Origin of the sequence: Curvibacter sp. PAE-UM (genome assembly GCF_001432305.1) — a bacterium.
Lineage (GTDB): Bacteria > Pseudomonadota > Gammaproteobacteria > Burkholderiales > Burkholderiaceae_C > Hylemonella.
Genome location: NZ_KQ483358.1, coordinates 1210650 through 1319310 on the forward strand (window position 1 = coordinate 1210650; position 108661 = coordinate 1319310).

General features: G+C 65.8%; 123 protein-coding genes, 1 tRNA gene and 1 pseudogene (2 of these 125 only partly in view). 77 read left to right on the top strand and 48 right to left on the bottom strand.

All coding sequences use genetic code 11. The features are described from left to right. Window positions 1-878 carry the 5' portion of an ABC transporter ATP-binding protein gene (locus AO057_RS05850; RefSeq protein WP_057674743.1) on the bottom strand. The gene continues 259 nt to the left of window position 1, outside the view, so the window shows 878 of its 1137 coding nt (coding positions 1-878); it begins with the start codon at window positions 876-878; the stop codon falls past the left edge of the window. A gap of 97 nt (window positions 879-975) precedes the next feature. Here AO057_RS05850 and AO057_RS05855 point away from each other — a divergent pair, with 97 nt between their 5' ends. Together AO057_RS05855 and AO057_RS05860 are read left to right on the top strand one after the other, a co-directional pair. Beyond that, window positions 976-2601, top strand: a complete 1626-nt coding sequence (locus AO057_RS05855) for an ABC transporter permease (protein ID WP_082605428.1) — start codon at window positions 976-978, stop codon at window positions 2599-2601. A gap of 56 nt (window positions 2602-2657) precedes the next feature. Beyond that, entirely contained in the window at window positions 2658-3032 is a 375-nt protein-coding gene (locus AO057_RS05860) for an ArsR/SmtB family transcription factor (protein ID WP_057674744.1), read from the top strand. Between the two features lie 63 nt (window positions 3033-3095). Here the strand turns inward: AO057_RS05860 and AO057_RS05865 are convergent, their stop codons facing one another. The 4 genes from AO057_RS05865 to AO057_RS05880 form a co-directional block, all read right to left on the bottom strand. Continuing rightward, entirely contained in the window at window positions 3096-3533 is a 438-nt protein-coding gene (locus AO057_RS05865; protein WP_082605429.1) for a DsrE family protein, read from the bottom strand. 82 nt (window positions 3534-3615) lie between these two features. Further along, entirely contained in the window at window positions 3616-4902 is a 1287-nt protein-coding gene (locus AO057_RS05870) for an NAD(P)/FAD-dependent oxidoreductase (RefSeq protein ID WP_057674745.1), read from the bottom strand. Between the two features lie 13 nt (window positions 4903-4915). Further along, window positions 4916-5239 carry a c-type cytochrome gene (locus tag AO057_RS05875; protein ID WP_057674746.1) on the bottom strand — a complete coding sequence of 108 codons (324 nt, stop codon included), beginning with the start codon at window positions 5237-5239 and terminating at the stop codon, window positions 4916-4918. Window positions 5240-5369: 130 nt separating this feature from the next. Further along, a complete protein-coding gene (locus AO057_RS05880) occupies window positions 5370-6482 on the bottom strand; it encodes a YeeE/YedE family protein (RefSeq protein WP_057674747.1) in 1113 nt (370 codons plus the stop codon). Window positions 6483-6597: 115 nt separating this feature from the next. On the opposite strand from AO057_RS05880, the gene AO057_RS05885 reads away from it, so the two are divergent. From AO057_RS05885 to AO057_RS05935, 11 genes are all read left to right on the top strand, one after another. Next, complete coding sequence (locus AO057_RS05885) at window positions 6598-7566, top strand: MBL fold metallo-hydrolase (protein ID WP_057674748.1); 969 nt, start codon at window positions 6598-6600, stop codon at window positions 7564-7566. Then, complete coding sequence (locus AO057_RS05890; RefSeq protein WP_057674749.1) at window positions 7563-8039, top strand: thioredoxin domain-containing protein; 477 nt, start codon at window positions 7563-7565, stop codon at window positions 8037-8039. Before AO057_RS05885 ends, AO057_RS05890 begins: the two co-directional genes overlap by 4 nt. 119 nt (window positions 8040-8158) lie before the next feature. Next, on the top strand, window positions 8159-8695 hold the full coding sequence (locus AO057_RS05895; protein ID WP_240480739.1) for a YeeE/YedE thiosulfate transporter family protein: 537 nt from the start codon (window positions 8159-8161) through the stop codon (window positions 8693-8695). Further along, entirely contained in the window at window positions 8692-9252 is a 561-nt protein-coding gene (locus tag AO057_RS05900) for a YeeE/YedE thiosulfate transporter family protein (protein ID WP_057674750.1), read from the top strand. The genes AO057_RS05895 and AO057_RS05900 overlap by 4 nt, the downstream gene beginning before the upstream one ends. Window positions 9253-9277: 25 nt before the next feature. Beyond that, window positions 9278-9589, top strand: coding sequence for a hypothetical protein (locus AO057_RS18075; RefSeq protein ID WP_057674751.1), 312 nt, complete (start codon window positions 9278-9280; stop codon window positions 9587-9589). Window positions 9590-9600: 11 nt separating this feature from the next. Beyond that, complete coding sequence (locus AO057_RS05910; protein ID WP_057674752.1) at window positions 9601-10254, top strand: DUF6969 family protein; 654 nt, start codon at window positions 9601-9603, stop codon at window positions 10252-10254. Between the two features lie 19 nt (window positions 10255-10273). Further along, window positions 10274-11272 carry a sulfurtransferase gene (locus tag AO057_RS05915; RefSeq protein WP_057674753.1) on the top strand — a complete coding sequence of 333 codons (999 nt, stop codon included), beginning with the start codon at window positions 10274-10276 and terminating at the stop codon, window positions 11270-11272. A gap of 42 nt (window positions 11273-11314) precedes the next feature. Beyond that, window positions 11315-11755, top strand: a complete 441-nt coding sequence (gene dtd / locus AO057_RS05920; protein WP_057674754.1) for a D-aminoacyl-tRNA deacylase — start codon at window positions 11315-11317, stop codon at window positions 11753-11755. A 68-nt stretch (window positions 11756-11823) separates the two neighbouring features. Next, window positions 11824-12114: a BrnT family toxin gene (locus tag AO057_RS05925; RefSeq protein WP_057674755.1), complete on the top strand. Its 291-nt coding sequence runs from the start codon at window positions 11824-11826 to the stop codon at window positions 12112-12114. After that, window positions 12086-12355 (top strand): hypothetical protein, encoded by a 270-nt coding sequence (locus AO057_RS05930; RefSeq protein ID WP_057674756.1) that lies wholly within the window; start codon window positions 12086-12088, stop codon window positions 12353-12355. The genes AO057_RS05925 and AO057_RS05930 overlap by 29 nt, the downstream gene beginning before the upstream one ends. 55 nt (window positions 12356-12410) lie before the next feature. After that, a complete protein-coding gene (locus AO057_RS05935; protein WP_057674757.1) occupies window positions 12411-13025 on the top strand; it encodes a hypothetical protein in 615 nt (204 codons plus the stop codon). 44 nt (window positions 13026-13069) lie between these two features. On the opposite strand, the gene ybeY (AO057_RS05940) is transcribed toward AO057_RS05935, so the two are convergent. Next, window positions 13070-13327: an rRNA maturation RNase YbeY gene (ybeY, locus tag AO057_RS05940; RefSeq protein ID WP_371258279.1), complete on the bottom strand. Its 258-nt coding sequence runs from the start codon at window positions 13325-13327 to the stop codon at window positions 13070-13072. 84 nt (window positions 13328-13411) lie between these two features. Between ybeY (AO057_RS05940) and AO057_RS05945 the strand changes: the two genes are divergently transcribed. The 4 genes from AO057_RS05945 (at window position 13412) to AO057_RS05960 (ending at window position 17128) form a co-directional block, all read left to right on the top strand. Continuing rightward, a complete protein-coding gene (locus AO057_RS05945) occupies window positions 13412-13798 on the top strand; it encodes a putative zinc-binding protein (RefSeq protein ID WP_057674758.1) in 387 nt (128 codons plus the stop codon). 156 nt (window positions 13799-13954) lie between these two features. Then, complete coding sequence (locus AO057_RS17725) at window positions 13955-14866, top strand: FecR domain-containing protein (protein ID WP_057674759.1); 912 nt, start codon at window positions 13955-13957, stop codon at window positions 14864-14866. Continuing rightward, the gene (locus AO057_RS05955) at window positions 14853-15797 is read left to right on the top strand and encodes a hypothetical protein (RefSeq protein ID WP_057674760.1); all 945 of its coding nucleotides are present in this window, start codon (window positions 14853-14855) and stop codon (window positions 15795-15797) included. Before AO057_RS17725 ends, AO057_RS05955 begins: the two co-directional genes overlap by 14 nt. A 26-nt stretch (window positions 15798-15823) precedes the next feature. After that, window positions 15824-17128: a tetratricopeptide repeat protein gene (locus AO057_RS05960; RefSeq protein ID WP_057674761.1), complete on the top strand. Its 1305-nt coding sequence runs from the start codon at window positions 15824-15826 to the stop codon at window positions 17126-17128. Window positions 17129-17273: 145 nt separating this feature from the next. Here the strand turns inward: AO057_RS05960 and ybeY (AO057_RS05965) are convergent, their stop codons facing one another. Further along, entirely contained in the window at window positions 17274-17729 is a 456-nt protein-coding gene (ybeY, locus tag AO057_RS05965) for an rRNA maturation RNase YbeY (protein ID WP_057674762.1), read from the bottom strand. After that, complete coding sequence (locus tag AO057_RS05970; RefSeq protein WP_057674763.1) at window positions 17726-18667, bottom strand: PhoH family protein; 942 nt, start codon at window positions 18665-18667, stop codon at window positions 17726-17728. The genes ybeY (AO057_RS05965) and AO057_RS05970 overlap by 4 nt, the downstream gene beginning before the upstream one ends. Window positions 18668-18707: 40 nt before the next feature. Between AO057_RS05970 and ruvA the strand changes: the two genes are divergently transcribed. Then, complete coding sequence (ruvA, locus tag AO057_RS05975; protein ID WP_057674764.1) at window positions 18708-19283, top strand: Holliday junction branch migration protein RuvA; 576 nt, start codon at window positions 18708-18710, stop codon at window positions 19281-19283. A 9-nt stretch (window positions 19284-19292) separates the two neighbouring features. On the opposite strand, the gene AO057_RS05980 is transcribed toward ruvA, so the two are convergent. Beyond that, on the bottom strand, window positions 19293-20390 hold the full coding sequence (locus AO057_RS05980) for a carbonic anhydrase (RefSeq protein ID WP_057674765.1): 1098 nt from the start codon (window positions 20388-20390) through the stop codon (window positions 19293-19295). A 137-nt stretch (window positions 20391-20527) separates the two neighbouring features. Between AO057_RS05980 and ruvB the strand changes: the two genes are divergently transcribed. The 5 genes from ruvB to AO057_RS06005 are packed head-to-tail and all read left to right on the top strand — an operon-like array spanning window position 20528 to window position 25576. Further along, window positions 20528-21586, top strand: coding sequence for a Holliday junction branch migration DNA helicase RuvB (gene ruvB / locus AO057_RS05985; RefSeq protein ID WP_057674766.1), 1059 nt, complete (start codon window positions 20528-20530; stop codon window positions 21584-21586). A 1-nt stretch (window position 21587) separates the two neighbouring features. Further along, a complete protein-coding gene (locus AO057_RS05990; protein WP_057674767.1) occupies window positions 21588-22754 on the top strand; it encodes an efflux RND transporter periplasmic adaptor subunit in 1167 nt (388 codons plus the stop codon). 12 nt (window positions 22755-22766) lie between these two features. Continuing rightward, window positions 22767-24002 (top strand): ABC transporter permease, encoded by a 1236-nt coding sequence (locus AO057_RS05995; protein ID WP_057674768.1) that lies wholly within the window; start codon window positions 22767-22769, stop codon window positions 24000-24002. Further along, a complete protein-coding gene (locus tag AO057_RS06000) occupies window positions 23999-24712 on the top strand; it encodes an ABC transporter ATP-binding protein (RefSeq protein WP_057674769.1) in 714 nt (237 codons plus the stop codon). The genes AO057_RS05995 and AO057_RS06000 overlap by 4 nt, the downstream gene beginning before the upstream one ends. A 21-nt stretch (window positions 24713-24733) precedes the next feature. Continuing rightward, complete coding sequence (locus AO057_RS06005; protein ID WP_156404477.1) at window positions 24734-25576, top strand: MipA/OmpV family protein; 843 nt, start codon at window positions 24734-24736, stop codon at window positions 25574-25576. Here AO057_RS06005 and AO057_RS06010 read toward each other — a convergent pair. From AO057_RS06010 to AO057_RS06060, 11 genes are all read right to left on the bottom strand, one after another. Next, on the bottom strand, window positions 25563-27290 hold the full coding sequence (locus AO057_RS06010) for a lysoplasmalogenase family protein (protein WP_057674771.1): 1728 nt from the start codon (window positions 27288-27290) through the stop codon (window positions 25563-25565). The two genes, AO057_RS06005 and AO057_RS06010, sit on opposite strands and share 14 nt — an antisense overlap. Before the next feature lie 60 nt (window positions 27291-27350). After that, a complete protein-coding gene (locus tag AO057_RS06015) occupies window positions 27351-28061 on the bottom strand; it encodes an ankyrin repeat domain-containing protein (protein ID WP_057674772.1) in 711 nt (236 codons plus the stop codon). A gap of 28 nt (window positions 28062-28089) precedes the next feature. Beyond that, on the bottom strand, window positions 28090-28581 hold the full coding sequence (locus AO057_RS06020; protein ID WP_057674773.1) for a GlcG/HbpS family heme-binding protein: 492 nt from the start codon (window positions 28579-28581) through the stop codon (window positions 28090-28092). Between the two features lie 119 nt (window positions 28582-28700). Further along, window positions 28701-29324, bottom strand: coding sequence for a response regulator transcription factor (locus AO057_RS06025; RefSeq protein WP_057674774.1), 624 nt, complete (start codon window positions 29322-29324; stop codon window positions 28701-28703). Further along, a complete protein-coding gene (locus AO057_RS06030; RefSeq protein WP_057674775.1) occupies window positions 29321-30793 on the bottom strand; it encodes a sensor histidine kinase in 1473 nt (490 codons plus the stop codon). The genes AO057_RS06025 and AO057_RS06030 overlap by 4 nt, the downstream gene beginning before the upstream one ends. Window positions 30794-30814: 21 nt before the next feature. Beyond that, window positions 30815-31981 (bottom strand): DSD1 family PLP-dependent enzyme, encoded by a 1167-nt coding sequence (locus AO057_RS06035; protein ID WP_057674776.1) that lies wholly within the window; start codon window positions 31979-31981, stop codon window positions 30815-30817. After that, window positions 31965-32609, bottom strand: coding sequence for a histidine phosphatase family protein (locus tag AO057_RS06040; RefSeq protein WP_057674777.1), 645 nt, complete (start codon window positions 32607-32609; stop codon window positions 31965-31967). The genes AO057_RS06035 and AO057_RS06040 overlap by 17 nt, the downstream gene beginning before the upstream one ends. Next, a complete protein-coding gene (locus AO057_RS06045) occupies window positions 32610-33218 on the bottom strand; it encodes a DUF4136 domain-containing protein (protein ID WP_057674778.1) in 609 nt (202 codons plus the stop codon). 2 nt (window positions 33219-33220) lie between these two features. Continuing rightward, on the bottom strand, window positions 33221-34147 hold the full coding sequence (ttcA, locus tag AO057_RS06050) for a tRNA 2-thiocytidine(32) synthetase TtcA (protein ID WP_057674779.1): 927 nt from the start codon (window positions 34145-34147) through the stop codon (window positions 33221-33223). Between the two features lie 63 nt (window positions 34148-34210). Next, entirely contained in the window at window positions 34211-34576 is a 366-nt protein-coding gene (locus tag AO057_RS06055; protein ID WP_057674780.1) for a dihydroneopterin aldolase, read from the bottom strand. 12 nt (window positions 34577-34588) lie between these two features. Beyond that, complete coding sequence (locus tag AO057_RS06060; RefSeq protein WP_057674781.1) at window positions 34589-35350, bottom strand: SDR family oxidoreductase; 762 nt, start codon at window positions 35348-35350, stop codon at window positions 34589-34591. 62 nt (window positions 35351-35412) lie between these two features. Between AO057_RS06060 and AO057_RS06065 the strand changes: the two genes are divergently transcribed. From AO057_RS06065 to trxC, 3 genes are read left to right on the top strand one after another with little or no spacing between them, the layout of a single operon-like run. After that, window positions 35413-36462: a class I SAM-dependent methyltransferase gene (locus AO057_RS06065; RefSeq protein ID WP_371258262.1), complete on the top strand. Its 1050-nt coding sequence runs from the start codon at window positions 35413-35415 to the stop codon at window positions 36460-36462. Window positions 36463-36476: 14 nt separating this feature from the next. Beyond that, the gene (locus tag AO057_RS06070; protein WP_057674783.1) at window positions 36477-36671 is read left to right on the top strand and encodes a DUF2905 domain-containing protein; all 195 of its coding nucleotides are present in this window, start codon (window positions 36477-36479) and stop codon (window positions 36669-36671) included. A gap of 56 nt (window positions 36672-36727) precedes the next feature. Then, window positions 36728-37168, top strand: coding sequence for a thioredoxin TrxC (trxC, locus tag AO057_RS06075; RefSeq protein WP_057674784.1), 441 nt, complete (start codon window positions 36728-36730; stop codon window positions 37166-37168). Window positions 37169-37177: 9 nt separating this feature from the next. Here trxC and AO057_RS06080 read toward each other — a convergent pair whose 3' ends face one another. The 5 genes from AO057_RS06080 to AO057_RS06100 form a co-directional block, all read right to left on the bottom strand. Then, window positions 37178-37585, bottom strand: coding sequence for a hypothetical protein (locus AO057_RS06080; RefSeq protein WP_057674785.1), 408 nt, complete (start codon window positions 37583-37585; stop codon window positions 37178-37180). Window positions 37586-37652: 67 nt separating this feature from the next. Then, the gene (locus tag AO057_RS06085) at window positions 37653-38942 is read right to left on the bottom strand and encodes a multifunctional CCA addition/repair protein (protein ID WP_057674786.1); all 1290 of its coding nucleotides are present in this window, start codon (window positions 38940-38942) and stop codon (window positions 37653-37655) included. Window positions 38943-38952: 10 nt separating this feature from the next. Then, window positions 38953-39636 (bottom strand): glutathione S-transferase family protein, encoded by a 684-nt coding sequence (locus AO057_RS06090; protein ID WP_057674787.1) that lies wholly within the window; start codon window positions 39634-39636, stop codon window positions 38953-38955. 33 nt (window positions 39637-39669) lie between these two features. After that, window positions 39670-40626: a complex I NDUFA9 subunit family protein gene (locus AO057_RS06095; protein ID WP_057674788.1), complete on the bottom strand. Its 957-nt coding sequence runs from the start codon at window positions 40624-40626 to the stop codon at window positions 39670-39672. Then, window positions 40623-42623 carry a lytic transglycosylase domain-containing protein gene (locus tag AO057_RS06100; protein ID WP_057674789.1) on the bottom strand — a complete coding sequence of 667 codons (2001 nt, stop codon included), beginning with the start codon at window positions 42621-42623 and terminating at the stop codon, window positions 40623-40625. The genes AO057_RS06095 and AO057_RS06100 overlap by 4 nt, the downstream gene beginning before the upstream one ends. Before the next feature lie 9 nt (window positions 42624-42632). On the opposite strand from AO057_RS06100, the gene AO057_RS06105 reads away from it, so the two are divergent. Then, the gene (locus AO057_RS06105) at window positions 42633-43244 is read left to right on the top strand and encodes a 5-formyltetrahydrofolate cyclo-ligase (protein ID WP_057674790.1); all 612 of its coding nucleotides are present in this window, start codon (window positions 42633-42635) and stop codon (window positions 43242-43244) included. Window positions 43245-43333: 89 nt separating this feature from the next. Beyond that, window positions 43334-44323: an MBL fold metallo-hydrolase gene (locus tag AO057_RS06110; RefSeq protein WP_057674791.1), complete on the top strand. Its 990-nt coding sequence runs from the start codon at window positions 43334-43336 to the stop codon at window positions 44321-44323. 157 nt (window positions 44324-44480) lie between these two features. On the opposite strand, the gene AO057_RS06115 is transcribed toward AO057_RS06110, so the two are convergent. Next, entirely contained in the window at window positions 44481-45080 is a 600-nt protein-coding gene (locus tag AO057_RS06115; RefSeq protein WP_057674792.1) for a DUF3617 family protein, read from the bottom strand. 65 nt (window positions 45081-45145) lie between these two features. Next, a complete protein-coding gene (locus tag AO057_RS06120) occupies window positions 45146-46024 on the bottom strand; it encodes a DUF6279 family lipoprotein (protein ID WP_057674793.1) in 879 nt (292 codons plus the stop codon). Between AO057_RS06120 and glmU the strand changes: the two genes are divergently transcribed. Together glmU and AO057_RS06130 are read left to right on the top strand one after the other, a co-directional pair. Then, window positions 46023-47432, top strand: coding sequence for a bifunctional UDP-N-acetylglucosamine diphosphorylase/glucosamine-1-phosphate N-acetyltransferase GlmU (glmU, locus tag AO057_RS06125; protein WP_057674794.1), 1410 nt, complete (start codon window positions 46023-46025; stop codon window positions 47430-47432). The two genes, AO057_RS06120 and glmU, sit on opposite strands and share 2 nt — an antisense overlap. Window positions 47433-47442: 10 nt before the next feature. Beyond that, window positions 47443-48195 carry a sensor histidine kinase gene (locus AO057_RS06130; protein WP_057674795.1) on the top strand — a complete coding sequence of 251 codons (753 nt, stop codon included), beginning with the start codon at window positions 47443-47445 and terminating at the stop codon, window positions 48193-48195. Window positions 48196-48220: 25 nt separating this feature from the next. Here AO057_RS06130 and AO057_RS06135 read toward each other — a convergent pair whose 3' ends face one another. Further along, window positions 48221-48712, bottom strand: coding sequence for an Lrp/AsnC family transcriptional regulator (locus tag AO057_RS06135; RefSeq protein ID WP_057674796.1), 492 nt, complete (start codon window positions 48710-48712; stop codon window positions 48221-48223). Window positions 48713-48846: 134 nt separating this feature from the next. On the opposite strand from AO057_RS06135, the gene glmS reads away from it, so the two are divergent. Next, window positions 48847-50697 carry a glutamine--fructose-6-phosphate transaminase (isomerizing) gene (gene glmS, locus AO057_RS06140; RefSeq protein WP_057674797.1) on the top strand — a complete coding sequence of 617 codons (1851 nt, stop codon included), beginning with the start codon at window positions 48847-48849 and terminating at the stop codon, window positions 50695-50697. Between the two features lie 150 nt (window positions 50698-50847). On the opposite strand, the gene AO057_RS06145 is transcribed toward glmS, so the two are convergent. Next, window positions 50848-52050: a tetratricopeptide repeat protein gene (locus tag AO057_RS06145; protein ID WP_057674798.1), complete on the bottom strand. Its 1203-nt coding sequence runs from the start codon at window positions 52048-52050 to the stop codon at window positions 50848-50850. 277 nt (window positions 52051-52327) lie between these two features. Here AO057_RS06145 and AO057_RS06150 point away from each other — a divergent pair, with 277 nt between their 5' ends. From AO057_RS06150 to AO057_RS06170, 5 genes are all read left to right on the top strand, one after another. Continuing rightward, window positions 52328-54535: a xanthine dehydrogenase family protein molybdopterin-binding subunit gene (locus tag AO057_RS06150; RefSeq protein WP_057674799.1), complete on the top strand. Its 2208-nt coding sequence runs from the start codon at window positions 52328-52330 to the stop codon at window positions 54533-54535. Further along, window positions 54532-55017, top strand: a complete 486-nt coding sequence (locus AO057_RS06155; protein ID WP_057674800.1) for a (2Fe-2S)-binding protein — start codon at window positions 54532-54534, stop codon at window positions 55015-55017. The genes AO057_RS06150 and AO057_RS06155 overlap by 4 nt, the downstream gene beginning before the upstream one ends. A 10-nt stretch (window positions 55018-55027) precedes the next feature. Further along, window positions 55028-56146, top strand: a complete 1119-nt coding sequence (locus AO057_RS06160) for an amidohydrolase family protein (RefSeq protein ID WP_057674801.1) — start codon at window positions 55028-55030, stop codon at window positions 56144-56146. Between the two features lie 44 nt (window positions 56147-56190). Continuing rightward, entirely contained in the window at window positions 56191-57183 is a 993-nt protein-coding gene (locus AO057_RS06165) for a Bug family tripartite tricarboxylate transporter substrate binding protein (protein ID WP_082605431.1), read from the top strand. A 197-nt stretch (window positions 57184-57380) separates the two neighbouring features. Next, window positions 57381-57689, top strand: coding sequence for a hypothetical protein (locus tag AO057_RS06170; protein ID WP_156404478.1), 309 nt, complete (start codon window positions 57381-57383; stop codon window positions 57687-57689). A gap of 180 nt (window positions 57690-57869) precedes the next feature. Here AO057_RS06170 and AO057_RS18500 read toward each other — a convergent pair. The 3 genes and pseudogenes from AO057_RS18500 to AO057_RS06180 all read right to left on the bottom strand — a co-directional run. Further along, a pseudogene (locus tag AO057_RS18500) lies at window positions 57870-57959 on the bottom strand (toxin-antitoxin system HicB family antitoxin); the annotation flags it as partial. 181 nt (window positions 57960-58140) lie between these two features. Next, window positions 58141-58443: a helix-turn-helix domain-containing protein gene (locus AO057_RS06175; RefSeq protein ID WP_057674803.1), complete on the bottom strand. Its 303-nt coding sequence runs from the start codon at window positions 58441-58443 to the stop codon at window positions 58141-58143. Then, a complete protein-coding gene (locus AO057_RS06180) occupies window positions 58418-58771 on the bottom strand; it encodes a type II toxin-antitoxin system RelE/ParE family toxin (protein WP_057674804.1) in 354 nt (117 codons plus the stop codon). The genes AO057_RS06175 and AO057_RS06180 overlap by 26 nt, the downstream gene beginning before the upstream one ends. Before the next feature lie 416 nt (window positions 58772-59187). On the opposite strand from AO057_RS06180, the gene AO057_RS06185 reads away from it, so the two are divergent. Together AO057_RS06185 and queC are read left to right on the top strand one after the other, a co-directional pair. After that, complete coding sequence (locus tag AO057_RS06185; RefSeq protein WP_156404479.1) at window positions 59188-59712, top strand: hypothetical protein; 525 nt, start codon at window positions 59188-59190, stop codon at window positions 59710-59712. Window positions 59713-59770: 58 nt separating this feature from the next. After that, the gene (queC, locus tag AO057_RS06190) at window positions 59771-60478 is read left to right on the top strand and encodes a 7-cyano-7-deazaguanine synthase QueC (protein WP_057677190.1); all 708 of its coding nucleotides are present in this window, start codon (window positions 59771-59773) and stop codon (window positions 60476-60478) included. Here queC and AO057_RS06195 read toward each other — a convergent pair. The 4 genes from AO057_RS06195 to AO057_RS06210 are packed head-to-tail and all read right to left on the bottom strand — an operon-like array spanning window position 60475 to window position 64611. Then, entirely contained in the window at window positions 60475-62238 is a 1764-nt protein-coding gene (locus AO057_RS06195; protein WP_057674806.1) for an ABC transporter ATP-binding protein/permease, read from the bottom strand. The genes queC and AO057_RS06195 overlap by 4 nt on opposite strands. Before the next feature lie 20 nt (window positions 62239-62258). Then, window positions 62259-63167, bottom strand: coding sequence for a 5'-nucleotidase (locus AO057_RS06200; protein ID WP_057674807.1), 909 nt, complete (start codon window positions 63165-63167; stop codon window positions 62259-62261). A gap of 28 nt (window positions 63168-63195) precedes the next feature. Further along, complete coding sequence (locus AO057_RS06205) at window positions 63196-63759, bottom strand: TlpA disulfide reductase family protein (RefSeq protein WP_082605630.1); 564 nt, start codon at window positions 63757-63759, stop codon at window positions 63196-63198. A gap of 48 nt (window positions 63760-63807) precedes the next feature. Continuing rightward, the gene (locus AO057_RS06210) at window positions 63808-64611 is read right to left on the bottom strand and encodes a class II glutamine amidotransferase (protein WP_057674808.1); all 804 of its coding nucleotides are present in this window, start codon (window positions 64609-64611) and stop codon (window positions 63808-63810) included. Window positions 64612-64704: 93 nt separating this feature from the next. On the opposite strand from AO057_RS06210, the gene AO057_RS06215 reads away from it, so the two are divergent. Next, window positions 64705-65412: a Crp/Fnr family transcriptional regulator gene (locus AO057_RS06215; RefSeq protein WP_057674809.1), complete on the top strand. Its 708-nt coding sequence runs from the start codon at window positions 64705-64707 to the stop codon at window positions 65410-65412. Between the two features lie 15 nt (window positions 65413-65427). On the opposite strand, the gene AO057_RS06220 is transcribed toward AO057_RS06215, so the two are convergent. Continuing rightward, window positions 65428-66339: a LysR family transcriptional regulator gene (locus tag AO057_RS06220; RefSeq protein WP_057674810.1), complete on the bottom strand. Its 912-nt coding sequence runs from the start codon at window positions 66337-66339 to the stop codon at window positions 65428-65430. Between the two features lie 64 nt (window positions 66340-66403). Beyond that, window positions 66404-67354 carry a LysR family transcriptional regulator gene (locus AO057_RS06225; protein WP_057674811.1) on the bottom strand — a complete coding sequence of 317 codons (951 nt, stop codon included), beginning with the start codon at window positions 67352-67354 and terminating at the stop codon, window positions 66404-66406. Between the two features lie 105 nt (window positions 67355-67459). On the opposite strand from AO057_RS06225, the gene AO057_RS06230 reads away from it, so the two are divergent. The 12 genes from AO057_RS06230 (at window position 67460) to AO057_RS06285 (ending at window position 79662) form a co-directional block, all read left to right on the top strand. Then, entirely contained in the window at window positions 67460-68917 is a 1458-nt protein-coding gene (locus AO057_RS06230) for a form I ribulose bisphosphate carboxylase large subunit (RefSeq protein ID WP_057674812.1), read from the top strand. 26 nt (window positions 68918-68943) lie between these two features. Further along, window positions 68944-69378: a ribulose bisphosphate carboxylase small subunit gene (locus AO057_RS06235; RefSeq protein ID WP_057674813.1), complete on the top strand. Its 435-nt coding sequence runs from the start codon at window positions 68944-68946 to the stop codon at window positions 69376-69378. A 65-nt stretch (window positions 69379-69443) separates the two neighbouring features. Next, on the top strand, window positions 69444-70415 hold the full coding sequence (cbbX, locus tag AO057_RS06240; RefSeq protein WP_082605433.1) for a CbbX protein: 972 nt from the start codon (window positions 69444-69446) through the stop codon (window positions 70413-70415). 8 nt (window positions 70416-70423) lie between these two features. Beyond that, a complete protein-coding gene (locus AO057_RS06245; RefSeq protein ID WP_057677193.1) occupies window positions 70424-71179 on the top strand; it encodes an HAD-IA family hydrolase in 756 nt (251 codons plus the stop codon). Window positions 71180-71194: 15 nt separating this feature from the next. Continuing rightward, window positions 71195-72289 carry a class 1 fructose-bisphosphatase gene (locus tag AO057_RS06250; RefSeq protein WP_057674814.1) on the top strand — a complete coding sequence of 365 codons (1095 nt, stop codon included), beginning with the start codon at window positions 71195-71197 and terminating at the stop codon, window positions 72287-72289. A 43-nt stretch (window positions 72290-72332) separates the two neighbouring features. Then, window positions 72333-73217, top strand: a complete 885-nt coding sequence (locus tag AO057_RS06255; protein ID WP_057674815.1) for a phosphoribulokinase — start codon at window positions 72333-72335, stop codon at window positions 73215-73217. A 1-nt stretch (window position 73218) separates the two neighbouring features. After that, window positions 73219-75267: a transketolase gene (gene tkt / locus AO057_RS06260; protein ID WP_240480740.1), complete on the top strand. Its 2049-nt coding sequence runs from the start codon at window positions 73219-73221 to the stop codon at window positions 75265-75267. Window positions 75268-75288: 21 nt separating this feature from the next. After that, complete coding sequence (gene gph / locus AO057_RS06265; protein WP_057674817.1) at window positions 75289-75972, top strand: phosphoglycolate phosphatase; 684 nt, start codon at window positions 75289-75291, stop codon at window positions 75970-75972. Between the two features lie 22 nt (window positions 75973-75994). Further along, window positions 75995-76993 carry a type I glyceraldehyde-3-phosphate dehydrogenase gene (gene gap / locus AO057_RS06270; protein ID WP_057674818.1) on the top strand — a complete coding sequence of 333 codons (999 nt, stop codon included), beginning with the start codon at window positions 75995-75997 and terminating at the stop codon, window positions 76991-76993. A 12-nt stretch (window positions 76994-77005) separates the two neighbouring features. Further along, entirely contained in the window at window positions 77006-78199 is a 1194-nt protein-coding gene (locus AO057_RS06275) for a phosphoglycerate kinase (RefSeq protein WP_057674819.1), read from the top strand. A gap of 85 nt (window positions 78200-78284) precedes the next feature. Continuing rightward, complete coding sequence (gene fba / locus AO057_RS06280; RefSeq protein ID WP_057674820.1) at window positions 78285-79322, top strand: class II fructose-bisphosphate aldolase; 1038 nt, start codon at window positions 78285-78287, stop codon at window positions 79320-79322. A gap of 31 nt (window positions 79323-79353) precedes the next feature. Continuing rightward, window positions 79354-79662 (top strand): c-type cytochrome, encoded by a 309-nt coding sequence (locus AO057_RS06285; RefSeq protein WP_057674821.1) that lies wholly within the window; start codon window positions 79354-79356, stop codon window positions 79660-79662. A 69-nt stretch (window positions 79663-79731) separates the two neighbouring features. Here AO057_RS06285 and AO057_RS06290 read toward each other — a convergent pair whose 3' ends face one another. Further along, window positions 79732-80049: a metal-sensitive transcriptional regulator gene (locus tag AO057_RS06290; protein WP_057674822.1), complete on the bottom strand. Its 318-nt coding sequence runs from the start codon at window positions 80047-80049 to the stop codon at window positions 79732-79734. A 220-nt stretch (window positions 80050-80269) separates the two neighbouring features. Here AO057_RS06290 and AO057_RS06295 point away from each other — a divergent pair, with 220 nt between their 5' ends. From AO057_RS06295 to soxB, 11 genes are all read left to right on the top strand, one after another. Then, window positions 80270-80836, top strand: a complete 567-nt coding sequence (locus tag AO057_RS06295; protein ID WP_057674823.1) for a DUF302 domain-containing protein — start codon at window positions 80270-80272, stop codon at window positions 80834-80836. Window positions 80837-80879: 43 nt separating this feature from the next. Further along, window positions 80880-82190 carry an OmpP1/FadL family transporter gene (locus AO057_RS06300; protein ID WP_057674824.1) on the top strand — a complete coding sequence of 437 codons (1311 nt, stop codon included), beginning with the start codon at window positions 80880-80882 and terminating at the stop codon, window positions 82188-82190. A 105-nt stretch (window positions 82191-82295) separates the two neighbouring features. After that, the gene (locus AO057_RS06305; RefSeq protein ID WP_057674825.1) at window positions 82296-82613 is read left to right on the top strand and encodes a hypothetical protein; all 318 of its coding nucleotides are present in this window, start codon (window positions 82296-82298) and stop codon (window positions 82611-82613) included. 101 nt (window positions 82614-82714) lie between these two features. After that, the gene (locus AO057_RS06310; protein ID WP_057674826.1) at window positions 82715-83050 is read left to right on the top strand and encodes an ArsR/SmtB family transcription factor; all 336 of its coding nucleotides are present in this window, start codon (window positions 82715-82717) and stop codon (window positions 83048-83050) included. A gap of 56 nt (window positions 83051-83106) precedes the next feature. Further along, entirely contained in the window at window positions 83107-84471 is a 1365-nt protein-coding gene (gene soxC, locus AO057_RS06315; protein ID WP_057674827.1) for a sulfite dehydrogenase, read from the top strand. Next, window positions 84455-85573, top strand: a complete 1119-nt coding sequence (locus tag AO057_RS06320; protein ID WP_057674828.1) for a c-type cytochrome — start codon at window positions 84455-84457, stop codon at window positions 85571-85573. Before soxC ends, AO057_RS06320 begins: the two co-directional genes overlap by 17 nt. Before the next feature lie 72 nt (window positions 85574-85645). After that, on the top strand, window positions 85646-86101 hold the full coding sequence (gene soxY, locus AO057_RS06325) for a thiosulfate oxidation carrier protein SoxY (protein WP_057674829.1): 456 nt from the start codon (window positions 85646-85648) through the stop codon (window positions 86099-86101). 53 nt (window positions 86102-86154) lie between these two features. After that, window positions 86155-86466: a thiosulfate oxidation carrier complex protein SoxZ gene (soxZ, locus tag AO057_RS06330; protein ID WP_205629993.1), complete on the top strand. Its 312-nt coding sequence runs from the start codon at window positions 86155-86157 to the stop codon at window positions 86464-86466. A gap of 83 nt (window positions 86467-86549) precedes the next feature. After that, window positions 86550-87344, top strand: a complete 795-nt coding sequence (soxA, locus tag AO057_RS06335; protein ID WP_057674831.1) for a sulfur oxidation c-type cytochrome SoxA — start codon at window positions 86550-86552, stop codon at window positions 87342-87344. A 15-nt stretch (window positions 87345-87359) separates the two neighbouring features. Further along, complete coding sequence (gene soxX / locus AO057_RS06340; RefSeq protein ID WP_057674832.1) at window positions 87360-88016, top strand: sulfur oxidation c-type cytochrome SoxX; 657 nt, start codon at window positions 87360-87362, stop codon at window positions 88014-88016. Between the two features lie 70 nt (window positions 88017-88086). Continuing rightward, window positions 88087-89823 (top strand): thiosulfohydrolase SoxB, encoded by a 1737-nt coding sequence (soxB, locus tag AO057_RS06345; RefSeq protein ID WP_057674833.1) that lies wholly within the window; start codon window positions 88087-88089, stop codon window positions 89821-89823. 59 nt (window positions 89824-89882) lie between these two features. On the opposite strand, the gene AO057_RS06350 is transcribed toward soxB, so the two are convergent. Then, the gene (locus AO057_RS06350; protein ID WP_057674834.1) at window positions 89883-90419 is read right to left on the bottom strand and encodes a DsrE family protein; all 537 of its coding nucleotides are present in this window, start codon (window positions 90417-90419) and stop codon (window positions 89883-89885) included. 114 nt (window positions 90420-90533) lie between these two features. On the opposite strand from AO057_RS06350, the gene AO057_RS06355 reads away from it, so the two are divergent. Then, window positions 90534-91148 (top strand): hypothetical protein, encoded by a 615-nt coding sequence (locus AO057_RS06355; protein WP_156404480.1) that lies wholly within the window; start codon window positions 90534-90536, stop codon window positions 91146-91148. A gap of 5 nt (window positions 91149-91153) precedes the next feature. Here the strand turns inward: AO057_RS06355 and AO057_RS06360 are convergent. Beyond that, a tRNA-Arg gene (locus tag AO057_RS06360) sits at window positions 91154-91228 on the bottom strand. A 204-nt stretch (window positions 91229-91432) separates the two neighbouring features. Here AO057_RS06360 and AO057_RS06365 point away from each other — a divergent pair. After that, window positions 91433-92191, top strand: coding sequence for a hypothetical protein (locus tag AO057_RS06365; RefSeq protein WP_156404481.1), 759 nt, complete (start codon window positions 91433-91435; stop codon window positions 92189-92191). Between the two features lie 29 nt (window positions 92192-92220). Here AO057_RS06365 and AO057_RS06370 read toward each other — a convergent pair whose 3' ends face one another. The 4 genes from AO057_RS06370 to AO057_RS06385 form a co-directional block, all read right to left on the bottom strand. Further along, entirely contained in the window at window positions 92221-93432 is a 1212-nt protein-coding gene (locus AO057_RS06370; protein ID WP_057674837.1) for a vWA domain-containing protein, read from the bottom strand. A 277-nt stretch (window positions 93433-93709) separates the two neighbouring features. Beyond that, window positions 93710-94303: a GNAT family N-acetyltransferase gene (locus AO057_RS06375; protein ID WP_057674838.1), complete on the bottom strand. Its 594-nt coding sequence runs from the start codon at window positions 94301-94303 to the stop codon at window positions 93710-93712. A gap of 86 nt (window positions 94304-94389) precedes the next feature. Next, window positions 94390-94611, bottom strand: a complete 222-nt coding sequence (locus AO057_RS06380; RefSeq protein ID WP_057674839.1) for a hypothetical protein — start codon at window positions 94609-94611, stop codon at window positions 94390-94392. Between the two features lie 8 nt (window positions 94612-94619). Beyond that, complete coding sequence (locus AO057_RS06385; RefSeq protein WP_057674840.1) at window positions 94620-95462, bottom strand: AAA family ATPase; 843 nt, start codon at window positions 95460-95462, stop codon at window positions 94620-94622. Window positions 95463-95562: 100 nt separating this feature from the next. On the opposite strand from AO057_RS06385, the gene AO057_RS06390 reads away from it, so the two are divergent. Further along, the gene (locus tag AO057_RS06390; protein WP_057674841.1) at window positions 95563-96225 is read left to right on the top strand and encodes a c-type cytochrome; all 663 of its coding nucleotides are present in this window, start codon (window positions 95563-95565) and stop codon (window positions 96223-96225) included. A 62-nt stretch (window positions 96226-96287) separates the two neighbouring features. On the opposite strand, the gene AO057_RS06395 is transcribed toward AO057_RS06390, so the two are convergent. Together AO057_RS06395 and AO057_RS06400 are read right to left on the bottom strand one after the other, a co-directional pair. Beyond that, the gene (locus tag AO057_RS06395) at window positions 96288-96722 is read right to left on the bottom strand and encodes a DUF1841 family protein (RefSeq protein WP_057677194.1); all 435 of its coding nucleotides are present in this window, start codon (window positions 96720-96722) and stop codon (window positions 96288-96290) included. Between the two features lie 17 nt (window positions 96723-96739). Next, window positions 96740-97525 carry an IclR family transcriptional regulator domain-containing protein gene (locus AO057_RS06400; RefSeq protein WP_057674842.1) on the bottom strand — a complete coding sequence of 262 codons (786 nt, stop codon included), beginning with the start codon at window positions 97523-97525 and terminating at the stop codon, window positions 96740-96742. A gap of 75 nt (window positions 97526-97600) precedes the next feature. Between AO057_RS06400 and AO057_RS06405 the strand changes: the two genes are divergently transcribed. The 12 genes from AO057_RS06405 to AO057_RS06460 all read left to right on the top strand — a co-directional run bounded on the left by AO057_RS06405 (window position 97601) and on the right by AO057_RS06460 (window position 108510). Beyond that, window positions 97601-98302, top strand: coding sequence for a 3-oxoacid CoA-transferase subunit A (locus tag AO057_RS06405; RefSeq protein WP_057674843.1), 702 nt, complete (start codon window positions 97601-97603; stop codon window positions 98300-98302). 1 nt (window position 98303) lies between these two features. Continuing rightward, on the top strand, window positions 98304-98945 hold the full coding sequence (locus AO057_RS06410; protein ID WP_057674844.1) for a 3-oxoacid CoA-transferase subunit B: 642 nt from the start codon (window positions 98304-98306) through the stop codon (window positions 98943-98945). A gap of 19 nt (window positions 98946-98964) precedes the next feature. Next, window positions 98965-100167, top strand: coding sequence for a 3-oxoadipyl-CoA thiolase (gene pcaF / locus AO057_RS06415; RefSeq protein WP_057674845.1), 1203 nt, complete (start codon window positions 98965-98967; stop codon window positions 100165-100167). 79 nt (window positions 100168-100246) lie between these two features. Further along, the gene (locus AO057_RS06420) at window positions 100247-101251 is read left to right on the top strand and encodes an NAD(P)-dependent oxidoreductase (RefSeq protein ID WP_256380086.1); all 1005 of its coding nucleotides are present in this window, start codon (window positions 100247-100249) and stop codon (window positions 101249-101251) included. A gap of 8 nt (window positions 101252-101259) precedes the next feature. Next, the gene (locus AO057_RS06425; RefSeq protein ID WP_057674847.1) at window positions 101260-102609 is read left to right on the top strand and encodes an amidohydrolase family protein; all 1350 of its coding nucleotides are present in this window, start codon (window positions 101260-101262) and stop codon (window positions 102607-102609) included. A gap of 77 nt (window positions 102610-102686) precedes the next feature. Beyond that, window positions 102687-103631 carry a tripartite tricarboxylate transporter substrate binding protein gene (locus AO057_RS06430; protein ID WP_156404482.1) on the top strand — a complete coding sequence of 315 codons (945 nt, stop codon included), beginning with the start codon at window positions 102687-102689 and terminating at the stop codon, window positions 103629-103631. Window positions 103632-103636: 5 nt separating this feature from the next. Next, complete coding sequence (locus tag AO057_RS06435) at window positions 103637-104548, top strand: ABC transporter substrate-binding protein (protein WP_057674849.1); 912 nt, start codon at window positions 103637-103639, stop codon at window positions 104546-104548. 16 nt (window positions 104549-104564) lie between these two features. Continuing rightward, window positions 104565-105521, top strand: a complete 957-nt coding sequence (locus AO057_RS06440) for a Bug family tripartite tricarboxylate transporter substrate binding protein (RefSeq protein WP_156404483.1) — start codon at window positions 104565-104567, stop codon at window positions 105519-105521. A 16-nt stretch (window positions 105522-105537) separates the two neighbouring features. After that, on the top strand, window positions 105538-106413 hold the full coding sequence (locus AO057_RS06445; RefSeq protein ID WP_057674851.1) for an NAD(P)-dependent oxidoreductase: 876 nt from the start codon (window positions 105538-105540) through the stop codon (window positions 106411-106413). A gap of 31 nt (window positions 106414-106444) precedes the next feature. Then, complete coding sequence (locus AO057_RS06450) at window positions 106445-107506, top strand: maleylacetate reductase (protein ID WP_057674852.1); 1062 nt, start codon at window positions 106445-106447, stop codon at window positions 107504-107506. A gap of 97 nt (window positions 107507-107603) precedes the next feature. Next, window positions 107604-108053: a MarR family winged helix-turn-helix transcriptional regulator gene (locus AO057_RS06455; RefSeq protein WP_057674853.1), complete on the top strand. Its 450-nt coding sequence runs from the start codon at window positions 107604-107606 to the stop codon at window positions 108051-108053. A 28-nt stretch (window positions 108054-108081) separates the two neighbouring features. After that, a complete protein-coding gene (locus AO057_RS06460) occupies window positions 108082-108510 on the top strand; it encodes an organic hydroperoxide resistance protein (RefSeq protein WP_057674854.1) in 429 nt (142 codons plus the stop codon). A gap of 64 nt (window positions 108511-108574) precedes the next feature. Here AO057_RS06460 and AO057_RS06465 read toward each other — a convergent pair whose 3' ends face one another. Then, window positions 108575-108661, bottom strand: partial view of a Bug family tripartite tricarboxylate transporter substrate binding protein gene (locus tag AO057_RS06465; RefSeq protein WP_057674855.1) — the end only. The gene runs 906 nt beyond the window's last position; only the last 87 of its 993 coding nucleotides appear in the window; its start codon lies beyond the right edge, outside the window; the stop codon is at window positions 108575-108577.

Genomic DNA, 108661 nt, shown 5'->3' on the forward strand with positions numbered 1-108661 from the left:
TCGTCGTGCACGATGTCGTCGGCGCGCAGCAGCACGTCGCATTCGCCGCCGGCAAACGCACAGGGCAGGGGGCATTCGGCCACGTCGGTCAGTTCGCCCAGCGGTGTCTGCACCACGATCTGCTGGTCGACTTCGCGGATGGTGGCCGGTGCAAAGACGCCATGGCCGATGAAGTCGGCCACGAAGCGCGTGGCCGGGCGGTGGTAGAGCGTGTACGCGTCGTCCCACTGGTGCAGGCGGCCTTCGTGCATGACACCGATGGTGTCGCCGATGGCGAACGCCTCCAGCTGGTCGTGTGTGACGAACAGGGCCGTGGCCTGGGCCGCTTTCAGGATGTTGCGAACCTCGTGCGCCAGCCGCTCGCGCAGCTCGACGTCGAGGTTGGAGAAAGGTTCGTCCAGCAACAGCAGTTGCGGGCGTGGGGCCAGCGCGCGTGCCAGCGCCACGCGCTGTTGCTGGCCGCCCGAGAGCTCATGCGGGTAGCGCGTTTCGCTGCCTTCCAGGCCCACCAGGGCCAGGACTTCCTGCACGCGTGCCGCACGCTCGGCGCGCGGCAGGTGGGCGATGCCGAAGGCCACGTTGCGGCCCACGTCCAGGTGCGGGAACAGCGCGTAGTCCTGGAACACCATGCCGATGCGGCGCTCTTCCGGCGCCAGTTGCGTGCTGGCGCTGCCGACCACCTGGCCCGAGAGGCGGATCTCGCCGCCGCTGACCGGCTCCAGCCCGGCCACGGCACGCAACAGTGTTGTTTTGCCGCAGCCCGAGGGCCCGATCAGCACGCCGATATCTCCGGCGCGCAGGCCCAGCGACACACCCTGGACGGCGGCCTGGGCCGCGCCGGGATAACGCACATCGAGCTTGGAGACTTCAAGGAACATGATGAGGACCTGTTCACACTTTGAGTGCGTGAGACGGAGTCTTATTGTAGATGCTTACAATTCTCATTCCGCCTCCCCAGTCTTTTTGGGTCACCCCATGCCCCTGCGCCGGCTCCGACATCTTTTCCTGCTGCTCCTGACCGCTGCCCTGATGCTGCCCGTGCTGGCCCTGCTGGGGGCCTGGCTGCCCGGTGGTGCGCCCGGTGCCCAGGCAACGGAGATCCTGCTGGAGATGGCGCGCACCGTCTTGCCCGATTACCTGGCCACCACCTTCTGGCTCTGCCTGCTGGTGACGGTCGGTGTCATCACGGTGGGGCTTTCTTCGGCGGCGGCGGTCACGCTGTTCGACTTCCCCGGCCGGCGCTTTTTCGAATGGGCACTGCTGCTGCCCCTGGCCATGCCGGCCTATGTGGTGGCCTATGCCTACACCGACTTCCTGCAGTACAGCGGGCCCTTGCAGACGTGGCTGCGTGCGATCACCGGCCTGCAGGGGCGGGTCTTTCCCGAGATCCGCAACACGGCGGGGGCGGCCTGGGTGCTGACCTTCGCGCTGTATCCCTACGTCTACCTGCTGGCGCGCACGGCCCTGGCCGAGCGTGCCAGCCACCTCATGGAAGCAGCCCGTCTGCTGGGCGCGCCCCTGTCGCGCCGCATCCGCGAAGTGGCGCTGCCGCTGGCGCGACCGGCCGTGGCCGCCGGTGTGGCACTGGCGCTGATGGAGACGCTGGCCGACTTCGGTGTGGCCAGCTACTTCGGCATCCAGACCTTCACCGCCGGCATCTACAAGGCCTGGCTGGCCATGGACAACCGCATCGCCGCAGCCCAGCTGGCTACCGTGCTGCTGGCCCTGGTGGCTTTGCTGCTGTGGCTGGAGCACCGGTCGCGCCAGCGCCTGCGCTTCGTCAGCTCGCGCACCGCACGCCAGGCCGGTGCGGAAGCACGGCCGGTGCCCTTGAAGGGCATGCGCCTGGCGGCAGCCTGGGCCGTGTGCGGTCTGCCGCTCGCGATGGGTTTCGTGGCGCCGGTGCTCTTCATGTTCCGTCCGCTGCTGGCGGACTGGGGGGAATTGCCCTGGGATCGCTTCCTCGGCTGGGCCGCCAACAGCGTGCGCCTGGGCCTGCTCAGTGCCGTGCTGGCCGTGGCGCTGGCCCTGCTGCTGGCCTACGCCCTGCGGCGCCTGCCCGATGTGCTGACGCGTGCCGTGGTCTGGCTGGCAGGCCTGGGGTATGCCGTGCCGGGCGCCGTGATTGTGGTGGGCCTGCTGCTGCCCGTGGGCTGGGTGCAGGCCCGCTGGCCCGAGGCCGACGCGGCCTACTGGGTGACGGCCACCTCGCTGGGCCTGGTCTGGGCCTATCTGGTGCGCTTTGTCGCAGTGGCCCTGCAGTCGGTGCAAAGCGGCTACGCCCGCATTCCGGCCAGCCTGGACGACAGCGCCCGCATGCTGGGCAGCAGCGGTTTCGGACTCCTGCGTCGTGTGCACTGGCCCCTGCTGCGCCGCTCGGTGGTGGCCGCCACCCTGCTGGTCTTTGTCGACGTCATGAAGGAACTGCCGGCCACCCTGGTGCTGCGGCCCTTTGACAGCGACACCCTGGCCGTGGTGGCCTACCAGCTGGCGCGCGACGAGCGCCTGGGCGAGGCGGCCCTGCCTTCGCTGGCCCTGGTACTGGTGGGCTTGATCCCGGTGTTGTTGCTCAGCCGCACCTTGCGTGCTCGAAATGCCTGATACATGTATCAGGCATATGTAGAATGAATATGTTCTTATATTAGGATCAGCTAGTCATGAGCAAGCGTTCCATCCAGGCGACCCCGTCCACTGTCACCGAGCCGGACCAGGTTTTCGAGCTGGCAGCGGAGGTTTTTCGTGTCATGTCGGCGCCCATGCGGCTCAAGATCATCAGCCACCTCTGTGATGGCGAGCGCAACGTGAGTTATCTGCTGAGCAAGATCGACACCACCCAGCCCAATATGTCGCAGCACCTGACCACGCTGTACCAGGCCGGCGTGCTGGGCAAGCGGCGCGAGGGCGTGCAGATCTACTACCGCATCATCGACGACCGTGTCTCATCGCTGTGCCGTGCTGTGTGCACCCAGATCGCCATGGATGCGGACTTCGAGTCCCCCATGGCCGAACCTACGGCCTCGCCGGCGACCTGAGCGCTGGCACACGACCAAAGAAAAGGGGCCTGACAGGCCCCTTTTCGCTGCGTATCTTTGCGCTCAGGGCTTCAGGTAGACGTAACCTTCTTGCGCTTGCAGACGTGCTACCTCGGCCACGCCCGAGGGCACGATCTTGGTTTCCATCAGCAGGCGATCCGGGTTGATGTTGCGCACCGTCAGCGTGTTGTTGCAGACGCGGAACTCGACGCCCTTGCCAGCCAGGTCGCTGACGGTGCCGCTGAATTCCCGGCCCTGGCTGTCCTTGGCGTCCTGCAGCAGGAAATTGATGCCCGGGCCGTGCGTCACCACCACGATCTTGGCTTTCGGATCCGCGTTCATGTGATTGCGGATGTTGTTCAGGATGGCCGGGACCGTGTTGACATCGGTGTTGACGTGGTAGACCGCCTTGACCTGCTGCGTGGCCTGGGCCTGTGCCGCAGACGTGAAACCCAAGGTGGCCGCGCAGGCCAGGGCAAGGGTGGCGATGAATTTGTACATGAGCAACTCCTGAACTCGTCGACAAGAAAAAGCCGGCCACGCCGGCAGGGATGGGCCCGGTGTGCCACCGGGCCCGGCAGTATCAGAGCAGTGTATCCGCCCAGATGTTCTGCGCCCAGTTCATGGCGTAGATACCCTCGAGCTCGTTGGGGGCGCTGGACACGCCACCCGAACCCGCCACGGTCTTGAAGGTCTTTTCTTCGGCAACGTACTGATGGACCGAGGCCACGTGCACCACCAGCTTGTCGTTGACGAAGCTGTAGCAGGTGTTGGTCAGCAGCGGCTGCGGGTTCACGTCCATGCCCGAGAGCTGGGCCACCACGGCTGCGGCGACCACCTTGCCGTGCGAGTTGGCCATGTGTCCGGACTTGGGCATCAGCGGGGCGGCGAGCACCGAGTCGCCGATCACGTGCACATCCTTGGCGGCGGTGGACTCGAAGGTCTGGTAGTTCACGTTGCACCAGCGGCCGTTGGCGTTGGCCAGGCCCGATTGCATGGCGATGAGACCGGCGCTCATATTGGGCAGCACGTTGAGCACGTCGGCCTTCACGTCGTCCGAAGTCTCGAACTTGACGGTCTTCGTCTTCGCGTCGACGGCGACGGCCTTGTGGTTGCCGCGGAACTCCAGCATGCCGGCGTAGTTCTCGGCCCAGAACTTCTTGAACAGCGGGCCCTTGGAGGTCACGTCCGGGTTGGCATCCAGGATCAGCACCTTGGATTTGGGCTTGGCCTTCTTGAAGTAGCTGGCCACCTGGCTGGCGCGTTCGTAGGGGCCGGGCGGGCAACGGTAGGGCGCCAACGGGACCGAGATGGCGTAGACGCCGCCGTCGGGCATGGCTTCGAGCTGGCGACGCAGCGCGATGGTCTCGGGACCGGCTTTCCAGGCCTGCAGGATCTGGCCCGAGGCGCTGGCGTCCTTCAGCCCCTCGATGCTGCCCCACATGAAGTCGACGCCGGGCGAGACGATCAGCTTGTCGTAGCCGATGGTGGCGCCGCCGGCCAGGGTGACCGTCTTCTTGCCGCGGTCGATTTCCGTGACGCGGTCGCGCGCGTGGATCACGCCATGCTTGCTCTTGAGGTTGTCATAGGGCGTGGTGATGTCGCCCATGGTCTTGGAGCCGCCGATCACCAGGTTGGAGATCGGGCAGGAGATAAAGCTGTCGTTGGGCTCCACCAGCACCACGTCGATCTGGTAGTTGGAGAGCATGCGCACGTATTTGGCGGCGGTGGCACCACCATAACCGCCGCCGATCACCACCACCTTGGCCTTCGAAGGGATGGTGGCGGTGGTGGCACAACCCACCATGGAAAGGCTGCCGCCCAGGGTGCCGAGCGCGAGGGAGGCCTGTACAAAACTGCGTCGTTTCATGATGCTGGTCTCCTTAGCGCTTGAGGGTCGAGAAATAGGTGGAGACAGTCTCGATCTGCTGGTCGGTCAGTCCCTTGGTCAGCTGGTGCATCACGGTGGCCGGACGCGTGCCTTCGCGGAAGGCCTTCATCTGCGCCACCATGTATTCACGCGGCATGCCGGCCAGCGAAGGGATGGCCGAACCTTCGGTGGTACGGCCCTCGGTGCCGTGGCAATTGGCGCAGGTGGCGGCCAGCGCACGCTGGTGCAGCTTGACGGTGTCCTGCGGCGTCGCGGCAAAGGCGGTGCAGGCAAAGCCGCCAAGTAGCAGCGCTGCCCAATGGGATTTGAAGTGCATGGTGGTCTCCTCGACTCGTTTCAGAAAAGCTACTGCCAATTTACAGAGTGGCCAGCGCGATGGGCGTGGGTATTTACCCTCGCTAATCCCTTCGGGTAGTGCCACGCATTCGAAGGGCAGCTGTCCAGGGTCAGGGTGCCTGCATGTTAGCGGTTGTTCCGGCGACTTGCTGGGCGGCTGTCGGCACGGTTGCCTGACTGTCCATCAGGCGGTCGGTCAGGCCGGCGCCGGCCCACATGCCGATCAGCGCCAGCCAGGCGGTGAGCGCGAACACCGCACCGCCGGTCATGCCGGCGCCCACGGCGCAGCCGCCCGCCAGCATGGAGCCGAAGCCCATGAGCATGGCGCCCGCGATGTAACGACGCATGCTGTAGCCATCCTGGAAGCCTTCGAGTTTGAACTCCTTGCCCACCAGGGCGCCGATGAAGGAACCGGCGAACACCCCGGGCAGCAGGCCGAAGTCGAAACCGATGTGCGGCGCCGGCGAGGACAGCACGCGCATCAGCCATTCGGCCGAGGGCCCGCTGAAGGTCAGTCCCTGCACTTGCACGGCCACCGCGCCAAAGCTGTTGGAAGAGATCAGGTGGGTGTACCACCAGCCGGCTGCCACGGCCAGGCCGGTGCCGATGCCGCCCACCCATTTCCACAAACCCCAGCCGCTGCGGATGGCAAAGTAGAGCGCGGCGGCAAACCACAGCAGGCCAAAGGCCAGGCCGCCCCAGTGGCCGATGCCCGTGATGGCCAGCAGGTCGCGCGTGGGGCCGCCTTCCACCGTCCACCAGCTGCTGATGGTGTTGCGCAGCGGCGCCAGCGAGCCCGAGAGCGCGGCCTGTGCCGTGACGGCGAAGATCAGGCCCGAGAGCAGGGCGCGCAGATTGCCGTTGGCCGAGAGCACCAGCAGGCGGCTGGCGCAGCCGCGCGTCATGATCATGCCGGCGCCGAAGAGCAGGCCGCCGATCAGCGCGCCCGACAGGCTGCCGCGCGCGGCGATCTGGCGTGCCGTGCTGGTGTCCAGCGCCTGCAGCACGATCAGCCCCTGCACCAGCACCACCGCGGTGGAGAAGGCCAGCAGCCAGACCGAGAGCTTTTCGCCGAATTTTTGGTGCCAGAACTCGATGGTGGCGGCGCGCAGGCAGAATTTGGAGCGCTGGGCGAAAAACCCGAACAGCAGGCCGATGACGCCGCCGCCGATGGCGAGCACCAGGCTTTCGCCATGCTGCTCAAGAATGGTTGCCAGGTTCATGGAGCTGCACCATAATTTAGTAATTGCTTATATTGGATGCTAAACATAATTGCATCGTAGCGGCTTGACCCACCTCAAGACAAGGCTGGTCTTGCGGTCCCGGAATGGAGTTGGAATGCGTACGAGTGGAATGGATGCCCGCCCCTGGGGGGCCAGGCTGATGGCGGCCGCTCTGGGCCTGCTGCTGGTGGCCGGGGTTCGGGCCGAAGCGCCCGCCATGGTGGCGCAGCAGGTGGCGCCCTCGGCCTGGTACGTCGAAGGCGTCTCGGCCCTGGGCTCGTCGGCCAACCAGAACTTCATCTCCAACGCCGCCTTCGTGGTGACGCCGGCCGGTGTGGTGGTGATCGACGCCCTGGGCTCGCCGGCGCTGGCCGAGCGCCTGCTGGCCGAGATCCGCAAGGTCACGCCCCGGCCCGTCACGCACGTCATCGTCACGCATTACCACGCCGACCACATCTACGGCCTGCAGACCTTCAAGGCCAAGGGGGCGCGCATCATCGCGCATGGTGCCGCCAAGGCCTACATGAACTCCGAAACCGCGCGCCTGCGCCTGGAGGCCTCGCGCGTGGAACTCGCGCCCTGGGTCGATGAGGACACCCGCCTGGTCGAGGCCGACGAATGGCTCGATGGTGACAGGACGCTCACGATCGGCGGGGTGGATTTCCAGATCCGCATCGTCGGCCCTTCGCACACGCCGGAAGACCTGGTGGTCTACCTGCCCTCGGAGAAGGTGCTGTTCGCCGGCGACCTGGTCTTCCGCAGCCGCATCCCCTACGTGGGCCAGGCCGACAGCCGGCACTGGATCCTGGCGCTGGAAAAGCTGCTGGCCTTCGATGCCACCGTCATCGTGCCCGGGCACGGCCCGCTCTCGTACGAGGCGCGCAAGGACATGCAGCTCACGCGCGACTACCTGGTCTACCTGCGCGCCAGCATGGGCAAGGCCGCGGCCAACCTGGAGCCCTTCGACGAGGCCTACCAGAACACCGACTGGAGCCAGTTCGAACACCTGCCCCTGTTCCGCGTGGCCAACCGCATGAACGCCTACAACACCTACCTGCTGCTCGAACAGGAGGGGGGCAAATGAAGCGCCAGGGCCTTGCGCGGCGCGACCTGCTGCTGGTCGCGGCCACGCTGCCGCTGGCCCTGGCCCTGGGCCCGGCACAGGCGGCCGAACTGCCGGCGGCGCACAACCTCAAGGAAGAGCTGGCCTCTGCGCTGGCCCGGCGTGAACCGCTGGTCGTCATGGTGAGCCTGGAGGGCTGCCCCTTCTGCAAGATCGCGCGCAACAACTACCTGGCGCCCATGCACCAGCAGGATGGCCTGCACGTGGCGCAGGTGGACATGCGCAGCCGCACCCGCGTGCTGGACTTCCAGGGCAAGGCCGTCACGCACGACGACTTGGTCAGACAGTGGAAAATCCGCATCGCACCCACGGTGCTTTTTTTCGGGCGGGGCGGCGCCGAGGTGGCCGAGCGACTGGTGGGCGGCTACATCCCCGATTTCTACGGCGCCTACCTCGACCAGCGCCTGGAGCAGGCGCGCGCCAGCCTGCGCTGAACCCGTCCCTTCGCCGGCACGGCCGCCTGGCAAAAGCGCCGGATATCCCTATACTGGGTGTTTAATATGCCCCCTAGGGTATATTCACCCCTGTTCATCTCATTGTTGGAGTAGACCGAGTGGAAATTTCCAATGCCTGCGAAGCGCCAGGCAGCAAGCCCTACTGGCCGGCCTGGCTGGCCGGTCTCGCGCTGGGCGTGGTGCTGCTGCTGACCTTCATCCTGACCGGCCATGGCCTGGGCGCCACCGGTTTCACCACCCGTCTGACGGCCTGGCTTGGCGACATCGCCGCGCCGCAGTGGACCCTGGCCAATGATTACCTCGGCCCCATGGTCGAAGACGGCGCCGTGCTGTCCTCTTGGATCAGCTGGCAGGTGCTGGGTGTCTTCCTTGGCGCGCTGGTCTCGGCCTGGCTGGCCGGCCGCCTGGCCTGGCGCATCGAAGGCGCGGCGAGTTCCGGCCGTACCGGCCGCCTGCTCAAGGCCCTGGCCGGCGGCATCCTGGCCGGCATCGGCGCGCGCATCGCCGCCGGCTGCACCAGCGGTGTAGGCCTGTCGGGCGCAGCGGTGCTCAGCGTGGCCGGTTTCGTTTTTCTCGGTGCCTTCTTCGCCGCCGGCCTGATCGCCGCGCGCCTGAGCGGTGGAGGTGTCAAATGATCGAGACGTTCATCGCCATCCTGCTGGGTTTCGGTTTCGGATTCGTGCTCGAGCGCGCCGGTTTCGGCAGCGGCTGCAAGCTCACCGCCCAGTTCCGCCTGACCGACTGGTCGGTCTTCAAGGTCATGTTCGGCGCCATCGTCTTCACGGCGGTCGGTCTTTATGTGCTGGAGCTGGCCGGCCTGGTGGAAGCCGCAGGCATCTACGTGCCCATCCCCTATCTGTGGGCCATCGCCGCCGGTGGCGCGCTGATCGGCGCCGGTTTTGCCGTGGGTGGCTATTGCCCCGGTACCTCGGCCGTGGGCCTGATGACCGGCCGCATCGATGCCATCGTGTTTTTTGTCGGCCTGTTCATCGGCACCTTCATTTTTGCCGGCTTCTTCCCGCAGTTCGACGCGCTCACGACCGCCGGCGAGTTCACCAAGGGCGACCGTCTGCCCGAAGCGTTGGGTGTGCCCGAGTGGCTGGTGCTGGTCGCCATGGTGGGCGCAGCCGTGGGCGTGTTCGTGCTCGGCGGCTGGTTCGAGCGCCGCGCGCGTGCGGCCGGCCAGGTCTGAACGAATTTTTTCAGGAGAACTTTCCATGAAGCATCCCCGCAACACCCTGGCCCCGCTGGTCTCGGCCCTGGCCCTCGCCCTGGGCGCCGTGCCTGTCGCCGCCGTGGCGCAGTCTGCTGAAACCCCGGCCCGCGCCGCCAACCCCTGCGCGGGCAACCCCTGCGCCGGCAGCAAACGCCGCAGCCGCGCCGACAACCCCTGCAGTGGCAATCCCTGCGCCGGTTCCAAGCGTCGCAGCCGTGCCGACAACCCGTGTGCGGGCAACCCCTGTGCCGGCAAGAGCCGCCGCCGCAGTGGTGACGACAGCGCTCCCGAGGCCGGCAAGAAGAGCCGCTGAGCGGAGCCATCGTGGCCGCCCTCGCCTCGCATGACGTCACCGGGCGCGCCGCGCATGGTGCGCTCGCGCGGCAGTTGCGCCTGGCCCGCCAGGGGCGCTCCATGCTGTTTCCCTTCATCGGGCGCAGCGCACGCTTCGAGATCTGGGCGCACTACCCGCGCCACGACGCCATCGATACCAGCGGTCGCTGGCAGTTCTATTTCCATGCGCATGACCGCTCTGAGCCGGACAGCGCACGCCATCCGCAGGAGCATGGCCACATCCACCTGTTCCGCCGCAGCCCGCAGGGCAAGCTCACGCACTTCGCCGGCCTGGCGCTGGACGCACGTGGCCTGCCCCTGTGCTGGTTCGCCACCAACCAGTGGGTGACCGGCGAACGCTGGGCGGATGCAAGCTCGCTGGGGCGCGAGCTGCCCGGCTTCGAGTTGCGCCTGCGCGGCCCGCTGAGTGGCGCCGGCCTCTGGCTGGGCGACATGGTGCGTTTTTATGCCGCGCCGCTGCGCCAGATGCTGCTGCAGCGTGACCAGGCTTTGGAGCGGCATTGCACGCGCCATCGTCAGACCCGGGCGCAAGCCTGGGCTGACCGGCGCGTGGCTGTCTGGAGTTCCCACCCCGTGAACTGGCCGCACGACGCCTTGCTGGCAGCCGGTTCCCTGACTCAATGATTCTTAACAGGAGATGCAGATGAAGACACACATCCGTTACCTAAGCGCCGCTGCCCTGCTGGGCCTGGCTACGCTGGTCCCGACCTTGGCCCTGGCCTTGAACGTGCCCGGCCCCGTGGTCGACGGCGCATGGCTGGCCCAGAACCGCGCAGACGTCACCGTGCTCGACGTGCGCGCCAATCCCAAGACTTTCACGCTCACGCCCGAGTTCGAGACCGACAAGAAGACCGGCAAGAAATTCCTGGTCGAACTGGGTGGCCACATCGATGGCGCCGTGCTGGTGGACAACAAGAAGGTGCGCGTGGACCGCACCATCAACGGCCTGACCGTCAAATCCATGATCCCCGAACGCGCCGACTTCGAGAAGCTGGTGCGCAGCTGGGGTGTGTTGGCCGGCCGTCCCATCGTGATCGTCTCGGCCGGCATGGAGCCGATCGACTTCAACGATGCCGCTCGCCTGTACTGGCAGTTCAAGGTCTACGGTGAAGACAACATCGCCGTGCTCAACGGCGGTACCGCCGGCTGGATCGCCCAGGGGCGTGAAGTCAGCAGCGCCGCCGTCAAGGCCGCCGAAGGCAACTGGGCTTCCAAGGCCGACCGCACGGCCGAACTGATGGCCACTTCCGACGACGTGGCCAAGGCCCAGGCCGACAAGTCGGCCCAGCTGGTCGATGCCCGTGACGATGCCCATTACCTGGGCCTGAGCAAGAGCAGCAGCACCAGCGCCGCCGGCCACGTGGCGGGTGCCAGGAACGTCTTCACCGGCCTGATGTCCACCCAGGGCGGCGACGCTGCACGCCTGCTGGGTGCCGACACCTATCGCGATGTCTTCAAGCTCAGCGGCCTCGATGCGCAGGCAGCTTCGATCGCCTACTGCAACACCGGTCACCAGGCTTCGGGCACATGGTTCGTGCTCCACGAGATCGTCGGCAACAAGAACGTCAAGCTCTACGACGGTTCCATGCACCAGTGGACCCTGGAGAAGCGTCCCACCGTCTCGGTGTCGCTCGCCAAATAAGCCGAGGCCCGGGGGGCTGGCGCGCCGCGGTATAAACACCGCATGCTCGCCCTGCTCCAACGTGTCAGACAGGCCCGCGTCGAGGTCGATGGTCACACCATCGGCCAGATCGACGCGGGCTTGCTCGTTCTGGTGTGCGCAGAACGCGGCGACACCGAAGCCATAGCCGACAAGCTGCTGACCAAGATCCTCAAGCTGCGCATCTTTGCCGACGAAGCCGGCAAGATGAACAGGAGCGTGCAGGATGTGGGTGGTGGTCTATTGGTCGTGAGCCAGTTCACTTTGGCTGCTGACACTTCGGGCGGCAACCGCCCCAGCTTCACCAACGCCGCGCCGCCGGACGAGGGGCGGCGGTTGTATGACTACTTCGTGGAACAGGCCCGGGCTTCACACCTCGTGGTGCAAACCGGGCAATTTGCTGCCGACATGCAGGTGCACTTGATCAATGATGGGCCGGTGACCATTCCTATGATGGTGCGGTAACTTTCGCCATACAAAAAGCCATACATTTGTATTGCTATAAGGTGCCAGGCGTGCTAGCCTGAGACTCCATGAGCGGAGCTCGTTTTGAGTGGGATGCCAGCAAGGATGCCGAGAACCAGCGCAAGCATGGCGTGAAGTTTGCGCTGGCGCAGTACGCGTTCGCCGATCCTCGCCGGGTGATCGCGGAAGACCTGACGCACAGCCAGGACGAACCGCGGCACTACTGCTTCGGTGAGGTGGACGGCGGCATCCTGACGGTGCGCTTCACCTGGAGAGACGGCGTAATCCGTATTTTTGGCGCCGGTTACTGGCGCAAAGGCAAGGCTATTTATGAACGCGAAAATCAAATACAGCAATGAGCCACTGGGCGAGGTTCGCGTGGTGCGTGACTTTCTGCCGCCGCCCGAAGAACTGGCCTACCGCGAAGAAGGCGTCAAGGTCACGCTGGCCTTGAGCAAGAGGAGTGTGGATTTTTTCAAGGCTGAGGCCGAGAAACACCACACGCAGTACCAGCGCATGATCCGGCGCCTGGTGGATGCCTATGTGGAGGGGCATGTAGCTGCGAAGAAATCCCGACCGACCAGTCGAGCGAAATCATGAGTCTGTGAGCAAAAAGCATGACCTGGCCCCACTGCCGGGCCGTATTAGGAGTCATATGCGCCAGGAAGAACTCTTTGGACTCAGTTTCTCAAACATCCCGACAATGAATTTAAGGGATGAGTTCAATCAGACGTACGCATTTGTGTTCGGTGAGAACGCTGAGCAAGCACTTAAGCCACCCATAAAAGCGATTGAGACACCCATGTTTATCTGGTTCGGCATGCCAGACGACATGTTCACGCTATTACTTCAAAGAGCAATTTTAGGTGTGGAGGCTTACCTTCCCTTTGCCCTTAAGTTCAAATCAGCTCAACTCGGAGATGCATCAGAAGAGTTGTTTGCCAAGCTGGATGATCCCTTTAGTCTTGGCGGTAAAAAGGCTGTGACAAACATCTACCATCGGATGCCGGCTGAAGTTCATCCGGAACTTAGTCTGCAGTACCGTGACAAAGAGTTGTACGAGCGTACACAAAAGTTTTATTTGAGGATCAGAAATCCACTATTTCACGGATGTGAGCTACACGACACGGACGTGAATGCGCTGAGGCGAGTTTTCGATCATGTGGCGAAGCTCTATGAGTGGATCGACGGCTGGTATGACCCAAATCATGTGATGAAGGGGTTCGGTAGCGTCAGTGGTATTCGAGGACGGCATCCAAAGATTAGTTAGGGCAATCCAGCCTAGCCCCAGGTTGCTCTAAACACTGTGGCTGGTCACTCGTACGGATTCCCGTACCCTATCCCCTCCATTAGCAGTACCTCCAGCGCCTCCATCTCCAGTGCGTCAACCTCGGTCGTCTCGTGTTCGTAGCCCTGCGCATGCAGGGTGCCGTGCATCAGCAGGTGGGCGTAGTGCGCTTCCAGGGCCTTGCCCTGTTTCTTCGCGGTTGAGCTTGTCGCCCTGGCCGCCAGAAAGCCGCCCTGCTGCGATGGCTGCCCTGACCCCTGATGTTCGTCAAGTTCGCGTCGAATAGTTGCTGATCGTCCGGTTTCACGGGGTGACGCAGATGTCCCTGCGGGAGAGAATGAAACGAGACGGCATCAACAGGAGCGAACTTGAAAGAGATCTATTCGAAACTGCCTTTGGTCTATGCGTGTTCCGGCTGCTCCAATGCAGCGCAGTTGGCCAATACGCTGGCGGTTCGTCTCGACCGGGAGCAAAAAGCAGAGATGTCCTGTAGTATCGCCGGGGTGGGTGGTGACGTCCGCGCCCTGCTGAAAACAGCCCGCTCCGGGCGCAAGATTCTGGTGCTGGACGGCTGCCCTCTGCATTGCGCCCGAAGCTGCCTGGCGCGCCATGCCATCGAGCCCAGCGCGCATGTCGACCTGTCGCAATTCGGCGTGAGGAAGAATTTCCACCAGGACGCCGAACCCCAGGTGGTGCAGGAAGTCTGGACCCGGGTTGTCCTTCCGGCGCTTGGCCAGTTGACGGCAGCGGCCTAAGCCGGGCCCGCACCTTGCCGCTTCCATCTCCGGCGCGCCTCGCTGGTGTGAAGAATTCCCTGAAACCGAAACCGCTTTGAATCGCCAGGCCGGCGGAACTCCCCGTTCTTGACCTGGAGCAAATCCGGCTGGGCCCGCCGGACTTAAGGTGGTGGCATGAAAACCTTCCTGCGCGCGCCTGTCCTGCTGTTGATGCTGTGCTTGGCCTTTGGCGTCGCGCATGCGGCCGACGCGCTGGACCGCGCCATCGCCCATGCCGAAACCCTGCAGACCCGGGCCCTGGGCGCTGTCGCCGCGGCGGAGCGGGCGGTGGCGGACGCGCAGGCCGACCTGCGGGTGGCGCGTGGCATTGAAGCCGATGCGCGCCGCGCACGTGACACGGCGGCCATCAGCGTGGCTGGCGAAGCGGTGCAGCAGGCGCAGGCGCTGGAGCGCGAGACCCAGCGCAACCTGGGCCTGGCGCGTTCCCTGCTGGCCACGCGCGGCAAGACCCTGGACGACCTGCGGGGCTGGACCCGTGCCGACCGCCGGCCACGGGCCGTGATGGTGGTGGAAAGCGGTGAGGTGCGGCACCACACGCCGGGCGGTTATATGCCGAAGGATCTGGCCCCCGTGCGGGCTGGCGAACGTATCGAGACCGGCCCGGATGCCCGTGCCCGTCTTTTCGTCTCCGGCGGCGATGCCGAAGTCGCGCTGGGGGGCAATTCGTCCTATACCGTGACGCAGGACGACGCGGCCGGAAATTTCGTGGCGCAGCTGGAGACGGGGCTGATGCGCCTGCGCGGGCTGGTGAAAGCGAAAGTGGGCAAACGTTTTGAAGTGCGCACCCCGGCGGCCGTCACCTCGGTGCGCGGCACCGATTTTTCCATCGCCCGTACGGCGGCGGGTGATGTGGTCCAGGTCTACAGCGGCGTGGTCGCCGCGGCGCCGCCTGCCGGTGGTGCCGAGGTGCTGCTCAAGGCGGGCGAGCAATTGAGCGTGCCGGTGCAGGGGCCCTGGCCGGCGGCACAGCGTTTCAACGCCGACGCGGCCGAACTGCCCTGGGGTGCTGTGCATGCGGCGCCCTGAGCTTGGCGCCGGCCTGGCGCTGCTGCTGGCGATCCTGGCGCTGCCGGCGCAGGCCGAGTACTGCGTCAACTACTCCTCACGCGTGATGTCGCTGGCGCGCCAGGCCGGCTCCATGAATACGCGAGGCTGCGTGGCCACCGAGTCGCAATGCAATTCGGCTCGCATGAGCCGCCCGGGCGACTACTCCGGCATCTGCTACTACGTGCCCGGCATGTACCCGCCCACACCGGGCAAGTCGGGCGGCGGTGCGCCGCCCGGTGATCAGGGGGCCAAGGCCAATGCCGAGGCGCAAAAGAAGATTCGCGCGCAACAGCAGGCGCAAGACCAGGCGGACCAGCGGGCAGCCCAGCAGACGCGCCAGGACCTGCTGGGCGGTCTCAAGGGCGTCGAGCCTTCCTCCACGGGGCTGACCATCAAGTTGCCGGCGGCCCCGGTGGGCGGCACGGCCCGTGCCCAGCTCGATTGCGTGACGCGCGCCTCGGCGTCTTCCTCGCGCGAGGACGCGGCCCGGCTCGGCCCCGGGGTGCCCGTACAAGGCGGCCAGGACGATTTCGAAAATGCCGAGGATTGCCGGCCCGTGGCGACGCCCGGTGTGCCCGAGGCCTCGCCGCCGGTGCCGGTGGCCGAAGAACTGCCACGTGATCCGGCGCTGCTGGCCCGGCTGCTCGCTTCCCTGCTGGCACGCCAGCGCGAGATGCAGCAGCAACTGGCCAGCCAGGACCGCGACATCGCGAGGCGCGAGGCCGAACTGGCGCGCGAGGAGCAGGCGCCCAAGGTGGATCTCAAGACCGCCCCTGCCGAGAGCGATGCCCTGCGCCGCGCGCGCGAGGCCCTGGCCAAGGCGCGGGCGGACCGGCAGAAGACGGCCGCCGAGTACGAGAAATTGCAGCAGCAGGCGCAACAAGCGCGCCAGCAGCAGTCTGCACCGTGAGTCATGAACCAGTACGGAGGACCCCGATGAAGATAGATGCCCTGAAATCCAAGCACCTGGCCGCCTGGGCGGCCCTGGCCCTGCTGGCCGGCTGCGCCTCGGCGCCGGAGCCGCCGCCGCTGCGAAGCGCGTCCGCCGCAGCGCCCCAGGCCGCGGCCGTGGTCCAACCCCAGACGAGCGCACAGCCGCCTGCGCTGGTGTCACCAGCGGCGCCAGCCGCCGCCGACATGCCGGCGCGCGCCCGCGCCACCGGCTCGCCTGAAGACGCGCGGCGCCACATCGTGCGCGGTGCCGCGGCCATCGAGATGGCCAAGAGCGCGGACGACCTGGCCCTGGCGGCCGACGAGTTCCGCATGGCGGCCGAAATCGCGCCCGACATGGCTGTCGCCTGGTACAACCTGGGCGCTGTGCTGGCCAAGACCGGCAAGGTCGACGAGGCCATTGCCGCCTACCGGCGCTACCTGGCCTTGTCGCCCGGCGCGGCTGACGCGCAGAAGGTGGCCGACGAGATCATCAAGCTCGAATTCCGCCAGGAGCGGCTGGCCAAGGAGCAGGCCAGCAGCGGCGTCTGGATCGAGAGTGACGGCACGACCTACCGCCTGCTGGTCAACGGCAACAAGTGGCAGCTGTCCACAACGTTGCGTCCCATCCAGCCCGACGTGGAATACCGCTACGGCCCGGGCATCGGCTCGTTCGGCATGTCGATCCAGGATGTGGAGAAGATCGCCTTCAACCTGGAATTGCGCGGCAACAAGCTGGTGGGCACCTGGCAGCGTGCCGAGACCCAGGTCGACAAGTGCACGCTGCCGGCCGAGACCGGCGATGCGCAAGGCGTGCTGGACGCTGCCAGCGGGACGGTGACGCTGGAGTTCAGCAAGGCGCGCTACCGGACCGTCACGTCCGCGCCGTTCCCGCTGTCTTTCGAGACCAAGGACAAGTGCGTTGAAGTGACCGTGCTGGAGCGCCGGGCCGTGCGCTATGTCTTCCGTGGTCCCCTGCCCGTGGGCGGCATCGGGCTGCAGGTCACCTCAGCGCATGGTGCCATGATGACCCGGACCTGGATCGGTGAGTTGCGCGTGAACGGCACCGCCAAGGATGCACCGGCCGAGCAGGCCGGCCTGTACTCCCAGGACCTGGTGCTCGCCATCGATGGCGTGCCGGTCAACACCCTGTCGGCCGGAGAGGCCATCTTCCGACTGCGCGGCGCGCCGGGCAGCACCGTGCGTCTGACCATCCAGCGGCGCAATGTCAAGGAGCCGGTCGATGTGACCCTGCGGCGCCAGCCCATGCCGGTGCAGGAGGGGCACAACACCGATCTCAACTACTACTGAGTGGTGTCGCGCGGGAACGAAGTAAAGCGGACATCCAGCGACCCGGGGTGAAGGAACTTGTCACGACCACGCTGTGCCGATCGGTGCAGCGTGGGGTCGGACAAAACCTGGGCAGTTGGCGTGTGGTCGCGTATGAGCGCAGCGCTCATTCGTAGGGGTTGCTGTAGCCCATCGCTTCCATCAACAAGACCTCCAGCGCCTCCATCTCCAGCGCATCCACCTCGTTCGTCTCGTGCTCGTAACCCTGTGCATGCAGGGTGCCGTGCACCAGCAGGTGGGCGTAGTGTTCTTCCAGGGTCTTGCCCTGTTCCTTCGCTTCTTTGGCGACGACTGGCGCGCACAGCACCAGGTCGGCCATGACCACGGGCTCGATGGCGTAGTCGAAGGTCAGCACATTGGTGGCGTAGTCCTTGTGGCGGTACTCGCGGTTCAGCTGGCGGCCTTCGGCGGCGCCGACGACACGCACGGTGATCTCCGCGTCGCGTTGCAGGGCCATGCGCATCCAGCGTGTGACACGCGCTTTCGTCAAAAGCTTCTTGTGACTGTCCGGCACGGCCGCACCGAACTGCAGCGACAGGTCGAGTTCTGGCAAGGCGCTCATGCGGCGTCTCCGGGCTTGCGTTTGTCGTAGGCGTCCACGATGCGCGCCACCAGCGGGTGGCGCACCACGTCGGCGCTGGTGAAGCGGCAGATGGCGATGCCCTTGATGCGCTTGAGCACGCGTTCGGCGTCGATCAGGCCGCTGAGCTGGGTCTTGGGCAGGTCGACCTGGCTCACGTCGCCAGTGACCACGGCGCGCGCGCCGAAGCCGATGCGCGTGAGGAACATCTTCATCTGCTCGGGGGTGGTGTTCTGCGCCTCGTCCAGGATGACAAAGGCGTTGTTCAGCGTGCGCCCGCGCATGAAGGCCAGCGGGGCGATCTCCAGCGCGTTGCGCTCGAAGGCTTTCTGCACTTTCTCGTAGCCCATCAGGTCGTAGAGCGCGTCGTAGAGCGGGCGCAGGTAGGGGTCGATCTTTTGCGTCAGGTCGCCGGGCAGGAAACCCAGGCGCTCGCCGGCTTCCACGGCCGGGCGGGTGAGCACGATGCGCTGCACCGCGCTGCGCTCCAGCGCATCCACGGCGCAGGCCACGGCGAGATAGGTCTTGCCCGTGCCGGCCGGGCCGATGCCGAAGGTGATGTCGTTGCCGGCGATGCTCTCCAGGTAATGGGCCTGGTTGGGCGTGCGCGCGCGCAGCTCGTGGCGGCGCGTCTGCAGCGCTTCGCCGTCTTCAGTCAACGGCATGGAACTGTCGCTGGCCAGCAGCAGTTGCACGATGGCGTCGTCGATGGGCTTGGTCGCCATCTCGTAGAGCGCCTGCAGCACTTCCATGCCGCGCTGGGCCTGTTTCTTGGGGCCTTCCACCTTGAACTGCTCGTGGCGGTGGGCGATCTTGACGTTCAGCGCCGTCTCGATGATGCGCAGGTGTTCATCGGCGGGGCCGCACAGGCGGGCCAGGCGCGCGTTGTTGGGCGGGGAGAAGAGGTGGCGCAGAATCAACTGATAATTCCTGTAACGATTCCCCTAATGATAGGCCCCCATGATCGGCAGACTGAGCGGCACCCTCCTCGAAAAAAATCCTCCCCACGTCCTGGTGGACTGCAATGGCGTGGGTTATGAAGTCCAGGTCTCCATGAGCACCTTCTACAACCTGCCCCATCTGGGCGAGAAGGTCGCCCTGCTCACGCATTTCGTGGTGCGCGAGGACGCGCAGCTGCTCTACGGCTTTGGCACGGCCGTCGAGCGCGAGGCCTTTCGTGAACTCATCAAGATCTCGGGCGTGGGCCCGCGCACCGCGCTGGCCGTGCTCTCGGGCATGAGCGTGGGCGAGCTGGCCCAGGCGGTCAGCCTGCAGGAGGCGGGGCGCCTGGTCAAGGTGCCGGGCATCGGCAAGAAGACGGCCGAGCGCCTGCTGCTCGAACTCAAGGGCAAGCTGGGGGCCGACATCGGCCTGCCCGGCGCGCAACCCGCCAGCGACGCGCAGGCCGACATCCTGCAGGCCCTGCTGGCCCTGGGCTACAGCGACAAGGAAGCCGCCGCCGCGCTCAAGGCCTTGCCCAAGGACGTGGGCGTGAGCGAAGGCATCAAGCTCGCGCTCAAGGCGCTGGCCAAATAAAGTAGAGACTCAGGGCCGCCCGCCCGGGGCGATCAGCACCGCGTCGCGCACGGGCCGGTCGTGGCGCGGCTGCATCGGGCGCGCATTGTTGGCATACAGCTGGCCAAACAGGCGCAGCTGCTCGCGGCTGATGCTGACCGGCTGCTTGAGGATGAGCCAGAGCACGCCCTCGGTGCAGGGGGGCGTGGTGAGCGAACCCATGTACTGGTAATAACGCTGGTCGCGCGGCAGGATCTCGCCCACGTGGATCAGGTCCGGCGGCAGGCGCACGCTGTCGTTCACGTCCAGCGGCATATGCGTCCACACCTTCTGGATCAGGGCATTGGGCTCGCCCGGCTCCAGCAGCACGGCCAGCACGGCCAGTTGCCCCACCTCGTTGCGGTGCACGAAGTGCGCCACCATGGGATAACCCTGGCCGTTGATGCGCTCCTCCGCCGGGTGGTGGAAGTGGAACTGCACCAGCTGGTAGGTATTGCCGCGCACGGTCAGGCTGTTCTCGCCATAGACCTTGACCTCGACGGTGTGGCCGTTGTTGACCACCGTGCCCTTGCTGGGCGCGTAGCGGAACTCGATGGCCTCGGCCGGGCCCCGGAGCGTTTCGCTGTCCTCGATATGGATGGGCGACTGGCGCTGGCCGCTGGCGCAGGTGGCGTAGTCGGCCTTGAGCTTGCCCCAGTTCGTCGGGGCGCCTTCGCCTTCGTAGCTCCAGTGGATGTCCTTGTGCGGCGCGGGGGCTGCGGCCGGCGCAGCGGGGCGCTGCTGGCGGATCACCAGGCCCGGTTCGCGCGGGCGCGGGCCGGCCACCGCGGGCGGTTTGTTGTCCACGGGGTTGACGGGCGGGGCGGCGCCGGGCGTGCTGGCCAGGCCAGCGCTGCTGCTCTTGCCGTCGATGATGAGGTTCAGGCGTTTGGTCTTGGGGTCGCCCCGGCTCATGGCGTCGCGCAGCTGGCTTTCGATGTCCGTGCGTGTGCCTTCCACCCGCGCCGGGGCCGAGGCCGCCTGCGCCGGGGGCGCTGCCACCGCCGGCTCGGCCGCCCGGGCATGCGGCAGCAGCATGGCTGCCAGCAGGCCGGCCAGCAAGGAGAGGGGGAGGGTGGTGGGCTTCATGGTGGGCAGTCTCAGGGCTATCGTCTTTCCATCCTATCGGCAATACGGCTTGATTACTTGAGTCGGCTATAGTCGGAATCGCTGTGCCAGACTGGCATAGCGTTGACTTACTTCCCTCAGCTTTCCCCATTCCGGCCGTGAGCATCCAGACCGACGACTTTGAAATGCCCTCCGGCCCGCGCGTGGTCTCGGCCGCGCCGGTCTCGCCCGGTGAAGAGGCCATCGAACGCGCGCTGCGGCCCAAGCTGCTCGACGAGTACGTGGGCCAGGTCAAGGTGCGCGAGCAGCTGGAGATCTTCATCGGCGCGGCGCGCAAGCGCGAAGAGGCGCTGGACCACGTGCTGCTGTTCGGCCCGCCCGGCCTGGGCAAGACCACGCTCTCGCACATCATCGCGCACGAACTCGGCGTCAACCTGCGCCAGACCAGCGGCCCCGTACTGGAAAAGCCCAAGGACCTGGCCGCGCTGCTGACCAATCTCGAGAAGAACGACGTGCTCTTCATCGACGAAATCCACCGCCTCTCGCCCGTGGTCGAGGAAATCCTCTACCCCGCGCTGGAGGACTACCAGATCGACATCATGATTGGCGAAGGCCCGGCCGCGCGCAGCATCAAGCTCGATTTGCAGCCCTTCACCCTGGTGGGCGCCACCACCCGCGCCGGCATGCTGACCAACCCGCTGCGCGACCGTTTCGGCATCGTGGCGCGGCTGGAGTTCTATTCCGCCGAGGAGCTGGGCCGCATCGTCACGCGCAGCGCCGGCCTGCTCAATGCCCCCATGGACCCCGAGGGCGGCTTCGAGATCGCGCGCCGTTCGCGCGGCACACCGCGCATCGCCAACCGCCTGCTGCGCCGCGTGCGCGACTACGCCGAGGTCAAGGGCACCGGCCGCATCACCGTGGAGATGGCGAACAAGGCGCTGGCCATGCTGGATGTGGACCCGCAGGGTTTCGACCTGATGGACCGCAAGCTGCTGGAGGCTGTCATCCACCGCTTCGACGGCGGCCCCGTGGGCCTGGACAACATCGCCGCCAGCATCGGCGAGGAAGCCGGCACCATCGAGGACGTGATCGAGCCCTACCTGATCCAGCAGGGTTTCCTGCAGCGCACGCCGCGCGGGCGCATCGCCACCCTGGCAGCCTACCGCCACCTGGGCGTGGCACCGCCCAAGACCGACGGCAGCCTCTTCGAGGCCTGACATGCTCAAGTTCCTCAAGCTCTCCGGCAAGGCGCGCTGGATCGTGCTGGCCGTCGTGCTCGTGCTGGCGCTGGCCTGGATGGCGGCGTTGGCCTGGCGCGCGCCGCGTGCCGAGGGGCTGCTCATGGCACCCGGCCCCTTGCTGCGCACCCTGCAGTTCTCGGCCCGCGTGGCCACGCTTTCGCGTGTCGAGGTGGGCAGCACCGTCACCGGCCGGGTGGAGCGGGTGCTGGTGCGCGAAGGCGCGCAGGTGAAGCGCGGCGAAGTGCTGGTGCGCCTGGAGACCGACGAACTCAGGGCCGCCGAGGCCCAGGCCGTAGCGGCCGAGCGCCAGGCCGAGGCCACGCTGCAGGCCGCACGCGCCACCCTGGCCCGTGCCGAGCAGCTGGTCAAGCAGAATTTCTACAGCGCCGCGCAGCTCGACGAAGCAAAGCGTGCGGTCGACGTGGCCGTGGCCCAGCAGGGCGCGGCGCGCGCCGCTGTCACCGCGGCGCGCGCGCGCCTGGAGCAGGCCAGCATCGAGGCGCCGGCCGACGCGCGCGTGCTGGCCCGCATGGTGGAGCCGGGCCAGATCGTGCAGCCGGGTAAGGCCCTGCTGAACCTGGCCCTGGCCGGGCCCACGCAACTCGTGGCCCAGGTGGACGAGCGTTTCCTCGACCAGCTGCAGGTGGGGCAGAGCGCCACCGTGGTGGCCGACGCCTTTGCCAGCCAGCGCTTTGCGGCCAAGGTGCTCAGCATTGCGCCGGTGGTCGACGCGCAGCGTGGTGCCATCGAGGTCAAGTTCACCGTGACGCAAGAGCCTCCGGCTTTCCTGCGCGAGGACATGACCTTGTCGGTGGAAGTGGAGACGGCCCGGCGCGAACAGGCCCTGGCCCTGCCGCTGAGCGTGCTGCGCCAGGCCGGAGCCGACAGCGCCAGCGTCTGGGTGGCCGTGGATGGCGTGGTGCAGGAGCGCCAGCTGCGCCTGGGCCTGCGCACGCTGGCTGCGGTGGAAGTGCTGGAGGGCCTGCGTGTCGGTGATGTGGTGCTGACCGGCACCACCTTGAAGTCCGGCCAGCGCGTCACCGTGCTGGTGGTCCCCTGGTTACCGTCTGGATTGTCCGCCGCACGCGGCGCCGATGGGGCGGGTAGCGCCGGTTCGGCATTGACCAACGCCATGGGGCGCTGAGCCCGGGGACGCATGGTGTCCTGGCTCGGCTTCGAACTCCGCGTCGCCTTGCGCTTCCTGCGCGAGGGTCGCATGCAGACCCTGCTCATCATCGTCGGTGTCGCCGCCGGCGTGGCCGTGGTGGCCTATATCTCGGCGCTCATCTCCGGCCTGCAGGGCAGCACCCTGACCAAGACCCTGGGCGCGCAGGCCCACATCACCCTGCGCTCGCTCGATGACGCGGTGACACCGGCCCGCCTGGCCGACGGCACCCCGGCCCTGACCGAAACGCAGCCGCGTGTGCAGCGCCTGCGCTCGGTGGCCAACTGGCAGGCCCTGCTGCCGCTGCTGGAGCAGATGGAGACCATCGCCGCCGTCTCGCCCATGGTCTCGGGCTCGGGCCTAGCGCTGCGCGGCGAGGCCACGCAGGCCATCGCCCTGATGGGCGTGGAGCTCGATCGTTACGACCGCATCGTCAGCCTGCGCAGCAAGGTCGTCAGCGGCACGGCGCGGCTGGACCCGGGTGAGGCCATCCTCGGGCGCGACCTCGCGGCCGACCTGGGTGTACGCGTGGGCGACCGCGTCACGCTGCAGACCACGGTGGGTGGGCGCAACGTGAGCGACGCCCTGCGCGTGACCGCGCTGGTGGACCTGGGCGTGCGCGACCTCAACCGCCGCACCGTTTTCGTGCCGCTGCGCGCGGCGCAAAGCCTCTTGGGCCTGCCCGGCGGCGCCACCGTGCTGGACATGACGCTCAAGGACGTGTGGACCGCCAGTGAACTCGCCGCAAAGCTGCGCGAACGCTACCCCTACAAGGTCGAGAGCTGGCAGGAGAACAATGCGCAGCTGGTCTCGGCGCTCAACGCGCAATCGGTCAGCACTTCGCTGATCCGCGGCGTGGTGATGATCGTGGTGGTACTGGGCATTGCCAGTGTGCTGGTGGTGTCGGTGGTGCAGAAGCGCCGCGAGATCGGCATCCTGCGCGCCATGGGTGCCACGCGCGGCCAGGTGCTGCGCATCTTCCTGCTGCAGGGCGCGGTGGTCGGCGCCATCGGCTCGGCGCTGGGCATCGTGCTGGCCGTGGCGCTGATCTGGCTGTTCACGCATTTCGTGCGCGGCTCGGACGGCCTGCCCCTGTTCTCCATCACCCTGCCGCTGGCCACTGCGCTGAAAGTGGCGGGCATCGCCCCCCTCTGCGGCGTGCTGGCTGCGATCGCCCCGGCGCGGCGCGCCGCGGCAATGGACCCGGCGCAAGCCATCCGGATATGAGCAACGGCGCCGATCTGCTCATCGAGCTGGACAACGTCCGCAAGAGCTACAACGTGGGCCAGCCCAACGAGACCGAGGTGCTGCACGGCCTGGACCTGAACGTGCGACGCGGCGACTTCATGGCGCTGATCGGGCCCTCGGGTTCGGGCAAGAGCACGCTGCTCAACATCATCGGCCTGCTGGAGCGCATGAGCGCCGGGCGCTACGTGCTGCAGGGCGAGGAAGTGCAGGCGCTGGACGACGGCGGCCTCACGCTGCGCCGGCGCAGCACCCTGGGTTTCGTCTTCCAGTTCCACCACCTGCTGCCGGCCTTCAGCGCGGTGGAGAACGTGACGCTGCCCGTGCTCATGGCCGAAGGGCGGATCAGCAGCAAACACGAGCAGCACGCGCGCGAATTGCTGGCCGCCGTGGGCCTGAGCCGCGCCATGGACAAGCGGCCCTCCGAACTCTCGGGCGGCATGCAGCAGCGTGTGGCGATTGCCCGTGCCCTGGTCATGAACCCGGCCCTGGTGCTGGCCGACGAGCCCACCGGCAACCTGGACACGGCCTCCTCCGACGAGGTCTTTGCCCTGCTGCGCAGCATCCACGCCGAACGCGGCACCTCCTTCATCGTGGTCACCCATGATCCGCGCCTGGCCGCGCGCTGCGACCGCATCGTGGAGCTGGTGGACGGGCGCATCGCACGCGACGAGGTGGTGCCGCACGGATGACATCCTCTGACAACTGAACACATGAACAAGCCGATGATTTTTCGCACCTTGCTGGGCCTGCTGCTTGTCCTGCCGGGCCTGTCCGCCCGGGCCGAACTCAAGCCCGAGTGGGAGCTGGGCATGGGCGTGGCCGCGGTCGACTTCCCGCTCTACCGCGGCGCGACCGAGCGACGCAGCTACCTGCTGCCCGCGCCCTATGTGCAGTACCGCGGCAAGTTCCTGCAGGTGGACCGCGAGCGCGTGCGCGGCCTGCTGTTCCGGCGCGACCGGGTGGAGCTGGACATCAGCGTCAACGGCTCGGTGCCGGTCAGCAGCAAGGACTCCTCGGCGCGACGCGACATGCCCGACCTCGATCCCACGCTGGAGCTCGGCCCTGAACTGAACGTGCACCTCTACTACGACGAGCGCCGCCACACCAACCTGGACCTGCGCCTGCCGATACGCGCGGTGTTCGCCGTCAGCACCCAGCGCTTCGAGCGCCAGGGCTGGCTGGCCCAGCCGCAACTCAACCTGGACCTCAAGAGCGTTGCGCGCAGCGGCTGGAACCTGGGCCTGGTGGCCGGCCTGCTCTACGGCGACCAGGGCTACCACGGTTATTTCTACGACGTGGCCCCGCAGTACGCCACGGCCGTGCGCCCGGCCTACAGCGCGCCCGGCGGTTTTGCCGGCAAGCAGTTCATCGCCGCGCTGAGCCGGCGCCGCGGTGATGTCTGGATGGGGGCTTTCCTCAAGTGGGACGATCTCAGCGGCGCCGGCTTCGCCGACAGCCCGCTGGTGCAAAGCCGTCAGGCCTTTTCCGGCGGCTTCATGGTGGCTTGGGTGTTCGCCAAGTCGGACAAGCTGGTCGAGGTCAACGACGACTGATGGCGGTTGCTGCAGCAAGCATGCCGCGCACGATCAGCACCTGCGCGACGTAATAGGTGGACAGCACCCAGAGTTGCGAGAGCGGCAGCGGTGACACGAACTTGTTGAGTGCCAGCAGCGTGTCGCTGAGCATGAAAAAGCCCGCACCCACGGCAACCCAGACGGCCGGCTTGTCACCCAGCACCGTGGCACGGCCGATGGCCTGCGCTGCCATCAACGCGATCACCAGCACATAGGCCGCCACCGGGCCGCGCAGGCCGGCGGGCAGGCCGCCGGTCCACAGCACCATGTACATGACCGCACCGAAACCCAGGGGAATGAACAGCGCCGGCCGGCTCGGGAACCAGGCCTGGCCGCGTTTGAACAGCGCGATATAGGCCAGGTGGGCGCAGAGGAAACTCACCAGGCCGGGGATGAAATAACCCGGCACCATCAGGAAAACATCGCCCGCCAGCGAGCCGACCAGGGCCAGCAGCAGGAGGCTGGCGCCGCGCAGGCCGGTGGGTGAGCGGCGCGTCACATGTGCTACCAAAACAATAGCAAGCAGCATGGTCAAGGGCTTGAAGATGCGGTGCAGTTCCAGCAGGCCAGTGGCCGCGCAGGCAGTGGACAGGGCCGCGGCCTCGATGAACAGCACCTCGGTCATGGTGAGCCGTCCCTGCAGCACGGCGCCGGTGCACCAGAGCACGGTGCTCAAGGCGGCCAGCCAGACCACGGACTCAACCAGCGGCAATGTGTCCGCAAACCAGAGGAACACCAACACGCCGCCCAGCAGGGCCAGGAAGTGCAGGCCGCCGAACCACAACACGGCGCGGCTGGCCGGCGGGTCGTAACGCTTCAGGTTTTCGATCTGGAAAGCGGGTTTGGGAAAACGCTGTGCCACATCGGCCGGGCGCCAGCCCGGCGGCTTGAACCAGACCCGCAGCTTGTCGCTCCAGGAGCGGGCGTGCCAGCTGTCCTTGAGCAGAGCCCAGTAGACCTCGCCATTGGCCCACAGCGGGTCCCAGCTGTCGAGCGGGCTGCGCGTGCCGTAGACGCAATGCTCGTCCTCTTCCTTGAAGCTGCCGAACAGCCGGTCCCAGACGATGAGGATGCCGCCGTAGTTGCGGTCGAGGTAGCGGTCGTTGACGGCGTGGTGCACGCGGTGGTTGGACGGGCTGCAGAACCAGCGGTCGAACCAGCCCAGCTTGCCCACGTGCTCGGTGTGCACCCAGAACTGGTAGAGCAGGTCGATCAGCGCCACGATGCCGAAGACCAGCGGCGGCACGCCGGCCAATGCCATGGGCAGGTAGAAGACCCAGCCCAGCAGCGCGCCGCTGGAGGTCTGGCGCAGCGCGGTGGAAAGGTTGTAGTCCTGGCTCTGGTGGTGCACCACGTGCGCGGCCCAGAACACCGCCACCTCGTGCCCCGCGCGGTGCAGCCAGTAGTAGCAGAAGTCGTAGAACACGAGCGCGAGGACCCAGCCGTACCAGCTCATCCAGAAAGCATCGTTGTGCCAGAGTGCCACCCAGCCGTAGACCGCGGTGTAGATGCCCACCCGCAGCAGGCGGGTGAGCACGGCGCTGATCTGGCTCAGCATGCCCAGGCCGATGCTGTTGACGGCGTCGTTGAGGCGGTAGGTGTTGCGACCCTTGACCACGCCCCAGGCGTATTCAATCGCGATCAGCAGCAGGAAGACTGGGGTGGCGAGGACGATGATCTGGCTGGGGCTCATGCCGCCATTCTGATCAGGTTCTGTCCTGGCCGACCCTCGCAAGAACCCTGATGCCGAGGCTTATTTGGCGCCTGCCGCCAGCAGCATCTTTTCCATGGCGCCATAACCGCGTGCGCGCGCCAGCGCCAACGGCGTCTGTCCCATGCGGTCCTTGAGCTGCAGGTTGGCGCCAGCGTCGATCAAGGCCTTGAGCGTGGCCTGGTGGCGCGCACCGCCGTCCCCCAATACGATGGATTCGATCACGGCCGTCCAGTGCAGGTTGTTCACATGGTCCAGCGGGGCGCCGGCGGCGATCAGCTGGCGCACCACGCCGTCGTGGCCCAGGTGGGCGGCAGCTATCAGGGCCGTGCCGTCGTAGCGGCTGGTGGTCTGGCCGGCCTTGGCGCCGAGCTGCAGCAGCAGTCGTAACGTTTCTTCATCGTCCGCGACGGAGGCGATGGTGACGGCGTCGTAGCGGTCGTTCTCCAGCAGGTTGAGGTCGGCGCCGGCTTGGGCCAGCGCCTGGATGGCACCACGCTGGCGCGCATAGGTAGCCACGTGCAGGGGCGTGCGGCCATAGGGGTCGCGCGCGTTGAGCTTGGCCTTGTCCGCGGCGCTGATGAGCTGCTGCAGTCGCGGCAGGTCACCTGCCCAGGCGGCGGCATGCAGGCCGGTGTAGGCCGCGGCTTCGGCCGGTGAGGGTGGCACCTGGGCCTGCGCCGGCAGGCTGGCGACAGTCGCCAGGCCTGCCAGGGCCAGCAGGGAGATACCGAGTGTGCGACGGATAGTCATAAGAAATCTCCTCTGCTGTGCTTGTTGCTTACTTCAGCTGATCCTGCACCTTGGCGATGGCGGCCACGGCACATTGTTCGTCCAGATGGCCGCCGGGCGCACCGCCCACGCCCACGGCGCCGATGACTTCGTTGCCCACCTTCACGGGCACACCACCGCCGAGCAGCAGGTAACCGGGAATGTGGACCAGGTTGGCCGCGGCCGGGTTCTTCTGCGCGCCTTCCATCATGGCCAGGGTGGTGTTCTTGGCCGAGGCCGAGGTGTAGGCCTTCAGGCGGCTGGCTTCCAGGGTGTGGGGGCCGGCGTTGTCAGCGCGTTGCACGGCGCGCACGGTGCCGGCGCGGTCCACCACGGTGGCGGCGACGTTGTAGCCGGCGGCGGTGCAGGCGGCCACGGTGGCGCTGGCGATCTGGTTGGCCAGTTCCAGGGACATGTTCTTTTCGGTGCGCACGGATTGCGCGCTGGCGAGGCCGGCAACGAGGCTCAGGACGAGGACCGAGGACTTGGTGAGGGTGGACATGTGCAGTGCTCCTGTGAAGGTTTTGGGGTCTGGTCCGGCGCCCGCCGAACCATGGATGCACTGTAGGAAAACAAGGCGCGCGCCGCCATGCGGTCGGCTACGCGCGGGGCTCCGTAGAACTACGGAGAGGCTTCGACCAGGGCCGCGTAGGCGCGGATCAGCTGGGCCAGGGATTCGGCCTGCAGCTTGGCGAAGAGGTGGGCGCGGTGGGTTTCGACCGTGCGCGGTGACAGGTCCAGCGCGCGACCGATCTCCTTGTTGGTCAGGCCCGCGACGATGAGCCCGAGCACCTCGCGTTCACGCTCGGACAGCTGGGCATAACGCTCGCGCGCCAGGCGGTCGGCCTGGTGCCGCTCGCGCGACTTCACATGCTGGCGCACGGCCTGCTGCAGGGCTTCGAGCAGCTGCTCGTCGTTGACCGGTTTTTCCAGGAACTCGGCTGCGCCGGCCTTGAAGGCGCGGCGGCACATCTCCACCGTGCCGTGGCCCGTGAGCATGAGGATGGGTTGGTCCACGCCCTGGGCAATCAGCGTGTCCAGCAGACTCAGGCCGCTGATGCCGGGCATGCGCACGTCCAGCACGATGGCGCCTATGCCCTGGCGGTCGAACTCGGCGAGGAAAGCATTGGGCCGGTCCCAGGTCTGCACACGCAGGCCCACGGTGGAAATCAGCAGGGCCAGGCTGTCACGCACAGCTGCGTCGTCGTCGATCAGGTGGATCAGCGGGGACTGGGGTGCGTTCATGCGTGGGCCAGGGGCAAATGCAGGCAAAAGCGCGTGCCGCGCGGGGGGACTGCGCTCACGCTGAGCCTGCCGGCCATGCCGCTGGCCAGGCTCTCGCACAGGCTGAGCCCCAGGCCCAGGCCGTCCTTGCGTGTGGTGTAGAAGGGCTCGAAGATGTGCGGCAGCACCTCGGGGGCGATGCCCGGCCCGCTGTCGGCTACGGCGAGTTCACCCTGGCCGTCCTGCGGCTGCAGGCTCAGCGTGAGGCGGCGTTCGCCGACCGGAACCTGCTCCAGGGCCTGCAAGGCGTTCATCAGCAGGTTGTGCACGATCTGCTCCAGCGCGACCGGTTCGGCGAGTACCTGTACGTTGGCGTGCGACTGCACTTCGGGTGTGACCCCACGGCGCTGGCATTCGGGCTCCAGCAGGTAAAGCGCGCGGTGCACCGCCTCGTTCAGGCTCAGCGCCTGCACGTGTGCGCCGGGGTCGGGGCGTTCCACGCTGCGGCGCAGCCGGCCCAGCACCTCGGCCGCGCGGCGGGCCTGGGCGCTGGCCTGTTCCATGGCGCCACGGGCCGTGGCCAGTTCGGGCGGGTCTTCGGCCAGCAGGCGTTGCGCGGCCTGCGTGTTGGCCAGCACGGCCGTGAGCGGCTGGTTCAGTTCATGGGCCATGCCGGCGGCGAGTTCACCCAAGGTGTTGAGCCGGGCCACCTGGCCCAGGCGCAGCAGGGCCTGGCTGCGTTGCTGTTCGGCGCGCTGCTGCAGGAACTGGCGCAGCAGGGCCAGCACCGCGGCCACGGCCAGGGTCCACAGCAGCATGCGGGCCCAGGGCAGCTCGGCCCAGCCCACACGCTGCTGCGCCACGACTTCAAAAGGCTGGCTCTCGGCGGCCAGCTGCTTGCGGAATTCGAAGAACCAGCCCGAGGTCTTGTCAATGTTGACACCTGGCTGCAGCACCATCTGCTGCCCGCCATGTTCGAGTGCCACGCGCACGGGGCTGCGTTCACGTTCCATGGGCCAGTCGTTCCAGGGCGCGAGCGCGCGCAGGTCCAGGGTCAGCACAAAGCTGCTGGGCGTGGCGGCCATCAGCAGCTGGTACTGGCCGGTTGCGAAGTCCACCGCGCCGAGCGCCGGACGTTTGAGCCGGCGTGACTCGGCTTCGGTGTTGACGAGCTTCGCATCGGCCCAGGCCTGCCCCGGGTTGCGACGCTGCACCGAGAGGATCTGCGGATACAGCGCCGGCAGGCGCTGCTCCGGCGTACCGGCACGGGGGCCGTCGGCGGGGGGCTGCAGGAGGGCCAGCGTGTCCATGATGGCGTCGTGCTGCACCACGCGCTGGCTCAGCAGGCGGTGCACGATGCGGGCGTTGGTCTCGAAGGCCTCGAACTGGCGGGTCAGCTCCAGACGCGCCAGGACCACGGCGCCGGTGGCAGCGAGCACTGCGCCGCCCAGGAGCCAGAGGAGTCGATGACGCAGGGCGGTGGCGGGCATGGTGAGACCTTGTGCCCGGGGTCAGTCCAGCGCGCCGCGGGCGTCGACCCGGATCAGTTCGGCCACGCTGCCGGCCTGCAGGCCACCCCGCACGCCGATCATCCAGTTGTGCAGATTGACCGTGGGGTCGCAGTGGCCGGGGATCAGCCACAGGGTGCTGCCCAGGGCCGGCAGCGGTGCCGCACCGGTGGCGCGCAGCGTGGTGTGCTCGTCGCTGCAGCCCGTGGCTTCCAGCGCTTCACCGTGCACACGCGGCAGGCCCGATTCGATGGCGTGGCTCTTGTGGCCCGCGTCCACCACCACATGGCCGGCGCTGGCGCTCATGACCTGGCTCTTGACGAAAAGCGCATGCTCGAATTGCGGCTGTGCCAGGTCGGCCTCATTGCGCGCGTAGTCGGCATCCATGAAGAGGTAGGAGCCGGCCTGCAGTTCGCCGAAGACGCCACTGGTGGCTTCCAGGCCGAAGGTGCCGCTGCCGGCGCCCGTGACCAAGGGCAAGCTCAAGCTCAAGCCAGCGGCCTCGACGATGCGGCGTGCTTCCTGCACACGAGCGATCACCTCGTCCAGTGCGGCGCGGCGTTCGGTCACCGTGCGCAGGTGCTGGGCACGGCCGTTGTAGGCCTGCAGGCCGGCCAGGCGCAGGGACGGATGGCCGGCGATGGCTTGTGCGAGCGGCAGCACGTCGGCCGGTTCGGCCACGCCGCAGCGTTTCTGCCCGACATCGAGTTCCACAAATACGTCGATCAGGTTCTCGCCGGGCCCCATGGCCTGCGCCAGCTGCTCGACGCCCAGCAGGCTGTCCACCGCGATCGCCAGGCGGCCGCCGCGCGCCTGCAGGCTGCGGGCCAATGCCGCCACGCGCTGCAGCTTCGGGAAAGCGATGACCTCGTTGCTGATGTAAAGGTTGTGCACGCCTGCCGCGGCCAGGGCCTCGGCTTCGGAGGTCTTCTGCACGCACAGGCCCACGGCACCGGCCTGCATCTGGCGCAGGCTCAGCGCCGCGCTCTTGTGCATCTTGGCGTGCGGGCGCAGCTTCACGCCATGGGCCTGGGCGTAATCGGCCATCTTCTGCAGATTGCGCTCCATGGCGTCGAGGTCCACCACCAGGGCGGGGGTGTCGATCGTTGCCACGCTCTGGCCCAGCAAAGCGGCCAGATGGGGCGGGGCGGTGTCAGGTGCTGATTTCATCGAGCGAGTTGTCTTCCAGATGCGAGGTGTCGGCCCAGCCCACCAGGGACAGGCCCTCGGGCGTCCAGAGCAGGCGGTTGACGGCGGTGTTGCCGAGTTGCCAGGTGCGCGGGGCCTGCAGGTCCTGGCCGGTGGCGGCGCGGTAGAGCTGGTCCATCACGCCGCCGTGGGCTACCAGCACGATTTGCTGGCCTGGGTGGCGCGCTGCCAGTTCGCGCAGGGCGTGCGTGACGCGCTCGCGCACCTGCAGCAGCGATTCGCCGCCAGCGGGTGCCCAGTGCGGTGTGCGTTGGCGCCAGTGTTCGGATTCTTCGGGCCAGGTCTGTTCGATCTCGACGTAGGTCTTGCCTTCGAAGATGCCGAAGCCGCGCTCGCGCAGGCCGGTGTGGGTAGCCAGCGGCGCACCGGTGGCCGTGGCGATGGCGTTGGCGGTCTCGTGGGCGCGCTGCAGGTCGCTGCTGTAGACGGCGTGGATGGTGTCGCGCGCGGCCAGGGCGCGCGCCAGGCGCTGTGCCTGCCAGCGGCCGGTGTCGTTGAGCGGGATGTCCAGGTGACCCTGGATGCGCGTGTCGACGTTCCAGGCGGTTTCGCCGTGGCGGATCGCGAGGATGCGGGTGGTCTTATCCATTCAACGCGGTATTTCCACTTTCACGCGGCGCGAACCGGCCGGCGGGTGGGGGAAATCCTTCAGGGCGGCGGCCAGCACCGCGCGCAGGATGTTGTAGCGGTCGTTCCAGGGGCCCTCGTGCTGGGCGCTGGTCTCGTAGATCACCTGGTTGCTGCCCAGGTCACGCAGCAGCAGGGTGGCTTCGTGGCGGTACTGGCTGGGCGGCGGGAAACGCATGCCCATGCCCACCATATTGCCCATGCCTATGCCGATGTTGCCACTGCCGATCATGATGGAGCCGCCCACGCGCGGCCCGTTGTAGGGACGGCCCCAGTCGTCGACCACATAGGTTTCCATGCGGGTCGTGATCTGCACGCTGTAGCGCGCGGCCGCGTCGTCGCGCACCAGGCCCACTTCGGCCAGCTCGGCTTCGGCGATGGCCTCCACCGAATCGGTCTCGACGGGGTCGGTCTGCGAGGGCAGGCGTTCGAAGCGGTAGCGTGCCCCGGCCTCGATCGGCCGCTCGGTGGTGGCCACCGCCGTCGAGCGCACCTGCGATTCGACCAGGCGCAAACCCGAGCAGCCGCCGAGCAGCAGCGCCAGGGTGAAGAGGGCCAGCAGGCGTTTCATTTTTACAGCGTCACCACCTGCACGCCACCGGGCAGGGCGGGCGCTGCGGGGAGCTCTTCCTCATCGAAGGCCAGGTCGCCGTTCTCGTCTGGCACGCCGGTGGCCTTCAGGTGCTTGAAGTCGTGCAGCTTGGCGTCCATCAGGTGCGATGGCACCACGTTCTGCAGCGCGGTGAACATGGTCTCCAGCCGGCCGGGGAATTTCTTGTCCCACTCGCGCAGCAGGTTGCCGATCTGCTTGCGCTGCAGGTTCTCCTGGCTGCCGCACAGGGTGCAGGGGATGATGGGGAAAGCCTTGTGCTCGGCCCAGCGGATCAGGTCCTTCTCGACCACATAGGCCATGGGGCGGATCACGATGAATTCGCCGTTGTCGCTGGTGAGCTTCGGCGGCATGCCCTTCAACTTGCCGCCGAAGAACATGTTGAGGAAAAAGGTCTGCAGCATGTCGTCGCGGTGGTGGCCCAGGGCGAGTTTGTTGCACTTGAGCTGGCGCGCCACGCTGTAGAGGATGCCGCGGCGCAGCCGGCTGCACAGGCTGCACATGGTCTTGCCCTCGGGGACCTTGTCCTTGACGATGGAGTAGGTGTCCTGGGTCTCGATGTGGAACTCGATGCCCAGGTTTTTCAGGTACTCGGGCAGGATGTGGTCGGGGAAACCGGGCTGTTTCTGGTCCAGGTTGACGGCCACCAGCGTGAAGTCGATCGGCGCACGGGCCTTGAGCTTCATGAGGATGTCGAGCATGCCGTAGCTGTCCTTGCCGCCGGACATGCAGACCATGACACGGTCGCCTTCCTCGATCATGTTGTAGTCCATGATGGCCTGGCCGACGTTGCGGCACAGGCGCTTTTCGAGCTTGTGCGTTTCGCGCTCGATCTTCAGGGCCTTGTCATTGCTGACGGCCGGTTCATTGTCTATCCAGACGGCACTCATCATTCTCTCCATGGGCATGTGCCCGACATGGGGTGGGAACCCCATTTCACCTGTTTGGTTCCGTCACCAGATGCCGGTTTCGGCGCGGATGGCGACTTCGCAGTCGTCGAAAATTTCCAGCTTGACGATCTTCACGCGCACGCCGATCACGCCGGGCAGCTGCAGCAGGCGGTCGGCCAGCTTGCCGATCATGCTTTCCAGCAGGTTCATGTGCTCGGAGCGGCATTCGTCGATGATGATCTGGCGCACCTTGCGGTAGTCCAGCACGTGGTTGATGTCGTCATCGTGCGGCCGCAGGGGTTGCGGCCCGAGGTTGAGTTCGGCATCGACCTGGATGGGCTGCGGTGCGGCCTTCTCGTGGTCGAGGATGCCCAGGTTGGCGTCGAAGCGCAAACCGGTGAGCGTGAGGATCTGGGTGCCTTGGGTCATGACGCGCTGCGCTTACATCATCGAAAAGTCGCGCTGGAAGCGCATGAGGTGCTGGCCGCCGTCCACCAGCAGCGTGGTGCCGGTGATGGACGCGTTTTCCAGCGCGAATTTCACCGCGCCGGCTACGTCTTCGGGGGTGGAGGAGCGACCCAGCGGCGAGAGCTTGTGCAGGGCTTCGAACTTCTCCGGGCTCAGGTACTCGCTGGTCAGCGTGAGGCCGGGCGCCACGCCCACCACCCGCACATCGGGCGCCAGCGCCAGGGCCAGCATGGTGTTGGCCGCTTCCAGCGCGGCCTTGGACAGGGTGTAGCTCAGGAAGTCCGGGTTCTGGTTCCACAGCTTCTGGTCCAGCATGTTGACCACGACCCCCTTGCCCGCACGCTCCCGCACATGGGTGTGCAGGGCCTGCGCCAGCAGGATGGGCGCGCCCGTGTTGGCGCGCAGGTGCTTTTCGAGCGCGGCGTAGCCGAAGGTCGCGGCGCTGTCGTGCTCGAACAGGGCGGCGCTGTTGACCACCGCTTCGACCTGGCCGAAATGTGCGACCACCCGCGGCAGCAGCGCGCGCACGGCGGCCTCATCGGCCAGATCGGCGTCGAAGGCGGCAGCCTTGACGCCGAGTTGTTCACAGTCGGCCACGGTCAACATGGCCTCGTCCACCGAGCCGCGGTAATGCACGGCCACCTGCCAGCCGGCCTGGGCCAGGGTGAGCGCGATTTCGCGGCCCAGGCGTTTGGCCGAGCCGGTCACGAGCACGGTGCGTGCGGGGGAGGACATTGGGGGACAATTGCGGGGAAATGACGACAGCCGACAGTTTAACGACCACCCTGACATCCCGCATGGTGCAAGCCATCCAGGCGGCCGGGGGCTGGATCGGCTTTGACGATTTCATGAGCCGGGCCCTGTACACGCCGGGCCTGGGTTATTACGCCAACGATCTGCGCAAGCTCGGGCTCATGCCGGGTTCGGGCAGCGATTTCGTCACGGCGCCCGAGCTTTCGCCCCTGTTCGGCCGCGCGCTGGCGGTGCAGGTGGGGCAGGCGCTGGCGCACACGCAGACCGACGAGGTCTGGGAGTTTGGTGCCGGCTCCGGCGCGCTGGCCCTGCAATTGCTGGGCGCCCTGGGCGAGCAGGTCCGCCGTTACACCATCGTGGATCTCTCGGGGGCGCTGCGCGCGCGCCAGCAGCAGACGCTGCAGTCCTTCGGCGACCGTGTGCAGTGGGTCAGCGAGCTGCCGGCCACGATGCAGGGCGTGGTGGTAGGCAACGAGGTGCTCGACGCCATGCCCGTGCAGCTGCTCGCGCGCGGGGACGGCGTCTGGTACGAGCGGGGTGTGGCACTGGCTGGTGAACGTTTTGCCTGGGCCGACCGGCCGACGGACTTGCGCCCGCCCGTGGAGATCGAGGGCAACTACGACTACCTGACCGAGATCCACTCGCAGGCCGAGGCTTTCATGCGCACCCTGGCCGAACGGCTGCAGCGCGGCGCGGCCTTCTTTCTCGACTACGGTTTTCCCGAGGCCGAGTATTACCACCCGCAACGCCACATGGGCACGGTGATGTGCCATCGCGGTCACCGGGCCGACGCCGACCCGCTCGTCGAGGTGGGTCTCAAGGACATCACGGCCCACGTCAATTTCACGGGCATCGCGCTGGCGGCGCAGGAGGCCGGCCTGTCCGTGCTGGGGTACAGCTCGCAGGCGCGTTTCCTGCTCAACTGCGGGCTGGCCCAGCTGATGGAGCAGGCCGAGCTGCCGCTGCGCGCCCAGGCGCACAAGCTGGTCATGGAGCACGAGATGGGCGAGCTGTTCAAGGTCATCGGCCTGAGCACCGGCGAGCCCTGGCTGGCTTCGGGCTTTTCCGCCGGCGACCGCACCCACACACTCTGAACCCGACCTACACCATGTTCCGCTGGCTGCTCGCCATTTTCATCATCCTGTTGCTTGTCAACGCTGTCACGCCGTGGTTCAAGAAGATCGGTTTCGGCCGCCTGCCCGGTGACCTGAACTTCACGCTCTTCGGGCGCGAGTTCAATCTGCCTTTCACCACCACCATCATCCTGAGCCTGGTGGCCGTGGGCATTGCAAAACTCATCTGAGCCAGGCTTGAAAGGGGTACCCCCGGCCCTATATGGTCAGGATGAAAGGGCCCACCATGAGCGAAACGCGCCACATCGTCTGTCCACACTGCCACACCACCAACCGCGTCAAGGTCGAAGACCTGGGCAAGGCACCCGACTGCGGTGGCTGCCATCAGCCCCTGTTTGCCGGCCATCCTGTGGTGCTGGACGAAGCCGCCTTCGAGCGGCACATCGGCCGCAGCGAGGTGCCGGTGCTGGTGGATTTCTGGGCGCCCTGGTGCGGCCCCTGCCGCATGATGGCGCCTGCCTTCGAGCAGGCCGCAGCCCAGCTGGAGCCGCAGCTGCGCCTGGCCAAGGTCAACACCGAAGACGAACAGAACCTCGCTGCGCGCTTCAACATCCGCAGCATCCCCACGCTGGCGCTGTTTGTCGGCGGGCGCGAGGTGGCACGCCAGCCCGGCGCCATGACCTCACCGGCGCAGATTGCTGCCTGGGTCAAGTCCCATCTGCGTTAAACGGCCTGTTCAGGCCTCGATGGTCCACGTGCGTGTACAGGCGCGGCAGCGCACCTCGGTCTGGCTGCTGCGCCGGTCTTCGCCGAGCACCTCGAAACGGGCATAGGTGCCGCAGTCCGGGCAGTTGGCCTGGTTGGCCACTTCCTCGGCGTGCATGAGCAGGTAGAGGTAGCGACGCAGCGACCACAGGCCGATGGCGCCGCTGGCGATGAAGAGCAGCACGTCCAGCAGTTTTTCCTCCAGCGTGCCGCCCTTGAAGACTTCCAGCATGCCGATCAGCGCGATGCTGCACAGCAGGGTCAGCAGCAGGTGGGCGTGGCTGGAGAGCAGCTCGCGCTCGTACCACTTGCGAAAACCGAAACGGCGCACACCCTCGGCCAGTGGGGGGTTGAAGGGGTTGCGGGGCGGGGAGGCCATGCACCCATCATGCGGCCAGGATCGCTTGCATGGCGGGCCGTTTGCAGCACCCGAGCGGGCCGCTTGGTTATTCGGCCGGGGGGCTACCCTGTTCTTCGTGCGGCAGACCCAGGTGTTGCGCCACGGCCCCGGCACGGGCCGCATGAATGATCTCGCCCACCTTCTTGCCGCTGTGACCCTGGGCCAGGGCGTGTTCGGCAATGGCCTGCGTGGGCAGGGCCAGCACGGTCTCCAGCACACCCTGCAGGCGTGTCGCCTGCGGATAGGGTTCCTGCTCCAGGCCCAGGCGACCTCGCGCATCGCACTCACAGGCCTGCAGTACCTCGGTAAAACGCTGCGGCTTGCGGATGGCGTCGCAGCGCTCCAGCAGGCGCAGCAGGGCGGTGGCGCCCAGCGTGCCGCTGCGGTGGATGTTGCCGTGCTCGCGTGCCACCACGTCGGCCAGTTCTGCGCAGGCTATGGGCACGCGCAGGCGCTCGCACAGGCCCTTGAGCAGGCGCGCGCTGCGGGCTTCATGGGCGATATGGCGCGGTAATTCCTCTACAGGCGTAGTGCCCTTGCCCAGGTCGTGGCCCAGGCAGGCGAAACGCACCGTCAGCGGCGCGTTCAACCTGGCCGCCATGTCCAGCACCATCATCAGGTGCAGACCGGTATCGATCTCGGGGTGGTGCTGCTCGGGTTGCGGCACGCCCCAGAGGCGGTCCACTTCGGGCAGCAAGCGCTTGAGGGCGCCGCAGGCACGCAGCACGTCGAACATGCGCGAAGGTTGTTCTTCCATCAGGCCGCGGCTGAGTTCCTGCCAGACGCGCTCGGCCACCAGGTGGTCGACTTCGCCGTCCTCCACCATGTGGCGCATCAGCGCCATCGTTTCGGGCGCCACGGTGAAGTCGGTGAAGCGCGCGGACAGACGCGCCACGCGCAGGATGCGCACCGGGTCTTCGCGGAAGGCTGGCGTCACGTGGCGGAACACCCGCTGTTCGATGTCGCGCTGCCCGTGGTACGGGTCGGTGAGGTGCGTGGTGTCGAAGGAACCATCGGGCCGGCACTGGCTGCTGTGCACGGCGATGGCGTTGACGGTCAGGTCGCGCCGCGCCAGGTCTTCCTCCAGCGTCACGTCGGGCGAGGTGTGGATGGCGAAACCCTTGTAGCCGCGTGCCGTCTTGCGCTCGGTACGCGCCAGCGCGTGCTCTTCCTTCGTCACCGGGTGCAGGAAGACCGGGAAGTCCTTGCCCACGGGCACGAAACCCTGGGCGACCATCTCCTCGGGGGTGGTTCCCACCACCACCCAGTCGTGGTCCTGGACCGGCAAGCCGAGCAGGGCGTCGCGCACCGCGCCACCCACCATGTAGATCTGCATGTCCGGAAGTCTAGCGCTTGAGGCGGTACGGTTCTTCGAAGGCGCGGAAGTCGGCCTCGGCTTTGGCGTCGGCGATCCACGCGGCCACGCCCGGCAGGGCGGCGACACGCTCCACGTAGGCGGCGATGGCCGGCGGTACGGGCAGGCCATAGGTCTTCAGGCGCATGCAGACCGGCGCAAAGTAGGCGTCGGCGATGGAGAAGTGGCCGAAGAGCAGCGGTCCGCCATGGGCCTGGAGCAGTTCGCTCCACATGGCCACCAGGCGCTCCACGTCGGCGCGTACGGCCGGTTGATCGCGCCAGATCAACGTGCCTACCTCGGGCAGGGACGCCTCGATGTTCTGCGGGCAGTGGCTGCGCAGGGCAGAGAAACCTGAGTGCATCTCGGCGCAGACGCTGCGCGCGCGGGCACGGGCCGCCTTATCGGCTGGCCAGAGTCGTTCCTCGGGGAACTGCTCGGCCAGGTATTCGGCGATGGCCAGGGTGTCCCAGATGACAAGTTCGCCATCCGTCAGCACCGGCACCTTGCCTACGGGGTTGAGCCGGGCCAGGGTCTGCTTGAACTGCGAGCCGGCGTCGAAGGAGTCGAAGCGCACCAGCACCTCTTCGAACGGGATGCCGGCCTGGCGCAGCAGCACCCAGGGCCGCATGGACCAGGACGAATAGTTCTTGTTGCCGATGGTGAGCTTGAGCATGGGCCCCTCCTTGTCTGGAGGGCCATGTTAGCGCTAGCGGCGCCGGAAGCGGCTGCGCAGCGCCAGCAGCGGGTCGTCGTTGCCGAGGTAAGCCGGCGCCACAGCAGCCGGCCCGGTGGGCGTGATGCCCAGGGCAGCGAAACCGGGCACACGGCCGGTGAGCACGTTGTCGACTTTCATCGAATCGAGGTTGTCGCGGCTCATCAGCGGCTGGCCCGGGGTCAACTCCATCATCAGCGCCTGCAGCCGGCCGATGGCCATGGGCAGCGCGATCACGGGGCGCGGCACACCGGCGGCGCGGCCGGCCAGCTGCACCAGCGCCTTGAGCGTGTGGACGCCGGGGCCGCCGAGTTCGTAGGTCAGGCCGATGGTGCGCGTGTCCTGCAGGCAATGCACCATGGCCCGGGCCACGTCCTCGACCCAGACCGGCTGGAAACGGGCGCCGGCACCGGCCAGCGGCATCACGGGGAAGACGCGCTGCAGCGCGGCGAAGAGGTTGAGGAAGCGGTCGTCGGCGCCGAAGATCACGCTGGGGCGCAACACGGTGAGTTGCAGGCCCTGGGCCGCGGCTTGCTGCAGCGCGGCTTCGCCGCGTGACTTGCTGCGCAGGTAACGCGAGGGGGCGGTGTCGGTTGCGGCCGGTTCGGCGCCCAGCGCGCTGACATGCACCAGGCGTTTCACGCCGGTGGTCAGGCAGGCGCGTGCCAGCTTCTCCGGCAGTTCGACATGGCTGCGCTGGAAGGCGGCTTCATCGCCGTGCAGGATGGCCACCAGGTTGATGACCGCATCGTGGCCGACGAGCAGCTGGCGCAGCGTGGCCTCGTCGTGCACGTCGGCTTCGAGCACCGTGAGGCGCGGCAGGTGTTGCACCGCGCTGGCGTTGGCGGCGCGGCGCGTGGGCACGGTCATGGACCAGCCCAGGCGCGCCAGATGTTCGCAGATGTGGCGGCCGACGAAACCCGTACCGCCCAGCAGGAGCACACGCTTCATGGCAGTTCTTCGGCGGGTTCGGGCTTGTCCATTCCCAGCGGGCCGACAAAACCCAGGCGGGCCTTGAGCGATTGGGGCTCGCCCGTCAGCACGGCAGCGTAGTTCACCGTGTTGGACAGCACCTTCTTGACGTAGTCGCGTGTTTCGCCGAAGGGGATGTTCTCGGTCCAGATGGCGGCTTCGAGCACCGGATCGCCGGTCTGGCCGCGCCAGACCTTGGAGCGGCTGGGGCCGGCGTTGTAGGCCGCCGCGGCCAGGGGCATGGAGCCGTCGAAGGCATCGAGCACCAGCTTGAGATAACCCGTGCCGATGGCGATGTTGGTGTCGCGTTCGGTGATCTGCTTGGGCTTGAAGTTGTTCATGCCGATGCGCCGGGCCGTCCAGCGTGCCGTGGCGGGCATGACCTGCATCAGGCCGGCCGCGCCCACGCCGGACTTGGCGTCGGGGATGAAGCGGCTTTCCTGACGGATCAGTCCGTAGACAAAGGCCGGCTCCAGGCCTGTGGAGCTGGCGCGTTGCTGCACTTCCTGTTTGAAGGGGGTGGGGAAACGCTGTGAGACGTCGATCACCGTACGGGTGCGCTCGCTGGCGTTGATGCAGCGGTCCCAGACGTGCAGTTCGCAGGCCACGGCGGCGGCGGCCAGCAGTTCGCGGTCGCTCATGCCGCCGCGCTGGTGCAGGTTGGTGCTGTAGTTCCACTCACGCACGCCTTCCGTGCGCAGGCCGATGCCGATGGCGTGCAGCGCGCGCTTGAGGCCTTCGTTGTCACGGGCGGCCTGCAGCTCCTCTTCGCTCAGCGGCGCCGGTGCGGCCGGTGCGCTGATGCGCTGGCCGAGCTCTTCCATGGCCAGCTGCTCGTAGAAACCGCGCGGCGAGGCGATGGACTGCAGCAGGGTGCGCGCGCGCAGTTCGGCGTTGGTGGCCTGCAGCGCGAGCAGGGCGCGGGCGCGCCAGTAGATCCAGGTCGGGTCGCGCATTTGCGATTCGCTTAAAGCGGCGATGCTGTCGTGCACCTGCTGCCAGTCGTTGGCACGCAGGGCGGCACGCACCTTCCACACGAGGTGGTCGCTGTGCATGTGCATGTCCTGCCCGTTGGCGTAGTAGCTCAGGGCCTTGTCCGAGAGCGTGCGTGCGGCCCGCTTGCCGATCACCCCCCAGACCCAGCTGCGCTCCTCCTGCGTGAGCTGGGCGCGCCAGCGCAGCTTGCTCACCTCTTCAGCCGCCGCCTCAGGGTCGCTGGAGGCCAGGCGGATCATGGCCAGGGTCACCCATTCGCGGGTCTTGGGACGGAAGGCGGTGAGCTTTTCGTCCAGGTAGCGCTTGGGGTTGGTGTAGAGGATGTTGAGGCCGTTGGCCCAGTCCGGGTTGAGCAGGCTGATGGCCTGCTGGGCGATGCGCGGTTTGTCGAATTCGAAACCCAGGCGAGCGCGGCGCCAGGCCACCATGGGGTCGAGTTTCTCGTCCTTGATCAGGCGCTCGGCGGCGGCGGCGCAGCCGTCATCCGGGTCGCGCTGGGCCAGCCAGAGCTCCTGCACCTGGGCGGCCACGTCCTCGTTGCTGGTGGCGTAAGCGGCGTGCAGGGCGTGGCAGCGGACTTCCACGTCGTCGCCCATGCGGTAGCGGGGCAGTTCGGCCGTGAAACGGGTCCAGTCGCGGCGCTTGCCCAGTTGCAGCAGCCAGTCGTTGCGCAGGCGGTCTTCCTGGTAGGTGCCGGCATAACGGCTCAGGAAGTTCTCGACTTCGGCCGGCTTGGCGTCTTCCAGGCGGGCGCTGAGCTCCCAGTAGGCGGCCCAGGGCTCCAGCACATGGCCCTGGACCTGGGGCAGCAGGGCGGCCAGGCGCTTGTTGTCGGGCTTCTTGTAGGCTTCGGCCATGTCGGTGATCAGCGCGTCCTGATCGGGCTTGACCCGGGTCTTCGCTTTGGTCGATGCGGCAGCCGCGGGCAGGGCCAGGCCCAGCGCCAAAGCGATAGCTGTCAGAATGACTTGAAACTGCATGTGGAAATTATGGACACATCCGAGGCAAAAAGGGCGCAAGAGAAGAAAAACCTGCGCCAGCGGCTCATTACTGAACGTTTGAACCTGCCCGATCGCCTACAGCGTGCGGCACTTTTGCAACAGGTCATGCGCATCTGGCTGGTGGGGCGCAGCGATCTCGTGATTGGCGCCTACTGGCCCATCAAGGGCGAATTCGATCCCCTGCCGGCCCTGCACCGCTGGAAAGAGGACGGCGAGCTGCTCGACAACCCGCAGCCGCGGCGCATCGGCCTGCCCGTGATCGACAAGGTGCACAAGACCCTGACCTTCCACGCCTGGTACCCCGGTTGCCCGATGGAGGAGGATGCCTACGGCATCCCCAAGCCCAAGGACACGGAGATCATCGTGCCCACCCTGCTCTTCGTGCCCTGCGTGGGCTACGGGCCGGGCGGCTACCGCCTGGGTTACGGCGGCGGTTTCTACGACCGTACCCTGGCCACCCTGCAGCCCAAACCCTACACCGTGGGGCTGGGCTACACCCAGGGTTATCTGGACGATTTCGAGCCCGAGCCACACGACGTGCCGCTGGAGGCCATCCTCAACGACAACGGCGTGGTGTGGCCGGTGGCCGGGATGGCTTGAGCGTCCCGGCGCGGGTTGCGCTATCCGTAATGCGTTACGCCTAAGTAAAATCTGCGTTTTCGCCTCACGGCGTGTCCCCCGGAGTTCCCATGAGCAAAGCCTTTGCCTCGCAAGCCGACCTGACCGACAAGAAAACCACCTTCGAGCAGCTCAGCCCCCACTGCTGGGCCTACACCACCGAGGGCGACCCGAACTCGGGTGTCATCATCGGCGAGCGTTTCATCATGGTCAGCGACGCCACCGCCACCCCGGCCATGGCACGCGACCTGATCGCCAAGATCCGCACCGTCAGCGACCTGCCCATCAAGTACGTGCTGCTCACGCACTACCACGCGGTGCGCGTGCTGGGTGCCTATGCCTATGCGGCCGAGGGCGCCACCGAGATCATTGCCAGCCAGGGCACGCTGGAGCTGATCCGCGAGCGCGGCGCGCAGGACATGAAGAGCGAGATGGAGCGCTTCCCGCGCCTGTTCCGCAACGCCGAGACCGTGCCGGGCCTGACCTGGCCCACCATGGTCATCGGCGGCGGCAACCCCGTGAAAGGCGAGGTGCCGGGCAAGCTGTCCATCAACCTGGGCGGCGTGGTGGTGCAGATCTGGAGCCCCGGCCCCGGCCACACGCGCGGCGACACCATCGCCTGGGTCGAAGAGGAAAAAGTGCTGTATTCGGGCGACCTGGTCGAGTACGAGGCCGGCGTCTACACGGGCGACGCGCAACTGGCCGAATGGCCGACCACGCTGGAGGCCCTGCGCGCGCTCAAGGCGGAGTACATCGTGCCCGGCCGCGGCGAGGCCATGAAGGGCCATGCCAACGTCAACAAGGCGCTGGACTACACCAAGCGCTGGGTCGAGACGCTCTACAAGGCGGGCAAGGAAGCCGTGGCGCAAGGCATGGACCTGAAAGCCGCCATGGCCCACACGCGCAAGAGCATGGATCCGGTGTTCGGCCATGTCTTCATCTACGAGCACTGCCTGCCGTTTGACGTGAGCCGCGCCTATGACGAGGCCAGCGGCATCAAGAACCCGCGCATCTGGACCGCCGAGCGTGACCAGGCCATGTGGGCCGCGCTGCAAAACTGAGAACTTGCGAATAAATCTACTGCGCGGCCCCATCGCCGCGTTGGGCGGTGCTCGCCATCCTCACGTACCTGAAGTACGTTCCGGTGGCTGCGCTCCGTCCGCCTTGCGCTAGGGCCGCTCGCTACGATTTCTTCACAAGTTCTGCGCCGCTTGCTCCTCACTGGCAGGACGCTGCCAGGCCCTTCATCTGCTGCTCGCACTGCGCACGTGAGGACTCGGGCAGGCTGGCGCAGCGGGCCAGCATCCTGGCCGGGTCCATCTGCTTGCACATGGGGCTGTTCTTGTCGAACTGCATCATCGCATCGCCCTTGCAGGCGCCGGCGTGGGTGTAGCGGACCTTGAAGCTGCGCTGCTTGCCGTCCTTGCTGACGGTGCTGTCCATCAGGTAGCTCTTCTCGCTCTCGCGCGTCATGAGCATGCGCGAGCTCCCGCCGTCCTTGCAGCTGACCTCGATCTCGGCCTGGCTGTCGGTGTTGCGCAGGATCTTGGGTGTGCACCGCGGGTCTTCCGCTGGCGTGTTCCTGGACATCTGCCTGGCCACGTCCATGCACAGGCCGGTCTGGCCCATGGCCGCTGCACCGCGGGCCATCTGCGGGTCGTCGCTGGAGATCAGTTCCATGCGCCACAGGCCCTGCCCCATGGGGGTGGACTTGAACAGCTTGAGTTCGGACAGCGGGCCGGCCGCCTGGCCCGTGCCGGCCAGTGTCAGGCCGACCAGCAGGACAACACGCAGAAGGCCAAGGATGAAACGGTGCATGGCGAACCTCCAGTCTGGATGGGTTCGGACCATTCTCGCAGAGCGATCCTGGCGTGGCCAGCGTTTCAGCCCGGTGCGATAAGGGCCTGCAGGTCGGCCTCGTAGCCCCGCAGCCGCTCGACCAGCCGGCGCCGTTGTGCCTCGCTGGCGCTGTTGTGCAGGGCGGCGATGGTCTGGCAGCCCTCCTGCAGCATGCGTTCGAACTGCTCGCGCGCGGCGGGCTCGGGCGGCTCCAGGCTGCGTTGCACCAGGGCCAGCATTTCGGCCTTGATGTGGGCCGGGCGCTCGCCCTGCCGGTGTTCCTGCAGCACGCGCAGCGTGTCCTGCTGGCGGCGCAGGCGCTCGGCCCAGGCCAGGCGCGCGTCGAAGCTGGAGGCCGTGATGCGCTGGCGCAGCAAGGTGGTCTGGGCCTCACTCAGGCTGCCGTAGAAATCCTCGTAGCGGTCCACGGTGCGCTCCAGGCGCCGCGTCAGCAACTCGGCCGGGCTGCCGTCCAGCCATTCCTCGCGCCACTTGCGGTTGTGTTTCTCGAATTGCCGGTCCAGGTGGCGCAACTGCGCGGTCTGCAAGGTGGGCGCCAGCCGGGCCAGGCCTTCGGCGCTTTGTTCCCCCAGGCGCTGCAGGTGCACGCGGACCTGGGCCAGGTGCGTGCAGACCTGTTCGGGGGTGACCGGCCCGGCCGCCTGTTGCTGCATGCGCTGGAGCAGATCGGCATAGGCGGGCAGTTCCTGGCGGCGGTGCCAGGCATGGAGGGTGTCCAGACTGTCGCGTACCGGCCGGGCCTGGGCCTCGTTGAAGTCGATGTAGCCGTCCAGCCACCAGTAGAGCAGGGTGGGGGCGTTGTTGTAGCCGGTTTGCACGGCGCTGCAGCCGGCCAGCACAAGCAGCAGCAGCGCACCGATAATGCGGGGCAGGAAACTCAACATCACGGTGGACAAGCGCATGAAGCAGAACGGACAGGCAGTGGATGTGGCCATCATGGCCGCGGGCAAGGGCACGCGCATGAAAAGCAGGCTGCCCAAAGTGTTGCACCGTTTGGCCGGTCGTGCATTGTTGCAGCATGTGGTGGACACGGCGGCAGGGTTGAATGCCCGGCGTGTGGTGGTGATCACGGGCCATGGCGCCGCCGAGGTCGAGGCCGGCGTGGTGCACCCGGGCGGTGGTTTGCTGCAGTTCGTGCGCCAGGAGCCGCAGCTGGGCACCGGCCATGCGGTGCAGCAGGCGGTGCCGGCGCTGCCGGATGACGGCATCGTGGTGGTGCTGTCGGGCGACGTGCCGCTGACGGAAGGCACCACCCTGCGCGCGCTGATCGACGCCTGCGGCGGCGACAAGCTGGCCCTGCTGACCATTGCCTTCGACGACCCCACGGGTTATGGCCGCATCGTGCGCGCCGCGAATGGCGAAGTACAGGCCATCGTGGAGCACAAGGACGCCAGCGAGGCCCAGCGCGCCATCCAGGAGATCTACAGCGGCATCATGGCCGTGCCGGCCCGGCTGCTCAAGCCCTGGCTGGCGCAACTCGACAACAAGAACGCACAAGGCGAGTACTACCTGACCGACGTGGTGAAGTTCGCGGTGGCACAGGGTGTGCCCGTGGTGGCGCACAAGATCAGCGACGCGCTGCAGGTGGCCGGCATCAACAGCCCGGTGCAGCTGGCCGAACTGGAGCGCGCGCACCAGCAGCGCGTGGCCAGGACATTGATGGAGCAGGGCGTGCGTCTGGCCGACCCGGCACGCCTGGATGTGCGTGGCGAACTGCTGTGCGGACAGGACGTGGAGATCGACATCAACTGCATCTTCGCCGGCCGGGTGGAGCTGGGCGAGGGCGTGAAGGTTGGCGCACACTGCACGATCAGCAATGCGCGCATCGGCGCCGGTGCGGTGATCCACCCCTATACCCACATCGAAGGCGGCTTCGCCGAGAAGGAGCGTGTCGAGGTCGGCGCCGGTGCCCTGGTCGGCCCCTACGCCCGGCTGCGCCCCGGCGCCAAGCTGGGCGACGAGGTGCACATCGGCAACTTCGTCGAGATCAAGGCGGCCACGCTGGCCAAGGGTGCCAAGGCCAACCACCTGGCTTATATCGGCGACACGAAAGTGGGCGAGCGTGTGAACTACGGCGCTGGCAGCATCACGGCCAACTACGACGGCGCCAACAAGCACACCACGGTGATCGAGGCCGACGTGCACATCGGCAGCAACTGCGTGCTGATCGCCCCCGTCACCATCGGCGCGGGCGGCACGGTGGGCGGCGGCTCCACCATCACCAAGGACACGGCGCCCGGCGCGCTGACCGTGGCGCGCGCCAAGCAGGTCAGCCTGAGCAACTGGAAGCGGCCCGAGAAGAAGAAATGACGCTGCGCCCATGAGCGAACCCACGCCCGAGCAGGAGATCGCGCGGCTGCAAGCCGAGCTGCACGACGCGCGCGCCGCACTCGGCGACTTTGCCTACGCGGTCTCGCACGACCTGCGCGCCAGCCTGCGCCACATCATGTCCTATGCGGCTTTGCTGCGCGAGGAGGCCGGGCCCGTGCTGCCGGGTGAAGCGCTGAGCTACCTGGAGACGGTCCACGGCGCGGCCCGCACGCTGGGCCAGCAGATCGACGGCCTGATGAGCTGGTCGCAGCTGGACCGGGTCGAACTGCAGGTGCGCGAGTGGGAGGTCGGCACCCTGTTGGCCGAGGCGCAGGCCCAGCTGGCCGAGTTGTGTGCCGGCCGCCGCATCGAATGGCAGGTGCAGGAGGGTTTGCCGATCGTCATCGGGGACGGTGCGCTGCTGCGCCAGCTCTTTGTGCACCTGCTGTCCAACGCGCTCAAGTTCACGCGTCCGCGCGACACAGCGGTGATCGAGGTCGGTGCCGAGGTGAGACCCGAGGGCTTGGCCACCCTCTGCGTGCGCGACAACGGCGTGGGCTTCGACCCGGTGCGCCAGTTCAAGCTCTTCCATGTCTTCCAGCGTCTGCACAGCGCCAGCCAGTTCGAAGGCCTGGGCCTGGGGCTGGCACTCGCGCGCAAGATCGTCGAACGCCACGGCGGCAGCATCCGTGCCGAAGGCGCCCTCGACGCCGGCTGCACCGTCAGCTTCACGCTGCCGTGTGCCATGGGCGCGCCCGTTTGAGCCGAGCCTGGCGGGTCCGGCCTGGCTAGGATTTCGCCGGCAGCGGCACGCGCGTGCCGAACTTGCTGCGTTTCACGCTGAAAAAGGCTTTCACGTTGCGCACATTGGCGTCGCTGGTGAACAGGCGTTGCGCCAGCGCCAGGTAGTCCGGCATGTCGCGCGCGTGCACCACCAGCACGAAGTCCGGCCCGGGCGAAACGCGGTAGCACTGCTGCACCGCCTCGTCGGCTGCCACACGCAACTCGAAGGCCGTCTGCGCCTCTTCCCCCTGGCGCTCCAGCGTGATCTCCACGATGGCCTGCAGGCCGTGGCCCAACAGGGGCGCGAGCTGGTCCGTGCTGAGGATGGCGACCTGCTTCTCGATCAGGCCGCCATCGACCAGGCGCTTGACGCGCCGCAGGCAGGTGGGCGGCGAGATGTGGGCCAGCGCGGCCAGGGCCTGGTTGCTTAGGCTGGCGTCTTTCTGCAGGGCGTCGAGCAGCAGCAGATCCGTGGCATCTATGGTGATTGATTCCATTTGTTTATTATTTTTGAAATATTTGGTCTTGTCATGTGGTTTATGAAATTTAAGTTCATAAACCACAAAAAATCAATGAGATATTTTTTATTACTGCTTCTACCATCGCCCCATCGAGTTCAGGAGACACCTCTATGTGTGGCATCGTCGGCGCCGTTTCCAATCACAACATCGTCCCCGTGCTGGTCCAGGGCCTGCAGCGCCTGGAGTACCGCGGTTATGACTCCTGCGGTGTGGCCGTGCATGCGGCTGGCGGCCTGCAGCGCGCGCGCAGCACCTCGCGGGTGGCCGAACTGGCCGAGCAGGTGGCCCGCGATAACGTGACCGGCTACACCGGCATTGCCCACACCCGCTGGGCCACGCATGGCGTCCCCGCCGTGCACAACGCTCATCCCCACTTCAGCCAGGGTCCGGGCGCCGACACGGCCCAGCGCGCGGCGCGTGTGGCCCTGGTGCACAACGGCATCATCGAAAACCATGACGAACTGCGCGCCGCCTTGCAGAAGAAGGGTTACGTCTTCGTCAGCCAGACCGACACCGAGGTCATCGCCCACCTGATCGACTCCATCTACGAAGGCGACCTGTTCGAGGCCGTGAAGGCTGCCACCAAGCAGCTGCACGGCGCCTACGCCATCGCCGTCTTCCACAAGGACGAGCCGCACCGTGTGATCGGCGCACGCGCCGGCTCGCCGCTGATCCTGGGCGTGGGCAGCGATGGTTCGCATTACCTGGCCAGTGATGCCATGGCCCTGGCCGGCGTGACCGACCAGATCGTCTACCTGGAAGAAGGCGACGTGGTGGATCTGCAGCTGGGCAAGTTCTGGGTGGTGGGGCGCGACCACAAACCCGCGCAGCGCGTCGTCAAGACCGTGTTGGCCCACAGCGGCGCGGCCGAACTCGGCCCCTACCGCCACTACATGCAGAAGGAAATCTTCGAGCAGCCGCGCGCCATTGCCGACACGCTCGAAGGCGTGGAAGGCATCGTGCCCGAGCTGTTTGGTGACGGCGCTTACCGCGTCTTCAAGGACATCGACAACGTGCTCATCCTGGCCTGCGGCACCAGCTACTACAGCGGCTGCGCCGCCAAGTACTGGCTGGAGAGCATTGCCAAGATTCCCACGCAGGTCGAGGTGGCCAGCGAATACCGCTACCGCGACTCGGTGCCCAACCCGCGCACGCTGGTGGTCACCATCAGCCAGTCGGGTGAGACGGCGGACACCCTGGCCGCCTTGCGCCACGCGCAAAGCCTGGGCATGGCGCAGACGCTGACCATCTGCAATGTGGCGACCAGCGCCATGGTGCGCGAGTGCAAGCTGGCCTACATCACGCGCGCAGGCGTCGAGATCGGCGTGGCTTCCACCAAGGCCTTCACCACGCAGCTGGCAGGCCTCTTCCTGCTGACGCTGGCGCTGGCCCAGGTGCGCGGGCATCTGAGTGACGAAGACGAGGCGCAACACCTCAAGGCCATGCGCCACCTGCCCGTGGCCCTGCAGGCCGTGCTGGCGCTGGAGCCGCAGGTCATGAGCTGGGCCGAGGACTTCGCCCGCATGGAGAACGCGCTCTTCCTGGGCCGTGGCCTGCACTACCCCATCGCGCTCGAAGGCGCGCTCAAGCTCAAGGAAATCAGCTACATCCACGCCGAGGCTTACCCCGCGGGTGAGCTCAAGCACGGCCCCCTGGCCCTGGTGACCAGCGCCATGCCCGTGGTCACGGTGGCGCCCAACGACGCGCTGCTGGAAAAACTCAAGAGCAATCTGCACGAGGTGCGCGCGCGTGGTGGCGTGCTCTACGTGCTGGCCGATGCCGACACCCGTATCGAAAGCGGCGAAGGCCTGCACGTGATCCGCATGCCTGAGCACTACGGGGCGCTGTCACCCCTGCTGCACGTGGTGCCGCTGCAGTTGCTGGCCTATCACACGGCCTGCGCGCGGGGGACAGATGTGGACAAACCGAGAAATCTGGCCAAGAGTGTCACCGTCGAATGACGGGAAAACTCTGGGTGTCGCGTAGCGACAGCGCCGCAGGCGCGCCAGGCTTCTGGGTTTGGATGTCGCTCACTTCGCGCAGCGAAGTTATGCGACAGCACAAGCCGCGTAATCTCGCCAAGAGTGTGACGGTCGAATGACCGCGACGCGTCAGCGCCGCCTCAGATAAACATAACGCCCATGCACCGGACGTTGCTGGTCAAAGCGTATGGCTTCTTCGTGGCTGCTCACCAGGTCGTAGCCATGCCGCTGCGCGAGCTCCTGCAGATAGGCGGGTGAGTGGGCGTAGCGCAGGCTGGGCAGCAACTGCACGGTTTGCCCGGGCGCAGCGTCCTCCACGGTGAAGGCCAGCCAGCTACCCTTACGCATGCGGGTCGCCAGCAGGCCAAAGACCTGTTCCAGCGCGCCGACGTAGATGAAGACGTCGGCGGCCAGCACCAGGTCATACGGTTCCTGCGCGGCGGCCAGGAAGTCGTGGATGTCGCCGACATGCAGCGCGTTGTAGATCGCGCGTTGCCTGGCCTTGTCGACCATGGCAGGCGCCAGGTCGATACCCACCAGGTGATCCACGCGTGAGCGCACATGGGCGCCGCACAGGCCGGTGCCGCAGCCCAGATCCAGTGCCCTGGAGAAGTGCGCGCCGGCCTCGGGCGGCAGGCGGTCGACGAGCAGCTGGTGGCCCTGGTAGCCCAGCTGGCCCACGAGGTGCGCGTCGAATTCCTCGGCGTACTGATCGAAGAGTTGCCTGACGTACTGCTGAGGGGGCGTGGGGACGTCGGCCTGTTGCGTCACGGCAGCCAGAAAATAGGCCACCACCTCAGGATCGGCGCCGTTGTCCAATGCCCGCTGGAAACAGGCTGCCGCCTGTTCGAACTGGCCGGCTTCGCGGTACAGGCTGCCCAGTTCGGTCAGCGCGGCCGTGTGTTTGGCATCGCGCTCCAGGGCCTCCTGGTAGGCGCGTATGGCATCGGGAATGCGGCCCTGCCGTGCCAGGCACTGCGCATACTGGGCACGCAGCGTGGCCGATGCTTCACCCAGGGCAAAGCAGCGCTCGAAGCTGCTGGCGGCTGCCTCGAAATGTGCGAGTTCCAGCTGGGCTTCGGCCAAGGCCAGCCAGGCGCCCAGTTGTTCCGGCTCGGCCGCCAGCGTGTCGCGCAAGAGGGGCTCCGCTTCGGCATAACGCTTGAGCCTGACCCGGGCGATGCCCAGGTTCTGCATCACCGAGACACGCCCCGGGGCGAGTTCCAATGCCCGCTCGAAATGGCCTTCGGCCGCCTGCCAGTCGCCGGCTTCCAGGGTGTGCAGGCCTTGCAGGAAAGAGGCCTTGGCTTGTTCGAGATGGTCTGCGCTCATGCCGGAATTATCTGGTGCCCCGGACGCAGGAGACGCCTGATCGCACCACGGCTATCGTTTCATGCGGGTTTACCCGGGCGCTCATCCATCGCATGATGATATGGAATAGGACGTAATCGGCATTGGACCCAGACCGCTGACGTTTCTAAACTCAGAGCTTGCGACGCAGCCAGCACCCCTCTACACGAACAATGGCCACAGATAGCAAACAGGCATTGCTCCTCCACTGCGAGTTCCCAGGTCCCTGAGGCCTGGGCCAGCGAGTCTATTCATCACCATGCCTGACGTCTCCACCTCCCAGCCCCGCGGTTTTGTGATCGACCGCAAGGACGGCCGCCCGCAATTGCCCGGCAGCCTGCACACCAACCGTCGCCTCTCGCAATGGCTGGGTTTCGATGAGCCCGGCCGGGTGCATGTGTACACCGGCAAGGTTGAACTGGGGCAGGGCATCCTCACCGCGTTGATGCTCATCGTGGCCGAAGAGCTGGACGTGCCGCTGGAGAGCGTGCGCATCCGCAGCGCCAGCACCGCGATAGGCCCCGATGAAGGCGTGACCTCGGGCAGCCTGTCGGTGCAGGACAGCGGTGGCGCCTTGCGCCAGGTCTGTGCCGAGGTGCGTGCCATGGCTCTGCAACATGCGGCGCTGCTGACCGGCCAGAGCGCCGACACGATAGAGGTGCAGGCCGGGCGCTTCTGCACCGCGCAGGGGCAGGATCTGGGTGACTACACGACCCTGCTCAAGGGCGTGGATCTCAACATCGAGTGCGCGGGCGCGGCACGGCCCAAGACGGCCGCGCAGCGCAGCCTGCTGGGGCAGGCGCGCCCCGAGCGCATCGATCTGGCCGACAAGGTGTTTGGCCAGGCCCGTTTCATCCAGGACCTGCGCCTGCCCGGACTGCAACACGGCCGCGTGCTGCGCCCGCCCACACTGGACGCCACGCTGGCCCATTGGCCGGCAGACGAGGCGGCGGCGCTGCCGCCCGGTGTGCGCTGCTGGGCCGACGGACGTTTCATCGCCATCGTTGCGGCCACTGAGCGCGATGCCGAGACGGCAGCCACCCGACTGGCGGGCAAGATCAAGTGGCAGGCCGGTGCACCCCTGCCCGACGTACATGCGCTGGACGCTTTTCTCACGTCGGCCCCGCACGAGACCACGAAAACGGCCGAGCGCGGTGAAACCGCCTGGCCCAGTGACGGCCTGCAGCACCACGCGGTCTACCTCAAACCCTATCTGGCGCATGCCTCCATCGGCACCTCCTGCGCGCTGGCGCTATGGGACGGCAAGCGCCTGGAGGTCTGGACCCACAGCCAGGGCATCCACAACCTGCGCGACGATCTGGTCAAGGCCCTGGCCCGCGAAACCACGCCCGTGGCCAAGGAAGACATCGTCGTTCATCACGTCGAGGGCTCGGGCTGTTACGGCCACAACGGCGCCGACGACGTGGCCTTCGATGCCGTGCTGATGGCCCTGCGCTGCCCAGGCCAACCCGTGCGCGTGTTGTGGTCGCGCGCGGACGAGCTCACACACAGCCCGCTGGGTGCCGCGCACCGCGTAGCGCTGCGTGCCCGGCTCGATGACACCGGTCAACTGAGCCACTGGCAACACGAACTCTGGGCCAACGGCTACAGCTCGCGCCCGGGCCGTGCGCCCGTGCCGGCCCTGCTGGCCGCCAGTGAGCGTGCCGACGCCACGGCCCTGCCCCTGCCCATCAACCCGCCGCTGGCCGCCGGCGGTGGTGCCGAGCGCAATGCGGTGCCGGCGTATGGGGTGCCCAATCTCCAGGTCATCCACAACCGCCTGACCGTGATGCCCCTGCGCACCTCGGCCATGCGCGCGCTGGGCGCCTATGCGAATGTGTTCGCGATCGAGTCCTTCGTCGATGAACTCGCGCTGCAGGCCGGTGAGGCGCCGCTGGCTTTCCGCCAGCGTCACCTGGAAGACCCGCGCGCGCTGGCGGTGCTGCAGGAAGTGGTGCAGCGCTCCACCTGGTGGGGCCGGCGGGCCGAAGAACCCGAGGGCATAGGCCACGGCCTGGCCTGGGCACGCTACAAGAACACGGGGGCCTGGTGCGCGGTGATTGCGCGTGTGCAGGTGGACGAACAGGTGCGTGTGCTCAACCTCGATCTCGCGGTCGATGTGGGCATGGTGGTGGACCTCGATGGCGTCATCAACCAGATCGAAGGCGGCGCCGTCCAGAGCGTGAGCTGGACGACCAAGGAGCAGGTCACCTTTGACCGCGAGGCCATCACCAGCAACGAGTGGCTGAGCTACCCGGTGCTGCGCTTCAGCGAGGTGCCTGAGGTTCGCGTGCACGTGATCGACCGGCCCGACGAACCCCCGCTGGGTGCTGGCGAAGCCGCCCAGGGCCCGGTGGCCGCGGCGCTGGCCAATGCCGTGTTCGACGCCCTCGGTGTGCGTGTGCGCGAACTGCCTTTGACCCCCGACACGCTGCTGCGTGCCGTGCATGCCGCGGAGGCCGCATGAGCGAAAAGAAACAGACCATGTTCCACGTCAACCAGCAGCCTGTCCACTTTGGTGGCGACGAGAAGGCTACCTTGCTCTCGGTGCTGCGTGATGAATTGAACCTGAGCGGTCCCAAGTTCGGCTGCGGCCAGGGCGAATGCGGCGCCTGCATGGTGCTGGTGGACGGCCAGCCGCAGACCTCCTGCAATCTGCCGGTCTGGTCCATCCAGGGCCGGCAGGTAACCACACTCGAAGGCCTGGGCACGCCGGCCCAGCCGCACCCGGTGCAAACCGCTTTCATCGAAGAGCGCGCCGCCCAGTGCGGTTACTGCGTGGCCGGCATCATCACTTCGGCCTGCGCGCTGCTGGCGCGTAACCCTCAGCCCAGCCGCGACGACATCGTGTTGGGCCTGGAAAAACACCTCTGCCGTTGCGGCGCCCAGACGCGCATGGTGCGCGCCATCGAGCGCGCAGCAGCTTCCCCCATTTTCAAAAAATCCTGACCCTTCACCCATGCTCAAGAACTGGCTCTCCCCCAAAACCCACGCCCAAGGCTGCAACGGCTTCTGGTTCTGCAGCTGCGCGGGCCTGCCCATCGTGCCCGGCGGGGGCGGTGGCAGCACCACCGCCACGGGCCGCGCGCCGGTGATCATCCGCGGCAAGCGCGCACGCACGGTGGACGCGCACGCGCACTGCTACTTCCAGGCCGGCCTGGACCTCATGGGCGCCGAGGCCAAGGGCGTACTACCCCCGGTCAAGGGCGTGCCCGAGCACTTTTTGCAGATGGACCAGCAGCTGGCCGCGCGCTTCGAGGCCATGGACGCCATGGGCATCGACCTGCAGGTGCTGAGCATCAACCCCTTCTGGTACAAAAAAGATCGCGAGACCGCCGAGGCGATCTGCCGCGTGCACAACGAGAGCTTTGCCGAGCTGTGCGCGAACCACCCCAAGCGCCTGGCCGCCTTCGCCTCGCTGCCCATGCAGTTCCCCGAGCTTGCCGTGCAGATGCTCGAAGAAGCCGTCAAGAAACACGGCCTCAAGGGTGCAGCCATCGGCGGCAGCGTGGCCGGTGACGACTTCGCCAATCCGCAATACCACCCCGTGCTGGCCAAGGCGCAGGAACTGGGGGTGATGCTTTTCATCCACCCCCAGAGCACGCCCGAGCTGGCGGCCCGCCTCAAGGGCAATGGCTGGCTGTCCAACGTCATCGGCAACCCGCTGGACACCACCATCGCGCTGCAGAAGCTGATCTTCGAAGGCGTGTTCGACAAATACCCCGAGCTCAAGGTGCTGGGTGCCCACGGCGGCGGCTTCCTCGGTTCCTACGCGCCGCGCATGGACCGCAGCTGCTTCGTCTCGCCGCAGAATTGCAACCCCGAGATCGTGCTGAAGAAGAAGCCGACCGAGTACATCCGGCAGATCTACTTCGACTCGCTGGTCTTCACGGGTGAGGCGCTGCGCCACCTTGCAGCCGAGGTGGGCGCGAGCCAGATCATGATCGGCACCGACCACCCCATCCCCTGGGTGGAGGACCCGGTGGGCCACGTGATGGCCACCCCTGAACTCAGCGACGAAGACCGCCTGGCCATCCTCGGCGAGAACGCGATCCGCGTGCTGGGGCTCACGGTCTGAAGGCCGGCGGCCCACCCTCTACATACAACCACGAAGGAGACACCATGAAACAACTTTCCACCTGCACGCGACGCTTCGCGCTCACCTTGGCCGCCGCGGCCGGCCTGACCCTGGCCGCCCCCGTGCTGGCCCAGAGCGGCTATCCCAACAAGCCGATCCGCATGATCGTGCCGCTGGGCGCGGGCAGCGCGGTCGATGTGGCGGCGCGCCTGCTGGCGCAGAAGATGTCGGAGAACATGGGCCAGGCCATCGTGGTCGAGAACATCACGGGTGCTGCGGGCATCATCGGTGCCGACCGGCTGGCCAAGGCCGCGCCGGACGGCTACACCATCGGCGGCTTCAACGACAGCGTGCTGACCATGGTGCCCAACCTGAACAAGAACACGCCGTTCAACCCGGTCACCGACTTCGCCCACATCTCGCAGGTCGCCACCATCGAGTTCAGCGTGGCCGTGCCCGCCGACTCCAAGTACAAGACCGCCGCCGAACTGGTGGCCGCAGCCAAGGCTGCGCCGGGTCAGATCACCTATGCCTCGGGTGGCAACGGCAGCCCGCAGCACCTGGGCGGCGCGCTGTTTGCCGCGCACACCGGCATCGACATCAAGCACGTGCCCTACCGCGACGCCAGCCAGGCGGCCCAGGGTGTGGCCGGCAACCAGGTCGACATGACGGTGCAGGGCATCGCCACGGTGGCCGCCCTGGCCAAGGGCGGCAAACTGCGCCTGGTGGGCGTGATGGCCGATGCGCGCCAGCCCGAGTACCCGGACACCATGACGCTCAAGGAGCAGGGCATCCAGGGTTTCGACTTCAGCACCTGGTTTGCACTGACCTCGCCCAAGGGCACGCCCAAGGAGATCGTCGAGCGCCTGCAGCGTGAAGTGGTCAAGGCGCTGGCCGACCCCATGGTCAAGGAGCGCTACGCCGGCCTGGGCCTCCGGCCCAACGGCACCACCCCGGAGCAGCTGACGGCGCTCGTAGGGAACCAGCTGGCCCGTTACGGCAAGGCCATCCGCGACAACAACATCAAGGCCGAGTAAAACGCCGTCACAGCATGCGCCGTGCAGGCGCATGCTGTGGCCAGGCCTGCGGCAAAGACGGTGTCCGCCCGTCAGGGTTTCTACGCAAGAGCATTTCCCTAGTAAGAATACGGACGCACTGACCTAAGATTCCGGCTTCGTTGGGTTAGTTGATTCATATAAAAATGTTCAGTGCTGCGACCAGATTCCTCTCCACCATGCAGGAGAGGCTCAATCCTTTGCGCGACGACACCGTTGTTGCCGCATTCCATATTGACGACATACGCCAGGCTATGCTCAAGTGCCTGGACGCGGAGTGCGCCGAGCGTTTTCCGCAGGTCGAGCGACGCATCCTCATGGCGTCCAATGTGCCGGCCCTGTGGTTCCTGCGGCCCGAACTGCTGATGGCGGTGGCGACACGCTGCGGCGAGCAGGCTGCGCACCAGGTGGTCGACGAGATCTCGGCCATGTTCGAAGGCCTGCTGCCCAAGAGCCTGAACTCCAGGCCGAGCCGGTTGCAGCGCTGAGGCAGCGGCGCAGCGGCAGGCTGCTTTCGACCTGTGGGCCGGTTGTATTGGACAGACCTTTTTTTCTAGCGGCTGCTTAATGCCAGAGGACCTGTAGTCGATCTCTGAAAGATGCGCGGTGGGCAGTATGCGGCGGCCTGGCTTTTAGGACTGCGTTGCCTGCTCAGAGGCTGGAGCTGCCTAATGGTTGAAACCCGGGCCCGCGCGTGCGGCAGCGAAGCTGACACGCGCATGCACCAGACTGGGCAGGCGTAGCGTCATTCGGCCGGAGAGGGGCTTCTTGCACTCTTACCCGCGTGCCGAGTTGTCCACCGCGTCACAGAAAGCGCTTTCTTCGTCAGAGCCGAGCATGGCGCGGGTGCCGGAATTCGTCCGATGAAGCACTCGTCTCCGTCGCAGTACTCCACCTTGGCGGTGTAGCCCTTGTAGGTATTTGCGTTCGTTGTGTCACTCAGGCCAATGCCACCTTCAACCGCTTGCCCGCCCGGGTGGCGAGGGTAATGAGCATGTCCAGGCTGAACTTATCCCACTTGCCACGCACCAGGTCGCTCACCCGCGACTGCCCAATACCCAACTGCTCAGCCGCTTGCACCTGGCTCCAACCCCGCTCTTCGATCAGCAGCCGCAGCCGCCCCATCAAGTGAGCGCGCAGCGCCAATACCGCCGCCTCGCCAGGCGCAAAGCCCAGGTCGGCAAACACATTGCCGCTCGATGCGGTCACTTGCGCATCAGGATCGATTTTCTTTCGTGCCATGCTGCACTCCAAACAGTTCGTATCGTTTCGCTGACGAGTCAATGTCGGGTTGTGCCGTCTTGGGCGTGGTCTTGTAAAAACAATGCAGCACATACACCGCATCAGCATGCTTGGCGACATAGATCACACGCCACTGGCCTTGCGTCTTCACCCGCATCTCATAGGCACCCGCACCCACTGTGGGCATGGGTTTGAAGTCCGACGGCATCAGACCCAGTTGAACCTGCCACAGCTCAAACCCCGCCTCACGCTTGGCATTCAAAGGGAAGTTTGCCATAGCCGTTTGGCTGTCTCCCACGAACTTAAGCGTTTCATGCCATGCCGACATTTATCCAAATACGATGATATCGAGTCAAGCTCGATATCAGCATGAGGCTCATCATTTACGGAAACGGAAGGCGCAAGCCATGGCAGCTTTCACGCCGCCAGCCGCTGGTCAGACCACCTTGCCGGAAAACTACGCTGCAACCCTGATCCCGGTGATCGCGGCGAACTGGCAATAGGAGTCCTTCGACTCAGGCAGATCCCAAGGGCGCCCGGCCACCAGCCGGGCGCCCTTGTTTTTGGCTGAAATGAGCTAAAAAGTCCAGCAATGACCGGTTGAGCGACATTCCACGGGGTTTCGGAGCGCCCAAGCCCCAAGTTTTTTGAAAATAGGCCTAAATAAGCCCCCATTTCTGCCGTTAACCAATGTACGTAACAGGATAAAAGCCTCCCGCTTCCGGGCTGAGGTGAATAGCCATCATGCAACTACCTAACATTGAGCGAACAGCCATCCGGCCGGCCGGCTCGGAGGTAGTTGCGCCTGCCGCTGCCAGGGTGATCCCGGTGGCGCCGGTGAATCCGCCGGCGCCCGTGCAGGAGTCTGCCGGCGTGGTGAACGACATCAACCCCGTAGTGCAGGCCCAGGCCAACCAGGCGGCCGCCAAGGCCGACCCGCTGCAAGGTGGCAGCCAGGCCGACAACTCGTCCAAGGACTGGACGCAGCGCAAGGAAACCGTGGCCCGGCAGGAAGAGGCGCCGCCCAAGGAACCCCTGTCCAAGATGCTGATCGACCATATGCACGCGGTCTGGAGCGCCAGCGCGCGCGTGGTCGAGATCTGGATGCAGAACAACCCGGCCCAGAATCCGGGTGTGAACCAGCAGATCCAGGCGCAGAGCCAGGCCGCCAGCCGCAATGCGGATCCCATGGCCACACCAGGTGTGATTGCCAAGGAAGTGCTGACTTATTCGCCGAACCGGATCAAGAAGACCGAGAAGCCGGAGTAAGCCGGGCCCAGCAAGGGCCGCACGGTTCCTGCCAAGGGGGCGATACCATAGGCTCATGCTGCACAAGACCGCCCTCGTCCTTTTCTCCGGCGGGCAGGATTCCACCACCTGCCTGGCCCACGCCCTCAAGACTTACGAGCGCGTCGAAACCATCGCCTTTGACTACCGCCAGCGCCACCATGTGGAGCTGGAAGCCCGCGTGCAGGTGCTGGCCGAGATCCGTCGCCAGTTCCCGCACTGGGCGCCCAAGCTGGGCCAGGACCACATGCTGGACCTGGCCGTGCTGGGCGCCGTGAGCGAGACATCTCTCACGCGCGAGACCGCTTTCAAGATGGAGTCCAGCGGCCTGCCCAACACCTTCGTGCCCGGGCGCAACCTGCTGTTCCTCACGCTGGCCGCTGCCGTGGCCTACCGGCGCGACCTGCAGGTCATCGTGACGGGCGTGTGCGAGACCGATTTCTCGGGTTACCCCGATTGCCGCGACGACACCATGAAGGCCATGCAACTGGCGCTGTCACTGGGCATGGACAAGCGCTATCTGATCGAGACGCCGCTGATGTGGATCGACAAGGCCGACACCTGGCGTTTGGCCGAGGCCCTGGGCGGCAAGGCGCTGGTGGACCTGATCGTCGAGCACACCCACACCTGCTACCTGGGCGACCGCGCCCACCGCCACGCCTGGGGCTACGGCTGTGGCACCTGCCCGGCTTGCGAGCTGCGCGCGCGGGGGTGGGAGCGCTACCGGGCAGGTGGCGCGACGACTTAAGCCTGCTTCAACTCGAAGCGCGCCACGGATTCGTCGCTGGACTTTTCCAGTGTCCAGGTGTGGTCGTGGAAAGCGGCCACGGTCTGCCGGTGTGCTATTGAAACAATAGCGCCGTTGCCGGCCTTCACCAGTTCGATCAGCTTGCGGTAGAGGGTCTTCTCGGCTTCCTCGTCCAGCGCGCTGGTGGCTTCGTCGGCAAAGATCCAGGCTGGCTTCTTCAGGAACACGCGCGCCAGCGCCAGGCGCTGCAGTTCGCCCCCCGAGAGTTTCTGGCCCCAGGCGTCGATTACGTCGAGCTGGTCCACCAGTTGCGGCAGCAGGGCCTCGCGCAGGGCCTGTTTCAGCGTTTCCTCGTCATAGTTCCCGGCCGCTTCGGGGTAGGCCAGGGCATCGCGCAGGCTGGCATTGGGGAAGTAGGGGTGCTGCGGGATGAACATGCTGGACGCGGGCAGCGTCACGTGGCCCGAGGCCAGCGGCCAGATGCCGGCGAGTGCGCGAAACAGCGTGGACTTGCCGCTGCCCGAGGGACCGCGCAGCAGGATGCTGTCGCCCGCCCTGACCTGCAGTGCGGTGTGCGCCAGCAGGCGGCTGCCCGTGGGCAGGTCCAGCGAGAGGTTGCTGACCTGCAGGCCGCTGCCGTTGCCGGGCTCGTGGTGCAGCTTGGCGGGGCGGCTGGCGGCCACGATGGCGGCCTCGAAATGCGTCAGGCGGTCGGTGGTGGCGCGCCAGGCCGCGAGGTTGTCGTAGTTGTCGATGAACCAGGAGAGCGAGTCCTGCACACGGCTGAAGGCCGAGGCGATCTGCATCATGGCGCCGAGCTGGATGGCGCCGCTGAAGAAACGTGGCGCCGCCACCAGGAAGGGGAACACCGAAGAGGCCTGGTAGAAGGTGGAGGTGAACATGGTCAGGCGCTTCTTGGCGTCGATCAGCTGCAGATAGTTGCGCAGCACATGGTCGAAGCGCAGCTTGAGCTGCTGGTTCTCCACCGCCTCGCCGCGGTCCAGGGCGATGGCTTCGCTGTACTCGCGCACGCGCACCAGGTGGTGGCGGAAGTCGGCCTCGCGGCGCTGCTGCTCGTAGTTCAGCGGGATCAGTTTGCGGCCCACGTAGTGGGTGAGCACGGTGCCCACGGCGCAGTAGAGGATGGCCACCCAGAGCATGAAGCCGGGGATGGCGAATTCCGTGCCGCCCCAGTTGAAGGTGAACTCACCGCTCAGGGCCCACAGGATGCCCACGAAGCTGATGAAGGTCACCACCGCGTTGAGCAGCTCCATGCTCAGGCTCACGGTGCGGGTGGTGAAGAGGTTCAGGTCTTCCTGCACGCGCTGGTCCGGGTTGTCGGGTGACTGGTCGGGCGCCAGCTGGGCGTAGCGCGTGAGTTCCAGGTGGTAATAGACCTGATGGCCGAGCCAGCGCTTCACGTAGTGGCGCGTCATCCAGGCACGCCAGCGGATTTCCAGCTGCTGGGTCAGGTAGAACTTGTAGACCGCGATGATGATGTAGATGAAGGCCAGCACCGTGTAGCGCAGCAGCTGCTCCAGGAACACGGGGTAGTTCTTTTCCTGCAGCGCGTCGTAGAAAAAGCGGTTCCACTCGTTGAACAGCACCAGCGTGTAGACGAAACCGAGGTTGAGTCCGATGATGGACGCGAGCAGGGCGCGCGCCTTCCATTTCTCCTCGGACTTGAAGTAGGGCAGCGACAGCGCCCAGGTGCGGACGAGGAAGGTCTTGAACTCCGCCGCCTTCTTGAGCAGGGACATGAATGTGCCTCGCGGAAAAATCAGGGGTTGGAGACGCCGCTGGCCACATGTCCCGAGGGCACGTGCTGTGCAGCCGATTCGATGTGGCCGGTCTGGTCGTCGAAGAAGAAATCGGGTTCGAACTCGCGCAGGAACTCGCCCTTGGGCAGGCCGCCCAGGAACATCGCCTCGTCGACCTCGATGTGCCAGTCCATCAGGGTGCGGATGGCGCGTTCATGCGCCGGGGCGCTGCGTGCCGTCACCAGCGCGGTGCGGATGCGCATGCTGGGTGTGCCCTCCTGCTGCAACCGGTGCAGCGCGGCCAGCAGGGGCTTGAAGGGGCCGGCCAGCAGGGGCTGGTGCGCCTTGTCGCGCTCGTGCTGCTGGAAGGCGTTGAGCCCTTCGGCCTGGAACACGCGTTCGGCCTCGTCGCTGAACAGCACAGCGTCGCCGTCGAAGGCGATGCGCACCTCGTGCGGGTGGTTGTCCTGGGCGCGCACCGAATGCGTGGCCACGGTGGCCGCCGGAAAGCCCTGGGCCAGGGCCGCGCGCACGTCCTCGGGGTTGGCCGAGAGGAAGAGGTTGGCGTGCAGGGGCTTGAGGTAGCGCCAGGGCGACTGGCCGCGCGTGAAGCTGCCACGCTCGATGGGCAGGCCGTAGTGCTGGGCCGAGCGGAACACGCGCATGCCCGAGACCGGGTCGTTGCGCGAGAGGATCACCACCTCCACGCGCTGGGCGTTGCTGTCGTTGAAGGCCAGCAGTTTTTTGACCATGGAGAAGGCCACGCCGGGCTTGGCCGGTTCGTCGAGCTTGTCGAGCTGCAGCTTCATGTAGGCGCGGTCCTTGTGCGGGCCGTGGCCGTGCTCGAAGACCTTGTTCTCTTCCTCGAAGTCGAACAGGGCCCGCGAGGAAATGGCGACGACGAGCTTGCCGTCCAGTGATGCACCCATGGTGTCTGCCCTTTGTTATTGCCGGATTTCAGGCGGCCCAGCGTGCCAGCAGTTCCACGTCTTCCGGGAAGAGCTGGCCTTTTTCGGCCTGCAGCAGCCGGCCGTCGCGCCCGCGGATCAGGGTGATGGGCAGGCCCCTGGGTTTGGGCAAGACACGATGGATCGCCGGGGTGACGAAGCCCACGGGGAAGGTATAGCCCTTTTTTTTCAGATAGGCCAGCGCGTCTTCGGGCTTGCGGTCGATGGACAGGGTGAGCAGCTGCAGGCCCTTGCCACCCAGGGCGCGCTGTGAGTCCCAGAGCTTCTGCATCTCCGGGCTTTGCAGCGCGCAGAAGGGGCAGGTGCTGGCCCACCAGTAGATGGCCAGCACCCGGCCTTCGGCCTGGGCCGGGCGGAACACCGTGCCGTCGAGCAGCGGCACGTCGGGCAGGACCAGCGGCGTGCCCACGGAGGGCAGAGGGCCGGCCTTGGCCTCGACCCCGGGCGAGGAGGGCGCGGCTGCGGCAGTCTGCGCTCCTGCGGACCGGCCCAGGGCCAGGCTGCCGGCGAAGAGGGCGCTGCCGGCGACCAAGTGTCTGCGTTGCGGATTCATGCCGATGATCTTAGCGCCTGACCAGGGCGGCGCCATCGGGGTGAGCCCTCAGGCCCGGCGGCGCGCCAGCAGTTGACCACCGCGTACGGCCACGGTTTCGCCCTCGGCCAGCGCCAACCAGGGTTCCTGGCTCAGCGGCACGCTGGCCAGCAGCAGCACCTGCTGGTAACCGCAGCCCACGCAGACGCCATCGGCCAGCAGCGGCTCGCTCTCCTGTGCGCAGCTGCGCTGCAGCCAGTGCAGGCCCGGTGGGGCGATGCGCCCGTCGGCCTGGGTGCGGCGGTGGCTGTGGGCAAACAAGGTCTCGCCATCGGCGTAGAGGAAATTGGCCGGACCGTAGGCCTGCAGTTCGGCCGCAAAGCCGGCGACGGCGTCGAGCCGCTCCTGCAGGCCGGGCGTGCCTGCCTGCCACAGGGGTGCCAGACGCGCCAGCAGGGCGCAAAAAGCATGTTCGGAGTCGGTGTCGCCGACCGGCTCGAAACGTCCGGGTGTGTAGCGTGGGTCAGCGGCCAGGCCGGGCAGATCGCCATTGTGGGCAAAGACATGGCTGCGACCGCCGAGTTCACGCACGAAGGGCTGGGTGTTGGCCAGCGTGCGGGCGCCACGCGTGGCATGGCGGATGTGCGAGATGGCCAGTGTCGTGGGCGGCCCTGCGCTGGCGAGCTGCCTGGCCAGGGGGCTGTCGCTGGCCGGCCCGGCTTCACGGTGCAGCACCACCTGGCGGTCTTCGTACCAGGCCACACCCCAACCGTCGCGCGCGCTGTGGCCGGGCGTGCTGTGTCCGGCCAGCGCCGTGAGCGAGAAGCTCAGGCGGGTGGCCTGCCGGCTGGAGATGGCAAGCAGTTCACACATGCGGTGTCGGGTTCTGGTGGCGATCCAGACAGGATGGGAGGGTCCACTATACACTTGGGGGTATCCTGGGGCGATCCCATCCACGATGCAGCCATGATTCCGATCAAGACCGAATCCGCCTGGCGCGGCACCTCCGATTGCCGCAGCTGCGGCATCCGCGACATGGTGCTGTTCGCCGACCTGAACGAGCAGGATTTCGGCATGATCCATGCGCCGATCGACGATCTCGAATTCGCAGCCGGCGAGGCGCTGTACACCGAGGGATCGCGGGCCCAGGGGATCTACACGCTGCGCCGCGGCATGATCAAGCTGGTGCGGGTCACGGCCGACGGGCGCCAGCGCATCGTGCGCGTACTGCGGCCGGGCGACGTGGCGGGGCTGGAGGCTCTGGGCGGCGGGCATTTCGACTGTGATGCCGTGGCCCTGACCGGGATCGCCGTCTGTCGCATTCCGCTGGAGGTGATCCACACCCTGGGCGCGAGCAGCCCGCGCCTGCACCTGCGGCTGATGCAGAAGTGGCAGGGGGCGCTGAAGGACGCCGACGACTGGCTGGCCGACCTGAACTTTGGCACGGCGCGCCAGCGTGTCTCCAACTTCATTCTCAAGATGCGCAGCCCGACCGACGGCCATACCGTCACCCTGTTCGCGCGCGACGACATGGGCGCCATGCTGGACCTGAAGCTCGAAACCGTGAGCCGCGAGGTCAGCCGCCTGGTGCGGGAAGCGGTGATTGAGCCGCTGGACAAGCAGGGCCGCGTCTACCGCCTGCACGAGCCGCAGCGCCTGCTGCAGGCGGCCTGATCGGGCGCGGGGCGCTCAGGCCCAGGAGTCGATCAGCGGCTCGGCCTGTTCGATCAGGAATTTCTTGAACGATTGCGCCGCGGGCGAGAGCTTTTTCTGGCTCAGGTGGGTGACGTACCACTTGCCGACGATGGGCATGCCGCTGATGTCCAGCAGGGCCAGGTGGCCGGCGGCCAGTTCGTGGCGCACCGTGCGCATGGAGAGGAAGGCCAGGCCCATGCCGGCCATGACGGCCTGCTTGATGGTCTCGTTGCTGGGCATCTCCATGGCCACCTTGATCGGCATCTCGTACTGCTCGAACAGGCGCTCCATGGCCGCGCGCGTGCCGGAACCCTGCTCGCGCACGACAAAGGGGTGGTCCTTGAGGATGTCGAAAGCCATGCGCTTGCGGCGCACCAGCGGGTGGTCCGGCGGCGCCACGATGCCCAGCGGGTTGCTGGCAAAAGGCGTGGCCTCGCAGTCGAGGTTGGCCGGGGCGCGCCCCATGATCACCAGATCCAGCTCGTTGCGCGAGAGCATGCCCAGGATGTTGTCGCGGTTGTCGATGTGCAGCGCGATGTCGATGCCCGGCATCAGCCTGGTGAAGCGCACCAGCAGCATGGGCACGAAGTACTTCGCGGTGCTGACGATGCCCAGTTCGATGCGGCCTTTCTTGGCGCCCACATGCTCGGCCATGCTGGCTTCCAGGTCCTTGAGCTTACCCAGGGCGGCGATGGCGTGGGTCAGGAACTCCAGACCGGCATGCGTGAGCTGGATGTTACGGCCGACCGGTTCTATCAGCGAAAGGCCGAAGGCCTCTTCCAGCTGGCGGATCTGCATGGACACGGCGGGTTGCGTGACAAAAAGGCGTTCGGCTGCCCGGGAGACCGATTTTTCGCGGGCGACTTCAATGAAGGTCTGCAGCTGCTTGAGCGTGTAGTTGCGCATGAACTCGAATCAGTAAATACTGATATTAACTAGAGCAAATATTATATTTTATTGATGGGTTGCTTCAGGCTGGCGGTGCGGCCGGGTCCATGCGGATATGGCGGCCGAACTGCCCGGCCAGGAAGACCTCGCCGCGCTCGAGGATGAAGTAGCGGAAGGCCTCGGCTGGCGGCGACAGCAGCTTGGACAGGGTGTGCACCACGTTCCAGGCGCGCACCACCGGGCTGCCCTCGACTTCCAGGATGGACAGCAGCTGGTTGTCCAGTTCCAGGCCGATGGTGTGCAAGGAGAGGAAGCTCAGGCCCATGCCGGCCATGACGGCCTGCTTGATGGTTTCGTTGCTCGACATTTCCATGTTCACCTTGGGCTCGAAATGGGCCGCCTCGAAGAACTTCTCCATGGCCGCACGCGTGCCCGAGCCCTGCTCGCGCACGATGAAGCTGTAGGGCTGCAGGGCTGGCACCGTCAGGTGGCCGCGCCGCAGCAGGGGGTGGTCCACCGGTGCCACGAAGACGTGCGGGTGGGCAGCAAAGGGCTCGGCGCGCGTGGCCATCTCCTTCGGGGGGCGGCCCATGATGGCAATGTCCACCTCGTTGCCCTGCAGCATCTGGATCAGCCGTTCGCGGTTGCCGACGATCAGCTTGACCTCGATGCCCTCGTGCTCACGCTGGAACTCGGCCAGCAGGCGCGGCAGGAAGTACTTGGCCGTGCTGACCATGCCGATGGTCAGCGTGCCCACTTCCAGCTTCTGCAGGCGCGCGGCGGCGTCCTCGGCGTCCTTGAGCGTGGCGAGGATCTTGCGCGCATAGACCAGCATGTATTCACCCGCCGTGGTCAGCGCCACCTGACGGCCGCTGCGCTCGAACAGCGGCAGGCCGACATGGCCTTCGAGCTCCTTGATCTGCATGGTCACGGCCGGCGGCGACAGGTGCAGCGCCTGCGCAGCCTTGCTGAAGCTGAGCTGGCGCGCGACCTCGTTGAACACCCGGAGTTGGCGAAAGGTGGCGTTCTTCATTAAGCAATCACTTAATCAAAAGCAAATAAAGTTTGAATTTACCTTATTTCCAGATTTTCTTATATTTCATCCCATACCAGCTTTCATCCCCCTCAGGAGCAATTGATGAGCGACTCGACCCAGATCACCGATGCCAAGAAGCGCTACAGCGCAGGCGTCCTGAAATACAAGCAGATGGGCTACTGGATGCCCGACTACGTGCCCAAGGAGACGGACACCATCTGCCTGTTCCGCATCACCCCGCAGGAGGGCGTTGATCCGGAAGAGGCCGCCGCCGCCGTGGCCGGCGAATCCTCCACCGCCACCTGGACGGTGGTATGGACCGACCGCCTGACCGCCTGCGACAGCTACCGCGCCAAGGCCTACAAGGTGCAGCCGGTGCCGAACAACCCGGGCCAGTATTTCGCCTGGGTGGCCTATGACCTGATCCTGTTCGAAGAGGGCTCGATCTCCAACATGACGGCCAGCCTGATCGGCAACGTGTTCTCGTTCAAGCCGCTGAAGGCCGCCCGCCTGGAAGACATCCGCATCCCGGTGGCCTACCTCAAGACCTTCAAGGGCCCGCCGACCGGCCTGGTGGTCGAGCGCGAGCGCCTGGACAAGTTCGGCCGCCCCCTGCTGGGCGCCACCACCAAGCCCAAGCTGGGCCTCTCCGGCCGCAACTACGGCCGTGTGATCTACGAAGGCCTCAAGGGCGGCCTGGACTTCATGAAGGACGACGAGAACATCAACTCGCAGCCTTTCATGCACTGGCGTGACCGTTTCCTGTATGTGATGGACGGCGTCAACAAGGCGCAGGCCGTGACCGGCGAGGTCAAGGGCAGCTACCTGAACGTGACCGGCGCCACGATGGAAGACATCTACGAGCGCGCCGAGTTCGCCAAGGAGCTGGGTTCGGTGGTGATCATGCTCGACCTGGTGATCGGCTGGTCCGCGATCCAGTCCATGGCCAACTGGGCCCGCAAGAACGACATGATCGTGCACATGCACCGTGCCGGTCATGGCACCTACACCCGCCAGAAGAACCATGGCGTGTCCTTCCGCGTGATCGCCAAGTGGCTGCGCATGGCCGGTGTCGACCACCTGCATACCGGTACCGCCGTGGGCAAGCTCGAAGGCGACCCGATGACCGTGCAGGGTTACTACAACGTCTGCCGCGACAGCTACACCAAGACCGACCTGCCGCGCGGCCTGTTCTTCGACCAGGACTGGGCCGACACCAAGAAGGTCATGCCGGTGGCTTCGGGCGGCATCCACGCCGGCCAGATGCACCAGCTGATCGACCTGTTCGGCGACGACGTGATCCTGCAGTTCGGCGGCGGCACCATCGGCCACCCGCAGGGCATCCAGGCGGGTGCCGTGGCCAACCGCGTGGCGCTCGAATGCATGGTCAAGGCCCGCAACGAAGGCAAGGACATCAAGAACGAAGGTCCGGAGATCCTGAAGAAGGCCGCCCAGACCTGTGGTCCGCTCAAGGCCGCGCTGGACACCTGGGGCGACATCAGCTTCAACTACCAGTCCACCGACAGCAGCGACTTCGCCGTCACGCCCGCCGTGGCCTGAAACCACGCATACAGGAGAACCGAATCATGATGAGCAACCCCACCGGCCGCCTGACCCAGGGCCAGTTCAGCTTCCTGCCCGACCTGAGCGACGCCGAGATCACGCTGCAGATCGAATACGGCCTCAAGAAGGGCTACGCCTGGAGCGTGGAATACACCGACGATCCGCACCCGCGCAACACCTACTGGGAAATGTTCGGCATGCCCATGTTCGACCTGCAGGATGCCGCCGGCGTGCTGATGGAAGTGAAGAACTGCCGCAAGGCTTTCCCCAGCCACTACATCCGCCTGATGGCCTTCGACTCCACCCGTGGCGTCGAGTCCATCGTGATGAGCTTCATCGTCAACCGGCCCAAGGACGAGCCCGGCTTCATGCTGGAGCGCCAGGAAATGCAGGGCCGCTCGCTGCGCTATACCACGCGCGGTTACGGTGCCGACAAGCCCGAAGGCAAGCGCTATTAATCAAGTAGCAGATCAGCCCTGGTGTCACAAGCACCAGGGCTGACGCGACAGGACAGCTTCGATCTATGAGTGCCCCCAGCTATTCCATTCCCGGCGTCGTGGCGGCCGCCCCCGCGGGTCAGGCCGACACGGCTGCCGATGCCACCGCCTCCATGGCGATGGTGGACAGCGGCGCGCGCAGCGTGGCGCAGGTGCTGGCGCAATCGCAGGTCGAAGATGTCTTGGCCGAGCTGGAGCGCGATCTGGTCGGCCTGGCGCCGGTCAAGGCGCGCATCCGCGACATCGCCGCGCTGCTGGTGATCGACAAGCTGCGCATCAACCTGGGGCTGACCAGTCAGGCGCCGAGCCTGCACATGAGCTTCACCGGCAACCCGGGCACGGGCAAGACCACGGTGGCCATGCGCATGGCGCAGATCCTGCACCGGCTGGGTTATGTGCGCAAAGGCCATCTCGTTGCCGTCACGCGTGACGACCTGGTGGGCCAGTACATCGGCCACACGGCACCCAAGACCAAGGAAGTGCTCAAGAAGGCGATGGGGGGGGTGCTCTTCATCGATGAGGCTTATTACCTCTACCGCCCCGAGAACGAGCGTGACTACGGGCAGGAGGCCATCGAGATCCTGCTGCAGGTGATGGAGAACCAGCGCGACGATCTGGTGGTGATCCTGGCCGGCTACAAGGACCGGATGGACACATTCTTCCAGTCCAACCCCGGCATGTCCTCGCGCATCGCCCACCATCTGGACTTTCCCGACTACTCGGTGGGCGAGCTGATGCAGATTTCCGGGAAAATGCTGGGGACGCAGAATTACCGCTTCGGCCCCGGTGCGGCCGAGGCCTTCGACCGGTACCTGCAATTGCGCATCAGCCAGCCGCATTTCGCCAACGCACGCAGCGTGCGCAACGCGCTGGACCGGGCCCGTCTGCGCCAGGCCAGCCGCCTGTTTGCCGAGCGCGACCGCGAACTGACCCGGGACGACCTGACGACCATCGAGGCGCAGGACATCCTGGCCAGCCGATTGTTTAAAACCGAGTGAGGTTCACCATGACCCAGCCCACGCTACAAGCCCTGATCTTCGACGTCGACGGCACCATTGCCGATACCGAGAGCCTGCATCTGGAGGCCTTCAACTACGCCTTCAATGAGCTGGACCTGGGCTGGCACTGGGACGCCGCGCTGTACACAGAGCTGCTGGAAGTTTCCGGCGGCAAGGAGCGCGTGCAGCATTACTGGAAGCAGATCAACCCCGACATCAAGGCCATCGATTCCCAGGGCGTCCAGGACACGGTCAATCGCATCCACGAGCTCAAGACCGCCTACTACGAAGGTGCCATCAACGCCGGTGCCGTCGGCCTGCGCCCGGGCATCCTCGAACTGTTCGATGAAGCCGCTGGCGCCGGCGTGCAGCTGGCCATTGCCACCACCACCTCGCCGGTCAACATCGCGGCCCTGCTGCGCCGTGCCATGGGGCCGGGCTGGCGCCACGCCTTCGCGGCCATTGGCGACGGCTCCACGGCACCGCTGAAGAAGCCGCACCCCATGGTCTACGTACAGATCCTGCAGACCCTGCAACTCGATCCGCGGGCCTGCCTGGCCTTCGAGGACTCTGGCAACGGCCTGAAGGCTGCCACCCTGGCCGGCCTGGCCACGGTGATCACGCCCACGCAGTACACGCGCCACCACGATTTCAGCCGCGCGATGCACGTGCTGCCCGACCTGGGCAACGTGCACCTGGCCGATCTGCGGTTATGGCACCAGGCGCACTGGTCCGGCGAACGTCTCCTGACCGTCGATCAATAAAGAGAAACCTCCATCATGCCGCTGTCCAAACGCACCACCCTGACCCAGTTCCTGATCGAGGAGCGCCGTCGTTTCCCGGATGCCCGGGGCGATTTCAATGCGCTGATCCTCGACGTGGCGCTGGCCTGCAAGGCCATCGCGCGCGCCGTGGCCTTCGGCGAACTCGGCGGTGTTCTGGGCAACCAGGCCAGCGAAGCCGGAGGCTCTGTCAATGTGCAGGGCGAGACGCAGAAGAAGCTCGACGTGTTGAGCAACGACCTGTTCACGCACCTCAACGAGTGGGGCGGGCACCTGGCGGGCATGGCATCCGAGGAGATGGACCTGCCCTACCAGATCCCGGCCAAGCAGCCGCGCGGCAAGTACCTGCTGGTGTTCGATCCGCTCGATGGTTCCAGCAACATCGACGTCAACGTCTCGGTGGGCAGCATCTTCTCCATCCTGCGTGCACCGCAGGAGGTGGTGGCCAGCGGCCGCGACGTGACGGAAGCCGACTTCCTGCAGCCCGGCACGCAGCAGGTGGCGGCAGGTTATGCGCTCTACGGCCCCACCACCATGCTGGTGCTGACGGTGGGCAACGGCGTCAACGGCTTCACGCTCGACCCCAACCTGGGCGAGTTCATGCTGACGCACCCGCAACTGCAGATTCCGGCCGATACCCAGGAATTTGCCATCAACGCGTCCAACAGCCGTTTCTGGGAGTCGCCGATCCGGCGTTATGTGGACGAGTGCCTGGCCGGCAAGACGGGTGCGCGCGGCAAGGACTTCAACATGCGCTGGATCGCCTCCATGGTGGCCGAGGCGCACCGCATCCTGATGCGCGGCGGCGTTTTCATGTACCCCAAGGACAGCAAGGAACCGGCCAAGAACGGTCGCCTGCGCCTGCTGTACGAGGCCAACCCCGTGGGCTTCATCATGGAGCAGGCCGGTGGCCGCGCCAGCACCGGTCGCCAGCCCATGCTGGCGGTGCAGCCGAGCTCGCTGCACCAGCGCATCGGCCTGGTGTTCGGCTCGAAGAACGAGGTCGAGCGCATCGAGCGCTACCACGCCGAGCCCATCGCGATCGAGAACGAGAGCCCGCTGTTTCACGAGCGCGGTCTGTTCCGCGTCTGAACCTCGTTGCCGCGCAAAGAATTCTTAGCTCCAGGAGACCTCCGTGTCTGAACGTCATCCCATCATCGCGATCACCGGTTCGTCCGGCGCGGGCACGTCCACCGTGACGCGCACCTTCGCCAACATCTTTCGCCGCGAAGGCGTAAAGGCCGCCATCATCGAAGGCGACAGCTTTCACCGCTTCGACCGCAAGGAGATGAAGCGCAAGGCAGCCGAGGCCGAGAAGGCGGGCAACAAGCACTTCAGCCACTTCGGCTCCGACAACAACCTGTTCGGCGAGCTCGAGAGCCTGTTCGCCACCTATGCCAGATCCGGGACCGGGAAAGCGCGCAAATACCTGCACAGCGACGAAGAAGCCGCGCCCTACAAACAGGATCCGGGCACCTTCACGCCCTGGGAAGACCTGCCGGCCGACACCGACATGCTGTTCTACGAAGGCCTGCACGGCGCCGTGGTCACGCCCGAACACAACATCGCCCAGCACCCGGACCTGCGCATCGGCGTGGTGCCGGTGATCAACCTGGAGTGGATCCAGAAGCTGTGGCGCGACAAGCACCAGCGCGGCTACAGCACGGAAGCGGTGACCGACACCATCCTGCGCCGTATGCCGGACTACGTGAACTACATCGTGCCGCAGTTCGCCCACACGCACGTGAACTTCCAGCGCGTGCCCATGGTGGACACCTCCAACCCCTTCATCTCGCGCGACATCCCCTCGGCCGACGAGAGCATGGTGGTGATCCGCTTTGCCAACCCCAAGGGCATCGACTTTCCCTACCTGCTGAACATGATCGACAACTCCTGGATGAGCCGCGCCAACACCATCTGCGTGCCTGGCGGCAAGATGGAACTGGCCATGCAACTGATCTTCACACCCTTTGTCTGGCGCATGATGGAGCGACGCAAGCGCGCGCTGGGAGCGAACTGAGATGAGCGTTTTGAAGACTCCTCCCACGCCTGAACTCGCCCGCCGCATGGCCAACGCCATCCGCATGCTGGCGGTCGACGCCGTCGAGCAGGCCAAGTCCGGCCACCCCGGTGCGCCCATGGGCATGGCCGACATTGCCGAAGTGCTGTGGAACCGCCACCTGCGCCACAACCCGGTCAACCCGCAATGGGCCGACCGCGACCGTTTCGTGCTCTCCAACGGCCATGGCTCCATGCTGCTGTACGCCTTGCTGCACCTCACCGGTTATGACCTGCCGATGGAGGAGATCAAACGCTTCCGCCAGCTGCACAGCAAGACCGCCGGTCACCCCGAAGTGGGCGTGACGCCCGGCGTGGAAACCACCACCGGCCCCCTGGGCCAGGGCATCGCCAATGCCGTGGGCATGGCGCTGGCCGAGAAGCTGATGGCGCAGGAATTCAACCGCGACGAGCTGACCATCGTGGATCACCACACCTACACCTTCCTCGGTGACGGTTGCATGATGGAGGGTATCAGCCACGAGGCCTGCTCGCTGGCCGGTACGCTGCGCCTGTCCAAGCTCATCGCGCTCTACGACGACAACGGCATCTCCATCGACGGCCATGTCGAAGGCTGGTTTACCGACGACACGCCGGCGCGTTTCCGCGCTTACGGCTGGCATGTGATTCCTGGTGTCGACGGCCACGATCCCGCCGCCATCGACCGCGCCATCACCGAGGCGCGCGCGCAGGCGCAGCGCCCCGATGGCAAGCCCACCCTGATCTGCTGCAAGACCGTGATCGGCCAGGGTTCGCCCAACAAGGCCGGCACCCACGACGTGCACGGCGCCGCACTCGGTGCGGCCGAGGTCGCCGCCACGCGCGAAGCGCTGGGCTGGACCGCTGCGCCTTTCGAGATCCCCGCCGACGTGGCCCAGGCCTGGAATGCCGTGACACGCGGCCAGGCCCTGCAGGAAGAGTGGCGGCAGCGTTTCGAGCGTTACCGCACGCTCTATCCGGAGGATGCGGCCGAGTTCGAGCGCCGCATGCAGGGTGACCTGCTGCCCGCATTCGGCGAGCGCCTGTCGCAGATCTTCGAGACCGTCGCCGCGCGCGCGGACGCCGTGGCCACGCGCAAGGCCAGCCAGAATGCGCTGGACCTGCTTAGCCCCCTGCTGCCCGAGTTCTTCGGCGGCAGCGCCGACCTGACCGGCTCCAACCTGACCAATTTCAAGAACTGCACGCTGGCCGGACGTGATGTCTGGGGTAACCACCTGTCCTACGGCGTGCGCGAGTTCGGCATGGCCGCCATCATGAATGGCATCGGCCTGCACGGGGGCTACATCCCTTTTGGGGGCACCTTCCTGACCTTCAGCGACTACAGCCGCAACGCCATCCGCATGGCCGCGCTGATGAAGCAGCGTGTGGTGCATGTGTTCACGCACGACTCCATCGGCCTGGGCGAAGACGGCCCCACGCACCAGTCGGTCGAACACGTGCCCTCGCTGCGCATCATTCCCAACCTCGACGTCTGGCGCCCGGCCGACAGCCTGGAGACGACGGTGGCCTGGGTCTGCGCCATCGAACGCCGGGACGGCCCCAGCGCGCTGGCCCTGTCGCGGCAGAACCTGCCGCGCCTGGCCGACCGCGCCGAGCTGGCCGCGCGCATCCGTCGCGGTGGCTACATCCTGGCCGAGCAGGTCGAACCCGAGGCCGTGATCATCGCCACCGGCTCCGAAACCTCGCTGGCCATGCTGGCGCATGCGCAACTGGCCAAGGAAGGCATCAGGACGCGTGTGGTGTCCATGCCCTGCAGCAATGTGTTCGACCGCCAGCCCCGGATCTACCAGGACACCGTGCTGCCGCTGGACCTGCCCGCCGTAGCCGTGGAGGCCGCGCATCCGGATTTCTGGCGCAAGTACGTCGGACGCCGCGGTCACGTGGTGGGCATCGCCAGCTTCGGCGAGTCGGCGCCGGCCAAGGACCTGTACCCGCACTTTGGCATCACGGTGGAAGCCATCGTGCAGGCCGTGCGGGGGCTGGTGCGTGAAGGTGCCGCAGCGGTCGCCTGATTTTTTGTCAGATTTACTTCCATGAATAAGCAAGTAGACACGCCTTTTGATCTGGTGATGTTCGACCTGGACGGCACGCTGATCGAAACCGCGCCCGAGATCTGCGACGCCGTCAACGACACGCTGCAGCACTTTGGCCTGGCGCAGGTGCAGCAGGACCAGGTGGACCGCTGGATCGGCCACGGCACGCGCGAGCTGCTGGTGCAGGCGCTGGCCCAGGTGCGCCGGCTCACGGTGGATGAGGTTCGCCGTTGTGATGACCTGCCCCTGATCGCTGCAGAATTCGATCGCCATTACCAGCGCCGCTGCGGCACGCGCAGCCACCTCTATCCGCATGTGCGCGAGGTGCTCAAGAGCTTGCGTGCCCAGGGCATCCACCTGGCCGTGGTCACCAACAAGGAGGCGCGTTACACGCGCACCGTGCTGGCCGCCCATGCCCTCGAGCCGCTGTTCGACCGCGTGGTCAGCGGTGACACCTTGCCCACCAAAAAACCCGACCCGGCCGGCATCCGCAGCTGCCTGGCGCAGTTCCAGGTGGATGCCGCGCGCGCGCTTTTCGTCGGCGACTCGTCGATCGACGTGGCCAGCGCGCGCAATGCCGGTGTGCCGGTCTGGGCGCTGCCCTATGGCTACAACATGGGCCAGCCCATCGAGGCCTGTGGGCCCGACCGCGTGATTCCCGACTTCCGCCAGCTATTGAATTGACAACCCATCCGAGGAGAGTTTTGTGACGATCAAGGTAGGCATCAACGGCTTCGGCCGCATCGGACGCAACGTGCTGCGCTCCGCAGTGCAGAACTTCAAGGACATCGAGATCGTTGCCATCAACGACCTGCTCGAACCCGACTACCTGGCCTACATGCTCAAGTACGACAGCGTGCACGGCCGCTTCAAGGGCGAAGTGTCCGTGGAAGGCGGCACCCTCATCGTCAACGGCAAGAAGATCCGCCTGACCCAGGAACGCGACCCCGCCAACCTCAAGTGGGCGGAAGTGGGCGCCGACGTTGTCATCGAATCCACCGGCCTGTTCCTGGACAAGGCCGGTGCCGAGAAACACCTGGCCGCCGGTGCCAAGAAGGTCATCATCTCCGCCCCCTCCAAGGACGACACCCCCATGTTCGTCTTCGGCGTGAACGACAAGAGCTACGCCGGCCAGGCCATCATCAGCAACGCCAGCTGCACCACCAACTGCCTGGCGCCCGTGGCCAAGGTGCTCAACGACAAGTGGGGCATCAAGCGCGGCCTCATGACCACCGTGCACGCGGCCACCGCCACCCAGAAGACCGTGGATGGTCCTTCAAATAAGGACTGGCGCGGCGGGCGCGGCATCCTGGAAAACATCATCCCCAGCTCCACCGGTGCGGCCAAGGCCGTGGGCGTGGTGATTCCCTCCATCAAGGGCAAGCTGACGGGCATGGCTTTCCGCGTCCCCACCAGTGACGTGTCGGTGGTCGACCTGACCGTGGAGCTCAACAAGGAAGCCGACTACAAGGACATCTGTGCCGAGATGAAAGCCCAGAGCCAGGGGGCCCTCAAGGGCGTGCTGGGCTACACCGAAGACAAGGTGGTGGCCACCGACTTCCGCGGTGAAGTCTGCACCTCGGTGTTCGATGCCGAAGCCGGCATCGCCCTGGACAAGACCTTCGTCAAGGTCGTGGCCTGGTACGACAACGAGTGGGGCTACTCCAACAAGTGCCTGGAGATGGCACGCGTGGTTGGCCGCTGATCGGAGCCAAGCATGAACTTCCTCCGATTCCAGACCCTGTGCGAGCAGGGCAAAGCCAAGGGCCAGCGCGTCTTCATCCGCGCCGACCTCAACGTCCCGCAGGACGACCGTGGCGCCATCACCGAAGACACCCGCATCCGCGCCAGCCTGCCCTGCATCCGCATGGCCCTGGACGTCGGTGCTGCCGTTTTGGTCACCTCCCACCTGGGCCGCCCTGTGGAGGGCGAATTCAAACCCGAAGACAGCCTGGCCCCCGTGGCCCGGCGCATGGCCGAACTGCTGGGTCGCGAGGTGCCCCTGGTGGCCAACTGGGTCGACGGCGTCAGCGTGGCCCCCGGCCAGCTCGTGCTGCTGGAGAATTGCCGTTTAAATAAGGGCGAGAAAAAGAACAGCGAAGAACTGAGCAAAAAGATGGCCGCCCTGTGCGACATCTTCGTGCACGACGCCTTTGGCACCGCCCACCGCGCCGAAGCCAGTACTTACGGCATCGCCCAGTACGCCAAGACCGCCTGCGCCGGCCCCCTGTTGGCGGCCGAGATGGACGCCATCGGCAAGGCCCTGAGCGCCCCCAAACGCCCCCTGGTGGCGATTGTTGCCGGCTCCAAGGTCAGCACCAAACTCACCATCCTGAAGTCCCTGGCTGACAAGGTCGACCAGCTCATCGTGGGCGGCGGCATTGCCAACACCTTCATGCTGGCCGCCGGCCTGAAGATCGGCAAGAGCCTGGCCGAGCCCGACCTGCTGGCGGAAGCCCGGGCCGTGATCGAAGCCATGAAAGCCCGGGGCGCCGAAGTGCCGATCCCCGTGGACGTCGTCACGGCCAAGGAATTCAAGGCCGATGCCAAAGCCACCATCAAGAAAGCCACTGAAGTCGAAGCCGATGACCTGATCCTGGACATCGGGCCCGAGACCGCGAAGAAATTGGCCGAACAACTCAAAGCCGCCGGCACCATCGTCTGGAACGGCCCGGTGGGCGTGTTCGAGTTCGCGGCCTTCGAGAACGGCACGAAAGAGATCGCCAAGGCGATTGCCCAGTCCAGCGCCTTCAGCATCGCCGGCGGTGGCGACACCCTGGCGGCGATTGCCAAGTACGGCATCGAGAAGAACGTGGGCTACATCTCCACGGGCGGGGGCGCCTTCCTGGAGGTGCTGGAGGGCAAGACCCTGCCGGCTTTCGAGATCCTGGAGAAACGCGCCCGGGGTTGAATCATTTCCGTTCGGTTCACGACGACCTCCGCGTGAGGCCGCAGGGGACTGTTTTTCAAAATTTCATACACGACAGGACGACACCATGGCATTCGCATCCCTTCGACAGGTTCTCGATCACGCCGCCGAGCACGGTTACGGCGTGCCGGCCTTCAACGTCAACAACCTCGAACAGGTGCTGGCCATCATGGAAGCGGCCCAGGAAACCGACAGCCCGGTCATCCTGCAGGCCTCGGCGGGCGCGCGCAAATACGCGGGTGAGCCCTACCTGCGCCACCTGATGCTGGCGGCCGTTGAGTCGCACCCGGACATCCCGGTGGTGGTGCACCAGGACCACGGCACCTCGGCGGCGGTCTGCCAGCAGTCGATCCGCTCCGGTTTCACCAGCGTGATGATGGACGGCTCGCTGATGACGGACGGCAAGACCCCGGCGAGTTACGACTACAACGTGGACATCACGCGCCGTGTCTGCGAGATGGCGCATCCGGTGGGTGTGTCGGTCGAAGGCGAGCTCGGTTGCCTGGGGTCGCTGGAGACCGGTGAGGCGGGTGAAGAAGACGGTGTGGGCGCCGAGGGCAAGCTCACGCACGACATGATGCTGACCGACCCGGTGCAGGCCAAGGACTTCGTCGCGAAGACCGGTGTCGATGCGCTGGCCATTGCCATCGGCACCAGCCACGGCGCCTACAAGTTCACGCGCAAGCCCACCGGTGACATCCTGGCCATCGACCGCATCGCGGCCATCCACGCGCAGATCCCGAACACGCATCTGGTGATGCATGGTTCGTCCAGCGTGCCGCAGGAGTGGCTGGCCATCATCCGCCAGTACGGCGGCGACATCAAGGAAACCTACGGCGTGCCGGTGGAGGAGATCCAGCGCGGCATCAAGAGCGGTGTGCGCAAGATCAACATCGACACCGACATCCGCCTGGCCATGACCGGCGCCATGCGCGAGATCTTCGCCAGGCAGCCCAGCGAGTTCGATCCGCGCAAGGCGCTGGCCGCTGCCAAGAAGGCTGCGCGCGGTGTGGTCAAGGCGCGTTTCGAGGCCTTCGGCTGCGCCGGCATGGCCTCGAAGATGAAGCCCATCGCTCTGGAAGTCATGGCTGCGCGTTACGCCTGAGAATTTTCAACAACCCACCCGAAGAGACCCCATGAAATTGATCCCCATCGTCCTGGCTGCCACCGTACTGGTGTCGATGCCCGCCTTCGCCAGCAAGGAAATCGCCAGCAAGAACGCCTGTCTGGCGTGTCACGCGGTCGATCGCAAGATGGTCGGCCCGTCCTTCCAGGATGTGGCCAGGAAGTACAAGGACCAGAAGGATGCCGAGGCCATGCTGGCCGGCAGCATCAAGAAGGGTGGGGCCGGCAAGTGGGGCCCGGTGCCCATGCCGGCGCAGGCCGCCCTGGCCGAAGTCGATGCCAAGACCCTGGCGACCTGGGTGCTGGCCGGCGCCAGATAAGTTTCGTACAGAGACGGAAAAGAAGAAGGGGCGGTCCTGCGGGACCGCCCCTTGCATTTCAGCGCTGGCTTAGCCGAATCTTTCCAGCAGGCGGGCCGACTTCTCGACTTCCTGCATGGCGTGTTCCTCGTTCTCGGCGTCGTAGACGGCCTCCATCACGGTGCAGGCCATCATGCGGTAGAAGGCCTTGTCCATGGCCTTGCGGGCGGCCGACATCTGCAGCGCCACGTCTTCGCAACTGCGGCCCTCCTGAATCATCTCCACCAGACCACGCACCTGGCCCTCGATGCGGCGCAGGCGGTTGACCACGTCTTTCTGGTGGTCGGCGCGGTAAATGGCGGACTTGGAGGCTTCTGCTGCGGGGGCGGCGGCTGGCTTTCTCGGCATGGACGGCTCTCAGATACAGGCTGCAAGGCATTCAGTGTGCCAGATTTCAGCGGGTGGGGCACCTGGGTGTGGGGGTTTATACCCTACCCCATAGGGTATAGGGTAGGTCCCTATGGTCGTAACCGTGAACTTGTTGCACGATGATGACAGCCGTACTTACCCTAGGGGGTAGGGCTTCCAGTTTCTGTATATTTTCATGAAGGGTATTCAAGTGAGTTTTATGAACCGAATTCTTCGCCGCCTGCCTCTGCTGGCTCTCGTTGTCCTGACCACCGGCTGCGGCACGATCAGCACGATCGGCAAGCTGGAGGACGGAGCGGGTGCCGAAGCCAGCCGCATGTGGGACCGCTGGGTCGACGCTGAGGGCGACATCGCCGTGGCCACGACCTGGGAGCGCAAGGTCAAGGCGGGTGTGACGATCAACGATCTGGAACAGGCGCTGACCCAGATCGCCGCCGAACGCAATATGAAGGGTGTTGGCGATCTGCCGCTGTCCAAGGAGCTGGAGGCGCGCACCGGCAAGCCGCAGAAGTTCCTCAAGGTCTACTCCTTCTGCACACCCGCCACCGCTCGCATGATGGTGGATTTCAGCCCGCACATGGCAGCCTATCTGCCCTGCCGCATCACCGTGGTGGAGAAGGAAGACGGCCTGTGGATGTACACGCTGAACATGGACATGATGGTCAAGATGGGACGCAAGCTGCCGTCTCCCTTGAAGGAAGAAGCCTGGAAAGTGCGCGAAACCATCTGGGACATGATGGAACGCGGCTCCAAGGGCGAGTTTTGAGCGAAGAGTCAGCTAGACAAATTCATACAAACCAGGAGACAACATGAGCAAAACCAAACTTTTCCGCAACACGGCCATCGCCATGGTCGTGGCCGGCCCGCTGACGACCGCCATGGCCACCAACGGCTATTTCTCGCACGGTTACGGCATGAAGGCCAAGGGCATGGGCGGCGCGGCCGTGGCCATGACCGACAGCGCCTTTGCCGGGGCCAACAACCCGGCGGCCGCCGCTTTTGCCGGTAATCGCCTGGAGCTCGGCCTGGACGTCTTCATGCCCAAGCGTGGCTTCAGCCGGACCGGCAGCGGCGGTTTCGGTGCGGGCAGTATCGACGTGGCGCAGGACAGCGACAGCAATACCTTCTACGTGCCCGAGTTCGGCTACAACCGTGCCGTCAGCGACACGATCGGCGTCGGCCTGGCCGTTTACGGCAACGGTGGCCTGAACACCGAATATTCTGGCGGCAAGGTCAACTGCGGCGCCGGTGCGGGCACTGCCAATGCGCTGTGCGGCTCGGGCAAGCTGGGCGTCGACATGATGCAGCTCGTGGTGGCGCCGACGTTTGCCTACAAGCTCAATCCCAGCCACTCGCTGGGCGTGTCGCCGTTGCTGGTGCATCAGCAGTTCAAGGCTGACGGCCTGCAGGCATTCGACAACGCTGCTGGTTTCCCGGCCATGACGAGCGCCAAGGGCAGCGTGACGAACAATGGCTATGACTCCAGCAACGGCTTCGGTGTGCGTCTGGGTTACCTGGGCAAGTTGAGCAACACGTTGAATGTGGGCGCTTCGTATTCGCCCAAGATCAGCATGTCCAAGTTCGACAAGTACAAGGGCCTGTTTGCCGATGGCGGCAACTTCGACATTCCCGAGAATTATTCGGCTGGCCTCAGTTTCCAGGCGACGCCGGCTGTCCTGGTGGCTTTCGACTACAGCTTCATCAAGTACAGCGGCGTGCCCTCAGTGGGTAATCCGAGCACCAATACTGGTTTGCTGGGCACCGCGAATGGCAAGGGTTTCGGCTGGTCCGACATCAATGTGTACAAGCTGGGTATCGAGTGGCAGCAGTCGGGCAACCTGACGATGCGCGCCGGCGTGAACGTGGGTGACAACCCGGTCAAGAGCCGCGATGTGACCTTCAACATCATCGCCCCGGGTGTCATCACGACCCATTACACCCTGGGTGGCACCTATGCATTGTCCAAGCAATCGGAAGTGACGCTGGCCTACATGTATGCGCCCGAGAACTCTGTTTCCGGCTCTTCGATGTTTAACGGCATCCAGGCTGGATCCGGGGGTACCGAAACCATCAAGATGTCCCAGCAGTCCCTGGGTATCCAGTTCGGCTGGAAGTACTGATCGGGTCTGAGACCCAAGGTCAAAGGGCCGGGCTTGCCCCGGCCCTTTTTTTGCCGTTTGCACGGGTGGTTGCCCGCTGTCCCCGTCTTCGCTAATCTAGTCACCATGCACAAATACCTCGCCATCCCGTTTTTCATGCTTGGCAGTGTGGCCGGGGCCCAGGTTCCCCACGAATTCCGGGGCGCCGATCTGAAGCTGGGCGAGAAGCTGATTGCCGAGAGCAAATGCGTGGCTTGTCACCAGCAGAAGGTGGGGGGCGACGGCAGCGCCATCTACAAGCCGGCCGGACGCATCAACACGGCGGGTTACCTGCGCGGCATGGTCGAGCAGTGCAATACGGAGCTCAATCTGGGCTTTTTCCCGGAAGAGGTCACGGCCGTTGCCGCTGTACTGAACCGGGATCATTACCGTTTCACAAAGTAAAAAATAAACCCCCGGGGGTTTAGTCGGGATACGCGTAAACACCTAGGGACATATTTCGTGGAATCTATATATTCGCGTATGTGAATATTTAGATGTAGCAAATGAGTAACGGGACGGCAGCACAAACAACGATCGCCGGCTACGAGGCAGCCGCCGAGTTGTTCGGCGTGCTGTCCACGCCGATCCGGCTGCGCATCATCGGTGCGCTGTGCGGGGGTGAGAAGAACGTTTCGCAGCTGCTGCAGGAGATCGAGGTGTCGCAGCCCAATATGTCGCAGCAGCTCAATGTGCTGTACCGGGCGGGCGTGGTGGACAAGCGGCGCGACGGCGCGCAGATGTATTACCGCATCGCGGACGAGACGGTGGTGCGGGTCTGCAAGGCGGTGTGTGCGCGAACGGACGATGGAACAGAAGGGCGCGAGGCTCAGGCGAACTGAGTCGAGCGTGGGCAGAGGAATCGCCAGCTGATGGCAACGATAGCAAGGAGAGTGTGATGCAGGACAACTTGAGTTCGGGCAGGATCCGCAAGGCGCCCGAGAATTATCTGGACCGCGACGGGATCCAGACCGTCGTGGCGGAGGCCAAACAGGGTCGCCGCAATTTCATCCGCAACGCGTTTGCTGCGGCTGCCGCGGGTGCCGCCGGCACCGCTGCGCTGGCCCAGGGCAATCCGGTGCCCACCGAAGGCGGGGACCCCAACATCCTGAACCTGCCCGAGCACAGCAAGAGCCTGGGCCAGGGCGTGGCCGCCGATGACGGCTACGGCAAGCCCTCGAAATTCGAATCCAATGTGCAGCGCCGCCAGAGCCCGGGCCTGACCCAGACCACGCAGGCTTCGGTCTCGTTCGCACCTTTGCAGTCGCTGTTCGGCATCGTCACGCCCAGCGGCCTGCACTTCGAGCGTCACCACCAGGGCTGGTGGGACATCGATCCGTCCAAGCATCGTCTGATGGTCAACGGCATGGTCAAGGCCAACAAGGTCTTCACCATGGACGAGATCATGCGCCTGCCGGCCGTCTCGCGCTTCCACTTCATCGAGTGCGGCGCCAACACCGCCGTCGAGTGGGGCAACGTGGCCGTGCCGACCGTGCAGTACACCCACGGCATGATTTCCTGCAGCGAATTCACCGGCGTGCCGCTGATCACCCTGCTGGAGCTGGCCGGGGCCGACCTGAAGAAGGGCAAGTTCGTGCTGGCCGAGGGCGCCGACGGCTCCTCCATGACCCGCACCATCCCGATGGAACTGATCACCTCAGGTGAAGTGATCGTGGCCTATGGCCAGAACGGCGAGATGCTGCGCCCCGAGCAGGGCTACCCGCTGCGCCTCGTGGTGCCGGGCGTGCAGGGTGTGAGCTGGGTCAAGTACCTGCGCCGCATCGAGGTGGGCGACATGCCTTATGCGGCCAAGGACGAGGCCGTGCACTACATGGACCTGCAGCCCAGCGGCCTGCATCGCCAGTACACCAACCTCCAGGAATGCAAGAGCGTGGTGACCACGCCCTCCGGCGGCCAGGTGCTGCTGGACAAGGGTTTCTACAACATCTCCGGTCTGGCCTGGTCGGGTCGCGGCAAGGTGAAGCACGTGGACGTGTCGGCTGACGGTGGCCGCAACTGGCGCCGCGCGCGCCTGGAAAACCCCGTGATGTCCAAGGCGCTGACGCGCTTCAACATCGACTGGGTGTGGGACGGCAAGCCGGCCATCATCCAGAGCCGTGCGACCGACGAGACGGGTTATGTCCAGCCCACGTACAAGCAGTTGCGCGCCGTGCGCGGCACGCGTTCGATCTATCACAACAATGCCATCCAGTCGTGGCTGGTGCAGGAAAGCGGTGAGGTGAAAAATGTCCAGGTTTCGTAATGCCGTTCTGACGGTCGCCCTCCTGGCGGTGGCTGGTGTCGCAGCTGCCCAGTCGACCAAATACCCGGGTGTGGGCCGCAATGCCACGCCCAAGGAAGTGGCAGCCTGGGACATCGACGTGCGCCCCGACTTCAAGGGCCTGCCCGCCGGTTCCGGCAGCGTGGCCAAGGGCCAGGACGTGTGGGAGGGCAAGTGCGCCCACTGCCACGGCATCTTCGGTGAGTCCGGCGAAGTGTTCAGTCCCCTGGTGGGCGGCACCACGGCCGAGGACATCAAGACCGGCCGCGTGGCCAAGCTGACCGACCCTTCTTTCCCGGGTCGTACCACCCTGATGAAGGTGCCCACCGTCTCGACGCTGTGGGACTACATCAACCGCGCCATGCCCTGGAATGCGCCCAAGTCGCTGAGCACCGATGAGGTGTACGCCGTGACGGCCTTCCTGCTGAATCTCGGCGGCATCGTGCCTGACAACTACGTGCTGTCGGACAAGAACATCCGCGACGTGCAGGCCCGCATGCCCAACCGCAACGGCATGACGACCGAGCACAACATGTGGCCCGGCCCGGAGTTCAGCAAGGTCAAGAAGGCCGACACCAGCAATGTGGCCTGCATGAAGGATTGCACGCCGGAGCCCAAGGTGGCCTCCTTCCTGCCGGACTATGCGCGTAATGCCCACGGCAATCTGGCCGAGCAGAACCGCCTGGTCGGCCCGCAGCATGGTGCCGATACCACCAAGCCCGAGCCCAAGGGCGCGGGTGCCGCGGCGGTCGCTGCCCCCGTGGCCGCAGCCGCCCCTGCCAAGGAGCAAGCCAAGCCCGCAGTGGCGGCCAAGCCGGCGGCTGGCGGTGCAGACAACAAGGCGACCCTGGCGCTGCTCTCCAAGTACAGCTGCACGGCCTGCCATGCCATGGACAAGAAACTGGTGGGTCCGAGCTTTGCGGACATCGCCAAGAAGCATGCCGGCAAGGCTGACTACCTGGCCGGCAAGATCAAGAACGGCGGCTCGGGTGTCTGGGGTCCGATCCCGATGCCGGCGCAGTCCTTGAGCGAGGCGGAGGCCAAGACCATCGCCGCCTGGTTGGCTGCAGGCGCGGGAAAATAAGGTATTAAGTACAAATACCGATAGGTCAGGGTAGATTTTTTCATTAGCATGGACTTATTCAAGGAGCATCACATGCAAACTCGTCGCGAGACACTGAAACAAAGCGCCGTGGTGGCGGGCCTGCTGGCCTCTGCCGGCCTGATCCCGCAGCAGGCTGCGGCTTACGAGAAGGTTGCCTTCGACGCCAAGACCGCGGCCGAAGTGGCCAAGGCCCTGGGCGCTGGCGCTCCGGTGGAGAGCAAGGACGTGACCATTGGTGGTCCGGACATTGCCGAGAACGGTGCGGTGGTGCCGCTGACGGCCAGCACCACGCTGGCTGGTGTCAAGCGCATGCTGATCCTGGTGGAGAAGAACCCGGCGGCGATGGTGGCCATGTTCAACGTGAGCGATGCGGTGGAAGCCAACTTTGCCACGCGCGCCAAGATGGGGCAGTCCTCCGATGTGTACGCCGTGGCCATCATGAACGACGGCAAGGCCTTCTTTGCGAAGAAGGAAGTCAAGGTCACGCTGGGCGGCTGCGGCGGTTAAGCGCTGACGGACCCATCCACCCACAGTATTCATACAGATTTAGGAGTATCAAAATGGCAGATCCGATGCGCATTCGCGCGCAAGCCGCTGGCGACAAGGCCACCGTGCGCGTACTCATGAGCCACGAAATGGAATCCGGACAACGCAAGGACTCGGCAGGCAAGGTTGTGCCGGCCTGGTTCATCCAGGACGTCAGCGCGTCTCTCAACGGCAAGGTTGTGATGACCGCCGAGTGGGGCCCGGCCGTGTCCAAGAACCCGTTCATGCAGTTTGTGGTCAAGGGCGCCAAGGCCGGTGACAAGATTGCCGTGACCTGGAAGGACAACAAGGGCGACAGCCGCACCGACGAAGCCACGGTGTCCTGATCCCGGAAAAGGGAATAATGAATGGAGAAGGGTAAGACCCTTCTCCATTTTTTGCTTTCACAACAACCGACGAGGTGACGAACATGAAACGTTGGACCCTGGCGCTTGCCGCCACCCTGATCGGCGGGGCTGCGCTGGCGCAGAAATCCGCCAGTGACGGCATCGCCGAATACCGCGCGATGCTGGCCGACGGCAACCCGGCCGAGTTGTTCGAAGCCAAGGGGGAAGACCTGTGGAAGCAGAAGCGTGGGCCGAAGAACGTCTCGCTGGAAAAATGTGATCTGGGCAAGGGCCCGGGCGTGGTCAAGGGGGCTTTTGTCGAGCTGCCGCGCCACTTTGCTGACACCAACAAGGTGCAGGACCTGGAGTCCCGCCTGGTGAGCTGCATGGAAACCCTGCAGGGCTTCAACGGCGCGGAGATCGCCAAGACGGCCTTCGGGCGCGGCGAGCAGGCCAACGTGACGGCGCTGGCGACCTGGATCGCTGCCGAATCGCGTGGTATGAAGTTCAACCTGCCCAACAGCCACCAGCAGGAAAAGGTCATGTACGAAGTGGGCAAGCGCCTGTTCTTCATGCGCAGCGGCACGCACGACTTCTCCTGCGCCTCCTGCCACGGCGAAGACGGCAAGCGCATCCGCCTGCAGGACCTGCCCAACCTGACCAAGAACCCGGGCGACGGCATCGGTTTTGCTGCCTGGCCGGCCTACCGCGTCTCCAATGGCCAGATGTGGAGCATGCAGCTGCGCCTGAACGACTGCTACCGCCAGCAGCGTTTCCCCTACCCGCTGTTTGGCAGCGACGCCACCGTCGCCCTGGGCGCCTACATGGGTGTCAATGCCAAGGGGGCCGAGAACATTGCCCCGGCCATCAAGCGCTAAGAGGAGACCGATACCATGAAGAAACAGACCCAACTCCTCATCGCTGCCGGCGTGGCTGCTGTCGTGCTGGTGGCTGGCTGCTCCAGCATGCCCAGCAGCGCCGAACTCGACAAGCTGAGCCAGGACATCGCCAAGGCGTCCTTCCGCGACCAGGGCCAGGCCAAGGTCGACCGCCTGGTGCTGGACGACGCCAACCTCGAATGCATGAAGGCCGACGTGGCGGGCCAGCCCATCGAAGAGAAGACGGCCAAGGCCATCGAGGCGGCCAACTTCGCCAGCATCAAGTGGCCCGCGGGCGGCCAGTACATCGGTGACTGGAAAGAGGGCGAGAAGATCGCCCAGAGCGGCCGTGGCATGACCTGGAGTGATGCGGCCGGCAGCGAGAACGGCGGCAACTGCTACAACTGCCACCAGATCAGCAAGGCCGAGATCTCCTTCGGCACGCTGGGCCCGAGCCTGTACAACTACGGCAAGATGCGTGGCGTGAAGGATCTGTATGCGCCCGAGTCGGCGGCCATCATCCAGTACACCTGGGGCAAGATCTGGAACGCACGTGCCTACAACGCCTGCTCGCAGATGCCGCGCGCCGGCCACAAGGGCATCCTCACCGAACAGCAGGTCAGGCACATCATGGCCCTGCTGCTCGACCCCAAGTCGCCCGTCAACCAGTAATTCCTCTACCATCGGCCCGGGGTGCGTCCCCGGGCTCTTTTTTCCTCTAAACATCAGTGGATGCGAAAACATGAATCTTTCAAAACGTGAATTCATGCAGGTGCTCGGCGCGGGCACCATGGCTGGTTTGGGCATGGGCACCTACGCAGAGGCCGACGCGGCCACGGCGGCCCAGGGCCTGTACGACATTCCCAAGTTCGGCAATGTGTCCTTCCTGCACATGACCGACTGCCACGCGCAGCTCAAGCCCATCTACTTCCGTGAGCCCAACGTGAATCTGGGTATCGGCAGCATGAAGGGCAATCTGCCGCACCTGGTGGGCGAGCATCTGCTCAAGGTGGCCAAGGTGCGCCCCGGCACGGCCGAAGCGCATGCCCTGACCTACCTCGACTTCGAGAAGGCCGCCAAGCGCTACGGCAAGGTGGGCGGTTTCGCGCACCTGGCCACCCTGGTCAAACGCATGAAGGCCAGCCGTCCCGGCGCGCTGCTGCTCGACGGCGGCGACACCTGGCAGGGTTCGGCCACCTCGCTGTGGACCAACGCCCAGGACATGGTCGACGCCTGCAAGCTGCTGGGCGTGGACGTGATGACCGGCCACTGGGAGTTCACCTACGGCATGGAGCGCGTCAAGGAGATCGTCGAGAAGGACTTCGCCGGCAAGATCGACTTCGTGGCACAGAACGTCAAGACCAACGACTTCGGCGACCAGGTTTTCAAGCCCTACGTGATCCGCGAGATCAATGGCGTGCCCTGCGCCATCATCGGCCAGGCCTTCCCCTACACCCCCATCGCCAACCCGCGCTACATGGTGGCTGACTGGGCCTTCGGCATCCAGGACGAGAACATGCAGGCCATGGTCAACGAGGCGCGCGGCAAGGGCGCCCAGGTCGTGGTGGTGATCTCGCACAACGGCATGGACGTGGACCTGAAGATGGCCAGCCGGGTCTCCGGCATCGACGCCATCATGGGCGGCCACACCCACGACGGCATGCCCGTGGCCAGCATCGTGAGCAACAAGGGCGGCAAGACCATCGTCACCAACGCCGGCTCCAACAGCAAGTTCCTGGGCGTGCTGGACTTCGAGGTCAAGGACAAGAAGGTCACCGACTTCCGCTACAAGCTGCTGCCGGTTTTCTCCAACATGCTGCCGGCCGACAGGGAAATGGACGCGCTGATCAACAAGATCCGTTCGCCCTATGAAAGCAAGCTCAATGAAGTGCTGGGCGTGACCGAGGGCACGCTGTACCGCCGCGGCAACTTCAACGGCACCGGCGACCAGCTGCTGCTCGACGCATTGCTGGACGTGCAGGGCGCCGACATCGCCTTCTCGCCGGGCTTCCGCTGGGGCACCAGCCTGCTGCCGGGCCAGGCCCTCACGCGCGAGTGGCTGATGGACATGACCGCCACCACCTACTCCTACGCCACCGTCAGCCAGATGAGTGGCGCCACCATCAAGACCGTGCTGGAAGACGTCTGCGACAACCTGTTCAACCCCGATCCCTACTACCAGCAGGGCGGCGACATGGTGCGCGTGGGCGGCTTGAGCTACAGCTGCAATCCGCTGGAAAGCATGGGCAAGCGCATCTACGACATGCGCCTGAACGGCAAGCTGATCGAAGCCGACAAGAGCTACAAGGTGGCCGGCTGGGCCCCGGTGGCCGAGGAGGCCAGGAACGCCGGCAACAAGCAGGTCTGGGACGTGGTCGAGACCTGGCTCAAGGCGCGCGGCGGCAAGATCAGCGCCCGCAAACTCAACATGCCCAAGGTCGATGGCGTGCTGCCCAACCCGGGGTACGCCGCGCTGTAAGGCCTGGTATCCCAATGAAAAACGGGCCCCGTCGGGCCCGTTTTTTTATGCGCAGGACGTCAGCGGATCTGCTCGATCGAAATTTTCTTGTCCAACACGACAGCCGGGATCAGCGCATAACCCTGGTTCTGCCAGTGCATCAGCTCGGTGATGGCCGAGGGCGTGACCTCCACGAAGTCCTGCATGTCGGCGGCGCTGTAGCCGTAGTCCTGCAGGGCCAGGCCGCAGACCTTGAACTTCACGCCCATGTCCGCGTAGTAGCGCATGCGCTGCAGCACTTCCTGGTAACGCTCCTGGTTCTTCCTGGCCAACGTCACGATCTCGGTGCCGTGCATGAGCACGATGATGCTCATGTCTTCGGGGAACATGCTGTAGGGCGCCTCGGTCAGCGGGTTGACCAGGCTGCGTACCCAGTACAGAGCCGCCCCCAGCTTGGCCGGGTCGTCGAGAAAGATGTCGACCAGGGCCTTGGGGTTCTTGTAAGGGGTCTGCACCACCTTGGCCTGGGCCTGGGCCGGGACCGTGTGAAAGACGGTGGCGAGCAAGACCGCGCAACACAACGCGAGCAGGCTGCCGTGGAGTCGGGATGGGGTCATGAGTCGCTCCTGGGCGCAGGTGGCACGCAGCCGAAGGGAACTAGGGTGTGCCAATGCCGTCGTTTTGTGTGCGCCATGTTTGACATTGTGCGCAATATTACGTAACTTGGGCGCATGTCATATCGCATCCGCAGCAGGTCTTCTGGATGCAGCAAGCATTTGATGCTTGCCGGCGTGCTTGCGCTGACGCTGCTGACCAGCGGGTGCGCATCACTGCTACCCGAGTCTCACACCAACACGACGTCGTTTCAGAGTTTCGACGAAGCCCGGGCCGCCGTTGAAGCCCTGGTGCCGATGAAGTCGGACCGGCAGGCGCTGGAGAAAAACGGTTTCAATCCGGCGAAGCATCCGAACACCACCCTCCTGACCCATGCGGACGTGGCGCGCCGTTTCCTGCCCAGCGCATTGCTCAGGCGCGAAGATCTGGATCCCGGCATCTGGATTTGTCTTGAGGCGCGCGACGCCTGCCGCGGGCTGGAGATCGTCGGGGTCAAGATCGACAAGGTCCGCAAGGGAAATTTCTTCTCGGACTTCTTCAACTTCGAGCGCCGCAGCCATACCAGCGGGTGGCGCTTCAACGCGGTGGTCCTGCTGGTCAATGATCTGGTCGTGTACCGCTCATGGGGCGGGCAGCCCGAGATCAACGAACTGGAAAACACACGCAACCCGCTGGGGCCCTTCCAGGATATCGGACCGCCGACCGCGAACAGTGCGGTACCGATCAAGTAGGGATCTGGTGCCCCCGACAGGAATCGAACCTGTATCTGCCCCTTAGGAGGGGGCCGTTCTATCCATTGAACTACGGTGGCCGACCAGAGCGCCATTGTAAATGGCGCTCTGGTCAGCCACCGTACGGTTGCATGTGGGCACCTCCCTCCCGGCCTCCCTCCGCCCGCGGAAGGAGGAGAGGGTTCAACCGCGCGCGGCGCGGCCGGCAACGGAGGCTGTCATTCTGGCGTTAGCCCTCATATGGACAGGTTTAGACTCGCGAAAAACATGCTCTGGGAGGACTCATGAAAGCGATTCACCGGATTGCGTTTGGTTTCGTGATGGTGGGGCTTGCTCTGCGGGTACATGCCGATCCGGAAGCAGGGAGAGCGCCACAGATTCAATCTTTTCGTATCACGAGCAAGGCGGGCAAGCAGAGCATGACCGTGATACGAGACAAGGCGCGCGCGGCCGAGTTGGGCCTGGAGGGATATGGGAAGCCCTGTGTCAACAACGTCGCGAGTCCGCGCTGGACGGCATCCATGGGCAGCGAAATACTGGCCGTCTTTGACTGCCCTGCCGCCAATGATGGTGGGGCGGATTCCATCATCGCGAGGTTTGAGAAAGGGGATGCCGAGGCTCCGACCTGCTTTGGCCGGATCAGCCTGATGCGGGATTCCAGCTCTTACTACTATGGGCAGATTCGCTCGATTCAGGCTAGGTCGCTACCCGATCGCAGTTTCATGCTGGCAATCAGCATGTCTGGTGGCGACGCCGGCGCCAATTGGGAGAGTCACGCTTTCGTTCATATCGATCAATCATGTCGTCCGACGTTGCTAGCCCAGTACCGGGCCGGCATGGCTCACCACGAAACCGAAGATGACGTTTGCAGTGGAACGCACCTCAAGTACCAGTTCATCTCTGATTCGGTGGTGTCGCTGAATCGTTTCAGGGTGACCCGGTGCAAAGGGCTGGATCCGGTGCTCGATGGGCGTGAGTCGACACAGCAGCTGGATTTGCAGGAACTGTTGCGCAACCCTAAATTACGCATCGCCAAGCCCTGAGGCATCGGTGGCCCGAGGAACCTTGGCCGCTATTTCGTCAGCAGCCGCATGGCTTCCTCGATGCCCTTGATGGTCAGCGGGTACATGCGGTTGCTTACCAGCTGCTGCATGATGCTGATGCTCTGGCGGTACTGCCAGACGCCCTGAGGCTCGGGGTTGATCCAGACGAACTTGGGGAAGGCGTGGGTCAGGCGCTGCAGCCATTCGGCGCCGGCTTCCTCGTTGTTGTATTCCACGCTGCCGCCGGGTTGCAGGATCTCGTAGGGGCTCATGGTGGCGTCGCCCACGAAGATCAGCTTGTAGTCCTTGTTGTACTTGCGGATGATGTCCCAGGTCGGGAACTTCTCGCTGTAGCGCCGGCGGTTGTTCTTCCACATGAAGTCGTAGACGCAGTTGTGGAAGTAATAGAACTCCAGGTGCTTGAACTCGGTCTTGGTGGCGCTGAACAGCTCTTCCACGCGCGCGATGTGCTCGTCCATGGTGCCGCCCACGTCCATCAGCAGCAGCACCTTCACGTTGTTGTGCCGCTCGGGCACCATCTTGATGTCCAGGTAACCGGCGTTCTCGGCGGTGGCGCGTATGGTGTCGGGCAGGTCCAGTTCCAGCTCGTGGCCCTCGCGCGCAAAACGGCGCAGGCGGCGCAGCGCGACCTTGATGTTGCGCGTGCCCAGTTCCTGCGTGTCGTCGTAGTCCTTGTAGGCGCGCTGGTCCCAGACTTTCACCGCGCTCTTGTTGCGGCTCTTGTCCTGGCCTATGCGTATGCCCTGGGGGTTGTAGCCATTGGCGCCGAAGGGGCTGGTGCCACCCGTGCCGATCCACTTGCTGCCGCCCTCGTGGCGCTCCTTCTGCTCCTCGAAGCGCTTCTTGAGCGTCTCCATCAGCTCGTCCCAGCCCAGCTTCTCGATCGCGGCCTTTTCCTCGGGGCTGAGGTTGAGCTCCAGGTTCTTGCGCAGCCACTCGAGCGGGACGTCCTTGGTGAAGTCGGTCAGCATCTCCACGCCCTTGAAGTAGGCGGCGAAGGCGCGGTCGAACTTGTCGTAGTGTTTCTCGTCCTTGACCAGCGTGGTGCGGCTCAGGTAGTAGAAGTCGTCCATCGAATAGCCGCTGGTGGCTGCGTCGTCATCGGCCACCGCCTTGGGGCCGACCACGCCCGCCTGAAGCGCCTCCAGCAGGGTCAGGTACTCCTTGACCGAGACCGGCAGCTTGGCGGCGCGCAGGGTGTAGAAGAAGTCGATCAGCATGGGGTTCTCCAGGGCCGGTTCACACCGATTTCACAAGTGCGAACGTGCTTAAAACCGCGCCAATCTAGGCGCGCGACGACGCCCAGGCTGGCCGCCTGGGCGAGGAGTGCAACAACGAGTGGCGCGGTTTTAAGCACGTTCCCTTCGGGTTGCGGCCAAAAAAGCCATGCGGGGTGTTGCGCGGACTTGCCGGAGATTACTCCGGCGGCGTCCACGCGCCTACCGCATGACATTTTTGATCCGCAACGCATCTTGAGAAATCGGTGTGAACAGGCCCTCAGCGCGGCTTGTCCAGCAGGTAGAGCAGCTGGGCCCGGACTTCGGGCCACTCGCCGCTACGCAGGCTGTACATCACGGTGTCGCGGATGGTGCCGTCGCGTCGCAGGGCGTGGCCGCGGATCACGCCGTCTCTTTTTGCGCCCAGGCGCTCGATGGCGGCCTGTGAGGCGAAGTTGAAGTTGTCGGTGCGCCAGCCCACGACGTGGCAGCCCAGGGTCTCGAAGGCGTGCGTGAGCATGAGCAGCTTGCAGGTGGTGTTGACGTGGGTGCGTTGCACGCTTTTCGCGTACCAGGTGTAGCCGATCTCTACGCGTTTCACGGCCGGCAGGATGTCGTGGTAGCTGGTGCAACCCAGCACGCGGCCGCTGAGTTCGTCGAGCACGGCAAAGGCGAAGCGGCTGCCCTCCGCGCGCATAGTCAGCGCGGTCTCGATGTAGCCGCGGGTTTCCTCGGGCCGGGGCACACCGGTCACGCGCAGGTTCCAGAGTTCGCCGTCTGCTGCTGCGGCACGCAGTCCGGCCTCGTGGTCCAGGCCCAGCGGCACCAGCTGCACGCCACGTTGCGCCAGGGTGACGGGCTCGACGAAAGGCATATCAGTCGCCGCCGGGCCGCCCCAAGGCGACGATGGCCCCCTCGGGGGGCAGCGCAGTACACGAAGTGACAAGCGTGGGGGTCATCTCAGGCCTCGCGGTCCTTGCGGCTGCGCAACCAGCGGCGCGCCCCTTGCAGGCCGAGGCCGCCGCCCAGGCCCACCAGCACGATGGCGCCGATGCTGGCGTTGTCGTAACCCTCGGAAAAAATGTTCCAGCCCAGCAGATGGCCGATCCAGTAGCCGGCCAGGGCACCGCCGACGAAACCGATGGCGTCGGACAGGCCTTCAAGGAGTAGCTTGTTCGTCATGGCGGGCCTCAGCGGTTGTTGCGTTGCATGAAGACCAGCTTTTCGAACAGGCTCACGTCCTGCTCGTTCTTGAGCAGGGCGCCCACCAGCGGCGGCACGGCCACCTTCTCGTCCTTGCTCTGCAAGGCCTCGGCCGGAATGTCCTCGGCCAGCAGCAGTTTGAGCCAGTCCAGCAGCTCGCTGGTGGAGGGTTTCTTTTTGAGGCCGGGCAGGTTGCGCACGTCGAAGAAGGTCTTCATCGCCGCGCCCAGCAGCTCCTGCTTGAGGCCGGGGAAGTGCACGGCCACGATCTTGGCCATGGTCTCGGCGTCGGGGAACTTGATGTAGTGGAAGAAGCAGCGGCGCAGGAAGGCGTCGGGCAACTCCTTCTCGTTGTTGGAGGTGATGAAGACCAGGGGCCGGTGCTTGGCCTTGACGAGTTCACGCGTCTCGTAGCAATAGAACTCCATGCGGTCGATTTCGCGCAGCAGGTCGTTGGGGAATTCGATGTCGGCCTTGTCGATCTCGTCGATCAGCAGGGCCACCGGCTGATCCGCCGTGAAAGCCTGCCACAACACGCCCTTGACGATGTAGTTGTGGATGTCCTTGACCTTCTCGTCGCCCAGCTGGCTGTCGCGCAGGCGGCTCACCGCGTCGTACTCGTACAGGCCCTGCTGCGCCTTGGTGGTGGACTTGATGTGCCACTGCAGCAGGGGCAGCTTCAGGGCCGCGGCCACTTCCTCGGCCAGCATGGTCTTGCCGGTGCCAGGCTCGCCCTTGACCAGCAAAGGCCGTTTGAGTGTGATGGCGGCGTTGACCGACAGCATCAGATCCTGGGTGGCGACGTAATTCGAGGTTCCTTGGAATTTCATGGGGCGGCAGGGGCGTTCTGGTGCGGGTAAACCCGGGGAATGGCGGCAGATATAATGTCAGGCTGATTTATATCAACCACAGGCTGATTGTCCTCGCAAAATGAACAAACTGTTGCTGACGCTCTCTTCCATGCTTGTCGCTTCTGCGACGGCGTTTTCCGCCCATGCCCAGGAAGCCAAGGGTGATGCCAAGGCTGGCGAGGGCAAAGTTGCCATGTGCATCGGCTGCCACGGCATCCATGGCTACCAGGCCAGCTTCCCGGAGATCTACCGCGTGCCCATGATCTCGGGCCAGAACGCGAAGTTCATCGCTTCCGCGCTGAACGCCTACAAGAAGGGCGAGCGCAAGCATCCGTCCATGCGCGCCATCGCCGAGAGCCTGAGCGATCAGGACATCGCCGATGTGTCGGCCTACTACGAAGGCCATGGCAAGGGCGCTGCTGCGGCCCCCGCCAAGGCACCCTCTCCCTCGGCCAAGGTGGCGGAGCTGTTGAACAAGGGTGGTTGCGTGGCCTGCCACGGCGACAACTTCAACAAGCCGATCGACCCGAGCTACCCCAAGGTGGGTGGCCAGCCGGCTGATTACCTGTTCGTCGCGCTCAAGTCCTACAAGACCGAAGGCAACGCCACCTGGGGCCGTGCCAATGGCATCATGGGCGGCATTGCCAAGCAGTTCTCCAACGCCGAGTTGAAGGAACTGGCCGGCTACGTCAGCAGCCTGCCGGGCGAACTCAAGACCGTGCCCCAGAGCCGCTTCCGCTAAGCGCTTCACACTCGATAAAAAAGCCGCTCATCGAGCGGCTTTTTTTATGCGGTGTAGCGAACTCAGTCCTTCGTGGCTCGCTGCTGAACGCAATCGATATAGGCCGCCCCATCCGGGGGACGGCCCGCGCGCTGGCTTTCCCAGACCATGCGGCCCAGGCAGTCCATCACCTCGTGATGGGCCGCATGCAGGTCATTGCGCTTGGCCGCCAGCAGTTCCACGGCCTGGCGGATGCCGCGTGGCTGGTCGATGCTGCACTGCTCGCTGATGGACAGGTGCATGGACAGATGCAGGAAGGGGTTGGTGCGCTCGGGCTCCACTTTCGTCATGCTGGCCAGGGCCGCGTCCAGATCGGCCAGTTCGGCATGGAATTCCGGGTGCTCGGCGATCCACTGGCTGGCCAGCAGCTCGATGGCCTCCATCGGCTGGCCGGTGCAGGCCTTGGCATGGACTCCGCAGAAGAAGCGCCGCACATCGGCTTGGGAGGGCTGGAACATCATGGCCCGATTATCGATTACGAGAGTCGCTGCGAGATCGTGCGCGCCGCCTGCAGCAGGGCAGGCAGCAGGGTTTCCTGTGCCACCTTGGCATTGGTGCGGTTGGCCTGGCCGCTGATGTTGAGCGCGGCGATGCAGTGGCCGGCACGGTTCGTGATGGGCGCGGCCAGCGAGATCAAGCCCTCCTCCAGTTCCTGGTTCACCAGGCACCAGCCCTGGCGGCGCACCTGCTGGACCTTGGCCAGCAGGGCATCCAGATCGGTGACCGTATGTTTGGTCAGGGCCTTGGGGCGAGAGGTTTTCAGTCGTTTCACCAGTTCATCGTCGGGCAGGTCGGCCAGCAGCACACGACCCAGCGAGGTGCAGTAGGCCGGCAGGCGCGAACCCACACCCAGGGTGTTGCGCATGATCTTGTGGGTGGGCACGCGCAGCACGTAGACGATGTCCGTGCCTTCGAGCACGGCGGCCGAGCAGGATTCCTTCACTTCCTCCACCAGCGCTTCCATCACCGGCTCGGCCAGGTTCCAGATCGGCATGGAGGAGAGGTAAGCGAAGCCCAGGTCCAGGATGCGCGCGGTGAGCCTGAACAGCCGGCCGTCGCTTTCCACGTAGCCCAGGGTCTGCAGCGTCAGCAGGATGCGGCGGGCGCCGGCGCGCGTGAGGCCGGTGCGGGCCGCCACCTCGCTGAGCGTCTGCTGTGGCGCTTCGGCGCTGAAGGAGCGGATCACCTCCAGCCCGCGCGCGAAGGACTGCACATAGCTGTCGCCGGGCTGGGGCGCTGTCGCGGGTGTGGCAGGGGGCATGAGGCGGCTGTCGAGGGCTTGGATTAGAATTCATTATACGAACAAATGTTCGACATACGAACAGGAGCGAATTTCATGATCAACAAGATCGCGGCCTCGGTGGCCGAGGCATTGGCCGGCGTGAAGGACGGCTCCACCGTCATGATCGGCGGCTTCGGCACGGCGGGCATCCCGCTGGAGCTGATCGATGGCCTGATCGCGCAGGGGGCGAAAGACCTCACGGTGGTCAACAACAACGCCGGCAATGGCGACACGGGCCTGGCCGCGTTGCTGGCCACGGGCCGCGTGCGCAAGATCATCTGCAGCTTCCCGCGCCAGGCCGACAGCTTTGTCTTCGATGGCCTGTACCGCAGCGGCAAGCTGGAACTCGAACTGGTACCCCAGGGCAATCTGTCCGAACGCATCCGCGCCGCGGGTGCCGGCATCGGTGGTTTCTTCACGCCGACGGGCTACGGTACGGACCTGGCCAAGGGCAAGGAAACGCGCGTGATCGACGGCAAGGGGTATGTGCTGGAGTCGCCCATCCACGGCGACGTGGCGCTGATCAAGGCTGAGTGTGGCGACCGCTGGGGCAACCTGACCTACCGCAAGACCGCGCGCAACTTCGGCCCCAGCATGGCGATGGCCTGCAAACAGACCATCGCCAGCGTGCACGAGATCGTCGAGCTCGGCGGGCTGGACCCGGAGGCCGTGGTGACACCGGCCATCTATGTCAGCAAGATCGTGAAGATCGCACGCCAGGCCACGCAGGCCGGCGGTTTCAAGAAGGCGGTATGAGATGAGCTATCAAAAACGTAGCAAAGACCAGTTGGCCGCGCGTGTGGCCCAGGACATCCCAGAGGGGGCGGTGGTCAACCTGGGCATCGGCCAGCCCACGCTGGTGGCCAACCACATCCCGAAAGAGCGCGAGGTGCTGCTGCACAGCGAGAACGGCCTGCTGGGCATGGGCCCGGCGCCGGTCGCGGGGCAGGAGGACTACGACCTCATCAACGCGGGCAAACAACCGGTCACGCTGCTGCCCGGGGGCTCCTACTTCCACCACACCGACAGCTTCGCCATGATGCGCGGCGGCCACCTGGACATCTGCGTGCTGGGCGCCTTCCAGGTCAGTGCCACCGGTGACCTGGCCAACTGGCACACGGGCGAGAAGGATGCGATCCCCGCCGTGGGCGGCGCCATGGACCTGGCAGTCGGCGCCAGGCAGACCTGGGTCATGATGGACCTGCTGACCAAGCAGGGCGAGAGCAAGATCGTGCAGGCCTGCAGCTATCCATTGACCGGCATCGCCTGTGTCAAGCGTGTCTACACCGACGTCTGCACGCTGGACTGCACGCCGCAGGGCTTGAAGCTCGTCGATCTGGTCGACGGCCTGACACACGCCGAACTCGAAAAGATGATCGGCTTGCCGATCGCGAAATGAACCGAATCAAGGAAACGTCATGAATCAAGCCTATATCTGCGACGCCATCCGTACCCCCTTCGGCCGTTACGGCGGCGTGCTGTCCAGCGTGCGCGCCGACGACCTCGGTGCCATCCCGATCGCCGCGCTGATGGCGCGCAACCCGAAAGTGGACTGGGCGGCCTTGACCGACCTGATCTACGGCTGTGTCAACCAGGCCGGCGAGGACAACCGCAACGTGGGTCGCATGGCGGCTCTCCTGGCGGGCCTGCCGCCTGAAGTGTCGGCCTCCACCGTGAACCGCCTCTGTGGTTCGGGGCTGGACGCGCTGGGCAGCGCCGCGCGCGCCATCAAGGCCGGTGAGGCCACGATGATGATCGCCGGCGGTGTGGAGAGCATGAGCCGCGCGCCTTTTGTGATGGGCAAGGCCGAAAGCGCCTTCAGCCGCAGCGCCGAGATCTTCGACACCACCATCGGCTGGCGCTTCGTCAACAAGCTCATGAAGCAGAAGTACGGCACGGACTCCATGCCCGAGACGGCCGAGAACGTGGCCGACGAGTACAAGATCAACCGCGAAGACCAGGACAAGATGGCCCTGGCCTCGCAGCTCAAGGCCGTGGCCGCGCAGAAAGCAGGCTACTTTGACGCCGAGATCACCCCCGTGACCATTGCGCAGAAGAAGGGCGATGCCATCGTCGTGAGCAAGGACGAGCACCCGCGCGAGACCTCGCTGGAGGCCCTGGCCAAGCTCAAGCCCATCGTGCGCGAAGGCGGCACGGTGACGGCGGGCAACGCCTCGGGTGTCAACGACGGCGCCTGTGCCCTGCTGCTGGCGAGTGAGGATGCCGCCAAGAAGCACGGCCTGACACCACGTGCCCGCATCGTGGGCATGGCCACCGCCGGTGTGGCCCCGCGCATCATGGGCATCGGCCCCGCGCCTGCTACGCAGAAAGTGCTGGCACTCACTGGCCTGACGATGGCGCAGATGGACGTGATCGAGTTGAACGAGGCCTTTGCCGCCCAGGGTCTGGCCGTGCTGCGCCAGTTGGGTGTGCGCGACGACGATCCGCGTGTCAACCCGAATGGCGGCGCTATCGCTCTGGGCCATCCGCTGGGCGCTTCGGGTGCGCGTCTGGCCACCACCGCTTTGAACCAATTGCAAAAGACCGGCGGCCGTTATGCCCTGTGCACCATGTGCATCGGCGTGGGGCAGGGCATTGCGGTGATCATCGAGCGCGTCTGAGTCGGGGCTAACCCTGATGCGAGCCGGGCTTTGCCCGGCTTTTTTTCGCCCATCGGAAAACTGATTTTCCTGGGCCGCCTTGTACCCGGGCCGTCTTTGCTCAACACTGCGGGATTCAGGATGCGACGCATCCACTACCCATGAACGAGGAGACACTTTGATGAGCAAGAAGATCGGCTGGATCGGCCTGGGTCGTATGGGCGAGGCGATGGTGACCAAGCTGCTGAAGGCCGGCCACGCCGTCCACGTCTGGAACCGCACCGCCTCCAAGGCCGCCCACCTGGCCGAGTACGGCGCCAAGATCGAAACGAACAAGATCGACCTGGCCAGCTGCGACGTGGTTTTCACCATGGTCTCCACCACCGACGACCTCAAGGAAGTGCTGTTCGGCCCCGGCGGCCTCGTGACGGGCGCCAAGAAACCCCAGGTGGTGGTGGACAGCTCCTCCATCTCGCAGGAGGGTTCGGCCGAGATCCGTGCCCAGCTCGAAGGCATGGGCGTGGGTTATCTCTGCACCCCGGTTTCGGGCAATGCCAAGGTCGCCAAGGCCGGCAAGCTGCTGACGGTGTCGTCCGGCCCCAAGGCGCTGTACGAGCAGGTCGAGCCCTATCTGCAGGCCATGGCGCGCAAGGTCATGTGGGTGGGCGAGGGCGAACTGGCCCGCATCTGGAAGATCGCGCACAACACCATGTTCGGCGTGATCATCCAGAACCTGTGCGAGATCACCGTGCTGGCCGAGAAGGCCGGCATTCCGCGCAATGTCTTCCTCGAAAGCATCAACGATTCGGTGCTGGGCTCCATGTACACGCGTTACAAGACGCCGGTGCTGAGCAACCTGAACTTCGACCAGGTGACCTTTACCCCGAAGCTCCTGCTCAAGGACATGGACCTGGGCATGAGCGCGGCCAAGGCCCATGGCGTGCCCATGCCATCGGCGGCCGCCACGCGCGAGTCGATCGCACGCATGGTGGGCCACGGCCATGACAACGTGGACTTCGCCATCCTGCTGCAGGAGACGGCGAACGACGCCGGTCTGCAGATCAAGCCGCTGAACCTGCAGATCCCCGACGGCCTGTCGTCCTGAGCGTAGAGATGTCTGCTGTGCGCACCCTGATCCGCGGCGCCACCGTCATCACCATGGACGCGCTGGGTGACCTGCCGCGTGGCGACGTGCTGGTGACGGGTGACCGCATCACGGAGATTGCACCCACCCTCCACGCCGACGATGCACAGGTGGTGGACGCCACCGGCTGCATCCTCATCCCCGGCCTGGTCAACGCGCACATGCACACCTGGCAGACCGCACTGCGCGGCCTGGCCGCCAACTGGACGCTGCTGGAGTATTTCAAGAACATGCACGCGGGCCTGGCCACGGTGTTCGAGCCGCAGGACCTGCACATCGCCACCCTGGTGGGCGCGCTGAACCAGCTCAACTGCGGCACCACCACCCTGGGCGACTGGTGCCACAACAACAAGACGCCGGCGCACAACGACGCGGCCATCACCGGTTTGCTGGAGTCCGGCATCCGCGCCGCCTTTTTCCATGGCACACCCAAGCCCGATCCCAAGCCGGGCGAGCGCCCCTTCTGGGAAGTTCCGCACCCGCGTGCCGAGGTCGAGCGCCTGCTGAAAAGCCATCAGGGCAAGGCCCTGCTGAGCGTGCACGCCGCCGTGCTGGGCCCGCACTACTCCACGCTGGACGTGGCCCTGCACGATTTCCGCATGGTCCGGGAGTTGGGCATCATCGGCTCCCTGCACCAGGGCGGTGGCGCAGCGCGCACCCCGGACGGCTGGGAAAAGCTCGAAGCCGAGGGCCTGCTGGGCCCGCAGATCAACATCGTGCACGGCCACGCGCTGAGCGACGAACAACTGAAGCGCTTCTGCGAACTCGGCATGAGCTTCTCGGCCGCGGCCGAGAACGAGATGACGCAGGGCCACGGCCACCCCATCACCGGCCGCCTGCGCGCTTACGGCAAGGCCCCCTCGCTGGGCGTGGACCTGGAAAGCGTGCTCAGCGGCGACATGCTGACGCAGGCGCGCGTGGCCCTGGGCATGCAGCGCAGCCTGGACAACGTGGCCTACCGCGAAGCGCACGGCAGCATTCCCCCCACTTCCACCATCACCACGCGCGAAGCGCTGTCCTGGGTCACGGTGGAAGGCGCCCGCATGCTGGGCCAGCTCGACCGCATCGGCACACTGGCCGCCGGCAAGCAGGCCGACCTGGTGCTGATCCGCGCCGACGACCTGAACATGCAGCCCGTGCACGACCCCGTGAGCACGGTGGTCATGCAGACCACGCTGGCCAATATCGACAGCGTGATGGTGGCCGGGCGCTGGAAGAAGCGCCACGGCAAGCTGGTGGATGTGGACCTGGCCCCGAAGCTTGCAGCGCTGCAGGCTTCAGGCCGCAAGATCACGACGGCGTTGGGCTTGTCGCGATAAGCAGAGAAAAGCTGACTACGCCTGGAGGCCGAGGGCAGCGCAGAGTGTTCGAGTCATAACTATTGAAGGAGACAGACATGAAACGCGTTCTTATTTCTGCAGCCCTGTTGCTGAGTGCCGGCCTGGCGCTCGCGCAGGGGTATCCGAGCAAACCGATCCGCATCGTTGTGCCCTTCACGCCTGGCAGTGCCACGGACATCATGGCGCGCATCGTGGGCGAGAAACTCAGCACGGCCTGGGGCCAGACCGTGATCGTCGAGAACAAGCCCGGGGCAGGCGGCACGGTCGGCTCGGCCTTTGTGGCCAAGAGCGAGCCCGATGGCTACACCCTGCTGGTGGTGTCCACCGGCCACGTGGTCAACCCGGTGCTCTACCCGGGCCTGAGCTACGACACCGTGGGCGACTTTGCTGGCATCACACCGCTGGCCTCGCTGCCCAATGTGCTGGTGGTGGGCGCCAACAGCCCGATCAAAAGTGTCTCGGAACTGATCGCCGCCGCCAAGGCCAATCCCGGCAAGCTCAACTACGCCTCGGCCGGCACCGGCAGCGCCACGCACGTGAACGCCGAGAAATTCCGCGCCGTCACGGGCCTGCAGGCCACCCACATCCCCTTCAAGGGCACACCCGAGACCATCACCGAGACCGTGGCCGGTCGTGTCGACTTCATGTTCACGCCCGTGCTCTCGTCCATCCCGATGATCCGCGACAACCGCATGCGCGCCCTGGCGGTCAGCACGGCGCAGCGTTCCTCGGCCCTGCCGGAGGTGCCCACGGTCGCCGAAGCGGCCGTGCCCGGTTTTGTCTTCGACTTCTGGATCGGCCTGCTGGCGCCGGCCAAGACACCGCGCGACGTGGTCAACAAGCTCAACCAGGAAGTCAACAAGGCCCTGAACCAGCCCGATGTGAAAGAGCGCATGGCCAAGCTCGGTGGCGAGCCCCTGCCGATGACACCCGAGCGCTTCGATGCCTTCATCCGCGAGGAGCATGCGACCCTGAGCGTCATCATGAAGGGCGCCAAGTAAGCCCGATGCAGACCCTGCGCGTCAACATCTTCAACACCTCCAGCAACCTGCCGCTGCTCGCGGCGCAGGAGGCCGGCTGTTTTGCGCGGCGCGGTCTGGCGCTGGAGATCCAGCACACGCCGAACTCCGATGCGCAACGCAGCGGCCTGGTCGCGGGCAGCTTCGACATTGCCCACGCCGCGGTGGACAACGCCGTGGCCATGGTGGAGGCAGGGCAGGACGTGGTCATCGTGCTGGGCGGGGACGCTGGCATGAACGAGTTCATGGTCCGTGAGGAGATCGGCAGCATCGCCGATCTGCGCGGCAAGGTGCTGGCTGTCGATGCGCCCAACACGGCCTATGCCCTGGTGGCCAAGAAGATCCTCAAGAACCATGGCCTGCTGGAGGGGCGCGACTACACCGTGCGCCTGGCCGGCGGCACCGGGCCGCGCGCGGCCGCCATGGTGGCCGACCCGCAGCTGGCCGCCGGCATGATCAACCCGCCTTTTTCCTTCACGGTGCGCCAGCAGGGCCTCAAGAGCCTGGGCAACCAGTACACCCTGCTGGGGCCTTACCAGGCCACCGGTGCTTTTGTCCTGCGCAGCTGGGCGCAGGCCCACGCGGATGTCCTGCAGCAGTACCTGGCCGCTTGCATCGAGGGCCATCGTCTGGTGATGGACCCCAGCCACCGTCCACAGATGATCGAGCTGCTGATGCGCAGCTTCAAGCTTGACAGCGCTGCGGCCAGCGGCACCTACGAGGCGCTGCTCACGCCGGGCGCCGGTCTCGCGCCGGATGCCCGCTTCAACACCGAAGGTTTCCAGACCGTGCTGGCCATCCGTGCCGAGATGGAAGGCATGTGGGGCGGCACCCCGCCGGCGCCGGCCAGGTACATCGACCTGTCGTATGCCGAACGTGCCATCCAGACCATTTCATAAGCAGAGGAGATCCACCATGAAGCGTTTTGTCCTGAGCGTCCTGTCGGTCCTGGCCCTGGGCTCCGCCCTCGCGCAAGGCTACCCGGCCAAGCCCATCAAGTTCATCGTGCCCTTCACCGCAGGCAGCGCCACCGACATCGTGGCGCGCAGCGTGGGCGACGCCATGAGCCGCAGCATGGGCCAGCCCATCGTCATCGAGAACAAGCTCGGTGCCGGCGGCACCATCGCCGCCGCCCAGGTGGCCAAGAGCGAAGCCGACGGCTACACCATCCTCGTGCATTCCTCGGCGCATGCGCTGAACCCGGCGCTTTACAGTAGCCCCGGTTACGACACGCTCAAGGATCTGACGGGCGTCACCGCCCTGGCTGCCATCCCCAATGTGCTGGTCGTGCATCCGGCCAAGGGCTGGAAGACCCAGGCCGAGTTGATCGCCGCCGTCAAGGCCAACCCGGCCAAGTTCAACTACGCCTCGGCCGGCATCGGCAGCGGCACGCACATGAACGCCGAGATCTTCCGCCTGCAGGCCGGCATCGAGGCATTGCACGTCCCCTACAAGGGCACACCCGACGCCATGAACAACGTCATCGGCGGCTCCAACGACTGGTTCTTCGCCCCGCTGGCCGCGGCCCTGCCGCTGATCCGCGACAACCGCCTGCAGGCCCTTTCGGTGAGCACCAAGATGCGCGCCTCCACCCTGCCGGACGTGCCCACCAGCATCGAAGCCGGCCTGCCCGCCTCCGACTACACCCTGTGGGTCGGCATGATCGTTCCTGCGGCTACCCCGGCGGCCGTGATCAGGAAGCTCAACGAGGAAGCGCTCAAGGCCTTGAACAGCCCCGAGCTGAAAGACCGCATGTCCAAGCTCGGCGCCGACCCCTTCCCTCTGTCGCCCGAGGCTTTCAACGCCTACATCAAGAGCGAGATGGATGTGGCCGCGCGCATCGTCAAGGCCGCCAACCTGAAAACGCAATGAAGAGGGAAGGTCCAAGGTGAAGATCCATTTCATAGGCGTCGGCAAGATGGGCCTGCCCATGGCCGGCCACCTGGCGGCTGCCGGGCACACCCTGACGGTCAGCGACCCCTGCGAGGAGCGCTGCGAGCTGGCGCAGGAGCAGGGGCTGGCCGTGGTCAGCGATGCATCGGCGGCCATCGCAGCAGCCGATGCCGTCTTTTCCTCGCTGCCGCACGACGCGGCCCTGCGCGCGGTGGCCGCCCAGGTGGCCGCTGCCGCCCGGCCCGGCACTGTCTACGTCGACACCAGCACCGTCTCCCAGCAGGCCTCGACCGACGCGGCCCAGGCGCTGGAGGGCAAAGGCCTGGCCTATCTGCGCACCACCGTCTCGGGCAACAACAAGATGGCCGAGGCCGCGCAGCTTACCGTGCTGGTTTCCGGCCCGCGGGTCGCCTACGACCAGATGCTGCCGCTGCTCAAGGCCCTGGGGCCGAACCACTTCTATCTCGGCGAGGCCGAGCAGGCGCGCCTGATGAAGCTGGTGGTCAACCTCATGATCGCGCAGACGAGCGCCATGCTGGCCGAGGCCCTGACCCTGGGGCGCAAGGGCGGCCTGGACTGGCAGGCCATGTGGGAGGTGCTGACCGCCAGCGCCGTGGCCTCGCCCATCGTCAAGGCCAAGTCCGCGCAGCTGAGCCGGCGTGACTTCACGCCCACCTTCACGGTGGAGCAGATGATCAAGGACCTGGACCTGATCCTGGCCGCCGGCGCCGCCAGCAACGTGCCCCTGATGCAGACCGCCATGACACAGAAGCTCATGCACGCCGCCGTGGTGCAGGGCAATGGGCTGGACGACTACGCGGCCATCATCAAGGTGCTGGAGCGCGGCGCCGGGCTCAACCCCAAGCTGTAATCTGACGCTGTTGATTTCCCTGGAGAGTTTCGTGACCCCATTCGTCTACACCGCCCAGCCCGCGCGCGTCGTCTTCGGCGCGGGGTCTCTCTCGCAGTTGGCCCGGGAGATCGATGCCCTGGGCTGCAAGCGCGCGCTGGTGCTGTCCACGCCCGAGCAGCGTGCTTCGGCCGAGATGGTGGTGGGCTTGCTGGGCGTGCGTGCCGCCGGCGTGTTCGACCGCGCCGTCATGCACGTGCCCATCGAGACCGCGCGTGAGGCGCGTGAAGTGGCGAAGCAGCTGGGCGCGGATTGCGCCGTGGCCATCGGCGGCGGCTCCACCACCGGCCTGGGCAAGGCCATCGCACTGGACTCGGGCCTGCCCATCCTGGCCATTCCCACCACCTATGCCGGCTCGGAGATGACGCCGATCTACGGCATCACCGAAGCGGGGCTCAAGAAAACCGGGCGCGATATCCGCGTATTGCCGCGCACCGTGATCTACGACCCCGAGTTGACGCTGAGCCTGCCCGTACCTTTAAGCGTGACCAGCGGCATCAACGCCATCGCCCACGCGGCCGAAGGCCTGTATGCGGTGGACAGCAACCCCATCATGGACCTGATGGCCGAGGAGGGCATCACGGCCCTGGGCCGTGCCTTGCCAGCCATCGTGAAGAATGCGCGCGACATGGATGCCCGTGCCGATGCGCTGTACGGTGCCTGGCTCTGCGGCACCGTGCTGGGCCACGTGGGCATGGCGCTGCACCACAAGCTCTGCCACACCCTGGGCGGCAGTTTCAACCTGCCCCACGCTGAGACACACACCATCGTGTTGCCGCACGCGCTGGCCTACAACAGCCAGCACGCGCCGCAGGCCATGGCGCGCATCCGGCGTGCGCTCGGTGGCGCCAGTGCGGCGCAGGCGGTGTATGACCTGGCGAAGAAAAACGGCGCGCCGGTGGCGCTGAAAGACATCGGCATGAAGGCCGGCGATCTCGACAAGGCCTGCGACATCGCCCTGCAGAACCAGTACCCCAACCCGCGCCCCCTGGAGCGCACGGCCATCCGCCAGCTCTTCCAGGCCGCCTTTGACGGCGTGCGCCCCGTGGCCTGATCCCGGCCCGGGCTGATCTTCCCCGTAACCCTGCCCCGTCAGGGGGCATCCGGCAAGTAGATTGCACACAATTTAATTGTGATCAATAATTCAGCCCATGCCAAAACAGAAACTCTCTCCAGACCAGGCCCTGCAGCTGGACCAGCAGCTCTGCTTTGCGCTGTACTCCGCCTCGCACGCCATGTCCAAGGCCTACAAGCCGCATCTGGACGCGCTGGGCCTGACCTACCCGCAGTACGTGGCCATGCTGGTGCTGTGGGAGCGTGACGGGCTGACCGTCTCCGAGATCGGCGAGCGCCTCTTTCTCGACTCCGGCACGCTCACGCCCCTGCTCAAGCGGCTGGAGAGCGCGGGCTATATCAGCCGCCTGCGCGATGCCGACGACGAGCGGCGTGTGTTGATCCAGCTCACCGCCGCCGGCCGCAAGCTCAAGGCCAAAGCCGCACCCATTCCCGGCTGCATGCTCGAAGCCGCGCAGTGCTCATTGAACGAACTCACGGCCCTGACCCGCCAGGTCCAGCAGCTGCGCGACCGCCTGCAAGCCTGACTTTTTTACAAACCAACAGGATCTCACCATGACCACCGTCCTCAACAAGGTTCTCTACACCGCCAAGGCCCACACCACGGGTGGCCGTGACGGCCGCTCCGTTACCGACGACGGCCTGCTGGACGTCAGGCTGGCACCGCCAAAGGCCCTGGGTGGCGCCGGTGGCGCGACCAACCCCGAGCAGCTTTTTGCCGCGGGCTACTCGGCCTGTTACCTGAGCGCGCTCAAGCACGTGGCGGGCATGAAGAAGGTGAGCATCCCGGCCGACGCTGCGGTGGACGCCGAAGTGGACATCGGTCCCGTCGCCCAGGGTTTCGGCCTGGCCGTGCGCCTGGCCATCAGCCTGCCGGGCCTGGAGCGCGCCGTGGCGCAGGACCTGATGGAAACCGCCCACCAGGTCTGCCCCTATTCCAACGCCACGCGCGGCAACATCGCCGTGGACCTGCGCCTGATCTGATGTCATGAAAAAAGCCGCCGGGCTCTAGGGAGCCCGGCGGCTTTTTTGCGGGTCCGGTTCCTGATCAGCCCGGTTTGATTCCGGCCTTGATCACCACGTCTTTCCAGCGGGCCTGTTCCTTGGCGACGAAATCACCGTATTCCTTGGGCGT

Excerpts from the sequence above, each read along its gene's own strand:
- AO057_RS06410 (WP_057674844.1), top strand. The coding sequence starts at position 98,304 with ATGAGCTATCAAAAACGTAGCAAAGACCAGTTGGCCGCGCGTGTGGCC.
- AO057_RS06015 (WP_057674772.1), bottom strand. The coding sequence starts at position 28,061 with ATGACTATCCGTCGCACACTCGGTATCTCCCTGCTGGCCCTGGCAGGC.
- AO057_RS05955 (WP_057674760.1), top strand. The coding sequence starts at position 14,853 with ATGCGGCGCCCTGAGCTTGGCGCCGGCCTGGCGCTGCTGCTGGCGATC.
- soxY (WP_057674829.1), top strand. The coding sequence starts at position 85,646 with ATGCAAACTCGTCGCGAGACACTGAAACAAAGCGCCGTGGTGGCGGGC.
- AO057_RS06060 (WP_057674781.1), bottom strand. The coding sequence starts at position 35,350 with ATGTCCTCCCCCGCACGCACCGTGCTCGTGACCGGCTCGGCCAAACGC.
- AO057_RS06110 (WP_057674791.1), top strand. The coding sequence starts at position 43,334 with ATGAGCAAAGCCTTTGCCTCGCAAGCCGACCTGACCGACAAGAAAACC.
- AO057_RS06295 (WP_057674823.1), top strand. The coding sequence starts at position 80,270 with ATGAACCGAATTCTTCGCCGCCTGCCTCTGCTGGCTCTCGTTGTCCTG.
- AO057_RS06215 (WP_057674809.1), top strand. The coding sequence starts at position 64,705 with ATGATTCCGATCAAGACCGAATCCGCCTGGCGCGGCACCTCCGATTGC.
- AO057_RS06070 (WP_057674783.1), top strand. The coding sequence starts at position 36,477 with ATGTTCCGCTGGCTGCTCGCCATTTTCATCATCCTGTTGCTTGTCAAC.
- AO057_RS06210 (WP_057674808.1), bottom strand. The coding sequence starts at position 64,611 with ATGTGTGAACTGCTTGCCATCTCCAGCCGGCAGGCCACCCGCCTGAGC.
- AO057_RS06115 (WP_057674792.1), bottom strand. The coding sequence starts at position 45,080 with ATGCACCGTTTCATCCTTGGCCTTCTGCGTGTTGTCCTGCTGGTCGGC.
- AO057_RS17725 (WP_057674759.1), top strand. The coding sequence starts at position 13,955 with ATGAAAACCTTCCTGCGCGCGCCTGTCCTGCTGTTGATGCTGTGCTTG.
- AO057_RS06105 (WP_057674790.1), top strand. The coding sequence starts at position 42,633 with ATGGACACATCCGAGGCAAAAAGGGCGCAAGAGAAGAAAAACCTGCGC.
- AO057_RS06350 (WP_057674834.1), bottom strand. The coding sequence starts at position 90,419 with ATGACCCCATCCCGACTCCACGGCAGCCTGCTCGCGTTGTGTTGCGCG.
- AO057_RS06460 (WP_057674854.1), top strand. The coding sequence starts at position 108,082 with ATGACCACCGTCCTCAACAAGGTTCTCTACACCGCCAAGGCCCACACC.
- AO057_RS06355 (WP_156404480.1), top strand. The coding sequence starts at position 90,534 with ATGTCATATCGCATCCGCAGCAGGTCTTCTGGATGCAGCAAGCATTTG.
- AO057_RS06025 (WP_057674774.1), bottom strand. The coding sequence starts at position 29,324 with ATGAACGCACCCCAGTCCCCGCTGATCCACCTGATCGACGACGACGCA.
- soxB (WP_057674833.1), top strand. The coding sequence starts at position 88,087 with ATGAATCTTTCAAAACGTGAATTCATGCAGGTGCTCGGCGCGGGCACC.
- AO057_RS06305 (WP_057674825.1), top strand. The coding sequence starts at position 82,296 with ATGCACAAATACCTCGCCATCCCGTTTTTCATGCTTGGCAGTGTGGCC.
- AO057_RS06195 (WP_057674806.1), bottom strand. The coding sequence starts at position 62,238 with ATGTCCCTGCTCAAGAAGGCGGCGGAGTTCAAGACCTTCCTCGTCCGC.
- AO057_RS06090 (WP_057674787.1), bottom strand. The coding sequence starts at position 39,636 with ATGCTCAAGCTCACCATCGGCAACAAGAACTATTCGTCCTGGTCCATG.
- AO057_RS06285 (WP_057674821.1), top strand. The coding sequence starts at position 79,354 with ATGAAATTGATCCCCATCGTCCTGGCTGCCACCGTACTGGTGTCGATG.
- AO057_RS06440 (WP_156404483.1), top strand. The coding sequence starts at position 104,565 with ATGAAGCGTTTTGTCCTGAGCGTCCTGTCGGTCCTGGCCCTGGGCTCC.
- AO057_RS05865 (WP_082605429.1), bottom strand. The coding sequence starts at position 3,533 with ATGTACAAATTCATCGCCACCCTTGCCCTGGCCTGCGCGGCCACCTTG.
- dtd (WP_057674754.1), top strand. The coding sequence starts at position 11,315 with ATGCTCGCCCTGCTCCAACGTGTCAGACAGGCCCGCGTCGAGGTCGAT.
- AO057_RS06000 (WP_057674769.1), top strand. The coding sequence starts at position 23,999 with ATGAGCAACGGCGCCGATCTGCTCATCGAGCTGGACAACGTCCGCAAG.
- AO057_RS05930 (WP_057674756.1), top strand. The coding sequence starts at position 12,086 with ATGAACGCGAAAATCAAATACAGCAATGAGCCACTGGGCGAGGTTCGC.
- ttcA (WP_057674779.1), bottom strand. The coding sequence starts at position 34,147 with ATGAGTGCCGTCTGGATAGACAATGAACCGGCCGTCAGCAATGACAAG.
- AO057_RS06400 (WP_057674842.1), bottom strand. The coding sequence starts at position 97,525 with ATGCCCCCTGCCACACCCGCGACAGCGCCCCAGCCCGGCGACAGCTAT.
- AO057_RS06205 (WP_082605630.1), bottom strand. The coding sequence starts at position 63,759 with ATGAATCCGCAACGCAGACACTTGGTCGCCGGCAGCGCCCTCTTCGCC.
- AO057_RS05885 (WP_057674748.1), top strand. The coding sequence starts at position 6,598 with ATGCGTACGAGTGGAATGGATGCCCGCCCCTGGGGGGCCAGGCTGATG.
- AO057_RS06310 (WP_057674826.1), top strand. The coding sequence starts at position 82,715 with ATGAGTAACGGGACGGCAGCACAAACAACGATCGCCGGCTACGAGGCA.
- AO057_RS06150 (WP_057674799.1), top strand. The coding sequence starts at position 52,328 with ATGCCTGACGTCTCCACCTCCCAGCCCCGCGGTTTTGTGATCGACCGC.
- gph (WP_057674817.1), top strand. The coding sequence starts at position 75,289 with ATGAATAAGCAAGTAGACACGCCTTTTGATCTGGTGATGTTCGACCTG.
- AO057_RS06395 (WP_057677194.1), bottom strand. The coding sequence starts at position 96,722 with ATGTTCCAGCCCTCCCAAGCCGATGTGCGGCGCTTCTTCTGCGGAGTC.
- AO057_RS06055 (WP_057674780.1), bottom strand. The coding sequence starts at position 34,576 with ATGACCCAAGGCACCCAGATCCTCACGCTCACCGGTTTGCGCTTCGAC.
- soxC (WP_057674827.1), top strand. The coding sequence starts at position 83,107 with ATGCAGGACAACTTGAGTTCGGGCAGGATCCGCAAGGCGCCCGAGAAT.
- AO057_RS06225 (WP_057674811.1), bottom strand. The coding sequence starts at position 67,354 with ATGAAGAACGCCACCTTTCGCCAACTCCGGGTGTTCAACGAGGTCGCG.
- AO057_RS05925 (WP_057674755.1), top strand. The coding sequence starts at position 11,824 with ATGAGCGGAGCTCGTTTTGAGTGGGATGCCAGCAAGGATGCCGAGAAC.
- AO057_RS06160 (WP_057674801.1), top strand. The coding sequence starts at position 55,028 with ATGCTCAAGAACTGGCTCTCCCCCAAAACCCACGCCCAAGGCTGCAAC.
- AO057_RS06405 (WP_057674843.1), top strand. The coding sequence starts at position 97,601 with ATGATCAACAAGATCGCGGCCTCGGTGGCCGAGGCATTGGCCGGCGTG.
- soxX (WP_057674832.1), top strand. The coding sequence starts at position 87,360 with ATGAAGAAACAGACCCAACTCCTCATCGCTGCCGGCGTGGCTGCTGTC.
- AO057_RS06165 (WP_082605431.1), top strand. The coding sequence starts at position 56,191 with ATGAAACAACTTTCCACCTGCACGCGACGCTTCGCGCTCACCTTGGCC.
- AO057_RS06220 (WP_057674810.1), bottom strand. The coding sequence starts at position 66,339 with ATGCGCAACTACACGCTCAAGCAGCTGCAGACCTTCATTGAAGTCGCC.
- AO057_RS06320 (WP_057674828.1), top strand. The coding sequence starts at position 84,455 with ATGTCCAGGTTTCGTAATGCCGTTCTGACGGTCGCCCTCCTGGCGGTG.
- ruvA (WP_057674764.1), top strand. The coding sequence starts at position 18,708 with ATGATCGGCAGACTGAGCGGCACCCTCCTCGAAAAAAATCCTCCCCAC.
- AO057_RS06380 (WP_057674839.1), bottom strand. The coding sequence starts at position 94,611 with ATGACGAACAAGCTACTCCTTGAAGGCCTGTCCGACGCCATCGGTTTC.
- AO057_RS06100 (WP_057674789.1), bottom strand. The coding sequence starts at position 42,623 with ATGCAGTTTCAAGTCATTCTGACAGCTATCGCTTTGGCGCTGGGCCTG.
- tkt (WP_240480740.1), top strand. The coding sequence starts at position 73,219 with ATGAGCGTTTTGAAGACTCCTCCCACGCCTGAACTCGCCCGCCGCATG.
- AO057_RS06180 (WP_057674804.1), bottom strand. The coding sequence starts at position 58,771 with ATGTCGGCATGGCATGAAACGCTTAAGTTCGTGGGAGACAGCCAAACG.
- AO057_RS06290 (WP_057674822.1), bottom strand. The coding sequence starts at position 80,049 with ATGCCGAGAAAGCCAGCCGCCGCCCCCGCAGCAGAAGCCTCCAAGTCC.
- AO057_RS06250 (WP_057674814.1), top strand. The coding sequence starts at position 71,195 with ATGCCGCTGTCCAAACGCACCACCCTGACCCAGTTCCTGATCGAGGAG.
- AO057_RS06385 (WP_057674840.1), bottom strand. The coding sequence starts at position 95,462 with ATGAAATTCCAAGGAACCTCGAATTACGTCGCCACCCAGGATCTGATG.
- AO057_RS05935 (WP_057674757.1), top strand. The coding sequence starts at position 12,411 with ATGCGCCAGGAAGAACTCTTTGGACTCAGTTTCTCAAACATCCCGACA.
- ybeY (WP_057674762.1), bottom strand. The coding sequence starts at position 17,729 with ATGAGCGCCTTGCCAGAACTCGACCTGTCGCTGCAGTTCGGTGCGGCC.
- AO057_RS06085 (WP_057674786.1), bottom strand. The coding sequence starts at position 38,942 with ATGCAGATCTACATGGTGGGTGGCGCGGTGCGCGACGCCCTGCTCGGC.
- AO057_RS06045 (WP_057674778.1), bottom strand. The coding sequence starts at position 33,218 with ATGAAACGCCTGCTGGCCCTCTTCACCCTGGCGCTGCTGCTCGGCGGC.
- AO057_RS06035 (WP_057674776.1), bottom strand. The coding sequence starts at position 31,981 with ATGAAATCAGCACCTGACACCGCCCCGCCCCATCTGGCCGCTTTGCTG.
- AO057_RS06040 (WP_057674777.1), bottom strand. The coding sequence starts at position 32,609 with ATGGATAAGACCACCCGCATCCTCGCGATCCGCCACGGCGAAACCGCC.
- AO057_RS06245 (WP_057677193.1), top strand. The coding sequence starts at position 70,424 with ATGACCCAGCCCACGCTACAAGCCCTGATCTTCGACGTCGACGGCACC.
- soxA (WP_057674831.1), top strand. The coding sequence starts at position 86,550 with ATGAAACGTTGGACCCTGGCGCTTGCCGCCACCCTGATCGGCGGGGCT.
- AO057_RS05855 (WP_082605428.1), top strand. The coding sequence starts at position 976 with ATGCCCCTGCGCCGGCTCCGACATCTTTTCCTGCTGCTCCTGACCGCT.
- AO057_RS06010 (WP_057674771.1), bottom strand. The coding sequence starts at position 27,290 with ATGAGCCCCAGCCAGATCATCGTCCTCGCCACCCCAGTCTTCCTGCTG.
- AO057_RS06080 (WP_057674785.1), bottom strand. The coding sequence starts at position 37,585 with ATGGCCTCCCCGCCCCGCAACCCCTTCAACCCCCCACTGGCCGAGGGT.
- AO057_RS06365 (WP_156404481.1), top strand. The coding sequence starts at position 91,433 with ATGAAAGCGATTCACCGGATTGCGTTTGGTTTCGTGATGGTGGGGCTT.
- AO057_RS06005 (WP_156404477.1), top strand. The coding sequence starts at position 24,734 with ATGAACAAGCCGATGATTTTTCGCACCTTGCTGGGCCTGCTGCTTGTC.
- AO057_RS06425 (WP_057674847.1), top strand. The coding sequence starts at position 101,260 with ATGTCTGCTGTGCGCACCCTGATCCGCGGCGCCACCGTCATCACCATG.
- AO057_RS06390 (WP_057674841.1), top strand. The coding sequence starts at position 95,563 with ATGAACAAACTGTTGCTGACGCTCTCTTCCATGCTTGTCGCTTCTGCG.
- AO057_RS06175 (WP_057674803.1), bottom strand. The coding sequence starts at position 58,443 with ATGGCACGAAAGAAAATCGATCCTGATGCGCAAGTGACCGCATCGAGC.
- AO057_RS06235 (WP_057674813.1), top strand. The coding sequence starts at position 68,944 with ATGATGAGCAACCCCACCGGCCGCCTGACCCAGGGCCAGTTCAGCTTC.
- AO057_RS06370 (WP_057674837.1), bottom strand. The coding sequence starts at position 93,432 with ATGCTGATCGACTTCTTCTACACCCTGCGCGCCGCCAAGCTGCCGGTC.
- pcaF (WP_057674845.1), top strand. The coding sequence starts at position 98,965 with ATGAATCAAGCCTATATCTGCGACGCCATCCGTACCCCCTTCGGCCGT.
- fba (WP_057674820.1), top strand. The coding sequence starts at position 78,285 with ATGGCATTCGCATCCCTTCGACAGGTTCTCGATCACGCCGCCGAGCAC.
- AO057_RS05990 (WP_057674767.1), top strand. The coding sequence starts at position 21,588 with ATGCTCAAGTTCCTCAAGCTCTCCGGCAAGGCGCGCTGGATCGTGCTG.
- AO057_RS06170 (WP_156404478.1), top strand. The coding sequence starts at position 57,381 with ATGCAGGAGAGGCTCAATCCTTTGCGCGACGACACCGTTGTTGCCGCA.
- AO057_RS06185 (WP_156404479.1), top strand. The coding sequence starts at position 59,188 with ATGCAACTACCTAACATTGAGCGAACAGCCATCCGGCCGGCCGGCTCG.
- AO057_RS05915 (WP_057674753.1), top strand. The coding sequence starts at position 10,274 with ATGAAGACACACATCCGTTACCTAAGCGCCGCTGCCCTGCTGGGCCTG.
- AO057_RS06020 (WP_057674773.1), bottom strand. The coding sequence starts at position 28,581 with ATGTCCACCCTCACCAAGTCCTCGGTCCTCGTCCTGAGCCTCGTTGCC.
- AO057_RS06200 (WP_057674807.1), bottom strand. The coding sequence starts at position 63,167 with ATGGGTGCATCACTGGACGGCAAGCTCGTCGTCGCCATTTCCTCGCGG.
- AO057_RS06230 (WP_057674812.1), top strand. The coding sequence starts at position 67,460 with ATGAGCGACTCGACCCAGATCACCGATGCCAAGAAGCGCTACAGCGCA.
- AO057_RS06030 (WP_057674775.1), bottom strand. The coding sequence starts at position 30,793 with ATGCCCGCCACCGCCCTGCGTCATCGACTCCTCTGGCTCCTGGGCGGC.
- AO057_RS06300 (WP_057674824.1), top strand. The coding sequence starts at position 80,880 with ATGAGCAAAACCAAACTTTTCCGCAACACGGCCATCGCCATGGTCGTG.
- trxC (WP_057674784.1), top strand. The coding sequence starts at position 36,728 with ATGAGCGAAACGCGCCACATCGTCTGTCCACACTGCCACACCACCAAC.
- AO057_RS05980 (WP_057674765.1), bottom strand. The coding sequence starts at position 20,390 with ATGAAGCCCACCACCCTCCCCCTCTCCTTGCTGGCCGGCCTGCTGGCA.
- AO057_RS05870 (WP_057674745.1), bottom strand. The coding sequence starts at position 4,902 with ATGAAACGACGCAGTTTTGTACAGGCCTCCCTCGCGCTCGGCACCCTG.
- AO057_RS06375 (WP_057674838.1), bottom strand. The coding sequence starts at position 94,303 with ATGCCTTTCGTCGAGCCCGTCACCCTGGCGCAACGTGGCGTGCAGCTG.
- glmS (WP_057674797.1), top strand. The coding sequence starts at position 48,847 with ATGTGTGGCATCGTCGGCGCCGTTTCCAATCACAACATCGTCCCCGTG.
- AO057_RS05880 (WP_057674747.1), bottom strand. The coding sequence starts at position 6,482 with ATGAACCTGGCAACCATTCTTGAGCAGCATGGCGAAAGCCTGGTGCTC.
- AO057_RS06065 (WP_371258262.1), top strand. The coding sequence starts at position 35,413 with ATGGTGCAAGCCATCCAGGCGGCCGGGGGCTGGATCGGCTTTGACGAT.
- AO057_RS06155 (WP_057674800.1), top strand. The coding sequence starts at position 54,532 with ATGAGCGAAAAGAAACAGACCATGTTCCACGTCAACCAGCAGCCTGTC.
- AO057_RS06455 (WP_057674853.1), top strand. The coding sequence starts at position 107,604 with ATGCCAAAACAGAAACTCTCTCCAGACCAGGCCCTGCAGCTGGACCAG.
- AO057_RS06275 (WP_057674819.1), top strand. The coding sequence starts at position 77,006 with ATGAACTTCCTCCGATTCCAGACCCTGTGCGAGCAGGGCAAAGCCAAG.
- AO057_RS05960 (WP_057674761.1), top strand. The coding sequence starts at position 15,824 with ATGAAGATAGATGCCCTGAAATCCAAGCACCTGGCCGCCTGGGCGGCC.
- AO057_RS05875 (WP_057674746.1), bottom strand. The coding sequence starts at position 5,239 with ATGCACTTCAAATCCCATTGGGCAGCGCTGCTACTTGGCGGCTTTGCC.
- soxZ (WP_205629993.1), top strand. The coding sequence starts at position 86,155 with ATGGCAGATCCGATGCGCATTCGCGCGCAAGCCGCTGGCGACAAGGCC.
- AO057_RS05890 (WP_057674749.1), top strand. The coding sequence starts at position 7,563 with ATGAAGCGCCAGGGCCTTGCGCGGCGCGACCTGCTGCTGGTCGCGGCC.
- AO057_RS06435 (WP_057674849.1), top strand. The coding sequence starts at position 103,637 with ATGCAGACCCTGCGCGTCAACATCTTCAACACCTCCAGCAACCTGCCG.
- AO057_RS06145 (WP_057674798.1), bottom strand. The coding sequence starts at position 52,050 with ATGAGCGCAGACCATCTCGAACAAGCCAAGGCCTCTTTCCTGCAAGGC.
- AO057_RS05900 (WP_057674750.1), top strand. The coding sequence starts at position 8,692 with ATGATCGAGACGTTCATCGCCATCCTGCTGGGTTTCGGTTTCGGATTC.
- AO057_RS06130 (WP_057674795.1), top strand. The coding sequence starts at position 47,443 with ATGAGCGAACCCACGCCCGAGCAGGAGATCGCGCGGCTGCAAGCCGAG.
- AO057_RS06135 (WP_057674796.1), bottom strand. The coding sequence starts at position 48,712 with ATGGAATCAATCACCATAGATGCCACGGATCTGCTGCTGCTCGACGCC.
- AO057_RS06120 (WP_057674793.1), bottom strand. The coding sequence starts at position 46,024 with ATGCGCTTGTCCACCGTGATGTTGAGTTTCCTGCCCCGCATTATCGGT.
- AO057_RS18075 (WP_057674751.1), top strand. The coding sequence starts at position 9,278 with ATGAAGCATCCCCGCAACACCCTGGCCCCGCTGGTCTCGGCCCTGGCC.
- AO057_RS06095 (WP_057674788.1), bottom strand. The coding sequence starts at position 40,626 with ATGAAGCGTGTGCTCCTGCTGGGCGGTACGGGTTTCGTCGGCCGCCAC.
- AO057_RS05995 (WP_057674768.1), top strand. The coding sequence starts at position 22,767 with ATGGTGTCCTGGCTCGGCTTCGAACTCCGCGTCGCCTTGCGCTTCCTG.
- AO057_RS05860 (WP_057674744.1), top strand. The coding sequence starts at position 2,658 with ATGAGCAAGCGTTCCATCCAGGCGACCCCGTCCACTGTCACCGAGCCG.
- cbbX (WP_082605433.1), top strand. The coding sequence starts at position 69,444 with ATGAGTGCCCCCAGCTATTCCATTCCCGGCGTCGTGGCGGCCGCCCCC.
- glmU (WP_057674794.1), top strand. The coding sequence starts at position 46,023 with ATGAAGCAGAACGGACAGGCAGTGGATGTGGCCATCATGGCCGCGGGC.
- AO057_RS06430 (WP_156404482.1), top strand. The coding sequence starts at position 102,687 with ATGAAACGCGTTCTTATTTCTGCAGCCCTGTTGCTGAGTGCCGGCCTG.